The sequence below is a fragment of the Labrenzia sp. C1B70 genome, from assembly GCF_000475395.1.
GTDB classification, from domain to species: Bacteria; Pseudomonadota; Alphaproteobacteria; order Rhizobiales; family Stappiaceae; genus Roseibium; species Roseibium algicola.
This window is the reverse complement of sequence record NZ_AXCE01000003.1, coordinates 56,574-171,916: the sequence shown is the minus strand read 5'-3', so window position 1 is coordinate 171,916 and position 115,343 is coordinate 56,574. Positions and strand designations below refer to the sequence as shown.

The window sequence follows — 115,343 nt, the reverse complement described above, 5'->3', positions numbered from 1 at the left end:
AGTTGCTTCTGGTCCGCTCTCTCGTTGCAGCCATTCTGCTTGGGCTGGCATTCGCGTACACCGGGCGCCCATCGAAGCCCCTTCTTGCTGCAAACGCCTGGGTCTGGACGCGCAGCGTTTGCCTTGCGCTGATGTGGGGCTGTTACTACGCCGCATTGCCGCTGATGCCGCTGTCACTTGCGGCAGCCTGCTATTACACCGCTCCCCTGTGGATGACCATTCTGACATCTGTCTTTCTGGGAAGGCCTGTCGGTGCAAAAGGCACGGTTTCAATTGTCCTTGGGATGGCGGGAGTTGTCATGCTCCTGCGGCCGGGAATTGATGACATGTCTGCGGCAGTGGTCTTGCCCTTGCTGGCAGGCTTCTTTTATGCGCTTGCGGCAGTCGTCACGTCGGCCAGGTGCCGGAAGGAGGCTCCGCTGGCAATGGCGTTCAACCTGAACCTGGTGCTTGCCTTGGCGGGTGGTGTCTATGTGCTGGGGCTTCATCTCTTTTCCGTCCCTGCCGGGGCAGGGTTCCTGCTGAGCGCCTGGCCAGCTCTTTCAGCTGCTGCCTGGGGTCTTCTGATCCTGCTGGGTCTGCTGCTTGCCTTCATTACGGTGGCCGTTGCATTTGCCTATCAGTTGGCACCAGCACCTCTGATCGGGCTTTTCGACAATGGTTATCTCGGTTTCGCGGTGGTTTGGGGTGTCGTCTTCTTCGCGGATATGCCAGACAGGGCAGACTTGGCCGGCATACTCCTCATCGGGTGTGCCGCGTTCCTCGCCTCACTGCCTCTTGCCGCAACCCGCCGCTGCCTGACCCCAAGGGAGAGTTGAACGTGTCTCTGGAAACCTGGCTTGCCTACACACTCGCTTGTGTCGTTCTGACCATCATTCCGGGACCGAGTGTCATGCTGGTTGTCGGGCAAACCTTGATGCGCGGCAAAACCGCTGCTGTGATGTGCATACTCGGCGACGTTGTCGGAAGTATCGTTTTGACAGGCCTTTCCTTCGCAGGTGTCGGCGCCATTCTGGCCGCGTCCACGGTGCTGTTCCAGATCGTGAAATGGACAGGCGTCGTCTATCTCGCCTGGCTGGGGTACAGCCAGATCAGGGAGGCACATCGCGACAGCGTTTCCCTTGAACCGGGCGTACGCACCGGGTCCGCGTGGGGCAGCTTCTGGGCAGGTACCCTGACGGCTATCTTCAATCCCAAGGCGATCGTCTTTTACATGGCCTTCCTCGCCCAGTTCATCGACCCGGCCGCGGACATGACGGTTCAACTCGTTGTGCTGACGCTGACCTCGAGCGTTGTCGTCATGGTGCTTCTGGCGGGCTATGCGTTGATCGCCGCGCGTGCGCGCAAACTTTTTCAGACACGCCTCGCCCGGCGCCGCATGGGCTATGCCGGGGGCGGGTTCATGATTGGTGGAAGTGCCTTGATGGCGGTAACGCGCTGAAGCAGCACCGTCCGCCGGAACGGTCAGTCGTCCCGGGCTTCGGCTTCACGGCGTTCAAACGACACCAGCGAACCGTCCGGCAGAACCTGGTGAATGTCGATGGGCGCGCCTGTCTCGTCCAGCTCCACGAGGCCGATCCCCGACGCGTTCAGGATCCGGCGGCCATGTGGCGTTCCAACGGGTTTGCGCGGAATGACACGCATACCACGGCGCTTGGTGAACCAGTTCAGCGGCGAACGGGGTGAAAAAGCCCATCGGTTGCCGCGATCCAGGATCTTGATCAGCTTGTCCGGCCATTTGTTCTTTATCCCGCTGCTGCAGATCTGCCAGATCTTCGGACCGTCGTCGGTCGCACCGGACAGGCTCGGTGCGGTCTGGCGCAGTTCGACATCATAGACGAACGAGTAGTGCACATCGCCGGAGAGGATGACGAAGTGCTGGGGGGTGCCGCGGTGACCGAACACATTCAGGATCGCACTGGCGGTTCCCGAATGCGCCATCCAGTATTCCGCGTCGACAGTCAGCGGCTTGCCGGCCAGCGTGAACATCTTCTGCACCGTTTCGATCAGCTTGACGCCGAAGATCGGGGCAGCGGACACAAGCAGAACGGCGTCCTTGCCTTTCAGGTGGGTCTGAAGGTCGGTGGCCGCTTCCCAGTCCAGAAGGCCAGACGGATTATGCGCATTGCGTTCTGACCGCCAGCGCCGCGTACGCGTGTCCAGAACGATCAACGGCGGGGACGTCTGCCACTGGTAGTCCCACTCCTCGTACTCCAGCAGCGTGGTGATCGCGGTCTCATGCGCCTCGGAACCGGGATCGGCAAGGGCGGCCTGCACGGGCGGAAGAATGTCCGGACCGATCGTGCGTGCCCGGTTTCCCCAGGCCTGGTTCAGAGCATAAGCGACCAACGCATTGCCGATAACCCGGCGCGACAAGGGATGGCTGTAAGCGGCCTGCTCCCACGCAAGCGACAGGTTCCAGTCGTCGGTGATGTCGTGATCATCAAAAATCATCGCCGTCGGAAGATGCGCCATGACCCGTCTGCAGGCAGGCAGATCAGCCCGGAAATCCTTTAGCGTTACCGTCTCTTCTGCGTACATCTCCGCGTCCTTGGCCTCCAGGCCTTCCGGCGCTTTCAGCTCCGGCATGCCTTGCCAGGACGCCGGCGACCAGACCAACAGATACATGGCCAGCATTTCGCCAAGTGTGACGAGGTGGTTGCGGGCGTGCTGGGTTGTGAAAACCGGTTTTTCGGTGCCTCCGAACAGGACGTCGAACACGGTCTTGTTCTTGTAGACCCGGGGCAGAAGCGTGTCGCGGTGATAGAGCAGGTTGCCGACATTCCGCAGTTCGTTGCCCGACGCCGGCAGGTCAGGCTCAACGCCGTCCAGCGGTTCGTCCGGCAGGCCCAGTTTTTCGACAAGCAGGCTGATTGCCTGCAACATCGGTCCGGCAACGTCGTCGGCATAAACCTGGTCACCGCTCATCACGAGCAGCGATGGCAAGGCGGGACTGCTGGCTGTGGTTTCGCCCTCAGGGCCGAGGGCCTGCCTCAGGACAAGGTCGGCTCCGGCAAGGCCGTCAGGGGTTCGCGCATGCGGCTTGCGGCAGGACCCGTGAAACAGGGAGGTGATACGGTCCGGCACCTTGAAACAGGGCAGGTCACGTCCCGGATAGCAGAGATCGGGCGCCCACACCTTGTGATCCTGCCACGCTGTCCCTGCTTCACCAGTCGGCTTGACGCTCAGGCGATAGGAAATCAGGACATCGATCGGCAGCGAAGTGCCCAGTTCGATATCGACGAGATGATAATAGAGGCTCTCTCCGGCCTTCAGAATCTGCCAGTCCTGGTCACCGGTTTCATATGTCTGGTTGAGGTCCGGCTGTGCTTCGGGGAAAAACTCAAATCGAACATCGCAATGTCGGGATGTGGCGAGCCAGACGCTAACGTTGTTCGCCGTGACATGGCGCAGGATCGGTCCCGCCAGGACTATCGGGAGACCGGCTCCAACTGTCATTCTGAACTCCTCATCCGTCTGCCAAACACACACGGTGTGAGTGCTCAACTGTCTTCGTCATTCTGATCTTGTCGACGTAGACATATGAACTGCAGCGCCTGCATCCAAGTGCCTGCAGAAGACGGATTGCCCCGCGACATTGTTCGCGGGGTTGAGAGTTTCAGGAAACCGGAAGAAGAAATGCTCCCGAATGGGCAGGCTTCAGCCTTTCACGCCCGAGGAGATCATGACGGCTTCCGTCACCTTCTTCTGGAAGATCAGATAGGCAACGGCGACGGGCATGGCACCCAGAAGCGCGACGGACATCAGACGGGCGTAATAGACGCCAAAGGCATCGTTCACCTGGGTGATCCCGACCGGGATCGTCATCTGGTTCTCCGTTGTGATGACGAGGAAAGGCCAGAGAAACTGGTTCCAGGCCATGATGAAGGTGATGATTGCCAGAGCGGTCGTGATGCCCCAGTTGAGCGGCAGGTAGATCCTGAACAGCAGCGTATAGTCACCGCCGCCATCCAGGACGACGGCCTCGCGCATTTCCTTCGGTACGGCGTCAAAGAACTGCTTGTAGACGATGATCACCACCGGAACGATGAGCTGCGGCAGGATGATGCCGGCCCAGGTGTTTATCAGGCCCATGTCGTTCATCAGGATGAACTGCGTCACCACAAGCGCCTGCGAGGGCACCATGAAACTGGCGAGCACCACGCCATAAAGCAGCCTCCGGCCGGGAAACCGCATCTGGGAAATGGCATAGGCGCACATCATGCCGGAGACAATGACAACCAGAGTGATGATCACGGATGTGCCGATGGAGTTCCAGTACCAGTTGAGCAGCTTGGTATCGAACAGAACGTCGATGTAGGAGGTCAGGTTGAACTCGTCGGGAATGACACCCGCGCCTTCGCTGACGACCCTTTCCTCGGTGCGGATCGAGGTGATGAACGCCCAGTAGAGAGGGAAGATCCAGATGGCCGCCGCCAAGAGGCTGCCGATGCCCAGAACCCAGTTTTCCAGTTTGCGGGTCTTCATTGCTTGTTCCCTCCCGCACGCAGCAACTGAAACTGCAGCACCGACACGACCACGATCAGCACAAACAGAACAAGGGCGATGGCAGAGGCATAGCCGCCGTGGTTCAACTGGAAGGCTTCCCGGTAGACCATCAGAAGCAGAACGTAGGACGAATTGAACGGCCCACCGGACGACAACAGGTAGATCTGGTCGAAAATCTTGAGCTGCAGGATCAGCTGAAGGGTTAGGACAAGAGCGGTTACCGGCCAGAGCAGGGGCCAGGTGACCTTGGTGAACAGTTGCCAGCGTGTCGCCCCGTCCAGTGCCGCTGCTTCATAATAATCGCTGGAGATGTTTCGAAGGCCCGCGATGAACAGAAGCACGTTGAAGCCATTGGTCCACCAGATGGTCACCGTGGCGACTGTCGGCATGACCCAATAGGGGTTCTTGAAGACAGGTACCGGTTTGCCGGTAAAAAATGCGAACACCGGCTGCAGCACGCCAAACTGGAAGTCCAGCATCCAGGCCCAGATTTGCGTCACCACCGACACGGGCAGAATGTAGGGAAGAAAGAAAAGCGCGAGGATCAGCGCCTGAAGCGGCCCCTTGAGGCGCGTGATCATCATTGCAATGGCAAGGGCCAGTGCGGTCGTTGGAACGACGGTCAGGAGAACGAAATAACCGTTGTTCTTCAGAGATGTATAGAAGAGGTTGTCGGTAAGCAGCCGTTTGAAATTGGCAAGGCCGACCCATTCCCCCGGACCGATCAAAGGCGCGTTGGTAAAGCTCAGCTCGATCATCCGGATCGTCGGATAGAGAAAGACCAGCACGAAGGTCAGGACAAAGGGCGCGATGAGCGTCATGGCGACCGCCACTTCCCTGCGCCGGTTGGTAATCATGGCCACTTGAGTAATCGTCCTTTTCTCGCCGTAGGAGACGCCAGCCGCATACGGTGTGCGTGCGGCAGGCGTCCCGGGCAAAGCCTTCGTCTATTGAAGCTTCGACTGAAGCTCGTCTTTCATCTGCTGTGCTGCCTGTGCAGGCTCCAGATAGCCATGCATGGCGGGCGAGATGATGTTGATGGCTGCATCATAGACAGGCGAGGCCACCCCTGCGATCGGCGACCTTGGGTCGTAGGCCGCGGTTTCGGCGAGTGACGAATAGGTGGCGTTGGGTTCCATTTTCCCGAATTCATCGCTGGTCGCGACAGGCTTGTAGGCTGGAATATGTCCTGCCCCGGCCCAGGAGATCGAGTTCTTCTCCATCCAGCCGATTGCGGTCATCACCGCCGCGCGTTTTTCCGGGCTCATTTCCGTTCCCTGAGGAATGGCGAAGGCGTGGGAGTCCGCCCAGGTGGCCGTGGTTCCAAGCAGCGTCGGAATTTGTACCGCACCCCAGTCGAACCCGAGCGTTCCCTTTTCCGCCATGTCGACCATGGTCGGCACTTCCCAGACGCCGTTCATGTGAAAAGCGGCCTTGCCGGACGTGAACAACGCAACGGAGGCTTCGTATTCGGCCTGCTCCGGCTGCCAGCCCTGCTTGTGCCAGTTGGTCATGATCTCGATGGCATTGGCGGCCTTGTCCAGATTGTCGCCTGCCAGAACCTCGCCATCGGTGATCAGCTCGCCGCCTTGCTGCTTGAGCAGGGTGAAGAAGACCCGATAGGTGCCGCCGTCGTCACCCGTTGCGTAGGAAACGGGCGCTTCGGAGCCGTTTTCCTTGGCAAGCGCAAGCGCTTCCTCGAAATCGGCGAGGCTTTCAATGCCGGTCAGGTTTCCCTGGTCATCGAGGAAGCGGGATCCTTCGAAATAACTCTTGTTTACGTAGAGCACGATCGCGTGGATATCGAACGGCACTGCGTGGAGCTTGCCGTCCGCATCGCTCGCGGCGGCAATGGCCGCCGGGAAGAAGTCATCCTTGCTGAGACCGGCAGCGGCAAGATCGTCATCACTGATCACGTCCAGCACATTTTCCTCAAGCCCGAGCGGCATGCGCGACAGGTGATAGGTCATCACGTCCGGGCCCTGGCCAACGGCAACGGAAGTGCGCACCTTGGTGTAGAAGGGCACGCCCCATTCCAGAGTGGTTCCGTTGATCTTGATGTCCGGATGCTCTTCGTTGAAGCGTGCGATCAACGCTTTCATGCGAACGCCGTCCCCACCGCTCAGAAAGTCCCACCAGGTGATGTCCTGCTGGGCAAATGCCGGCAGGCTGGCAAGGCTCATCACCCCCGCTGCCAGAAGTGTCTTAAGGTATTTCATCGACTCTTCCTCCCGTATGAAAAACCGGCATTTCCCATCAAGGCCGGTTCAAAGGTACCAGGCAGACAGAAGGTCTACCGAATACGCTGGTCCTGCTCGTTGAAGACCAGAACCTGTTCCGGTGAGCAGGTGAGCTTGATTGCCTCACCGCCCCCGGCATGGCGGCTGCCGCGCCATTCAACGACGATCTCGCGGCCGTCCGGCATATGCGTGTGCAGGTAGGAAACACCTCCCAGGTCCTCCGCCATTTCCACGGTCACGGGAATGCCCGTGTCCGCGCTGGTCAGGTGTTCCGGACGCAGTCCGACGGTGACCCGGCTGTCGGCCGAAAGATCACCGGAAACTTTCGCCAGCAGGACTGCGTCCGTTCCGTTGATGGCAATGCGCAGGCAATCGCCTTCCCGGCCGAGCACTGTTGCCGGCAGAAAGTTCATGGCCGGCGATCCGATGAAACCGGCGACGAATTTGTTGTCGGGGTCGTCGTAGAGATCAAGCGGCTTTCCGGCCTGCTGCACGACGCCCTGTTTTAGGACGAAGATCCGGTCTGCCAGTGTCATGGCCTCCACCTGATCGTGGGTGACATAGATCATCGTCGCGCCGATCTGCTTGTGCAGCCGGGCAAGTTCCAGCCGCATCTGGACACGCAATTCCGCATCCAGGTTCGAAAGAGGCTCATCGAACAAAAACACCTTGGGCTGGCGCACGATCGCCCGTCCGATCGCAACCCGCTGACGCTGGCCGCCGGACAGTTGAGACGGTTTCTTCTGCAGCTGTTCCTCAAGCTGGAGGATGCGGGCCGCTTCCACCACCTTGTTGTGCACGTCCTGTTTCGGTGCCCGCTTCAGACGCATGGAAAAGGCCATGTTCTCGAAGACGGAAAGATGCGGATAAAGTGCATAGGACTGGAAGACCATGGCAACGCCGCGTTTGGCCGGTTCCTGCAAGGTCACATCGGTGCCTTCGATCGAGATCTTGCCGCCGCTTGTGTCCTCGAGGCCTGCGATCATCCTCAGCAATGTCGATTTTCCGCAACCGGAAGGACCGACAAAGACCGCGAATTCACCCGTCGGAATGTCCATGCTGACATCATGGATCACCCCGACCGGGCCGAAGACCTTGCGTATGTTGCGAAGCTGAACCCCCATTGCATGGATCCCCTCAGCCGACGCTCAACCGCAGGACATGATAGGAAAGCGGCGCAAGCTTACCCTTGAGCTGACCATCCTCCACGCCAACGCCTGTCCCCTTGCCGGGAACCACGTTGTCCGGCTTGTCCGGACCGTTGGTGTCATTGAGGCCGTAGCCTTCCATGGACAGATGTTCGGCCAGGGACGGCGAGCCGAAACCCGTCAAGGACACGTCGAGATCGGCCGTTTCGGTCAGATGCCGGTTCAGGACGAAAAGCGTCAGCGTTCCTGCAGCCTTGTCGTGTACCCCGGCAACGTCGAGGTAGCAGACGTCGTCGGCAACGGAACAGTCGTAGGTCGGTGCATCCACGGCAACGTTCAGTGCATCACCGCGGCCGTAAAGAGACGCGAACTGATAGGGGTAGTAGATGGTCTGACGCCAGGCGGGCCCGCCTTTTTCCGCCCGGATCGGGGCGATTACGTTGACCAGCTGGGCAATGCAGGCAATACGCACACGGTCGGAGCGGCGGATGAACTCGTTGAGCAGGCCGGCGACGAAGAGGGCGTCCTCGAAGTTGTAGTTCTCTTCAAGCAGCGGGGGGGCTTCCGGCCAGTCCCATTCCTTAATGCGGCGGCTGTCGTCCTCGCGGATGTGGTACCACACGTTCCACTCGTCGAAACAGATATGGACGTCGTTCTTCGCACGCTTCTTGGACTTCACGTAATCGATGACACCGCCAATGGTCTGGATGTAGCGGCCGGTTTCCTCGATCTTGCCGAAGTAGTTGAGCGTGTCCTTGCTCTTGTTGCCGAAATACTTGTGCAGCGAGATGTAGTCGACGTTCTCGTAGCACTCTTCCAGGACTTCGCGTTCCCATTCGGGATAGGTGGGCATGCGGTCGTTTGAACTGCCGCAGACGACTGCCTCGATCGTCGGGTCGAAGCCTTTGAACGCCTTGGCCGTCTCGTTGGCCAGCCGGCCGTATTCCGTGGCGACCTTGTGGCCGATCTGCCACGGGCCGTCCATTTCGTTGCCGAGGCACCACATCTTGACCCCGTAAGGATCCTCGCGGCCATTGGAACGGCGCAGGTCGGACCATTGGGTGCCACCGGGAAAATTCACATATTCCAGGAAGTTGCGTGCCTCTTCCAGACCACGCGAACCCAGGTTGACGGCCAGCATCATCTCGATGCCTGCCTGTTCCGCCCAGATTGCGAAATCGTCGATGCCGACCTGGTTGGTTTCCTTGCTGCGCCAGGCAAGATCGAGGCGGACGGGGCGCTTGTCCTTCGGGCCGATGCCATCTTCCCAGTTGTAGGCGGAAACGAAGTTGCCGCCCGGGTAACGAATGGCCGGGATCCTGAGGTCCTGTACGAATTTCAGCACGTCTTTTCGAAAGCCGTTGGCATCGGCCTGCGGATGGTCAGGTTCATAAATGCCGGAATAGATCGCCCGTCCCATGTGTTCAATGAATGCGGAATAAAGCCGCTCATCGATGGAACTGATCCGGAAATCCCGATGCACGGTGACGCGTGCCTTCATTCGCATTCTCCCAGAAATATATATCGAATAAATCGATATGAATCTTTATTTCTGATAAGAATGCGAGCTTGGCGAAAATTGTCAACTGGACAATGTTGTTGCGGCGCAACCAGAAGTGAATGTCCCCACGTCTTTTCAAGTGCAGTTTCGGTCAATTGCGGGTGTGCAGCCGCAAAATAATGTCCTGATCGTAATTGCCGAAACCGCGGCCGAAGACGTTGATTCCGCCCGGGTGCCGTCCTTCGGCCTTTACCTCGATCTTCAATCGAACCGACCGGTGTTCGTCGAGCTGGAGGTCTTCTGTCTTGATATCGGAGATCTTGTGACCGTCCACGAAGGTGCCGTTCCTCCCCACGCTCCAGGTCTTCAGCATGCCGTATTGCGAACCGGAAAGCTTCCACCAGTCGGGTGTGTAGGCCCCGCGCTTGTCGCCGAAATCACCCGGCGACGTCCAGACGCCGATCTCCTTGCCGTTGATCGACAGGACGATGTCGGAGGGCCAGTTGCTCATGGTGCCCGGCACCTCGGAACTCACCTCCATCACCACGTCCAGACCGTCGATCTGCTTGCCCGTCAGCTTGGCATTGTTGGGGAACTGATATTCGACGAAGCCACTGGTAAACCACAACAAAGCCGTTTTCATCCGCTCCGGGTCCATGAAGGTCTCCGGCACATCGAGAAGGCCGATGATCCCTTCTGTCGAGCAGATGCCGCAAGGAGCTGTGACGAGGCTGTTGGTGTAAAGGCCGAGCGGCATCGATACTTCGATCTGGTTCGGCTCGATGCGTTCTTCCGACGAGCGGAAGGCCAGGATGATCTCATCGTAGATGGCGAAGGTCGTCTTCTGGCTGCCCTTTTTTGCCCGCTGCACTTCCGTTCGCACCAGGCCAGCTTCTTCCAGAACCTGGATGTGGGTGGAGACGGAGGATTGCGGCATGCCGGAAGCTTCCGAAAGCGCGTTGATGTTCATCCCGGGTGTCCGTACCAGCTCCTGCAACAGGTGCAGGCGAGGCTGGGAAGCGATCGCCTTCATGGCGATCTTGTCCTTGACGGGATCGACGATCAGAAAATTTGCGCGCATGGGTTGTTCCCGGCTGTAAATCTGGAACAGCTATTTGTATCGCTTTTTTCGATAATTACAATTGCTGTTTCACTGCGCCGGTTCTCAATGTCGATTTGAACCATACGGCAGACAGAGTGCAGTTCACGGACAACAGGTCTTCAGCCGAGAGGCAGTGTTCTTGCAAACTCAGGAATCCAGCCGCAGCTGGGTGAGGGCGCGCTTGATTTCGTTGCCGAGCAACCGTTCGGGCGGCGAGATGCCGGAAGAGGCGGACATGACGACACCAATGCGCAGGTTGGACAGGATGTCATGCATCAAGGGCACGAAGCGGAGAATGCCCTGATCGATTTCGTCGATGAAACCGATCTTGGTGTAAAGGCCGAGGCCTCGGCCGGCCAGGATCATCTGTTTTGCCACGTGCAAGGTGTCGGTAAAGCAGTTGGTCGAGAGGGCGGAGGACATGCCCGAGATTGCCTGGTCGATGATCGAATTGCGACCGCGCGCATCCACGGTGCGCACCATTTTCTGGCCGGTGAGTTCCTCTATGGCAAGGTTTGTTCGGCCCGCGAAGGGATGGTCGGATCGCATGATGATGCCGATCGGCGCGGTCTTGTCGGAAATAACCCGAACGTTTGGATGCAGATCGAAGGTGAAGGTAATGCCGATATCTGCGATCCCGCCCGCGACAGCGGTAATGATCTCGTCCGGCTGTGCGGTGGTGATCGAATAGGTGACCTGCGGATAGATCCGGTTGAAGTCGAGCAGGATACGGGGCAACAGGCCGTAGGTTACGGAATCGATGGCGGCAATGTTGAGGTGTCCGGACCGAAGGTCGCGGATATCGTCCAGCATGGTGCGGGTGCGTTCATAATCCTGCAGCGTCTTGCGGCAGTGTTCCAGGACGATGGCCCCCGCATCGGTCAGCGTCACGCCTTCAGGGGTGCGCTCGAACAGGCGAACACCCATCTCGTTCTCGGTGCTGATGATCTTCCGGTTCACCGTGGTGGAAGACACGTTCAAAACCGCAGATGCCTTGCGGATGGAGCCCTGGCGGGCGACTTCGTCGAAATAACGCAGAAAATTCGAATGCACGATGTCCCCCCGGACAGAGTGGCAAACAGTGCATCACAAAGTGCGGTGCATTTTATGCATCACCGTTAGCATGTTTTTGCACTTTTTGCACCGTGCATCTTCCCGTTAGAGTTCACTGTGAAGTCGGCAAGGGGAACAGTCGGCCACAAACCGCCCAATCTCAAATGAGGGGGACCAACAGTATGTCATACCTATTCTCGAATGGATTGAACCGCCGCTCGATGCTCAAGACCATGGCCGCGGGCGCTGGTCTGGCAGGCGCCGGAACACTTGTGAATATCGTCCCAGGCTTTGCTCAGGACACCTTCAAGGTTTCCATGCAGCTCGGCTGGCTGGCCGGTAACGGCAACCTGGGAGAAATCGCGGCCGACAAGCTGGGCTATTTTGCGGAAGAAGGTCTTGAATTCGAAATCGTGCCGGGGGGGCCGAATGTCGATGGTGTGGCGTCCGTCGCTTCCGGGCGGTCCAATCTCGGCCAGGTGTCTTCCAGCCCCTCTCTCATGCTGGCGCGCTCGGCGGGCATTCCGGTGAAATGTATTGCCGCCGGTTACCAGCAGCATCCCTACACGTATTTCTCGCTCAAGAAGAACCCGATCAAGACACCGCAGGACATGATCGGCAAGACCATCGGCACTCAGGCGACCGGACGGATCCTGTTCCGCGCGCTTCTGGCCAAGAACGGCATATCCGAGGATCAGGTTGAACTGAAGGTCATCGGCAGTGACATGGCGCCGCTGCTGACGGGGCAGGTCGATGCGATTACCGGCTGGAAGACAAACGTCAACGCGCTTTCGATCCTAGGGGACCAGCGTGTCGACATGTCCCTGTGGGATGCCGGCATCCAGCTTTATGCCAACCCCTTCTACACCACGGACACTGTGCTGAACGAGCATGGCGACAAGGTGCAGGCCATGATCCGCGCCATCTCGCGCGGCTGGGGCTGGGTTCGTGAGAACCAGGAAGAAGCCGTCAACTATCTGGTCGAGCGCCTGCCGAACCTGGACAGGGAAAGCGAACTGAAGGCGGTGCCGCTGGTGGTCGGATATTCCTTCAACGAAAAGACCGCCGAAAACGGCTGGGGCACCATGACCCGCGAAAACTGGCAGGCCCAGATCGAGACTTACGAAAATCTCGAGCAATTCGCGAACGGGGCGCCCGCCGTCGACGATGTGATGACACTGTCGGTCCTGGAGAGCACCGCAGACAGCCGCCCGAAGGTCGGTTAAGGCCATGGAAGCGGTATTGGAAAATCTGGACGCAGGCACATTGGTGCCTGCAGCCAGCCTGCGCAATGCCTGGGTCAAGTTCGGTCAGTTCACCGCGATCCAGGACATCAGCCTGGAGATCGAGGCGGGAGCCTTCTATTCCATCCTTGGTCCGTCGGGGTGTGGCAAGTCGACCTTGCTCAGGCTGGTGTCTGATCTCATCCCGCCTGCATCCGGGGACGTGTCGATCTTCGGCAAGACGACCGAGGCTGCCCGCCTGGCACGGGAATTTGCCTTCGTGTTTCAGGACGCGACACTGCTGCCCTGGCGCACGGCCTTGGAGAACGTCCAGCTTCCCCTGGAAATGGGGCAGAGCCGCGGGATCCAGATCCCCGTCAGCGACAAGTCGCCGATGGAGTTGCTTGAGCTGGTCGGGCTCAAGGGCCGCGAACACGCACTGCCGCACGAGCTTTCCGGAGGCATGCGCCAGCGTGTGGCGATTGCCCGTGCACTGGTCTGCAAGCCGAAGCTGTTGCTGATGGACGAGCCCTTCGGTGCGCTCGACGAGATGACCCGCGACCACCTGAACCTTCAGCTCATGAAGGTCTGGGAGGAAACCGGCGTGACGATCCTGTTCGTAACCCACTCGATCCCGGAAGCGGTCTTTCTGGGGCAGAAGGTGCTGATGCTCAAGGCGCATCCGGGCCGCCTGCACGAGATCGTCGATATCGATCTGCCATATCCGCGCACCACCGAGTTGCGGGATACGGCGGAATTCACCCGATACTCCGCGCATTTGCGCAAACTTCTGGAGGCGTGCTGATGACTGCCGTCGACGAAACGATGGGCATGCCGGTGGATGATGACGCTGCCGAAAAGGCCATGGCGCGCAGGGCACGGCTGACTGCTGTCGCGACCCCGGTGCTGACTGCGGTCGGCCTGATCGCCACCTGGGAAATCGGCGTCCGGGCCTTTGGAGTGCCGAGCTACATCGCCCCGGCTCCGAGCGAAGTCGCGACAACGCTGGTGACCGAATTTCCGCAGTTGATGCGGAACTTCTGGCCGACACTGTTCGAAAGCGTGCTCGGCTTTGTCGTCGGCAACGTGGCTGCAGTGCTGATCGCGATCGCCTTCGTGCACAGTCGGATGGTGGAGCGGGCGTTCTTCCCGATCGCGGTGTTCATCAACACCATTCCGATCCTGGCCATTGCCCCGATCCTGGTTCTGATCTTCGGAGCTGGACTGACCGCAAAGGTCGTCATCGCTGCCCTGATCTGTTTCTTCCCGACACTGGTCAATATGGTACGCGGCCTGCAGTCCGTCAGCCCTCAGGCACTTGAGTTGGCACGGATCCTGTCCGCCTCCAAGTCGGAAGTGTTCTGGAAGATCCGCCTGCCGTCTTCGCTGCCGTTCCTGTTTTCGGCACTGAAGATCGCGGCCACCACCTGTGTCATCGGCGCAATCGTCGGGGAATGGGTTGGCGCGGATGTCGGGCTGGGTGCGTTGATCATCGATGCAACCTTCAATTTCCGCTCCGCCTTGCTCTACGCGACAGTCTTCCTGTCGTCGGGCCTGTCGGTGCTGATGTTTGCCGCCGTTTCCATTGCCGAACGCATGATCGTGCGGTGGTGAAGCGGATCTGAACCAAACGAAAATCTGAACTGAAACCGGGCCGTCGCTTGGCGGCCCAACGGGAGGAGTGCGCCGAAATGAGCACCAACACAACGCAGATTTCCTTGACCCGCAATGAGCAGGTTCCGGTCGTCGCAGACTGCGACGTGGTTGTCATCGGCGGTGGCCCCGCCGGCCTGAGTGCCGCCGTATCGGCCGCCAGAAACGGCTGCTCGGTGACCCTGCTCGAGCGTTACCATCACCTTGGCGGCATGGCCTCCGGCGGAATGGTTCTGGTGCTCGACGACATGGTCAACGAGGGCAATGAAATCGTCACGACGGGCATCGTCAACGAATTCGTCGACCGGATGTCGGCTCAGGATGGCGCAGTTTTTCCGCCGCCGGAAGATTGCCTGACCAACTGGGAAATGTGGAAGAAGTGGTCCCGTTGGGGCTGCATCGATTTTCACAAGACCGGCATGCCTCAGCCGATCATTCACGCAGTTGCCTTCGATCCTGATTGCTGGAAACGGGTGAGCCTCGACCTGGCTCGTGAGGCAGGTGTCAATTTGCGCCTGCATTCGTGGTTTTCCGAAGCAATGGTTGAAGACGGCCGTGTGACCGGCGTGATCTGCCAGACCAAGCTTGGCCGTCAGGCGATCAAGGCGAAGATGGTGATCGATGCCAGCGGCGATCTGGATGTCGCATCCTCTGCAGGGGCGTCTTTCCAGACCGGACAGTACATCGTCACGACCGTGTTTCGCCTGTGCGACGTCGACACGGACAAGGCAGAAGCCTTCGAGTTCGAAAATCCGGAAGAATACAAGGCCCTGGACCGTCAGGTGCGCCGGGTGATCGGTGGCGCCTGGGGCATGTGGTGGCTGAAGACGCCGCTGCCGGGCATCGTCTGGTGCAACTGCCCGCACATGCCGGGTTATGACGGGCTGTCGCCGGAACACATGCTGGCGGCGGAAGTCGAAGGCCGCGAGCGCATGATGAAGTTGCTCGCCTTCGTGCGCGCCAATCTGCCCGGTTTCGAAAACGCCAAGATGCTGGGTGCCGCGGAACAACTCGGCATTCGCCAGACCCGTTTGTTGCAGGGCGAATATGTGGTCACCCGCGATGACGTGCGCTCCCGCCGTCATTTCTCCGACAGCGTTTGCCGGGGCAGGGACTACTACACGCCTTACAGGGCCCTGCTGCCCAAGGGCATCGACAACATGATCGTTGCCGGTCGCCACTACTCGGTTGAAAGCGAAGCCCAGAAGCTTTCGCGGGAAATTCCGCCGTGCATGGCGCAGGGCGAAGCGGCCGGCGTCGCCGTTTCAGTCGCTCTGGAACAGAACTGTGCACTGCGCGACGCCGACGTTGCCACGATCCAGAAACGCATGCGTGCCCAGGGCGCCGACCCCGGCGACATCCCATCAGCAAATGCGCTCGTCGAAGGCACCGTCGCTGCAGAATAAAAAGGATAACAAACGTGAATACCCAAGCTTTCCCACTCTCCGGTGTCCGAATTCTGGACTTCACCCAGGTCATGCTGGGGCCATGTGCAACCCAGATGCTGGCCGACTTCGGTGCGGACGTCATCAAGATCGAGCGCCCCGGTGCAGGCGACCTGTCACGGCATTTCTTCGACGTGCGATCGGAAGAAGGCATGAACAATGCCGTCTTCTCGTCGCTGAACCGTAACAAGCGGTCTGTCGAGATCGACACCAAGTCCGATGAGGGCAAGCAGATGGTGTACGATCTGGTGCGCAACGCGGACGTGGTCGTCGACAATTTCCGCGCCGGTGTCATGGACCGTCTGGGCTTCGGCTATGACGCGCTCAAGGCGATCAATCCCCGCATCATCTGTGCATCCGGAACGGGATTTGGTGAGAAGGGCCCCTATGCCCACAAGGGCGGGCAGGACGTTCTGGCCCAGGCGATGAGCGGTGTCATGGAAAAGACCGCCGACCCGTCGATCGAGCGGTCCATCTACCCCACAACCTTGTGCGACTATACGGCAGGCATGCACCTGGTTCAGGGCATTCTGGCGGCCTTGCTGGCACGGACGAAAACCGGGCGCGGCCAGCGGGTCTCCGTTTCGCTCTACGATTCCATGATTGCGATGCAGATGCAGGAAGCCGCACAGTGGACCAAGCACCGCGAAGTGCTGAACTGGGCCGCCATGCCTTTGACCGGTGTCTTCGACACCACCGATGGTGCTCTGGTGGTGGTCGGTGCCTTCAAGGCTAACCCGTTGCGCGACATCTGCACCGCGCTTGGCATCGAGGACCTTTCACCCACCTATCCGGATCTCGCCAGCCAGCGTGCCAACAAGCCCTATCTGCAGGACCGGTTTCGGGCTGTCTTCGCAACGGACACGACGGCGCACTGGATCGCCAGGCTGGAAGAGCAGGATCTGCTTTGCGCACCCGTGCGGGCGCTCGGAGAGGCACTCGAAGACCCGCAGACCGCCATCAACGGCATGCTGCTGGATTTCGACCATCCGGTCCTTGGCCCCTTGAGGGTTGTGGGGTCTCCCGTGCACCTGAGTGAAGCCCCCCTGAAACTGCGGCACGCACCGCCACGCCTGGGCGAACACACCGACGAAGTCATTGCGGAGTTCGGCCTGCAACAGGTGGCAGGGGCGGCGGAATGAGTGTCCTTTTCACCCTCGAAAACCATGTCGCCCGGGTTGTCATCGACCGCCCGGAGCGCATGAACGCGGTCGACAGGGCAGCATCGGACGAGCTGGAAACCATCTGGCGGAAGATCGAAGCCGATCCGACCGTGCGCTGCGTGGTGTTGACCGGTTCGGGTGAACGCGCCTTTTCCGCCGGTGCGGACCTGAAGGACAGCAACGGACTGAGTGGGCTTGAATATTGGGCGTCCGCAAACCCGCTTGGGTTCGGCGGCATCGCCCTGAGGCGCTCCTTGAAGGTGCCGGTGATTGCCCGCGTCAACGGTCTTGCGCTCGGCGGCGGCATGGAAATGGTTCTCGGCTGCGACATCGTGATTGCCAGCGATACGGCCAGGTTCGGCCTGCCCGAAGCAAAGGTGGGCAACCTTCCGCTGGCAGGCGGGATGACGCTGCTTCAGCGTCTTGTCCCCCGCAATATCGCTGTCGGTCTGATGATGACCGGCCGGATGGCAAGCGCTGTGGAGATGGAGCGCTACGGGCTCGTCAATGCCGTCGTGCCGCAGGACGAACTCGATGCGGAAGTGGACCGCTGGATTGCCGACATTCTGGCAAGTGCGCCGCTTTGCGTGCAGGCGATCAAGGCCACAGTACGCGAAACCGGTGAAATGCCGCCCGACCAGGCACAGGCCGTGCGGTCTCCCGAACTGATCGCCGCACTCACGTCAGAAGATTCCCTCGAAGGGGTTCGGGCGTTCCGGGAAAAGCGCGCGCCGGTCTGGCAAGGCAAATGAGTTGAGAGATCAAGATGGCGCTGATCATCAAGAGCGAATGCATTGATGTGAAGGACGGGATCTGCACCACGTCCTGTCCGGTCGACTGCATCTATGAAGGCGAGCGGATGTTCTACATCCACCCCGAAGAATGCATCGAATGCGGCATGTGCGAGAGCATCTGCCCGGTCGACGCGATCCGCTACGACGACGAGGTGACCGGTGCGGACCGGGCGTTCATCGAGATCAACAAGGATGTGTTCCAGGGTCCGGACGGAGGACTGGTCTCGCCGGGTGGCTGGACCAGGGGCGATACGCCTTTCCGGGACCACCCTGCGGTACGGGATTTTTTCAAACGCGATTTTGAGGAACAGACGACATGAAGGGGATAGTTGCGGCGGTGCCGACACCGCTCGATGCGCATGGCGCACCGGTGAAAGATACCTTTCTGGAACATTGCGCCTGGGCGCTGGCCAACGGGTGCGATGCCCTGAACATCCTGGGTACGACCGGTGAGGCGAATTCTCTCGGTCTGGCCCATCGCAAGCAAGTGATGGCCTGGGCGGCCGAGGCCTTTGACACAAGCCGTCTTATGGTCGGCACGGGTCTCACGTCCCTTGAGGACACGCTGGACCTCACGCGCGCAGCTGCCGACATGGGCTATGGCGTCGCGCTGGTCCTGCCGCCGTTCTACTACAAGCCTGTCACCGAAGAGGGGCTGGTTGCCTGGTACGAAGCGCTGGACCGGGCACTCGGCGCGACGCCGATCGAGATCTATTTCTATAATTTCCCACAGATGACGGGCTTGAAGATACCGGCGGATGTCGTCGAGCGTCTGGCAAAAGCCCATCCGAAACGGTTCACGGGCATCAAGGATTCCTCAGGCGATCTCGACTATTGCCGGGAGCTTGTCCGGCGGCTGCCAGACCTGAAGGTGTTTCCAAGTTCGGAAACGGCGCTCGCGGAGGGGCCCGGAGCCGGGTTCGCAGGCTGTATTTCCGCCACCGTGAACATCAGCGCGCCCCTTTGTGCGCGGCTCCTGCAGGACCCGGCAGACGAGGCATTGGCTGGCCGGGTCGCCAGCATACGGGCGGACATTGCGGCCCACCCGCTGGTGCCTGCGGTCAAATATCTTGTCGGTCGGCGCGCGGCTGAAAGTGCCTGGAACCGTGTCCTGCCTCCCTTTCAACATCTGGACGCTGCCGCATGCGGGTCTCTCGACCGCATTGCCGAAACCCTTTGAAACCGGAATTCCCAATGACAAAACACGATAATCTGATCGGCGGCAAATGGCTGCCTTCCAACACCTATTCCGAAAACCGCAATCCTTCGAACACCGATGATGTCGTCGGCCTTTATGCCCAGGGAAGCGTTGACGATGTCGATGCCGCCGTCACCGCAGCGCGCAATGCTACGCCAGGTTGGGCAGCGGCAACGCCGCAGACCCGCCATGATCTGCTGGAAGCTGTTGGGCGAAAGTTGGCGGAACGGGCCGAAGAATATGGCCGCCTGCTGTCGCGCGAGGAAGGCAAGACGCTGGCGGAAGGCATCGGTGAAACCATGCGCGCCGCCCAGGTTTTCAAGTTCTTTGCCGGTGAAGCGCTGCGCGTGACCGGCGATATGCAGGCCTCCGTGCGGCCCGATATCGACGTTGAGGTTACGCGTGAGCCGGTCGGTGTGATCGGCCTGATCACTCCGTGGAACTTTCCCATCGCCATTCCCGCCTGGAAGGCAGCACCTGCGCTGGCCTATGGCAATTGCGTGGTTTTGAAACCGGCGGACCTGACGCCGGGCTGCGCTCATGTGATCGCAACTCTGCTGGATGAATGCGGCTGTCCGCCCGGTGTCTTCAACCTGGTCATGGGGCGCGGTTCTGTTGTTGGCGAGGCCATCGTCACCCATCCGGATGTTGATGCGGTTTCCTTCACCGGTTCCGTTGCCACGGGAAGCCATATTGCCGAAGTGTGCGGACGGCTAAAACGCAAGTGCCAGCTTGAAATGGGTGGCAAGAACCCGATGGTGGTGCTGGATGACGCCGATCTGGATGTTGCCGTATCCGCATGCCTGAACGGGACATTCTTTTCCACCGGCCAACGCTGCACCGCGTCCTCGCGCATGATCGTGCAGGCGGGCATTCACGATGCTTTCGTTGAGAAGCTGCAAACAGCGATGCTGGCCTTGAAGGTCGGGGATGCGCTTGATCCCGCTACCCAGATTGGACCGGTGGTCGACGAGAAACAGCTCTCTTCGAACCTTGCCTATGTGGACCTCGCCCGCAAGGAAGGTGTAAAGGTGATTGGCGGCGAGCGGCTCGAACTTGCCGTGCCCGGCTATTTTCAGGCCCCGGCACTGTTTCTCGAGACGACCAATTCCATGCGCATCAACCGGGAAGAGATTTTCGGTCCCTGCGGATCCGTCATCAAGGTGGCCGACTTCGAGGAAGCCATTACAGTTGCAAACGACACCGAATTCGGTCTGTCAGCCGGTATCTGCACCACAAGCCTGAAACATGCCCGCGACTTCAAGCGGCGTGCCAGGGCCGGTATGGTGATGGTCAACCTGCCGACCGCCGGTGTTGATTTTCACGTTCCCTTCGGCGGCACCAGGGGATCGTCTTTTGGGCCACGTGAACAGGGCCGCTACGCGGCGGAATTCTTCACCACGGTCAAGACCAGCTACCTGTTTGCAGGCTAGGAGAAGCACATTGGGCAGCAATTCCGGCAAATGGCGCAACCGGTTTCTCGGGCTGTGCGATCACATCGCACAATGGTCTGAAGATCGCGACTTCAAGGTGGGCGCAGTCATTGTCGGACCTGGCCAGGAAATCCGCGCGACAGGTTACAACGGCCTGCCGCGCGGGGTCTCCGGAACGGATGAAACCCGTCTCGACCGCCCGAGCGGTGAAAAGTTCTTCTGGGTGGAACACGCCGAACGCAATGCGATCTACAACGCAGCCCGCGCCGGTGTAGCGCTTGCCGGTTGCACCCTCTACGTCAACCGGTTTCCCTGTGCGGACTGCGCGAGGGCGATCATTCAAAGCGGGCTGTCCTGTGTGGAATGCCCGCCCAGACCATCGCATGACGGCAAGCTTGATCACAGTTTTGAGGTTTCCGAGCTCATGCTCAAGGAAGCAGGTATTCAGCTATTGCTTTAGGAAACCTCATTCGCCGGCTTGTCTATCCATGTCATTGAGGAATTTTCTGATCATCGGTTTGAGTTCCGGTTGTTTCAGAATGTTCATATGCGTGGTTCCGGGCAGAATTGCCAGGCGGGCGTCAGGAATGGTTTTTGACAGATAGAGTGCATGCTCTGCCAGGATGAAGTCGTTGTCACCGTTCATGATCAGCGACGGCACGGGAATTGCCGCGACCTGTTGCTCTGTCCATCCCCAGTCCGTGGTTATGAACCTGCTCATTTTTTGCATCGTCACCGGCGCGGCCTCGGCACCTCCCGGGTTCACGGCCGCAATCTCGGCGAACATCTCCGCAAATTCCTCTTCGCTCGGCATCATCGCCAGAACTTCGGCCGGCGGCACATAGTCCGGGTCCTTTTGCATCCTGATGATGCCGGGCACAAAGCCGTCTGGCGAGGCGCTGCCGGAAATGCTTGTCAGAGAGGCCAGTCTGTTCGGCATGTTGACCGCGAGGTCAAGTCCCAGCATGCCACCCGCCGAGAATCCGACGACATGAACCTTTTCCACTGACAGGGCATCAAGCACACCGATGGTATCAATGCGCATGGTCTCCAGGGTGATTGGTTCGTCATTCAGAGGCGTGTGTCCGTGCCCCTGCTGCTCGACGCCAATCACTGGCCGGTCCTCGACAAGTTCAGGGATGAAGGCGCCAAAGCTTGAGGCGATACTCTGCATGCCGCCGTGAAGGAGTAGAACCGGCGTTTCGCCGGTCTCCAGGTCCCCGTGAACTTCGTAATAGACGTCGTGACCGTTCACGGTAACCGTGTCTGCCTGCGCAAGGCTTGTTATCAGCAACGTTGCAGCTGCACCTAATAGTGATTTCTTCATATCGGATTTCTCGAAATTACAGGGCTGGTTCACGAAATCTCCGGCCATTCGGGTACGGTCAGTCGCCCCGGCGGGCCGCATCGATGGCAGCCACGTCGATTTTCTTCATCTCCATCATTGCGCCAAAGGCGCGCTTTGCTTCGCCGCCACCGGCAGCCAGGGCTTCCATCAGCGTGCGCGGGGTGATCTGCCAGGAAATGCCCCATTTGTCCCTGCACCATCCGCAGGCGCTTTCCTCGCCGCCATTGGCGACAATGGCGTTCCAGTAACGGTCGGTTTCTTCCTGATCCTCGGTCGAAACCTGGAAAGAGAACGCTTCGCTGTGCTTGAATGTGGGGCCGCCGTTCAAGCCGAGACACGGAATGCCCAGCACGGTAAATTCCACGGTCAGAACGTCGCCCTCTTTCCCGGAAGGATAGTCGCCGGGGGCGTGGTTGACGGCTTTCAGAGCACTGTCTGGAAAGGTTTCAGCGTAAAATCGTGCCGCGGCCTCGGCGTCTTTTTCGTACCAGAGGCAAATTGTGTTCTTTGCAATCGACATTGTTTCCAGTCCTGGAGTTATACCGTCGCCCCGGATGGCTCTACTCAAAGATCCAGAGGCGACATGACATTGTTTGCGGAAAAGCCCGCGTCAGCCCGTGCTGCGTTTCGCTTGTTCGGCGTCCGCCGCCTGCCAATGCTGCATGTGATCTGCCATGGCCTTCTTGAATGCGGGGCGGGATGTTGCCCGTTCGACATAGGCTGCAAGATCCGGATGGGCATCAAGGGCCTCTTCGGCCGCGACCACGCGCAGCACGTCCACCATCGCGATGTCGGCGACGGAGAAGTCACCGGCGAGCCACTCCTTGTCGCCCAGAGCCTGCTGTAGCGCAGTCAGCTTGGTTTCCATGTCTGCCTTGGCGTGAGCCGTGACGTCGGCTGCCGGAGGAGGGCCAAAGAATTCCGGGACCCGCTCGGCCAGGATCATGCTGACCCAGTGCATCACCGACAATTCAACCGTGTTCAGCGCGGCGAACAGCCACTGCCAGATTTCCGCTTTCCGCTCGTCCGGCAGCAACGGGGTGCCTTCGCAAAGGTAGACAAGGATCGCTCCGCTTTCGAAAAGCGTCTGCTCACCGTCCTGGATTACGGGCACTTGCGTAAATGGCTGCAGCTTGCGGTGTTCGGCGCTCTTGGGGTGTGCGGGCACGGTCGCAACCTGGTAGCTGCGACCAATCTCCTCCAGACCCCAGCGGACCCGTAGATCCCGCACGAACCCGCGTGGAAACTCCGGCAGCCAGTCGAAGGTGTAGAGGGTAAGGGTCATGCGGCTTTCTCCGAGTCGAAGAGCGGATCGAAGCCGGCCCACATCATCCGCATTCCGTCGAAAGGCATCGCGGACATGTCCATGTCGGCCATCCCCGCTTCCATTTCTTTGGCAGCGGCATCACATGTGGCGCGGTCCGGCCAGGCAACCCAGCTGAAGACGGGCACTTCGGTGTCTTCCACCTTGGAGGCCCGGTAGAAATCGGTCTTCTGGCCGCGCGGTACATCCGTGCCCCAGTTTTCGATCATCCCGAGAGCGCCGAATTTCTCGAACATCTTCCAGCCTTCGTCCGCCATCTCGGCGTAGGCCTTCTTGTTCGTTTCGGGCACCGCCAGCAGAAACCCCTGATAATAACCAGCATCGCTGTGTCTGCCTGCCTCGTAGACAGGGGCAAATCCGCCGAAGATCATCCGGCTGCCATCGAACGGCATTTCCGGAATTTCCTTCATGGCAGGGTCGTTCTGCATCTTTTCCCAGGACGCATCGGCAGCAGCCTTGTCCGGCCATTCGATCCAGGAAAACACGATTGCCTCGTCTTCCTTGGCGTCGACGGCGCCGTAGAAGTCCGTAACCTTGCCCTTCGGAACATCAACACCCCAGGTTTCGACCATGCGGGTGGCGCCGTAGGATTTGAACAGAGGCCAGGCAGCGGCGATGTGGTCGGCATATTTCTGCTTGTTTGCGGCCGGAACAGCCGCTACCGCACCTGTGAAATAGGACATGGCGATCATTTCCTCCTTTTTGTCGGGATGATGGGAACATCCCGGTTGCAGCATTATCGTGACAGCGTTAGTATGAAAAAACAACTGCCAGTATGAAAAAATGACCAAAGAGACAAAAACAACAACGCGCCTTCGTTATGACGAGGGGTGCCTGGCCGCCCACGCCCTGAACCTAATAGGTGACAGGTGGGCTCTGCTCGTTGTGCGCGAGCTTATGTTTTCCGCTAAACGCTTTCAGATGATCCGCGCCGGGTTGCCGGGCATAACCGCGAGTGTTCTGACTGGCCGTCTTGCACAGCTTGTAGAGGTCGATGTTATCGAACACGACGAGCGACTGGGGGTGTATTCCCTGACTGAGGCGGGCCAGGCTCTGCTGCCTGTGCTGGAATCGCTGTGCCGGTGGGCGTTGCTGGTGCCCGGTCACGATCCGACGCGTTTCATCAGCCCGTCTGCCTTGATGATATCCATGGGTGTCAACGTCGTTCCGGAGGCTGCGGCGCAAAGAGACGCGCTTGCCGGATTCGATTTCAAGGGCGAGGCATTCGAGATGCAGCTGATCTCCGGCAGGGTTCACACCAAGGCGGTTTCCCGTCCTGACGCGCCCTTTGTGCTTTCCGGCAACGGCAACCGGATGGCTTCAGCCGTTTATGGCTCAGTTCCGCTTGCGGATCTGATCGCCAAAGGCGTGGTCGAGGTGTCGGGAGACGCGTCCCTTGCTGCTGAATTCGTCTCGCGGTTCAAACTGCAAAGAAAAACCTGAGTTGGCTGGACGGCTGCCCGACGGTGCGAGCGCCTGTACCGGCGTCTGTACCGGCTCCGGGGTTTGTAATAAAAATTTCATCGAACTGTAGCCTGCAATTCAAATTGCAAAACTAGAACGATGGCATGTCAAAACCTGTGCCATCCTCCGGTTTCCTGTCCGATCTCATCACCCGCAACGCCTCCCGGCTGACGGGGTCCGATACCCGTCTACTCGATGTGCTGGTCAAGGACCCGATCCGAGCCGCCATCGAAAACGGCAAGGAAGTGTCCCTTCGCGCGGGCGTGCATCCCGCCGCAGCGGTGCGTCTGGCCAAGCGGCTCGGCTTTGAAGGTTATCCGGAATTTCGAGCCTACCTGCAGGCAAATCTGGTTGAGGAAGGCAACGACTTCGAGAACCCGGCCGCCCGCATGGCGGCCCGGCTGGTGCGGGCGGAAGAAGGGCAAGTGCTGTCGTCCGTGCTCGACAGTGAAATTGCCGCCCTCGAGGCCTTGCGTACTGCCGTCCCCGACAGCGATATCCGCGCCTTCTCCGAAGCCCTGCGCGATGCCCGCAAGATCTTCATTTTCGGTCGCGGTCATGCCGCGAGCCTGTCCTCGCTGATTGCCCTGCGCTTGCAGCGCTCCGGGTATGATGCCGCCGACCTTGGCGACCGCACCCATCACTTTGCCGAGATGCTGAACAGGCTCTCACCGGACGATGTCGTCTGGCTGCTCGCCTTCCGCCGCCCTTCACAGCAAATCAGCGATGCAAACGGGATTGCGTCCATGCGCGGCGCGACAAGGTTGGCGCTGACGGACCTGCTCGCGGCCCGGTTCGACCCCGCGCCCGATCATCAGATCTGCGCCTCGCGCGGTGAGGCGGGGGAATCCCAGTCGCTGGTCGTGCCGATGACCATTGCCAACGCGGTCATTCTCGATCTGGCCGGTATCGATGGCGGTAGATCGATCCGGTCCCTAGAGGAATTCAAGGCATTTCGTCAATCGCTGCCGCCACGCTGGCGCAGATGAGTTCGCCAGCAAACCTGCCCCTTCCCGGAAGCGGGGCCGGACACGGAATTCGCTGAACAAACCAAAAAAGACCGCCGTTGGAACCGGCGGCAAAGTCTCGTGCGCAAACGGAAATAGTTCACTCTGACAAGGATGACTCCATGTTGAAGAATTTGAAGAAAGTGCTGTTGGCGGGCCTGATTGGCCTTTCTGGCAGCGTCGGTGCCGCGCAGGCGGACGTCACGGTTGAATTCTGGCACAGCTTCGATGGGAGCGGCGGCGAAGCGCTTGGCGAGATCATCGAGAACTTTCAGGCTGCCAACCCTGATATCAAGATCGATGCCCAGTTCATCGGCAACTACAATGATATCGTCGCCAAGCTCCAGGCTGCCATCCCGGCGCGCCGGGCGCCGGACGCGGTGATCATGGAAGTTACCCGGTATGGTCTCTTCGCTGACCGCGGCGTGCTGTTGGATCTGACCGAAAAGGTCAACAACGACCCGCTCAAGGACGACCTGTTCGATTTTGCCCGCGAAGTCGGCGTCTTTGAAGGCAAGAACTACATCGTGCCGTTCAACTCCTCCACGCCGGTGCTCTATTACAACAAGGAGATCTTCGAGCGGGCCGGCTTTGCCGAAGAGCCGGCGCTCAAGACCTACGACGATCTTCTGGCGGTATCCAAACAGATTACCGAGAAGCTGGGCGACGAAGGCATCACGGGCATTGCCGCACCGGGCCAGTTCGCACGCTGGGGTCTCATCATGGATAACGACAGTGACCTGATCGACAGCAAGACCGGCGAGATCCTGATCGACAGCCCGAACACGATCGAAGCCTATGAATGGATGGCCTCGCTGGTGCATGAGCACAAGGTTGCCTCTGCCGACGGCGTGACCAAGGAAAACAACGGCAGGGATGCCTTCCTGGCCGGCAAGGTCGGCATCATGTTGAATTCAACGGGCAACTACGGCCGCTCCAAGAAGGCGCTCGGCGATAACCTTGCCGTTCGTCCGATGCCTTGCAACAAGGTGTGTGCCGTGCCGATCGGTGGGGCCGGTATCGGCATTCTGTCGTCAGCCGACAAGGAAACCCAGGACGCCGCCTACAAGTTCATCAGCTTTGCCGCATCACCTGAGTCCAACGCCACTTGGTTCTCCGGCACCGGCTATATGCCGATCAACAAGAATACCGCCAAACAGCCGCTGGCCGCCGCCGCCGTTCAGGACAAGCCCGGCATCACGGTTGCAATCGACCAGCTGGACTTTGCCCGTGGCCGTCCGCGCCCGCCGGTGGTCACCTGGATGCGCGCAACCGAATACGACATGTGGCAGGCCATGGCCCTTGGTCAGCGTGATGTCACGGAAACCTTGAAGGATTTCGCGGACCGCACCCGAAAGGAAGCCGAGCGCACCAACTGATCGCCCGATTTTCTTTCGACATCAGCACCGGGCTTCCAGAAGAAGCCCGGTGTCTCCGGAGCCCTTTCCGATGCTGTCCCGCCTGACACCCTATATTCTGGTGCTGCCGCTGATCTCCTTCATCGCGGTGTTCACCTACATTCCGATTGCAGCCAGTCTCAATCTCAGCTTCCGGGAATGGGATTTCCTGTCGCCGACGATGCCCCTTGTCGGTTTCGAAAACTACCGGCTGCTGTTCTCGTCCCACGAGTTCTGGAATTCGCTCAAGGTGACTGCGATCTTTGCTGTCATTTCCGTTCCGATCCGGCTTTGCCTTGCGCTTGTGGTTGCAAGTTACCTGGTCCGGGAGGCTCTGCCGTCCCGTATTCTGCGCGGCGCGCTGTTCCTGCCGTCTGTTACGTCCACCGTTTCCATCGCGGTGGTGTTTTCCTGGCTGTTTGCGACGGACTACGGCATGATCAATGCCTTCCTGCAAACTCTCGGCTTCGGCAAGGTTCCCTGGCTTCAGGACCCGCAGCTCGCGCTCTGGGTGCTGATCATCGTCAACACCTGGAAGCAGCTCGGCTACGATATCGTCATCTACATCGCCGGGCTTCAGGCAATCCCGCAGGAACTTTATGACGCCGCCGCCGTCGATGGCGGCAGGAAAGGCCGCGTCTTCCGCCGTGTAACCGTTCCGCTGGTGATGCCCACAACCTATTTCCTGCTTGTCGTCTCGGTGATCGAGGCCTTTCAGGTGTTCACCGTCGTGGACGTCATGACCAAGGGTGGTCCGGCGGGGGCCACCGACATGCTGGTCAACATGCTCTACCGTGTCGGCTTCACGCTGTTCGATATCGGGCAGGGCTCTGCACTAGCCGTTGTGCTCTTCGTGCTGCTGATGGCATTGGCCCTTTTCAAGGCACGGGTTCTGGGCCGGAGGGTGCATTATGAAGCCTGACAGCCGCATCCTTGCAGGGCTTGCACTGATTGCCGGCCTCCTGTTCCTGTCTCCGGCACTCTATTCGGTCTTCATGTCGTTCCAGACGGTGGACGCCTATTACACTGGCAAGTTCGAGTTCACACTGGAGAATTACGAGCTGGCCATCGGGCAATACCATTTTGCCCGCTATCTGCTGAACAGCATCGTCGTATCGGGATTGGTCACGTTCATTGCCCTGACGGTGTCGACAATGGCCGCATTTGCCTTTGCCAGGTTTCGTTTTCCTGGCGGCAACCTGCTGTTTGCGGCCGTGGTGGCAACCCTGATGATCCCCAGCCATATCTCGCTGATCCCGAACTACCTGACCCTTGCAAAGGTGGGGCTGCTGGACACCTATGCAGGGCTCATTCTTCCGGCAATTTCCAACGGTTTCGCGGCTTTCTTTTTGCGGCAGTACATCCGCGGCATTCCGATCGCCCTGGATGAAGCGGCCTACATGGACGGAGCAACACCGCTCAAGGTGCTCTGGCGCGTGATCGTGCCGATTGCCCGCCCGGCCATATTCTCCATGGGGCTGTTCATCTTCATCACGGAATGGAACAGCTACATCTGGCCGCTGGTGGCAGTTGGTGACGAAGACCTCTACACGCTCCAGATCGGTCTTGCGCGTCTCTACCGGGTCAACCCGGGTGAAGACGTGGTCAATTGGCCACTGGTGATGGCGGCTTCCACCATCACAATTCTTCCCGTCCTGCTCGGTTTCATATTCGTCGAACGGCACCTGGTGCGTGGCATCACCATGGGTGCGGTCAAGTAAATGGAAGTTTCAATGACACGTATTGCATCTCATCGCGGCGGCACCCTGGAGTTTGGCGACAGCACACCGGCGGGCTTCGAAGCCACTGCGCGGATGGCGCTTGAGGAAGTCGAATTCGACCTGCACCCGACGGCAGATGGCGCCATCATGGTCCACCACGATGCGACACTCGAGCGAACGACCGACAGGTCCGGCGCGATCTGCGATCTGCGCGAGGCCGAGGTTCGCTCGGCAACGATCGATTACGGCGCGGGAGGCCATCCTCTGTCCCTCCAGGAGCTCTGCGCGATTTACCGGCGCAGTGCCGTTGGCTTCCGCTGCGAGATCAAGCCCGGTCCGGATCGCAGACCCTATGCCGACTTCGTTCCGAAGGTGGTCGCAATGCTTGCCGCAGAAGACATGCTGGAGCGTACGGTGTTTTCCTCCTTTCTGGTCGAAACACAGGACGAGCTGGCCAGGGCAACAGAGCGGCCAAGACTATGGCTTGTCAGCCCGCCGGTTCTTCAGCAACTGGGAACCGCAGGCACGCTCGAAGTGGCAAAGGCTCACGGGATCCCGGAAATCGGTGTTCATGTCGATTGCGCAGATGAAGAGTTGATGACTGCTGTCGAGAACGCCGGACTTCAGTTCGGCTGCTGGGCAGCACATACCTGTGCGCAAATCGAAAAGACGCTTCGGCTCGGTGTGAAGGTTTTCACCACCGACCGGCCCAGCCTTGCGATCGCGATCCGGAACCGCTGGCAGGGGGAGGGGCGGTCATGAGCGGGATAGAACTGACAGATATCCGCAAATCCTATCCTGGCGGGCCGGAAGTTCTGCATGGCGTTTCGCTGGATATGCAAGCCGGGGAATTCGTCGTGATCGTCGGCCCTTCGGGCTGCGGAAAATCCACGCTGCTACGCCTCATCGCCGGCCTGGAGAAATGCGATCAGGGCGATATCCGCATCGGTGGCAAACGCGTCAATGACGTTGCGCCGCAGGATCGGGACATTGCAATGATCTTCCAGAATTACGCCCTCTATCCGCATATGAACGTGCGCCAGAACATCGCCTTTGGTCTGGAGTTGCGCGGCGTCGCCAAATCGGAGCGCAACGCCCGGGCAGAGGAAGTGGCCAGAACGTTGAAGCTTGATCCTTATCTCGACCGAAAGCCGGGCGCCCTGTCCGGCGGCCAGCGTCAGCGGGTCGCGATGGGCCGGGCCATGGCGCGCAACAGTTCCATCTTCCTGATGGACGAGCCGCTGTCCAATCTGGATAACGCCCTGCGGGTTGCCATGCGCTCGGAAATCAAGGAGCTCCACCGGCAACTGGGGGCGACTGTCGTTTACGTAACCCACGATCAGGGTGAAGCCCTTTCCCTGGCGGATCGGATCGCCGTCCTGAAAGATGGAGATCTTCTGCAGTTCGACACGCCCGGCACGATCTATGACCGGCCGGCGAACCGCTTCGTCGCTGGGTTCCTCGGAATGCTGCCGACAAATTTTCTGCCCATTGAAACCTTGCCCTTCTGGTCCGGCAGAACAGGTCTCACGGTCGGCATGCGGCCGGAGCATATGAAGGTACACACCTCGTCACCGGACGTTCCCGCAATCCCCGCACGGATTGTCTTTTCGGAGATGACGGGTGCCAATCTGGTCCTGCATTGTGAAAGCGACGTCGGCAGGTTGATCGTGACCGCCCCGCGGCATGACATGACCTCCGGAGGCGAAACCGTCTGGATCGGCTATGACACCGATCAGGCCATCTACTTCGATGCAGCAAGTGAAAGCCGGGTGGAAATGGCTTGAGCGGTAAGGCGTCTTTTGAAACTGGTTGAACCGGTAATCAGAAGCCCTGGAACAGGGTGTCCAGTGCGCGGGTAATTTCCGCAAAGTTCTCGTCGAGGCTGCCGATCGGGTCTCCCAGCTGGGAAACCGCCACGGCGGCGAGGAATTGGGTCGCCATGACGTATTCCTCGCCCTCCCAGCCGAATATAGGGTTCAGGTAGGCCGCGGGCGCTGGTGCGCGAGACCTGGGCAAAAGCGGCACGACGACGCGTGTGTTGAGGCTTTCCAGAAGGTCTGCCTGCACATCCAGCACCAGAACGCTGTCCGGTTTCAGCCGGTAGAGCTGATTTCTGGCCATTAAAACAGGCGTCTCGCTTCAAGCGGCAGGCCGTGTTCCTCGACAAAGTCGTTGGAGCTGTTCAGGGCCGCCCTGTTTTCCAGTTTCCACCGTTCCGCGCGGGCTTGTGAAACCGCGCGCCGGATACCTTCTTCGGCTGCCTGGGAAATATTCACGCCCAGTTCCTTCGCCGAACCGACCAGCGTCATATCAATTGTCAAATTGGTCGCCTTGCGTGCGTGAACGCGTGCCATCTTGTTTCCAAACCATTCATACCCGGTACCCGGATAATAGCGGCACGCTTACGCATTTTCAATGCGCATCATAAATGCGCATTATCACACTGAGAGACCGATGGCCTCGAGAAAGACCTGTCCAACGCGAAGCGCCCTTACTGTCCGGGCAGACGAGTATCCTTTCACGAAGGGCCACCGGGAAGGGGACAAGGCCAGTGAGCGGCAAGAGTTTCCCTTGGACAGGTCTTTCTCGATTGATCGGAAGTGTCAGTTCAACTCCATCTTCGTAACGGGAACAGCCTGCGCAGGTCCGGAGCGCGTAACCACAGGCCACCCCACATGAACAGGCCCAGATAAAGACTGAACAGCACATGGCTGAACAGGGGTGACCCGGCCCGGATCTGGGTTGCCATGGCACCGCCGAGCAAGCCCATCATCAAGATTGCTCCTAACACGCTGGTGCGCGGAATGAGGTAAAGAACAAGGCAGACCAGTTCGATCAAGCCTATCGGAAATGCGTACCCCGCAGGCCAGCCAAGTTCGGCCAGCGTGTCTTCGGCAACCGGCAGATGGAGCAGCTTCGGCGCAATGGAAGCGCCCAGCATGAACAGGGCGAAAAGGCCCGTCAGAATGCGACCTGCCCAAAGCATGGTGGTCCCGTTACTCATTTTGCGCTCCATCAGATAGACTTGGCAAGTTCTTCAAGCTGCTTGGCAGCCTTGCCCCAGCCTTCGTGAAACCCCATCCGTTCGTGTTCTTCCCTGGCTTCCTTCGTCCAATGAAGAGCCTGAGCGTGGTAACGGGTCCTGCCACCCCCCAGATCTTCAAAGGTTACCTCGGCCACCATGAAGGGGCGGCCGGTTGGTTTCCAGCCGGGATGGAATGCGTCGGTGGTGACCAGACGTTCGTTTGGAACGACTTCCAGAAAGACACCGGTATTTGGGAATTCCTCGCCGTTTGGACCATGCATGCGACAGGAAAACTCGCCGCCAGGACGCAGATCGATACGGGCATCGGAGACATACCAGGGCTTGGGACAGAACCAATTTTCAAGCAGTTTCGGCTCTGTCCAGCAACGCCAGAGTTTTTCTCGCGGAGCATCCAGGTCAAGGATCAGTTCGAGTGCATGCTGTTGTTCTGACATCTGATTTCGTCCATTGCGCTGTTGTTGATAGCTCAAGGACGAATGAAGGATGGCATGTGCGACAAATGAGTTCAGTTTTTTTCAAGGCCTGTCATCTGGTCGAGCTGTTGGCGAATATGAGCGGCTTCCGCAACCGTCCCGGCAAGTGAAATGGCCTGATCAAATGCGCAGCGTGCCTCGCTTGTCCGCCCCAATTGCTTGAGCAGCGCCCCACGCGCGCCATGATAATAGAAATATCCGCGAAGTTTGACGGCGAGCGGTTCGATCATCTGCAACGCAGCTGCGGCCCCTTCCGTTTTCGACACCGCAACGGCACGGTTGAGGGTGACAACGGGAGATGGCGAGCGACGCTCGAGTGCAGCGTATAGCTGTTCGATCTCTTTCCAGTCGGTGTCTTCCGGTGTCGCGGCACGCGCATGCAGAGCAGCGATTGCCGCCTGTATCTGATAGGGCCCCGGTCCGCGGCGGAGCATCGCCTTGTCTATGAGGACAAGGGCTTCGGCTATCATGGGCCGGTTCCATCGTGATCTGTCCTGATCTTCCAGGAGGACCAACAGGCCGTTTGCGTCAACTCGCGTCTCTTGACGGGAATGCTGCAACAGCATGAGCGCAAGCAGTCCCATGAGTTCCGGGTCGGAGGGAAACATCCGCAGCAGCAGCCTGGCCAGGCGAATACCCTCGTGGCACAGACCCGAGCGCTCGCCAGCCGGATCAGGGTCGCTGTAGCCTTCGCTAAAGACGAGATAAATCATCGCGGATACAGCCGCCAGCCGGTTTGCCCGCTCTGCCTGATCCGGTGTCTCGAACGGCACGCCAGCGTCGGCTATCGTCGCCTTTGCACGGGTGATCCGCTGCCGCATCGCGTGTTCGCCGACCAGAAATACCCGGGCGATGTCACCAACCGGAATGCCGGATACGATGCGCAATGCAAGCGCGATCTGTTGGGTAGCCGGCAGATCCGGATGACAGCAGATAAACAGGAGGCGCAGGATGTCATCACGGTAGTCCGCCGTATCGAGCCGTTCAACCAGGTCCGGTTCGGTATCCTCCACGTTCGACAGAACGTCTTCGGGGGGCAGGCTGGAGGTCCTTGCCTCGCGTTTCAGCACGTCCAGCGTCAGATTGCGGCCGACGGTGATCAGCCATCCTTCCACGTTTCGCGGCGGTCCGTTGTCCGGCCAGTTTTTCAAGGCGCGCAAGCAGGCTTCCTGAAAGGCTTCTTCGGCCAGATCCAGATCACGAAAATACCGGAGCAATGCGGCCATCACCCGTGGCCGCGAGGCAGTCAATTTGCTGTCAATCCATGTGAGATCAGGCGGTTGCATTGTCGGTGTCAGTCGTGGTGCCCGGGTGGAAGCTCTTGACCGGCCTCAGTTCATACGCTCCACCGGGGTTGGCTTCGGTAAGGTCTCTGGCAAAGTCCAGGGCCTGCTGCTGATCCTCAACCTCGACCAGATAAAAGCCGAGCAGCTGTTCCTTGGTCTCCGCATAGGGGCCATCGGTAACGAGATTTTCCTTCTTGTGGAGGGTAGAGGCCGTTTTGGTGGGCATGAGGCGGGCAGCCAGCTCATACTGATCAGCCCACTTCTCGTGGACGACCTGCAGCCGTTTCATGACAGCGGCGTCTTCCTCGGCACTCCACGCGGAGGTGACCTCTTCATCATTATAGCAAAGCAGCATGTACAACATGAAAAACGGTTCCATAGTTACAAGGACGGTTCTGACATTCGAATTGCGACATTACGGATAGTTTTTTGGCAAGAGCAGTAAGGCTGTTCGGCCTTTCAGCTCTTGCGACCGCCTTCCGATCCTTCCAGAGCCTTCGTCAACTTCCCCAACAATGCCGAAAGCGTGCGCTGTTCCTCATCTGTGAGGCAGTCAATCAATCGGGCTTCGTGAGCCATGTCTTCCTTGAAAGCGGACCGGATGAGGTCCATCCCCTTCTTGGATAGGCGGACGGGCGAGCTCCGGCCGTCTGAAAGGTCCTTTGGCCTTTCGATCAATCCGGCCCTTTCCAGGCGAGCCAGAATGCCAGTTAGCCCTCCTGACGTAAGCATCAGGGAATTGAACAGTTCCGTGGGGCGAAGCTGATAAGGTGATCCGGAGCGCAGCAGCGTCGAGAGCACGTCGAATTCCCGGCTATCGAGGCCGTGTCTTGAGAAAATGGCCTCGATGCCCGGCCGGGCCAAATGGGTGATCACTCGTGCGCGGCCAAGGATTGCCATGCCGCGCGTATCAACCTCTGGCAACTCCAGCTCCCATTGCCGGCGTCGGCGTTCAACGTGATCCGTATCGTTTTTGCTCATTCTCGATTTTATCTTGCGTGCGAGACAATTCAGTTTATCTTTCGCGCAAGATAAATCAACCCGGCGACGTCAGGTGCTTGGTCTCGGGCGTTGCATGCATCACGAGAGGAGAGTGCGGTGGCTGAAAAAGATCAGGTCGCCAAGGTGAAGGGGCCGGCGTCGTACTTTCCGTCTATCGAAAAGAAATACGGCAAGCCTATCGGCGAGTGGCAAGCTCTCGTGCGCGCCCAGGCCGGAAAGAAGCACATGGAAATTGTCGACTTTCTGAAAACAGAGCACGGGCTTGGGCACGGACATGCAAATGCGATCGTCGCGGCCACGCTCTCTGAAGACAAGAAGTGATCGATTGCTTGAGCGGTGATGGGCCTGTTTTCAAGTGCGCGCCGCTAAAGACGAGATCGCCTCCACCACCCAGGATGTCGCCAGCGGAGCGACAGGCAAAAGCCGGTCAGTCTTCACCGATTTGTTTGTTTGCTGGTTGTGCTTCTCAAGCATTTCAAGTGCCACGCGGAAGTAGGTAAGACTTTAGCGTTTAAGTGGCGGTTTGAAGATATATTGCCAGTTGAATTCTCCGGCTAAATATTTGCCTGGAGAAGCGTTTGGTCATAATCAAAACCTACATGAAAAAAACAATAAAACTGAGGTGAGTTCGACTGTAGTTGCATTAAATATTTTCATCCGTATCGGGTGTTGATTTTGGTGAAGGCTTTTGTATTAAGAATAAAAAGAAGAAGTTGAGGCGACGATATCTGTGCGATTAGATATAATGATTTATGTCACTGATTTTTTCCCCGGTGTAGACTAATTGCCCTAAAATGTTGGTTGGTATTTAAAACCCATTGATCCTTTTTAGCCGAGTCATGACCTGAAATTCCTTTACGTAATCAATAGAGCTGGTCATGGTCCTTCGGGAGACGTTCAATGTCCAAGCATTTGCGTTACTTATTTTTTATAGGTCCCAGGGACAAATTGCCGAAACCCTTGGAAAATTCATTGGTTCGGGAGCTGCCGGGTCTCGTTGTGCAGGTTTCAACTGACTGGGATGTGCTGGTTGAAAAGGCCGAACAGGAAGGGATTTTGCCTTCTCTGATCCTGGTTGATGAAGCCTTTGGCGCCACGAATGCCGATTTGTTGCAAGTGTTCCAGGACACGTATCCCAATGCCATCCTGTGTCTAACCTTTAACGGTGAGTACACATCCAGGCTGCACATTCGAAAATGTCTGAAAACCGGTATCATCAATAACGTCATACCCATGAACCTCCGGCTGGATCTTTGGCTCTATGCGATCCAGATCATGCTGCATGGTGGTTCCTACATGCCGCCGGATCTTGTCGAACTTCTCGAGATCGACAGGAGCGTGCAGCTGGAAAAGGCGCGCAAGGCGACTGCTGCCACCGGCGTGTCCGGGGTGCACATCGTAAGTTCGCTGACACCCCGAGAGCGGGAAGTGTTGGAGTTGATCGCACGAGGGCAGCAAAACAAGCATATTGCTGCAAATCTCTCGCTGTCGGAGCACACGATCAAACTTCACATTCACCACATCATTTCGAAGATGGGCGTATCAAACAGGACTGAAGCAGCCGCCGCATATCTTCAGATACATCGATCCGCCGGCGGTAACGGTTAGGCTGAAATTCGAAAACTCTGCCAACGACCGGGAATGGTCCAATCTGCTGAATGTAAATTGGCAGAAACAAGTCTATGGATGCTGCCGAGTCCTGGTGTGAAGATTATTGAGAATTGTATCTATACGTATGGTTATTTCATATGGATACAACTTGCCTCATGCTGTGGTTGTCCGGCGGCATTGAGAGCGCGATCGCGGTGTCCGTCACGCCTCGTTGTTTCATGTTCCTTTTTCAGGGCGCTCTGGGCGGGCTCTGCCGCTTCGAAGCCGGTCAGGCCGGGGCGGCCAGTCTTGCTAGCCGCTCATCGCGGAAGGAAACAAGACGCCTTGCGTTTTCATCCCACAGGACCAGCTTCACGCAGCCAAGGCTCTGACGCAAGGTAAGACGGCTGACATTGCGCAGTTCCGGATGTTCCTTGAGGACTTCAGATAGCCGGTAGAAGGGAATTTTGGGAGACAGGTGGTGCACGTGGTGGATGCCGATATTCCCGGAGAACCAGCGCAACAGGGGCGGCAGGTCGTAGTGTGAACTGCCTTCAAGCGCGGCATGCTGGAAATCCCAGTCACTTTCTTCAGACCAATGGGTCTCTTCGAACTGGTGCTGGATATAGAAGAGCCAAACGCCGGCGCTGGCTGCCATCAGAGTGATCGGGACCTGCACAAGGAAAAACGTGCTTGCGCCGACCAGCCAGATCATGAGCGCAAACGGTGCCGCGATCCCGAGATTTGTGGCAATTGTCGACACCCAGGGCTGCATTCCGGCGCGCATCAGGCCATAGGGAAGCCGGTATTGGGCGACGAACAGCCATGCCGGTCCCAGCCCGAACATGACGACCGGATGCCGATAGAGCCAGTAGCGGAGGCGGCCCCAGCGGGACAGGGCTCTGTATTCGCGCACGGTCAGTGTATCGATGTCACCGACGCCGCGACGGTCGAGGTTTCCGGCGGAGGCATGATGGATGGCGTGAGTTCGGCGCCAGTAATCGTAAGGGGTGAAGGTAAGTACCCCGATGACCCGGCCGATCCAGTCGTTCATGCTGCGCCGGGCGTACAAGTTCCCATGGCCGCAATCATGCTGCAGGATGAAAAGCCGGACCAGAAACCCTGCCGCCGGGACCGTCAGGAACAATCCGAACCAGTAGCCGTGTACGACGAGTGTCGCGGTAATTCCCCACAGTGCAATGAAGGGGAGGACCGTGATCGCAATCTCGAAACTGCTGCGGCGCGCACTGATGTTCCGGAATTTGGCAAGAGCTGCGATCCAGGACCGGTTCTGGCGATCAGCAGTCGAATTTTCAGAGCCGTGGCGGAGCTCGGCCGCGGTATTATTAGAGGTTACGGTCATTCATGCGGCCTTCCACGCAGTATTCCGGAGTTTGATCGTTTCTCCAGGAATGACGTCCGTGGATATCGAGCAGCTATTAAGCCGACGTTGCCGGTCAAGTTGGTCTGCAGGTTTTCTGCCGCATCTACAATCATATTTTTGCATTTACGGAAAACTATTCAGAAAAATCGACGGAAGATCCGCCGATTATCAAATTCATTTCAGAAATTCGACGTCTCGCGCCAGTGTGAAACGGAAGTCCGCCCAACCGGAGGCGGTCAGCGGTTTCGGGAGCTGTGCCTGAGGCCGGGGACCTTCGGGCCGTCAGCCCGAAGGTGTTTTTCCGATGATGTGGGAAGGTCAGGTCCTGGCCAGTTGGGAAATTTTCATGTTCGAGGCATCTCCACGCGAGAATTGCGTGAACATTGACATGACGGACGCGCGGATTGCGTCTACCTGCGCAGGTGAATAACGCCTGGCCTGGTAGCTCATCAGCACGCGGATGGCGCGGTTGCCGTCGATGACCTCTTCCATCACTTCAAATTGCAGTCCGAGATGGGATTCATGCTTGTCCGGGTCGACCTGGCGAAACGCGATGGTACCGCCATCCGGCGCTGGCAGGTTGCCGTTCAACTTGTTTTGCGCATGGATCTGAATGAACACATCGAACAGGTGGTCCATTCCAGGCGTCATGCCAAGGGCATCTTCCACAAGGTCGATCGGAATGTCGGTAAAGGGCATCGATCCGTTGATCATGTCCTTGATGTTGCCGATCAGGGTGCCGACAGTCGGATCGTTTCCGAAGCGAACCCGGTGGGCGACGACAGTAGTGAAGTAGCCGATCGTGTCGAAATAGTCGGGGTCCGTACGGCCCGCGGCAGAGGTGCCGATCACCAGATCGGACAATTCCCCAAGGGCCTGAAGCGCGGCGGAAATCGCGCCATAGACGACGTTGAAAAGGGAAGCGCTGTTTTCCTTGGCAATGGCATAAAGCCCCTCGGAAACGTCGCTCTCCAGCCGCATTTCAACCCAGCCGCCTGCGACCGAACAATCGTCAGTGGCGGGTTCATCGAGGAGTTTGGGTTCGTTGGTGAAGAGAACCAGTTCCCTGGGTGCATCACCGAGCATGTCCGTCCAGAAGGCAAGGTGCCGGGCATTGACGCCCGACTGCACCTGCTCGCGGGCAAACTCGTGAAAAGGTGCTGGTTCGTCCGGCCACTCGGGCGCAACGCCAAGGCTGCGTGCGCGGTAGGCTTCAACCAGTTCGTCCATCATCAGGTTCACAGACCATTCGTCGAGCGCAAGATGGTGAAACAGGAACGAGAGCACTTGCCGACCTGTTTCCGGATCGGTGAGAAACCGCAACCTGACCGGCAATTCCTTTGCAAGGTCGAAGCAATAAATGGCTTCGGCATTGCGGTCCGCACCGGTGCTTTCCGTGCTGGTCCAGAACCATTTGTAGGTCGCCAGCTCGTCAACGGGGACAACCTTCTGCAAGACATCACCTTCCTCCGTTTCGAAGTAGAGAGTCCTGAGGGCGGCATGCCGTTTCATCAGGTCACCAAAGGCGGCTTCGAAAACGGTTTCGTCCACGGGGTCGAGAAAATCCAGGGCAAACGGCAAGTTGAAGATCTCGCGGTATCCAAGAGCCGAATAGATCTTCCAGAGCGACATCTGCGCAAGAGCAAGAGGTGTGGCAGCGTCGCTCGCCTTGCCGTTTCTGATCTCGACGTTGTGGTTCCCGGCGCTTTCGCCGGCGGTATCGACCAATGTTGCGTGCCGGGCAAGACCTGCTGCTGTCGGGTTGCCGAAAAGATCGTTGAAACGAACCTCTATGCCATGATCATGAAGCAGGCGGCCGATGATCCGGGTGGCAACCAGCGAATGTCCACCGAAGTCGAAAAAGTCGTCGTCTGGTGCGAGATCTGCAACAGCGAGCGCATCCCGAAACTCCTGCAGGATGGCCGCCTGAATGGCCGTCACGTCGAGGGAAGTTCCTTGTCCTGCATGGAGAGAAGCGTCAGAAACACGGGCACTTTCGCTCTGGAGAAGCTGCTGGCTCACCGCGATTGAAAGAACCTCCGGGTTCCGGAGATAACCGGAAAACAGATCCAGCACCAAACTGCCGGCATGTCGCCTGATCCTCTGTCCCGTGACCAGTTCAAGAATTGCCCTGCCTTCTGTGTCAAAGCCCACTGCCAGCTCGAAATCGGGGCGCGCTTCATACGTCGGCAGGGGTATCCGGTCGAAGTCGAGTGTGTCTGTCGGGACGATGGTTTTCGGATCGGCGAGGCGTTGGATCCAGACCTTGGGTAGGTCTGCTGCCAGTGTGTTGTTGTCGTGTTTTTCCGATCTGGAAATCGCATTCAGATGAGACAGAACTTGCCGTTCACCTTCTTCGGGAGCCATGTCCCGTCCAACCGAAACAGCAAAGCTGTCGGAACGGGCAAATCCGCCGCAAGGGTCAGTCAGGCTGCCTGTCTGCCATGACGGGAAAATGGCTTCGATCCGTTCGTGACCGCCGAGCTTGCACAGGAACTGCGCGAAACGAACCCCAACCTGTGCCAGCAATGTGGTGTGGTCCGAAGAAGAGTAACCGTGGTCATGATGGAGGACAGGTTCGAGCAAGGTTCCGAACCTCAGCGCGAGCCGGTCGCTCGTTGGCAGAAGACCAGGTGTTCCGTTGAAATCGATAACGGCCGTATCGGCCAATCCTTCGCCCCGTCGCAACCAGGTGACCGGCGCAAGGCCGGGAAAATCAGGCTCAAGTTGCTTCACTTGACGCAGCGCCGGTGCAGCAATGACCTTGCCGTCATAGGCTGCCACAAGACTTCTCAGGACATCTTCCGGTGTACAGACCTCCTCGAGAATTCGGTGCATGAGCAGGCCCAGGATCACCGCTTGACCGCAGAGGATCAGCAGCACCTTGAAAGGGGGTTCGGCTTCGCTGTCCCAATGTGCTTTCTGGGCGGCCAGGACAAGTGAAACGGCTTCCTGCTGGTTTTCAGCTTTGATGATTTCAAGTGTTCCGTCCGGCCCGTGCGAGAGGGACTTCACGAGTTCTCCCTCGTCACTGAAGCGATAGCGCATTGCCAGCTCGGGAAGGGCTTCGACCATCGCGTCCACGGCGCGGGCGAGGCGTGCGATATCGGGTGTGCCACCGAGCCGGTAGACTTGGGCATGTCGCAGCACCTTGTCCGGATCTTGCTGTTGCGCCAGCCAGATCCGTTCCTGATGCTGCGTGACGGTGTGCGGTTCCCGGCCTTTTTCCGGTAAACGGCCAGTCGGGACGGCAGGCTGGGTTGCTCCGTCCAGGGATTTGAGTTCCGCGTCGAAACGCTCGAACTCGGTTGCTGTCAACAGGCGGTCGAAACCTCCGGTCATGTCAGTCTCCCGATACTCATGTGTCGTGCTGATTGCTTGCCTTGGGAGCTCGTCCGCAGCCATTCGGGCCGACGACGCGGGGCTCACTGAGTAAGCGGATATGAGTTGCATTTGTTAGCAGGCACAGCCAGCGGGAGCAATTAAACTTGTATCAAATACTCATGTTTTTTGAGTCCGGGTATCCAGGTGGGCCGGATATGATTTCTGGACGGGAGAAGGCAAGACACCCGGGCAAGCACTGGGTGTACCGCCCGGGCGTGTTCGATGCAGAAAACCGATAGACTGAGCAGCTCCGGTTTTACTGCGTCGTCTCGTTCCAGCCTGCGATCGCGTCCAGCATGTGTTCCGCGCTTGCAACGCTCGGGGTAATCACCTTGGCGGGGTCGACGAACAGGATCCGGTTTTCTTTGGCCGGTTTCATGAATTGATCCCAACCGGGAACAATCTTGCTCAGCGAAGCACGGGTGCCGGCCTCATCGCGACCGCCGGCCATGTAGCTGTTGAGCAGGACAAGAACATCAGGATCGAGCTTGCCGAATTCCTCCGCACTCAACGGCATGAGCATCATGGAACCGCCTGCCGGAGAGGCGCCACTCGGCGCGCCGACATCCAGACGGCTGTATCCGAGATCTTCCAGTGCCTGAACCATGCCGGAGGAATCGCCCACAACATTGAGCTGGTCGGTCAGAAAGACGGGAAGGTAGGTCCTGCCTGCAGGATCGAAAGGCAGTTTGGCGCGCAGATCTTCCACGCGCTTTTCATAGGCCGCCTTGCGGGCGGCAAAGACATCTTCCCGGCCGACGAGAGCTGCGAGGTCTTCCTCGACATCAAAACCGTAGACCTTCGAGCTGCCGACATTCTGTAGATAGACCGGCGCGACAGTGGCCAGTTGATCGGCTTTGCCGGCATCCAGTTCGCTCGCGACGATCAGATCAGGTTCCAGCGCTCTCAGTTTTTCAAGGTCGAGCTGCCCGACGGGGCCGAAACCCTTTGGTTTTGTTTTGCCTTCGCCGAGAACGGTGTCGATGAAGTCGACTGCGATAACGAAGCTGCCGTCGTCCGCCCGGCCGAAGCTGCCGGTAAGATCGAGACCGAGATCCATCAGCGGGATGCCGAGCAACGGCTCGTGCATGACGACGATATGTTCGGGCTGCTCCGGGATCGTGACCTTCCGGCCCGTGTCGTCGGTGACAGTGCGCTCGGCAGCAAGGACCGGACTTGTCGCCAGTAGGGCTGCGATTGCGCAGGAGACGAGAAAACGCATGAAGATCCTTTCAGTGTGACTGGAGTTTGCGTAGCGCCTGCAGACGCAGCGCGATTATGAAGAGCGGCACGCCGACCATCGTCAGGCTGAGACCGAGAGGCATTGGCAGGGAGCCGCCAAGCCCGCGTGTCAGTGCATCGGCGATCAGGACGAGGATCCCGCCCATCAAGGCGGACAGGAAAAGCCGCGCCCGGGCGACGGCCGGTGAAAGCAAGCCGGCGATGTGAGGTGCCAGCACACCGAGAAAGACCAGGGGCCCAACCGCCGTCACGGCAGCGGAGCTCAGCACAACGGCAGTGAGCAAGATCAACGGGCGTGAACGGCCAACAGGTTCGCCCAATGCCATCGCCATTTCGCTACCCAGGTCATATGTGGCCATGGCAGGGCCGAGAACGAAGATTGCCGCGAGGCTGAGACCGAACAACGGCGCAAAGGCGGCGATGACTGTCCAGTTGGCCTGAAACAGCGAGCCGGCCAGCCACTCGGAAAGGGCGATGGAGGTCTCGGTCGGCAGATACAGGATGAGAAGCGATCCGAATGAGGACAGGACAGTCTCGATTGCTATCCCCATCAGGACGATGGAAAGGCCGCTGGATCGCTCGCTGCCGACAAGCCATAAAAGTAGACCGGCAACCGTCAGCCCACCGGCGAGCGCAGCAAGAACCACAAGGCTCTTGGGTGCCGCCGGCAGGAAGACCAGCAGCAACATGATCATCGTCATCGACCCTTGGCTGAAGCCGAAAAGTCCCGGGTCAGCCAGCGGGTTCCTGGCAACCGACTGAAGCATTGCCCCGGCAAGTGCGACCGCCCAGCCGACCATGAACCCGAGCAGGATGCGCGGCAGGCGGACCGTCCAGAGGGCATAGTTCTCCGCACGCGGCAATTGTTCACCGGCAAGCGTTCGGAAAAGATCGGTTAGCCCGGTGTCCGTCAGCCCGAGGCCGGTGGCAAGAGCTGCAAGTGCAAGCGCAGCAGCCACAAGGCAGGCTCCGGCAAGCAGATTGCCGGTTCTCATCTGAAGTCCGCCGGCCAGACGCAGCACCCGTTTGCCGTCGATTGCTCTACCGCCTCTGATCATGAGGCCTCCCGGCTACCGGGGGAGAGATAGAACCGTTTGACGATCACGATGAATACGATGCCACCGATCAGATCCGTAACCAGGCCGGTGTTCACGACGTAGGGATAAAAGGCTTCCCGAGCGATGAGGTCCGCAGCCAGACCGACAATCGCTCCCACGATCAGGGAGGCTGGCAAGGCGTGAACAAGATTGTTGCCCATGAAGGGGCGCACGATATGTGGCACGACCAGTCCGACGAAGCCGATCGGACCACATACCGCAACCGCGGAACCGGACCCGAGCACGGCTGCTCCGATGGCAAGACGTGAGACAAGAGGAACGTTGACACCGGTTGAGGCGGCCTTGTCGGCGCCCAGCAGGATCAGGGTCAGCGGCCGGGCAAACAGCAGCAGGATTACGACGGAAAAGGCCCCGATCCACCAGAACATGGCAAGGCGGTCGATATAGACGTGGTTGATATTGCCGGTTACCCAACTCAGAAAATCGGCGCGGCGGGCCGGGTCGGACAACAGCAAGGCGTTGGTCATGCCGGTGAACAGCATGGAAACCAGGGCGCCGGACAGGATAAGGGACAATCCGCGCGGGTCGTTCCGGCGACCTGCGAGCCGGGCAACTGCAAGGCTGGAGAGAAAACCGGCAAGTGCTCCGGCAAGCGCCGCAATGCCCTGCAGCTCGGCGCTGGCACCGAATAGCAGCGCACTGGCAACCAGAAACAGAGCCGCACCAGAATTGACGCCCAGTGTGGCCGGGGAGGCCAGGGGATTGCGCACCAGGCTCTGCAGGACGAAGCCGCTGGCCGCTGCAATGCCGCCGGCATAAATCGCAATCAGGGTGCGCGGCAATCGCTGGAACAGAAGGACCGCGTCTTCGTAACTTTGAGCTTCGAAACGCTGGAGCGCGGCAATCAGGTTCGGCAGATCGGCCGCGTGGAAACCGAAGAACAAATGCACCACCAGCACGATGGCAAGCATTGCAAGGATGAGCAGAAGGTGGAGACTACGCCGGTCCATCAGGCTACCGATGCGTGCCCAATGCGCTCCGGAAAGCAGACGAGGCGCCCATCGCGTGGAAAGATCTGTGTCCTGAGGCCGAAGACCTGTTCGATGTTGTCACTGGTGACCGTGTCCGCAACCGGTCCTGCCGTAATGCACCGGCCAGACTGCATCAGCACGACCTCGTCGGCGAAGGCGGTGGTCAGGTTCAGGTCGTGCAGAACGGCAATCACCGTCTTGCCGTGGGTTTCGATCAGCTCCCTGACAAGTTCGAGAACGGCGAACTGGTATTTCATGTCCAGATGATTGACTGGCTCGTCCATGAGGATGACATCGGTATCCTGTGCCAGAACCATTGCGATCCAGGCGCGCTGTCGCTGACCACCGGACAATTTGTTGACGGGAAAACCGGCCCGGTCGCTCAGGCCGACAGTCTCCAGAACCTGTTTGAAGAGATCACGATCCTGCGCCGACGGACCGCCCGTCAGCGAATACCGCGAATAGCCGGCAAGCTCGATCAGCTCGCCAAGTGTCATGTAATCCGGGCAGAAGCAATCCTGAGGCAGATAGGCAATCCGGCGGGCAAGAGCTTTCCGGCCGATGCCAGGGAGAGGTGCGCCTTCCAGCAGAATGTCGCCGGCGCTGATCGGCAGGAAGCCCATGATCGCTTTCAACAGGCTGGACTTGCCGCACCCGTTCGGCCCGACGATCGCCGTAAGCCGGCCTTTGCTGAACCGGACGGAGACATCACTGAGCACATTCAAGGGTCCGTAAGCCGCACTTACGTGTCTTGTCTCCAGCAATTTCGACCTCTTGACCTTCTGCAATGCAGAAGTCTTTATACTATCCGAAACGAGCCAGCAAACCCAAAGCCAGCCCTCCAACTCGTTTCCAATCCAATCAAGAGCGGATTTGATGACCCCCTCAAAGAAATTGCATATCGGCATGTCGCTCGCCCCGACATGGCTCAGCGGCGACGCGTGGCGTCGTGCGGACAGTGGCGTGGAAGGTCTTTACGGCAGTGATTTTTATCTCGACGTCGCACTGCGCGCGGAGCAGGCCAAACTGGACTTTGCGTTTCTGCCGGACTCGCTGTTTTTGAACACCGGGCTGCTGGCATCCGGCACCGGGTTTGCCAGCCTTGACCCAACATTGCTGCTGGCCTCGATCGCGGGCGAGACGTCGAAGATCGGGCTCTTGTCGACAGCGTCGACGACCTTCTTTCCACCCTATATCGTCGCCCGGCAGATCCAGTCGCTGAACTGGCTCAGCAACGGACGGGCCGGCTGGAACATCGTCACCGCGCTGGACGGCAACGCGAATTTCGGCCTGTCCGAAATGCCGAGCCCGGAGGAACGCTACGCACGGGCCGCCGAATTTACCGAAGTTGTCCGGCTGCTTTGGGAGAGCTTTCCTTATGAAGCTCTCAAACTCGACAGGGAAAGCGGGCTGTTCGCCGATGCGGAACTCGTCAAACCGGTCGACCACGAAGGTTCATTCTTCAACGTGAAGGGTCCGCTCAACTTGCCGCGCTTCGGCAAGACACGGATACCGCTTGTGCAGGCAGGGGCATCGGGCGCAGGCCGTGACTTTGCCTCTTCGGTGGCGGACGCGATCTTTGCCTCTACACCGGACAAGGCTGCAGCCATGGACTTGCGGGCCGATTTGCGCAAACGGGCCGAACGGCGCGGACGAAAGGGTGACGATATCCGGGTTTTACCAGGGTTGAGCCTTTACCTTGCGCCGACCAGGGCGGAGGCAGAGGAGCTCTTTGCCGAAACCAACGCACGCGTGAGCCGCGACCGGTGCCTGGCAACAGTTCTGGAAATGACCGGGCTCGATCTTTGCGACTGGCCGGCAGAACGACAGGTGAAAGCCACGGACCTGCCCCCGCCACCGGAAACGGTGCGCAGCCGCACCCATTCGCAACTTCTGCGGCGGATGATCGAGCGGGACGAACCGGCCGTCGAAGACCTGTTGCGCCGGCCGGAAGTTATCGGCTCGGCCCACTGGCTCGTCGTCGGCACACCTTCCGATGCGGTTGCACAAATCAAGGATTGGGCAGCGGCAGGTGCGATCGACGGTTTCGTCGCCTTTCCGGGTGGATCTCTGGACGCGGTGCGCCTGCTCCTGGAACAGGTGGTTCCTGCATTGGGTGATCTGGGCCTTTTCCGGAAGGACTATTCAGGCGCGACCTTCTTCGAGCATCTGACCCAGGAATAGGCATCGAGACAAACGCAGAAGCGCGTCACAGCAGGCTGACTACGCAACTGCAGAGGCCGAGGTTGCGCCATTTTCGAAAACCGGTGTCGGGGCTTGGCGAAAGAAAATTCCAACCCCTGACATCGCGAAACAGCAGCCCGAATAGAGTGCTTTGATGTTTGTCTGACGGGCGCTTATGCGATGAATGTTCCGTAATTAATTGAAATTAATAAGAAAAATCTTTTAGGTGGCTGGTCAAAAATTCGGCAGAAGCCGTGTGCCGATTTTGTTGACAGAAGTAAAACCTCTCGATAACGTTTCAATCTCCAAGTGATTGGAACGTGGCAACGGGGCCACTTTAAAATTCGCAGGCGAAAAGGCCTCTCTATGTCTTCGGAAACGAAGCTGTAGGGAGGCCTTTTTTTTGCGCTCAGCGATGTGCCGCGAGAGAAACCCCGAACAACTGCCGGGGCGCGGCAGAACAATAAAAATGAGGGGTAAAAATGAGCAAGTTACACGGCGAGGCGGAAGCCTTGGACGAAGTGGATCATGTTCTCGGAGAAGAATATGAACACACGCCGGTCCCGATGTCGGCCCGCAGGAGCACCTTTTCGGTCACGACCGTCTGGATCGGTTTTCCAATGATCATCACCGGCGCCATGACCGGATCCCTCCTGGTTCTGGGCATGGGCTTCACAAATGCGGTCTGGGCCATGCTCCTGGGCAACCTGATCATGTTTGCCTATGTCGGCCTGCTGGGAGTTCTGGGCACGCGCAGGGGCATGAATTTCGCACTTCTCGCCAGCGTGGTCTTCGGACGGAAGGGATACATGCTTGCCTCCGGCCTGCTGTCGACCTTGCTGCTCGGCTGGTACGCTGTGCAAACCGGCATCACGGGATCCTTGATCAGCTCGGCCTACGAGCTGAACTATGTCGCGATGACCGTGATCGCCGGCCTGCTTTACATCGGCATCACCTTCGTCGGCGTACACGGGCTTCACCTGATCGGGCTGGTGTCGGTGCCCTTGTTCGTGCTGCTTGGCGGCTGGGTGGTTGCCGACAGCCTGTCGACGACAAGCTGGGCGGAAATCGCGGCTTATCCCGGCAACAACGGCGCGGCGACCATGTCGATGGGTGTCGGACTGACAGTGGTCATCGCCCTGTTCATCGATGCCGGGACAGTGACGGCGGACTTCAACCGTTGGGCAAAGGATACCAAGGCATCCGTCATCGCAACGTTCAGCGCCTTTCCGTTCGCCAACATGTGCGCCATGCTGGTCGGGGGGATCATGACGGCAGCCCTTGCGGTTCCCGATGCCAATCCCTTCGGCACGGACAACATGTTCGGCTACATGAACGGCAAGCAGCTGACCTTTCTCAGTGTCCTTGCCTTCCTCTTTCTCTACTGCAATCTCGGCTCTGTCTGCGCTCATTGCCTTTACAATGCCGCAACCGGCTGGTCGCGTATTCTCAACAGCCGCATGCGGTTGATGGCGGTTATCCTGGGTGTCATCGGCATCGTCATTGCCGCCGGCAACGTCTGGGCGTTCTTCATCCAGTGGCTTTCCCTGCTCGGCATCCTGGTTCCGCCGATCGGCGCGATCATTCTGGTTGACCAGTATCTGCAGCGCCGCAACGCCACGATCGACCGTGACTGGCGCCCAACCGCATTCGCTGCCTGGGCGGCAGGTTCCATCGTTGCGGTGATCGTCGAGTTCTATGCTCCGCAGTTTTCGACGGCAATTTCCGCAGGGCTTGCCGGTGGGGTTGCCTACCTCCTGTTCAACCGGATGCCAGAGGCCGCAAGGGCCGGTGCCTGACCAATTTCCGGCGGCTCAGGCCGCCGGACAATACCAAAAAACCAGAGGATAGCCTTCCATGGCAGACTACGAAATTTACGAACTGGGCGACTTCACCTTTCAGAGCGGCGCAACGCTTCGCGAGTGCAAGCTCGCCTACAAGACCTTCGGCAAGCTCAACGCGGCCAAGGACAACGTCATCGTTTACCCGACCTGGTATTCCGGCCAGCACGTCGACAACGAATGGTTGGTCGGCAAGGGCATGGCGCTGGATCCCGATGAGTATTTCATCGTGATTCCGAACATGTTCGGCAACGGCTTGTCATCATCGCCGTCCAACACGCCCGAGCCCTACAACGCGGCGCGGTTTCCGAAAGTGACTGCCTATGACAACGTCCGCGCACAGCACCAACTCATGACACAGAAGTTCGGTGTCGAGCGCATCAAGATGGTCACGGGCTGGTCCATGGGGGCCCTGCAGACCTTCCACTGGGGCGCGATGTATCCCGACATGGTCGAGAGGATCGTGCCGTTTTGCGGGTCCGCCAAATGCTCCCGGCACAACTTCGTGTTCCTGGAAGGGGTGAAAGCGGCCCTGACAGCCGATGCCGCCTTTCTGGAAGGCTGGTACGAGAAGAAGCCGGAACGAGGGCTTCGGGCGATGGCGCGTGTCTATGCCGGTTGGGGGTTCTCGCAATCCTTCTACCGGGAAGAGCTGGACCTGAAGACGCTTGGATATTCCTCGCTGGAGGATTTCCTGGTTGCGTTCTGGGAAGGATTTTTCCTTCCCAAGGACGCCAACAACCTGCTGGCCATGCTCTGGACCTGGCAGAACGGCGATATCAGCGCCAACGACATCTACCATGGCGATTACAAGAAGGCGCTGGGGGCAATACAATCGAAGGCATATGTGATGCCCGGCCGAACGGATCTATACTTCCCGCCGGAAGACAGCGAAATCGAAGTCGCGAACATGCCGAATGCGACGTTGATTCCGATTGAATCCATATGGGGACATTTTGCAGGTGGGCCGGGCACCAGCCCGGTTGATGTGGCGTTTCTGGACGGGAAGCTGAAGGAAATACTTGCGGGTAGTGCCTGACAGGCAAGGCCAGCCCGGCCGGCCGCTTTGGCGGCCGGCGCAGGACTGAAAGGGGAGAGTTTGGGTTGACCAGTTCATGCAAAACTTCCGAACCGTGGCGCGTCGGTGTGCTGTTCTCGCAGTCCGGCTACATGTCGGTGATCGAGGAAACCCAGTTGCGCGGGACGTTGACGGCAATCGATGAAATCAATGATAGCGGCGGGATCAACGGACGGCCCATCGAGCCGATTATCTATGACCCGGGTTCGGACTCACGCAACTACGGGCTTCTTGCAAAGAAGCTTATGGTCGAGGACGGCTGCAGCACGATATTCGGCTGTTACACCTCGTCCAGCCGCAAGGCCGTTCTGCCGGTGGTTGAGCGGCTGAACGGCCTGTTGTGGTATCCGACGCTTTACGAAGGCTTCGAGTTTTCCTCCAACGTGATCTACACGGGAGCAACACCCAACCAGAACAGTGTCCAGCTGTGCCGGATCCTGATGGAGCTCTACGGAACGCGGTTTTATTTCGTGGGGTCGGACTACATCTATCCGCGCGAATCCAATCGCATCATGCGGGAGCTGATCCGCAACAATGGCGGCAGTGTCGTCGGCGAGAGTTATGTCCGGCTGGGAGCGGACAGAAATTCCTTCGTACCGATCATGCGTGAAATCCGGCAGGTGCAGCCGGACGTGATCTTTTCCACGGTGGTCGGAAACACGACCACATATCTCTACCAGGCCTATGCGGATCTCGGCATCGACCCGAGGGTGATGCCGATCGCCAGCCTGACGACCACCGAGGCCGAGATCCGGGCGATGGGATATGATGTCGGCGACGGCCATCTGACCGCCGCTTCCTATTTCCAGGGTGTCGGCAACGACCGCAATGCGACCTTCATCGACCGTTACAAGAAGCGCTACGGCGAGGACGAGCCGACCAACATGTGTCTGGAGGCGTCCTATTTCCAGGTGAATGTCTTCGCCAAGACCCTTGCCGAGACCAACTCCATGGACACCTCGATGATCCGCCAGTCGGTCATGGGATCGGAATTCGATGCCCCGCAGGGCGAAGTTTCCATCAACCCCGTGTGGGGCCATGCCGACCTGTGGACCCGCATCGGCCGCGCGAACCGCAGCGGCCAGTTCGATATCGTTTTTGAATCGCCCTCCAGCGTGAAGGCGGATCCTTACTTGATTGGGTACGGCCGATGCCTCGAATACAGCTGACACAAACCTCCCGAAGAACCTGGACAAACAAGCAGACAACCGGGGAGACACTGGAAATGGACACAACCGCGGCGGCCAAGACCAAGCGGCCGCTTTCGCAACGAACGTCGGCAGCGGCTGCCATGCGCAAGAACGCCACCGCAACAACTCCGCATCAGAACCTCAGGATCGCGGTTATCGTCGAACCCGATGCGGATGGCGAACGCCTGATCCGGGAGTTGCAGCGCCTGCGTTGCGAGGTGCGCCATATCTGGCCGATCCCGCCGCAGTTGCCTGTCGATTGCGATCTTGTGTTCTGCACGCTGGTCGAGGACATGCCCAAACGTATCCCCTGGTTGCCGGGAGAGCCGGAAGCCGGTCTGGTGTTGGTGGATCGCGGTGTCAGCAATCTGGATCTCAAGCTGATCCATAATTGCGCCGCCCATGGCGTGCTGCACTATCCCGTCGTCCAGCGCGCGGTCCAGACTTGCGTCGCTCTGGCGCGCGAGCACTTTCTTTACGAGCGCCGACTAAGAAACCGGATCGATAAACTTGATGAAAATCTCAGAACAATGCGCCTTGTTGAACGTGCAAAGTCTCTGTTGGTTCGTGTCAAGAATGTAAGCGAAGAGGAAGCTTACAACTATTTGCGTCGACAGGCGATGGAACGGCGTGTAACTATTGGTGCAGTTGCAAATGCGATAATTGACTCGCACGAACTTCTTAGCTAATCTTTCAGAGTTATTCGTGGCAACAGCGCCACGTACATCCGGGTAAAAGAGCCCCACGGTTTTCGTCTTGGCGGAACGTGGGGTTTTTTGTTGTCTGAAAATCAGACATTTCCCTCAGCGGCACCATAGCCGCGTTCACAAAAATCAGAGGCGACGATGCCCCGAACGAGCTGCCGCAAGGCAGGGCGGACGGGGCTTTTTTTGTTTATGGAGCAGCAACGTGAAAACCAACAGGCGCAATTTTCTTCTCGGGTCGGCCGCTTTCGGGGCAGCCGGTCTCGGCACCTTCCCGCATATCTGGAGCAAGAACAGCGGACTGGCGCGCGCCGCCGGCGGCCAGATCAAGGTGGGGGTTCTGTTCTCCCTGACCGGGACGACTGCGATTATCGAAGAGTCGCTCAACAAGGCGACGATCATGGCGATCGAGGAAATCAACGCCGCCGGCGGTGTCAACGGCATGGAGATCGTTCCGGTGGTTGAGGACCCGGCTTCTGATCCGGCGACTTTCGCGGAAAAGGCGCGCAAGCTTGTCCTCCAGGACAAATGCGTTTCGGTCTTCGGCTCCTATACCTCGGCCAGCCGGAAGGCCGTGCTGCCCGTGTTCGAAAAGCGGGACAATCTCTATTGGTATCCGACCCTCTACGAGGGGCGCGAGTGCTCGAAGAATGTCATCTACACAGGTGCTGTTCCCAATCAGCAGCAGGACGAGTTCGTGCCCTGGCTGGTGAAGAATTTCGGCAAGCGCTGGTACCTGATCGGGTCGAATTACATCTATCCGAAGGAAGAGAACAACTACTGCAAGAAGTTGCTGGCCGAACTTGGAGCCGAAGTCGTTCACGAGGAATATGTGCCGCTCGGCCATTCGGAATTCTCGTCCGTCATCAACAAGCTGAAGGCGGAAAAGCCGGACGTGATCTTCTCGACGGTGGTCGGTGATTCCGTTGTCGCCCTGCACCGGCAGTATCATGCGGCCGGTCTCGACCCGGAAAAGATGCCGATGGCCAGCCTGACCACCTCGGAAAACGAAGTGGCGGCGATGGGCGGTGCCGCTGCCGCGGGGCATTTCACCTCCGCACCATATTTCATGGTCTGGGATTCACCGGAAAACCAGAAATTCGTCGAGGCCTACAAGTCCCGCTGGGGCGGCGACAAGGTCACGCATTTCGTCTCCGAGCCGTCCTATTTCCAGGTGCATCTGTTCAAGCAGGCCGTCGAGAAACTGTCGCCGGACGATATCGATCCGACCACGATCCGCGAGGCCGTCAAGGGTGAGCAGTTCAACGCGCCGCAGGGACTGGTCAAGATCGAGGGCGAGAACCTTCATACCTGGCTGAGACCGAAGATCGGCCAGTGCAAGTCGGATGGCCAGTTCGAGATCCTGCAACAGTCCGCCGACTGGCTCGAGCCCATTCCCTACAAGGCCTACGACGGCCAGGTCTGCACCGCTGACGGTCTGAAGAGCAGCTGACACGCGCAAACGGGCGGCGTGTCGTCACGCCGCCCGGCTTTTCCGTGACCTGATGTTTTCCAGACCTTGAAGGCTTGCAGATGGAACTTGTCGTCTCCCAACTCCTGACCGGTCTCAGTATCGCTTCGATCCTGATGCTGGTCGCCCTTGGCCTCGCCGTCATCTACGGCGTGACCGGGGTCATCAATCTTGCGCATGGCGAATTCGTCATGCTGGGCGCCTATTGCGCCTGGTTTCTGCAGTCCCAGCTTGGCATGGGATTGCTGGAAAGCCTGATCCCGATCTTTTTCATTCTTGCGGTGTTCGGTTGGGCCGTGGAAGCCCTGGTCATCCGCCATCTCTACGACCGGCCGCTCGACACCATCCTGGCGACCTGGGGCATTGGCGTGATGGCGCAGCAGGCGATCCGGCTGATTGCCGGCGGCGAGCTGCGTTATGTCGAGATCCCGGCGTTCCTCAGTGGCAGCGTGTCCCTGTTCGGTGCAAGCGAGTCCGCCTACCGGCTGTTCATCCTGGGTCTTGCGCTTGTCCTCTTCGGGCTCACCTGGGTCATCTACCGGCGCACCAGCTTCGGGCTGAAACTGCGCGCGATTACCCAGAACCGGGAGATCGCCTCCAGTTTCGGCATCAATTCCGCCCGCATCTACCGGTCGACCTTCGCCTATGGCGCCGGCATCGCCGGTCTCGCCGGTGCGCTCGTGTCGCCGCTGAAGAGCGTCTCTCCGGAAATGGGGACGACCTACGTTGTCGACGCCTTCATGGTGGTTGTCCTTGGTGGTGCCCAGAGCCTGCTCGGCACTGTCGCAAGCTCCGGGATCCTGGGTGAACTTTCGGGTTTCCTGGCCTTCCACAGCAACGACACCCTGGCCAAGGCGCTGGTCCTGCTGGCGATCGTCATCCTCATCCGCTTTCGGCCCGAAGGCCTGTTCTCGACCCGTGTGCGCTCGTGATCACGGCCGGAAAAAGGATCGCAATTCAATGAACCTGACTGGAAAATCAACAGCACGGCTGGTGCTCTATCTGGCGTTCTGTGCAGCCATCTTGCTCGTGCCGTCCGTGCTGGACGATGCGTTTCTCCTGAACAAATATTCCCGCTACCTGGTCTTTGCCATCCTGGCAGTCTCGCTCAGCCTCTCCTGGGGCTACGCCGGAATTCTCAATCTCGGCCAGGCAGCCACCTTTGGCCTGGGGTCCTATGCCATGGCCATGGGCCTCAAGCTTCGCACCGTGCCGGTACATACCGGCAGCGAAGGGCTTCCGGACTTCATGGTCTGGAACAATGTCACCGAACTGCCCTGGTTCTGGGCGCCGTTTCACTCCATGACCTTCGCCATTCTGGCGGGCCTCCTGATCCCTGCCGCCTTTGCTGCGCTGCTCGGCTGGTTCATGTTTCGCGGGCGCATCACCGGTGTCTATGCGTCTATCATCACGCTGGCCGTTCTGGTGGTGGTCAATCTCCTGATCATCGATCAGCAGCGCTACACCGGCGGCTTCAACGGCATCACGGATCTCGCCCAGTTCGAAGTGGCCGGTTTCTTCTTCGACGCCTATTCCGCGACAACCTATTACCTGGTCGCGCTGTGCCTGTGTGCCGTGCTGCTCCTGTCGCTCGCGGTTACCCGCAGCAAGACCGGCATGATCCTGCAAGCGATCCGCGATCAGGAAAACCGGGTCCGCTTCTTCGGATACGACGTCGCGCTCTATCAGATCTTCGTCTTCTCGCTGTCGGCCGGCATCGCCGGTCTGGCAGGCATGCTCTACACGATCGTGATGGAATTCGCCTCGCCGACATTCCTTAGCGTGCCGCTCAGCCTTTCCGTGGTGATCTGGGTCGCCGTGGGCGGCCGGCAGAGCCTTCTGGGGGCTGCCATCGGAGCCCTGATCGTGACCGGCGTCCAGGGTGCCCTGTCGGAATCCGAAGTCTTCCTGGAAAGCTGGATGCTGATCATGGGGGGGCTGTTCGTACTCGCTGTCCTGTTTCTGCCGAAAGGCATTGCAGGTGCCGTCTCGATGGCCGTCGACCGGCTGCCCTTTTTCGCCGGCAGCGCCAGGAAATCCGCGAGCAATGTCATGAAAACCACGGAGGCGGCGTCATGAAGACAGCAACCGACCACCTCAGCCTTCGGGACGTCAGTGTGTCCTTTGGCGGTTTCCAGGCGATCTCAGGACTGTCGCTGGATGTGAACAGCGGCGAACTGCGTTGCCTGATCGGACCGAACGGTGCTGGCAAGACCACGGCGCTCGACCTGATCTGCGGCAAGACCCGTGTGACCTCCGGCGAGATCCGCTTCAAGGGCGAGGCGATCCATACCCTGAAGGAATATCAGATCGCCCGCGTCGGTATCGGACGCAAGTTCCAGGTGCCGAGTGTCTTCCGCGAACTGACCGTTCGGGAAAACCTGAATATCTGTCAATCACGAAACACCGGCGTTCTGGCCAACCTCGTGCGTTTCGGTGCAAGTCACGACGACGAGGAAATCGAACGTCTTGCGGTTCTGGTCGGCCTTCAGGACGATCTCGATCTTGCTGCCGGACATCTGTCTCACGGTCAGACGCAATGGCTGGAGATCGCGCTGATCCTGGCCCAGAACCCGACACTCATCCTGATGGACGAGCCGACAGCAGGCATGACCGCGCAGGAAACCGGCAAGACGGCCGAGTTGTTCAACAGGCTGCGGGGCGAGCACACGCTGATTGTCGTCGAGCACGACATGGGATTCGTGCGCGACATCGCTGAAACCATTTCGGTCTTGCACCAGGGAAAGCTGCTTGCCGAAGGTTCGCTGGAGGAAGTCTCCAGCGACCCGCGGGTGAAGGAAGCATATCTTGGAACGAAGGAGGCCGGCCATGCTTGAGCTGAACGGTCTCGATGGTTTCTACGGCCGAAGCCGTGCGCTCCAGTCCGTTTCCATGGACATTGACGAGGGTGATTTTTTCTCCGTTCTCGGCCGCAATGGCGTGGGCAAGACGACGCTTCTTCGCAGTGTCCTCGGGTTGATGAGCCGCACGTCCGGTTCGGTCAAGCTGGACGGAATGGAATTGAACAGCCTGCCGACGCACGCAAGAGCGCTCGCCGGCATCGGCTATGTCCCGCAAGGCCGCGGTATCCTGCCGGCCTTCACCGTGCGCGAGAACCTGATGATCGGCACCTTTGCCGCCCAGTCGGGGCAGGGTGAGATCGCCGACTGGGTGCTGGAGTTGTTTCCGATCCTGAAGGAGTTCCTGAACAGGCGGGGCGGCAACCTTTCCGGAGGTCAGCAGCAGCAGCTTGCAATCGGTCGGGCGCTTCTTTCCCAGCCCAAGGTGCTTCTGCTCGATGAGCCGACGGAAGGCATCCAGCCCAACATCGTCGAGCAGATCGAGGATGTCCTGATCGACCTGAACCGAACCAGGGGCCTCACCATCGTTCTGGTGGAGCAGAACCTCACTTTCGCACGCCGGGCTTCGAACCGGTTCGCGATCCTCGACCGCGGCACCGTCGCGGTCACTTCCGGCATTGCCCAACTGTCCGACGACCTTGTCCACGAACACCTCGTGGTCTGAGGCGCGGCAACCCGTTCCTAGAAGGAGGAATTGATGTATCACGGTGATATTTCCAGCAGCAACGACACCGTCGGCGTGGCGGTGGTCAACTACAAGATGCCGCGTCTGCATACCCGCGAGGAAGTGCTGGCCAATGCCCGCAACATCGCGGACATGATCGCGGGAATGAAGGTCGGTCTTCCGGGCATGGACCTGGTGATCTTCCCGGAATATTCCACCCACGGGATCATGTATGACCCCAAGGAGATGTACGAAACCGCCTCCCAGGTGCCTGGAGAGGAAACGGCCATCTTCGCCGAAGCCTGCAAGAAGGCGAACGTCTGGGGCGTGTTCTCCCTGACAGGCGAGCGACACGAGGATCACCCAAACAAGGCGCCTTACAACACGCTCATCCTGATGAACAACAAGGGCGAGATCGTCCAGAAATACCGCAAGATCATGCCCTGGGTGCCGATCGAAGGCTGGTATCCGGGCGATTGCACCTACGTCTCGGAAGGCCCGAAGGGGATGAAGATCAGCCTGATCATCTGTGACGACGGCAACTATCCGGAAATCTGGCGTGACTGCGCCATGCGCGGGGCGGAACTCATCATCCGCTGCCAGGGTTACATGTATCCGGCCAAGGAGCAGCAGATCCAGATTTCCAAATCCATGGCCTGGGCGAACAACTGCTATGTGGCGGTTGCAAACGCCGCCGGCTTCGATGGCGTCTATTCCTATTTCGGCCATTCGGCCCTGATCGGTTTCGACGGCCGGACGCTGGGGGAATGCGGCACCGAAGAAAACGGCATTCAATATGCCCAGATGTCCGTATCGGGGATCCGCGATGCCCGCAAGAACATGCAGTCGCAGAACCACCTCTTCAAACTGCTGCACCGTGGCTACACCGGCACGATCAACTCCGGTGATGGCGACAAGGGCCAGGCAGCCTGTCCCTATAACTTCTACGCCAACTGGGTGAACGATCCGGAAGGAACGCGGGAGATGGTCGAGGCCATGACCCGCACGACGGTTGGCACCGAGGAATGTCCGATGGAAGGCATCCCGAACGGTGCAAGCACCCACCGCTAGGGCTCAGGTCCAATCCGGGCGGGAAGTCTCTCGCCCGGTTCGAAATCGATCAGCTCTTGCCGCGGGCCAGCAACCTGGCAGCACGCGCTGATCCAGCGATCCTCCCGAGCGATGCGGTTCGCAGCGCCGCATCCTCCTGGCGCTGCAGCGATTTCCCCCGCTGCAGCGTCTTCAACAGGAAGTCCAGGAATGAATGCACCGATAGCTGGTCCGGTTGAGGACCCGATTGACGCCTATCGCATTGTCAGCGAACCCTTTTATCGCCCCTTTGCACAGGAGGTCGGCCATTATGAAGCCGCCTATGCCGCACGGTTGCCGATCCTTCTGAAGGGGCCGACGGGATGCGGAAAAACGCGGTTTGTCGAGCACATGGCCTGGCGGCTGAAGCGTCCTCTCGTCACGGTGTCCTGTCATGAGGACATGACGGCGTCGGATCTGGTTGGACGGTTTCTGCTGGATGCCGACGGTACCGTCTGGCACGACGGCCCGCTGACGGCGGCCGTCCGGAACGGTGCGATCTGTTATCTCGACGAAGTGGTGGAAGCGCGGCAGGACACGACGGTCGTCATCCATTCCCTGACCGACCATCGCCGCCATTTGCCGCTGGAAAAGAAGAATGAACTGGTCAAGGCGCATCCGGACTTCCAGCTCGTGATCTCCTACAACCCCGGCTATCAGAGTGTGCTTAAAGATCTGAAGGAATCCACCCGGCAGCGGTTCTGCGCGATTTCCTTCGACTATCCTGATGCGGCAATCGAAGCGGAAATCGTGGCGCGTGAAGCCGGCGTCGAGCCTGAAACAGCAAGGATTCTTGTCCGGGTTGCGGAAAGATCCCGGAACCTCAAGGGTCACGGACTGCGCGAAGGTGCATCGACGCGCATGTTGATTGCAGCCGGTCAGCTGACAGCGCAAGGCGTGCCGCTGGAAGAGGCCTGCCAGATTGCCATCGTGCTGCCGCTCGTTGATGAGCCGGAGATCCGCGCTGCGATGTCCTCCGCTGTTTCTGCCTGCCTGTAAGACATGGCGGCGACGATGACCGAGGCTGCCACGGCAAAGACCAACACCGTTGAGACGCGCGAATATGAACGGCAAATGTCTGCCGTCTGGACTAAAGCCCTGTCCCGGATTGCCCAGGCCGGTTACGGCGAAACCGTAACGCAAGCCTATCGTACTTGTGGCCCGATGGTTGCAGAGGCGGTTTCGGAAGAAGCCGCAGCCGATCTCGGACGCCTGGTTTCCTGGATTGCCATTCGTTCCGGCCGGCGCGCATCGGCAAGGGTGCCGCATACAGCGGCTCGCGCAGCGCAGCACTTGAAGACATTTCCTGCTTTTTCGGAGTGGTGCGCGCTTTTGGAACGGACCGGACGCGACTTGCCGGAAGCCGTTGAGGCACTGCTTGAGACGTCTGACAGGTCCCTTGCAGAAATCGGCTTGTCCGGCTTCAGAACATTCGTCGGCATGGGGTTGGCACTCAGACTGACGAGCCGCGAAAAGGCGCGATTGTTTCTCGCTGGTGAAGACCCGGAAGCGCGGCACTTTCTTGACCGGCAGTCGTCAGTCTTGCGATTTGACGACGAAGAGCTTCGGTTGAAGACGTTTCATGCCGCCTTGTGGGGTCAGCTTCCGCCCATTGTCGAAACCCCGGCCACAGCTCCGGAGCAAATGCGTCGCAGGGCCGGGTTCGGACGGGATGGCATTCGTCTGCCGTCGGGGTTTCCGGGTTTCGACCGCGCGGACAGCCTGAAGCTTTATCATGCGGCTCTTGCCCATGTCGGCGCTCACATTGCCTTCACCCGGCAGGTGTTTGAGCGAAAGTCCCTGAAACCCTTGCAAGTCGCAGTTATCTCCTTGCTTGAAGATGCGCGGGTCGAACGGCTCGCTCTGCAAAAGATGCCGGGACTGAGGTCACTCTGGAGCAGCTTCCACACCATGGATGCACGCTCCGCAAACCTGGCGACAACCTTGATGGCTCGGTTGTCGCGCACGCTGATAGATCCGGAATACAGCGATACCAATGGTTGGGTGGAGAAAGGAAAACGCCTGTTCGAGGAAGCCTTTGCCGCGACCCCCAACGACCAGACCTTCTGCCGGAGAATTGGCGGACTGCTTGCCAACGATCTAGGGCAGATGCGGCTGCAGTTCGACGCCCGCACCTATGTGGTGCAGCCGGCCTACAGGGACGACAACCTCGGTATCTGGACCTTCGACGAGGAACCGGACCTGATCGAGATGGATGTTGCGGTTGAAACGGAAGGTGTGCGCCTGGAGCAACAAGAACGCGACGAGGCCGAGCGGCAGGAGCCCGAAGAAGAAGAAAAGCGCGAGGAAGAGGCCGCGGCAGCGGAAAAGCTACGGCTTCAAGATGAGGACGCGGTAACCCGGCAGATCACCTATCCCGAATACGATCATGTCAGCCGCCGCATGCGCCCGGACTGGTGCACTGTTCATGTCACTGAGGCGCCGCGAAAGGCGGCAACCGGTCTGTTGCGGAGCCTAAGGCAAGAAACCAGGATACAGAGTTCTCTCATCTCTCTGATCTCCGGTGCCAATGTGAATGCGTTCCAGCGGGAGCGCCGGCTGGAAACCGGTGACTTTCTCGATCTGGATGCATGCATCGATGCCCAGGCAAGTCGCCGCAACCGGGAGATCCCCGATCCGAGGATCTTCGGCCGGAAGAGTTGCAAGGGACGGGACCTGGACATCCTGTTGCTGATCGACCAGTCACACTCCACCGGCGAGCCGGCAGGCGAGGTGGGCGCCAGCGTTCTCGATCTTGAACGCCTGTCTGCCGCGATAATGGCCGGGGCGATGGAGACGACCGGCGACAATTGCGCACTTGCAGGGTTTTGCTCGGACACTCGGGAGACGGTCCGATATGCGCGGATCAAGGACTTCGGCCAACCGGTCGACCAAGGCGTGTATGAACGCTTGGCCGGTCTGGAAAGTGCTTTCTCGACCCGGCTCGGCCCGGTTATGCGTCACGGTGGGCGTGAGCTTGCCGAAAGGACGGCATATCGAAAAGTACTGCTGGTGGTGACTGATGGCGAACCGTCCGATATTGACGTCGATGATCCGGATTATCTCCTGGAAGACGCCCGTTTCGCCTTGCGCGAATTGGCGATGGCCGGCATCGATGTTTTCTGTTTCTCGCTCGGCGACAACCGCAACGATTATTCCGGCAGGATTTTTGGCGGCAAGAATGTCAGAAAGCTCGCGGACCTTTCCAGGCTTCCTGGCGCTCTGCTTGGGCTCTATGGAGAGTTGAAAAAGTAGGAGGTGCCTCTGGTGAGCTGCTCTCATTTTGCCGGATTGCCAGTTCTGTGGTGAACCTTGCGCCAGTCCCGAACGAGCTCTGATCGCCTGTTCCGACCGTACCGATTCTGTTGAAACATCAGAAAATCTGCCTTTAACCGGCAAAACACCCGGAAAAGTTTCAAGGAAGATTTTGCGTGGGTTTAACTTCAGCCAGTGTTCTGAAAATGTGGCCGGTCCATCGCCGGAGACCTCGCGGTAGTATTCGAGGGGAAATTAAGTAATTGAAATAAATAAGGAAAAAATAGGATCGGCTAGAATGGTGCTCTGGAACTGGCAAAGATTGGCACACCCGTCGGGTCGGAAAGTTTCGTAGAGGCATCTGGAATGCCGGTTCAACCAGGCCGGGTTAGGGTTTCGTTAACTTAAATTTCCTTGCACCATCTGCTGGAATCCTGCATCCATGACGGAGTTACCGCTCATATCGGGCACGAAACCGTCAGAGGGCATTAATGGCCGTTACCGAACAATTTTCCGGTGGACGCGATACGACCGCAAAAATCGAAAGTTTCACGCAGAAGCTTTCGGACCGTTTGCAGACGATGCGCGAAATGACCTACCCGCCGGAAGCGCGCAAGGTTTTCGGCCGGACGTTTTCCACGACGGATCTGGTTCGTCTGCTGGGCGTGCCGGAAAGCACGCTTCGCACCCTGACGCTGGAAGGCAAGGGCCCGCAACCGCATCGCGCCGAAAACAACCGCCGGATCTATACAGTCGATCAGGTTTGGGAGCTGAGGGCATTCCTCGCGGAACTCAGGCCTGACGATGCGCATCGTCTCGTGCCTCATCGTCGACCGGGAGAGAAGCTGCAGGTCGTTGCTGCTGCGAACTTCAAGGGTGGCAGCTCTAAGACGACCACCTCCGTTCATCTGGCCCATTACCTGGCTATCCAGGGCTACCGGGTGCTGTGTGTCGACCTGGATCCCCAGGCCTCCATGACCACGACCTTCGGCATTCAGCCGGATCGTGATCTTCGGTCCGGCGAAGACGATGACGAACGGACCGACACGACCTACGACGCTTTGCGCTATGACAATTACCGCGTGCCGTTTTCCGAGGTCATACGCGAGACCTACTTCCCGGGCATTCACCTTGCCTGCGGCAATCTGCGCCTGATGGATTTCGAATACGATACGCCGACCGCGCTTGCCGAAAGGACGACCGACGAGCTTGGCCTGTTCTTCCAGCGCCTCGATGCCGTGATCCAGTCGGTTGAAGAGCACTATGATGTCGTTGTCCTCGATACGCCACCTTCGCTCGGGTACACGACAATGGCGGCTCTCTATGCGGCAACGGGCCTGATCATCACCGTTCACCCGGCCATGCTCGACGTCTCGTCTTGCTCTCAGTTCCTGAAGATGATTTCGGATGTGACCCATACGTTGTCCGAAGGCGGTGCGGTTTTCGAACACGACTTCACGAAGTTTCTGCTGACCAGGGTCAACCCCAATGACGGGCCGCAGAAGATCATGTCCGGCACCATGCGGGACTTGTTCGGGACCGACGTCCTTGTGGCCGAGGCGATTGAATCGACCGCCATCGCATCTGCCGGCGTTGCCAAGAAAAGTCTCTACGAAATCGAATCCGGTGAAGTCGGCCGGGAAACCCTGAAGCGGGCGCTGGAAAGCGCAGACCGCGTCAACGCCGAAATTCTCGATCTGATCAAGAGTGTATGGGGCAGGGAGGTTTGACGATGAAAAAGTCGATCGTCAAAATGATGTCCGACGCGGCGGCTGCAGCTGCCGACAAGAAGGAGCCGCCCAAACCGGTTGCAGGTCAGAAGGTAACCGCACCCGTCGTGAATTCCATGGGGCGCGCCTTGTCGCATATGCGCGAGGACAGCATCGTTGCCCTTGATCCGTCGAAAATCGACCCAAGTCCGTTTTCCGATCGCTTCGAAACAGACCTCGAAGCGCAGGAGGCCCTGGAGGAACTCAAGCTTTCGATCCAGGATGAGGGGCAGAGAATCCCCGTTCTGGTGCGCCCGCACCCCACGGAACGGGACCGCTATCAGCTGGCCTATGGACACCGCAGGCTGTTTGCCATTCAGACATTGATGGCGGAAGCCGGCAAACCGGAGACGTTCAAGGTCAAGGCGTACGTTCGCAAGCTGAGCGACGCCGAGCTGATCAAGGAACAGTCGCTTGAAAACGGCGTCCGCGAAAACCTGACCTTCGCGGAGATGGTCCTGTGGGCTGTGCAGCTGCGCGAAGCAGGGCTCAAGCAGCGCGAGATGCAGCCGGTGCTCGGCCAGGTTCAAACGGTCATTTCCAATATGCGGAAGATCGCCGACAGCATCCCGCACGACATCATTCGCGCGATTGGCCGTGCCAGGAATGTTGGCCGGCCGGCGTGGATGGAACTGGCGAAGCTGTTTGAAGACCCTGCCGCCGAACAGCGCGTTCGATCCGTCATAGACGGTGAGGATTTCAGGCTGGCTGCTGCGCAGGACAGAATGTCCATGGTAACGCAGGCCGCAAGAGGCAAACAAAAGAAGGCTGCGCTGGCAACACAGGCTGCAGCAGAAATCACATCGAACGGAACGGTACTGGCAAAACTGAAGAGAACATCGGCGGCAACCGTGTTCTCGATACCGAAATCCGAAGCTGAATTCAGTCACTGGCTGGAGGAGAACCTTCCGGACGTCTATCGCGATTTTCTGCGGCAACGGCAGGAAACGGGACGTACGAAGGGCTGAAGATGGTCGCAGCATACCTCGAAAGGGTATGCCGGGCGCACAATGATCCGGGGCAGGTGTTCAGGTGTCGTCCCGGGCCATATCGGCAAGAGGCCGGATTTCGGCCAGGCCCCGTGAGGAAGGAGACGGTGCGAGAGAAATAGAGACCAAATGAAAAGAGACCGAAACGGCGGCAACCGTTCAGTCTCTTTAATCACGGTTCAACTTGGAACGTCCAAACAGGAACCTCAACACTTCCCTGTTTTAGGCGAATTCCGAATCACGCGCAAGATCCATCTTGTGTGAACGGTGGATTTCTGCCGATTTCCCGAAGTTGAACCTCCTGAAACGCATAACGCCGCACGTTGGCTCGTGTCGGTGAACGGAGGTTGTCATGCCTGCTGTTTCGAACGTCTCTTCCTTCCGGAAGGTGACGCCGGGGATACTTGCGTCCCAGCGTCTGGCAATGTCGAACGACATTCCCGATATTGGAAAATCCGAAGTCGCTATTGCCTTGAAACGTGCGGCCCAGCCGATCGGTCTCACGTCGACTGCCTACCATGTCCTGGACATCCTGCTTGGCCTGTCAAAGCCGGACGACTGGAAAGGGGACAACAGGCCTGTCGTTGCCATCTCCAATGAGAAGCTTGCCTCCTATGTCGGCAAGAGTGAACGAACGGTCATTCGCGCCATCAAGCAGCTGGTCGAGGCCCGTATTCTCGCCTACAGGGACAGTTCTACCGGCCGCAGGTGGGTGCACCGCAACGACAGTGGCGACATTACCTTTGCCTATGGTCTCGATTTCACGCCGGCAAGAGTGCGCTACCGCGAAATCAAGCGCCTGGCCGACGAATGGCAGGCTCATCTCAATGCCGTCCGGGAAGCCAAACGGACGGTCATGAGGATCTCCAGGGCGATTGTCGACATCGTCGATGCAACGAAAGACGTCGACCTGACAGACTTCCTGGATCAGATGGCAGGCATTCTGGACGCGGAGACTGATGTTCAGGCAAAAGCGGAGGCGTTGCTGGACCTTTATGACCTGGTGATGGAAGCTCTGAAGGAGGCCTCCAATACACAGTCAACAGCACATAAAAATGAGGAATCGTCATGCGAAGATGACATCAATGTCACCCCTATATTTAATACAAACTCACCAGACACTTGTTCAAATAACCGGACATCTGCTCACGCAGATGAAATCAAAAATAAGACTGACGTCGCCTACGGCGCCGAAATAGCTCCTGAAAGGGAGCAAGCGGAGCAGGGTGGGGGCTCCAACAGGGGATATACACTGCAGAAAGGCTCCGGTAAGGCGGGTTTTGTCCGATCGGAAACCTTGGACGCTGTTTCGATCTCTTTGCTGGAAAGCGCATGTACGTCGATCCAGAGCGATTTTGGGCTGTCTCTCAAAAGCTGGCCGGACCTCATTGCCGCAACCGACGTGCTGAGGATCGGTATCGGATTAAGTGAAAAAGGCTTTACCGAAGCCTGCGGAAGGCTGGGGCGGCATGTTGCGGCGGCGATTCTTGCGATGGTGGCCGAAAAGGCCTTGCGGGATCCGGAAAAAATCAGCTCGCCCGGCGGTTACTTCCGGGCATGTTGTGAACGGGCGACCGAAGGCAAACTTGCGCTGGCAAAATCCCTGTTCGGCCTCGCTGCGCGCTGATCGGGCGCCGCGGGGAGCGGGATCCTCTTGTGCGAGTACTGCTTCCGGGCAGGGGGCGCCAAAATGAAGGGATCTTGAAACTTTGCGGTCTTCCCGGGAGTGCTGATCCTGCACGAACACGGATAATCGCAACAGGGCACGTCGGTGGCGCTGGATTCGAGCCTTCATAAACTTGCCTTACGCATGGCCGACTTTTGTCAAAACGACGCCTCATTCCTGCGATCCTGTTCCCAACCTGGAAGCCCGGTGTTTTGCACCATGAACTAATTTGTCCGTTCGTTCGTCTTTCAACGACAACGAAGCAAGACCGACTGGAAACTTCATGAGCAGATCTGTTTTCATTGCACTTTTTTTCATGGCATTTGTCCAAAGCGCTTATGCGAAATCCAGTGACCTGAGGAACCACCGGGGAGACCCTGAAGAATTCAGTTTTGCGACGGTGATCGCGAAGGCTCGGGAACTCGGGACAAGACCGTATGAAGCGCAAAAAGTGCGATCTGAAGATCTTCTGGAGGAAATTGACTACGACGCACATTGGAAGATCAGCTTTCGCAAGTCGGCCACCCTGGAACTGGTACCAGGCGTCCCAATTCAGTTCTTTCACCTGGGCCGCTTCTTCAAGCAACCGGTCAAGCTGAACGAAGTCGCTGATGGCGTTTCCCGAGAAATTCTCTATTCACCTGACTATTTCGACATGCCGCATGACAGTCCGGCGCGAAAGTTGCCCGAAAATCTTGGATTTGCCGGGTTCCGCGTCATGCGGGAGGATTTGAAAACCGACTGGGTTTCCTTCCTGGGCGCATCCTATTTCAGGACAGATGGCCAGTCTCGCCAGTATGGGCAGTCGGCGCGCGGACTTGCCCTTAACACCGGACTTTCGATGCCGGAGGAATTTCCCAGATTTACGGAATTCTGGTTCGAACCATCCGCATCGACAGATGACGGTTTGGTTGTCTATGCACTTCTTGATAGCCCATCTGTCGCCGGCGCCTATCGAATGCACATGAAAAATGAGGAGGGCAGTGGGCAGGTCATGGATGTGACAAGCCACCTATTCTTCCGAAAGTCCGTCGAAAGACTGGGAATAGCGCCACTCACAAGCATGTACTGGTACTCTGAGTCCAATCGCCTGAAAGGCCGGGATTGGCGCCCGGAAGTACACGATACCGATGGTCTTGCGATGATTAGCCAGTCGGGAGAGATGATATGGCGCCCCCTCAACAACCCGTCCGAAGTTCGCACGTCCACCTTTCGGGCGGACAATGTGAGAGGATTTGGCCTCGCACAACGAGACCGGGAGTTTGAGAACTTTCAGGATGACGGAGTGTTTTATGATCGTCGACCGTCCGTCTGGATCGAACCTGACGAACCGTTTGGCAAGGGCGTGGTTCAACTGGTGGAGATCCCGACGGACGACGAGATCTATGACAACATAGTCGCTTATTTTTTGCCGGACGAACTGCCGAAAGCGGGTGACGAACGTACGTTTTCCTACCAGATGACCTGGCGTGATCAGCATCCGCTGCCTCAGTCAGGTGCTCAGGTTTTCGCAACCCGCATCGGCCAGGGAGGAATTCCAGGACAACCTCGACCGAAGGACCAGATGAAAGTCGTGGTCGAATTCCAGGGCAAATCCTTGAACGGGATAAAGAAAAAGGACGATGTGGAGGCCGTTGTTGAGCTTTCCAAGGGCGAGCCAATAAATCTTTTCGTTCAACCTGTCGTCGGTACGGATCGTTGGCGCTTGACGTTCGATGTCAAAGTCGACGGGCGTGATCCGTTGGAGGCGCGCGCTTTTCTGAAAGGCGGCGATGATGTCCTGAGTGAAACCTGGCTCGGGCAATTGATAGCGGAGCACCTGGAATTGGAATAAATCCCCGGTGTGGCAAAGGGCACAGTTACCAGGTGCGGGAATACCGAGCCTTGAAAACGGAACTGGGATTTTGTGTCTGTATTTCCCTGATGCTAGCCCGAAGTGTGAAGGCTTTGGTCAAGGGTTGTTGCAACGAAACGCTCGAGTGCCACACGGCGTCGTCTTTTGAGTTGTTGAATTCCGCTGCCAGGACTGTCGCGGTCCGGCCCAGAGACACTTCCACGCTCTTGGTGGTATTCCAGTCAATATCATTCGTCTCGAAACCGGGCGTCCGGAAAGAATAGGAATCTCGCAAGATCAGGTTGGCGTGCCTTGTGAGTTTGATTTTCTTTCCTGCAGTGAATCTGGTTGATGCAAGGTCGCTGTCCGGGTCAAAGCGCAAAGTCAGGTCCGTCTCGTCCATTCCTGCCAATTTGTAGTCGTCTTCGAAACGCAGTCGTGTCCATAGCGTTCCACTCGGTACGTAGCTGCGTGGCGCATTGAGCACATGCCTGGGCAATGCTGCTGGCATGTTGATATCCGATCCGAATGCAGGCCGGCCCGGAACAGGAAGCTGAGCGCCTACCGTCATGTTGTAGGAACTTTCAGATGGCTTTGAAAAAGACCAGACGTAAGGTTTGATATTCTCAGCGTGAACAGGCGTGACTGTTGCGGAGGCCGCTGCCGCAGTGCCTGTGATTATGCCCTTGATTACGGAAACTGCCAGTAGGTAACTCGGTGTGCGCATGTTCTATTATCGAGAGCTTGAGGTCGCTTGCTGTCGGTCTGACGGGATGAAACTGAGTGAACTTGATTCCGAAAAGGTTAATGCAACAGTGCCCAGTGATACCTTGCGAAAGTTACCTAGGTTTCGAAATATATATCTCTAAGTATCAGAGTTGATTGAATTAATATCTCTTCCGCTGATCATGCGAACATGGAAATACGTATGGAATGAGTTCCACTTTTGCTGTGGAAATACACTGATTTCATAACTGCCGGGTTGATAAGAACTGCGTCTCGCGGACTTGCAACGTGGCTATCTTTTGTGGATCCGGCTTCAGGCATTCGGTTGGTCTGCAAACCCAGGCCTGTCGGCAAGTTAACGAGCACCTTTTCCACCGGAATTGCGTTGGTCTTCAAATACGTTCACGGCGCTGAAGAAGCTTCGGAAACTGAAGATCGGCTCACAGAGAATGCCCTGCAGGTACAGCTCCGCGTTCTTGGGAAGCTCAGTACTTCCGATCTCAGTTTCAATTTATGGCTGCAAATGAGAGCAGTACATTCACATTCTGTTTCAATCTTGAAATGCGCCGGAACTCGGTGATTTCCGGAGCGTTACTCCCATATCGTCGCCCCATCCCCATCAGATACCGGCGACTTCAATCTGGGAGAGTTACAATGCTACGTGAACTTGTCACTGCGTCCGCAATCGGACTGTTCATGGTCGGCGGTGCGTATGCGCAAAGCTCGACTGAAGTACCGACGACTACCGTGCCGGCAACTCCTGCCACCCCTGAGCCCGTTCAAATGGTGAAAAAGGCAGAAGGACACCTGGCCACGGACCTCCTTGGCCGAACTGTCTACAACGGTACGAGCGAAGAGTCTGAAGCAATTGGCGACGTCAACGACTTCACTGTGGGTCCTGACGGTCAGATCCAGGCAATCGTGATCGGAGTCGGAGGCTTTCTTGGCCTGGGCGAGAAAAACGTCGCGATCGAGTACGGTCTTGTGAAGTTCGAAAATCGCAACGATAGCGAGGTGCTGGTGGTTGAAACGACCGCAGAAAAGCTGGATGCGCTGGAGCCCTTCGAGGAAGCTGCATATCGGCCTGTTCCAGCTGATGAAAGCGTGAATGAAACCAGGCCGGCAACCGCTCAGGATCTGAACAATGCGCCGGTCGAGAAAGCTCCTGAGGAGCTGATTGATTCCGAAGCGGATAGAAACGTTACGCCTGCAAACTGACATCACGACCAGAAAAGCGCGGGCCGCATTCCGAAATGTCGCCCGCGCTAAAAATATTCCATAATCAAAATTACGCGATTCTCGCTTGTAGGCGGGCACATTCTATCCCAAGTGCGACTTCTGTTTGAAACCAATAAGTTATCAGTCAAGATGATTGTGTCATGCCATCAATATACAGTCATCTGATCCTGGATGAGCGCCGCAAGATTGAACGCTGGTGCCAGGCGAAAGTGTCACTTTGCCGAATTGTGATGATCCCTGGACGACACTGATCGACGATTTATCTGGAAATGACACCGACTGTGGCTCTTGATGCCATGTTCAGCGGCGAAGCTCCAAGCGCCGTTCCTCATAGCGGGGGCTGGGCCTTTCTGCCGTCGGTCTCCTGGCCCGGAGCAACCTGCGTTCCAAAGAATGCAGACAGGATGTTCAATCCTTCTAAAAACGATCAAACTGCATCCGTTACTTGAACGGATCTTCTCTGTCTGCAACATTCGCGTTTATTGACATATTTTCACAACCAATGACTTGATCAGCTATCAAAGGGTCTGCCGGATGCCTGTATACACCTTCAACACTTTGTACGATCGAAAAGAAAAACGTCCCGACGAATATGGTGAGGTGACTGTATTAACTGAAATCATTGCCCCTGGAACCCATCATCAGTACGAGCGGCAGACCTCGGTCTATGGATATGTCTATCCTCTTGACACCACGTCGGGCCGTAAGTCGGCGCCGGAACCGTTTTCGGGCTTTCGGATTGGCGCGACCAAGCGCATTCCCAAGAAGGCCAAACTGATCAGCCCTCGCAATAGCGGCAAGGTCGACATGGACAAGGGACACATCATTGCTCTGGAGTTGGGTGGCCCCGATGTCCCGGCCAATATCTGTCCGCAATGGTCGCAATTCCAACGGAACGGCGAATGGCGGCGAATGGAAGTCGAGGTTCATGAGATCGCGCAGCAGCAAGAAGCGCACGACAGTCTGGTGAAGATGACCGTACATCTTTATTACAATGGTTCTCTGTCGCACACCCGCGGGCTTTGCCCCTCGGGATTCCAGGTAGACCTGACCTTGAACGACACGAACTCGCTGCTCAAACGCTACCAGATCGACAACACCCACAGCTCCGTCGATGACCAAATGTTCTGGCGCATTGCGGACCCGCTGGATTCGAAAATGGACGAGGTAGATCCGATCGGCATGCCTCCCCCCATAACGCCCAGCCCCAGCTTCCCCGGCGCACAACCGGTAATGACCCAACGGCAAAACGGCATGAACTGGTTCGATTTTGCCAATCGTCACATTGATGACGAGGATGAATACATGGATCAGAGCTAAGGAGCAGAGTGCAGAACTCAGCGAGGAACAAGCCGAAAATCCAACGGTGTATTCGTGGCGAACGTAACGGCGTGCGCGGTAAAGGTCAGCATTGAGCCTTTCGCGGGTCTCTGGCCCCTGACAAATCCAGGGGCCAGAAGCTGCGTCGGTCAGCGCGACAGCAACAGGGGGATGACGGTTTGCTCCAGCATTTCCCGTGTTGTGCCTCCCAGAATGTTCTCCCGCAGGCGTGAATGTCCGTAGGCACCCATTACCAGAAGGTCGGCTCCCAGTTCGCGTACACTGTCCAGCAAGGCTTCGGACACGGGCCTGTCGGCGGACGCCACACTTTGAACGGAAATGCCGAGTCCGTGGCGGGCAAGGACCGTTGCGATATCGCTGCCAGGGTCTTCCCCGTGATCATTGTCGCCGACGACCGGGTCAACCAGCAGCAGCGTGATGTCCTCGGCTGACTTCAGAAACGGCAGCGACTCGGAAACGGCACGGGCGGCTTCCCGCCGTGAATTCCAGGCGATGGCCACTTTTGTGCCAATGTGGTCGGCCTTGAAGGAATTGGGAACATAAAGCACGGGCCGGCCGGAATCGAACAGCGCTCCATCGATCGCATTCTTTTCGACGGAATTGAGCTCTTGCTCCACGGAGCGCAGGACAACAGCCAGATCACAATAGATGGCATGGCGGGCAACAAGATTGTCTTGGCGAGCGGTAGAAGACAGACTTGGCCGGACGTCGAACGAGATACCTTCCCTTGCAAGCTGTGCTTCTATTCGGGAAGCAAGGGATGTCAGCTCGATCTTTCGCTGGTCGAATTCCTTCGCCCAGATTTCGATGTATCCGTGCCCGCCAGATCCGTAGAACGGCAGTTGCGGGACTTCACCGATCGGTAACACCGTGAGATGAGCATCAAAAGCCCTCGCTACCGTGACAGCCTTGCCGACGGTTTCCGTGGAGACATCAAGTTCCGTGATTGCGAGTATCGTCTTGTAGGTCATCGTACCGGCTTCCTCCCCTGTTCGCCTGCGTGGGCGCGCGCTGTACAGAGCTTCATCTGCATTTTCCGGGAAAACGATTGAGAGGCAAACTGGTGGTGACTACGTAGCCAGTCGGCGGGGTGTTCCGCGTGGAATAAGCATTGGTCCCGACTTGGCGTACCGCGTTCCACCCGCGAGAATTCGTCCGTGACAGAAGCGTATTCAGCATTCTTATCTTATCCTGAACGGCCAAGTTGCCGCTGCCTCGACGGATACATCAGCCCTGAACCGTTTGCACCAAACCAGCATCGACGCTCCCTTCGCAATCGACCCTGAAGTGGTTGCTCAGGAGCTTTCGGTTCACCCCATGGCGGGGCTCGGGGACGATGAAGTTGTCAGGCGTCGACGGCGTTACGGCACCAACAGGTTTCGCGAGCTGAAAACCAAGAGCGCATTCGCAATCCTTGCCCATCAATTTGCGAGCATCATCGTCTGGCTTCTTGCAGCCGCCGTTTTCATGTCTCTGCTTCTGGGCGATTTCGCGGACGCGATCGCGATATCCATCGTCCTGGTTCTGAACGGTGCCATCGGGTTCTTCACCGAGTTGCGCGCGGCCCGGTCGATGGAAGCCCTGTTGCGGATCACCACGACGCACTCCCGTGTGCGCCGAGGCGGCAAGGTGCTTGAGATCGAGGCAACGGCGCTGGTTCCTGGAGACATCGTGATCCTTGAGGCAGGAGACGTCGTCACGGCTGACCTTCGCCTCACGGCCGCTTCCGATCTTCATTGCGATGAGTCCCTGCTGACCGGGGAAAGCGCTCCGGTTGAAAAGCAGACTTCCACGATGGCCGAAGACACGGTGCTTGCCGAACGCTTCAACATGGCTTTCAGCGGAACGGCGGTCACCCAGGGGCTTGGCGAAGGCATCGTTGTTGCCACCGGCATGTCGACGGAACTTGGCCGGATCAGCGCTCTTGCGCAGCAGGCCGACGCCGAAATCTCTCCCCTCGAAAGGAGACTGGACAGGCTGGGGCAGAAGTTGGTCTGGCTGACGCTGGTGCTTGCCGCGCTCACGATCATGGCAGGCATTCTCTGGGGTCATCCTGTGTCAGAGATGCTGAAAACCGGAATTGCGCTTGCGGTTGCCGCCATTCCGGAAGGTCTGCCAATCGTGGCGACGTTGTGCCTGGCCAGAGGCATGTGGCGCATGGCGGCCCGCAACGCGCTCGTCACCGAACTTTCGGCTGTAGAGACGCTAGGGGCGACGACACTGATCCTGACCGACAAGACCGGAACCTTGACGGAAAACCGGATGACGGCCGTCCGTTATCTTCTCGACAGCGCGGATATCGCCATTTTGCATGAAGGCAACGGCATTCGCTTTTGTTCAGAAGGCCGGGACATCGAACCAGCTTCCACGGAGGGCCTTTCCGTCGCTCTCAGGATTGGTGCGCTGTGCAATTCGGCGGAATATTCAGATGGTCCGGATGAAGTGCGGATCGGTGATCCGATGGAGATATCGTTGCTGGCCACTGCATCTGCCGCGGGTCTTGCGAGATCTCGCCTGCTGCAGACAATGAAGCCGGCAGAAAAGTTTGCTTTCACTCCACAACGCAAGATGATGGCGACGGTCCATCATGGTGACGGGCACTTTCTTTATGCCGTCAAGGGCGCTCCGGAAGCCGTCCTGAACGCGGCATCAGAGGTTCTTGGAACCGAAGGTACCCGCGCCTTCACGGATGCGGACCGTGCCGCGTGGCGCGGCCGTCAGGAAGAGGCAGCCCGATGCGGCCAGCGTCTCCTCGCCCTTGCCTTCAAGACGGCAGCAACACCGTCCGAAGATCCCTATGAAGGGCTGACGCTGGTCGCACTGGTCTGTTTTCTTGATCCGATACGGGAAGACGTTCCAGGAGCGATCAGGGCCAGTCAGCAGGCGGGTGTCCGGGTTGTGATGATGACCGGTGACCATGCCGAGACCGCGGCGAAAATCGCACAGGACGCAGGCATCGGAACATCCGGCCTGAAAGTGCTGTCCGGCCATGAGTTAAACGGGATCGACATGGCACAGGCGACGGCAGAGCAGCGCAAACAGCTCATGGCGACCGATGTCTTTGCAAGGGTGGCACCCGACACCAAGCTGAACCTGGTTTCACTCTTTCAGGATGGCGGACATGTGGTCGCCATGACGGGCGACGGCGTCAACGACGCTCCGGCGCTCAAGAAAGCGGATATCGGAATTGCCATGGGCAAGCGCGGCACACAGGTTGCCCGTGAAGCGTCTGACATTGTTCTGAAGGACGACGACTTCGCGACGATCATCGCCGCAATGCGCCAGGGCAGGATCATTTTCGAGAATATCCGCAAATTCGTCGTTTATCTGATGTCCTGCAACGTTAGCGAGGTGTTGATTGTTGGCATTGCAGTTGGCGTCGGCCTGCCTGTCCCGCTCCTGCCACTTCAGATCCTGTTCCTCAACCTGGTGACCGATGTCTTCCCCGCCTTTGCCCTGGGGCTCGGAAAGGGGGAAGACGGGGTAATGCAGCGCCCGCCACGGGACCCCGGTGAGCCTATCGTCGACGGGTCCCGCTGGATGTTGATCGGTTATATCGGTTGCACGATTACGTTTTCGACGCTTGCAGCATTTGTCATCGCGTTGTTTCTGCTTGGCCTGGAAACGGAGAGGGCCATCACGGTTACCTTTCTGACGCTGGCACTGTCACAGCTCTGGAACGTCTTCAACATGCGTGCCGCAACAGGCCCGTTCTGGAAAAGCGATGTCCTTCGCAATGGTTATGTCTGGGGTGCTATCTCGTTGTGCCTCTCACTTGTCGCAATGGCCCTTCTGAATACGGATCTGTCAGCGCTTCTGGCATTGCCATGGCCAGGACTGACGGGTCTCCTGGTCGCTGGCACGATGAGTTTTCTGCCGTTGGTTCTCGGACAGGCCTGGATAAGCCTTGCGGCCCGCAACAGCGGTTCGAAGTAAGTTTTCGCTGTTCGAATTTGTTTGGCATTCGGAAGCAGGGTTTGCCGGGGCTTGGTTGTGCACCTGCAAACCCTGCGTTCCACGACCGGATTACATCGGCGGCATGATGACCTTGTCGATCACGTGAATGACGCCGTTGTCGGCTGCCACATCTGCTGTCACGACATTGGCGTCGTTGATCATCACGCCATTGTCGAGGTCTACCGTGATTTCGCTGCCTTCCACGGTCTTCGCCATCATTCCATCCGAAAGATCTGTCGAGAGAACTTTGCCTGGAACCACATGGTAAGTCAGGATGGCGACAAGCTTGTCCTTGTTTTCGGGCTTCAGAAGGTCGTCAACGGTACCGGCCGGCAATGCGGCAAAGGCTTCGTCGGTGGGCGCAAAAACGGTGAAGGGACCGTCCCCTTTCAGGGTTTCAACAAGGCCTGCGGCCTGAACGGCGGCAACGAGCGTGCCGAACGAGCCTGCGCCGACAGCCGTGTCGACAATATCGGCGGCTTTCGCCGGAAGAGACACCACGGAAGCAACGATGCCGATTGCAAGATACTTGGCGAATTTCATCTGATCCTCCTTGTCACGTTCTGAAGCTGGCTTTGCGCCAGCCACCCCAGTACGCGGACGCCCTGAAAGGGGATCTGCTCAAAAGAGCGGGCATTGAACACATTAATTTCAGGACGATTTGATGATCCAAAAGTGATCCGGAAGCCGGTCAGCGTAATCTCAAAAAGAGCAAGGCGTGACGACATCGGCGCCCGCGATCTGCGCTTTTTTCACACAAAAGCGGGCTTTTTCCGTCGAACCAATTGGGATTTCATTCGAACGAGAGGCCCTTGGTCCTTCGGCGTCGCGCGATTTCGCGGTAGAGGGCTTCCGGACTGACAGCAATCTGTCGGGCAATCTGGTGCCATTCACCTTTCGGCGGCAATGTGCCGTGCCAGGCGAGCCAGGCATCCAGACGTTCCGTGACCGTTCTGAGGGCCAGAATTTCGCTCCTCAGGCGAGTTGTCTGCACCTCGCGGGCAAGCCGTGCCGCCCAGGCTTCTGACAGTTTCGGGTCAGCGCGAAAAAGGTCGAGGAAGCGCCGCCTCGAGATCCCACGTACGCAGGCATCTGATCGGACGATCGCGTCGCAGTGATAAGTTTCGGCAAAAGCAGAGGCTTCAGCCACGACTGCACCTGGAAAAGCGCGTTGTAGAACGAGTGCGGCTCCCCCTGTCTGGTGGCGGACAAGCTGAATTTCACCAGCGGTCACCAGAAACAGGTTCTCCACCATGCTGTTCTGATGGAACAGATACGCTCCTGCCGGCACCCGGCGCTCAAAGGTTCCAGACGTTTCAAAGAAGGCGGGAATATCCATCAACATGATAGCTATCATGTTCTGATTTTAGTTCCTCAGGCAAGATGGGACGCAAAGCAAAGGAGAAACCATGAGCCGGTACATTCTTGCCCTGACCGCCGCCATTGTGTGCAGCGCTCCGGTCCTGGCCCAGACCCAGGCCCAGACCCAGACAACCCAGCATCATGACCATTCTGCCGCGCAGCATGCGGCACATGGCACCAAACCATCATCCGCTAAGGCGGTTCCGCGTGAACCGGGGCAGTCCGCTTTCGCGGCAATTCAGGAAATCGTGGCGATCCTTGAAGCAGATCCTGAAACAGACTGGTCCAGGGTCGATATCGAAGCAATGCGGAACCATCTTGCCGACATGGACAACGTCACCTTGCGGGCAGATGTAAAAACCTTGCCGGTCGAGGATGGTTACCGGTTCACCGTTACGGGAGACGGCGATGTCACCAACTCGATCAGGCGGATGTTGACGGCCCATGCCGCCACCATGAACGGAACCCGTGGTTTCCGCTATGAAGTGGCGGAAGTGCCCGGCGGCGCAATTCTGTCGGTTTACGTCAGTAAGCCCTCAGATCTGCAGAAGCTCTCGGGGCTCGGGTTTATCGGCGTGATGACACTGGGAGCGCATCATCAGGAACACCATCTCGCACTGGCGTCCGGCCAATCGCCCCATCACTGACCCCGGTCGTGATTTGGGTTCAAGAGCCGAAACATATGCGGGAGACGCGGATGTATCGAGGAAAACGCCGCCTTTCCTTGAGACCAGATAAATCCGGCAAACCGTGTTTTGTTCAAGAGGTTGACCACCCGGCGACCTACGTCGCCGGTGCCGCCCAGTAGAACAATGGGTGCCGGTGTTGGTATGAGAGGCTTTCCGGTTAGTGCGAATGCACTTCCTCGGCGCCCGGCGGGTTGAAATGCAGAAATGCCTTCACGAACAGGAACACAACGATAATGCCGGCGACGGCATAGGCGACAATCGCCGGGTCGTGCTGCAACTTCAGCATCGCGAAAGCGGCGAGGACGACGGCATCCAGACCGATTGCGATCAGTAGAATCCAGCCTCGGGCATCAACATCTGAACGCAAATGCCTGAACACTCCCCAATGGATGATGATGTCCATGACGAGATAGAAGAACGCACCAAGTGATGCGATCTGGCTGAGATCGAAGAAGACGGCCAGCAAGGCGGCGACAAACACGGTGTAGACCAGCGTATGATCCCGGATCACGCCCGGCATGCCGAAGTGGCTATGGGGGATCAGTTTCATTTCGGTCAGCATGGCAAGCATCCGGGACACTGCAAACATGCTGGCGATCAGGCCGGAACTGGTTGCCACGAGTGCCAGGGCTACCGTCAGGTAGAAGCCGACGGATCCCAGGGTGGGCCTGGCAGCTTCTGCCAGCGCGTAATCCTTTGCCTCGATGATTTTCTCCAGCGGCAGACTTGAACCGACCGCGAAGGCCACCAGCAGGTAGACAAGGATACAGATGCTGATTGCCGCCACGATTGCCCTGCCCACATTGTGATGCGGATCCGTGATTTCTGCACCGCTGTTGGTAATCGTCGTGAAGCCCTTGAAGGCAAGAATTGCCAGCGCGGTCGACGCAATGAACCCCGACAATCCTCCGAGATCTGTCCCCTCCCCGGTCGCTTCAAACGAAAATCCGCCAGCCCAAAGTGCGGCGAAACCGAACAGCGCGATACCACCGACCTTCAACGCAGCCATGATGGTTGAAAAGAGCCCTATCGATCTGTTGCCAGAAATATTGATGAGAAAGGCGAACAGGATGACGCCGACGCTGATGGCGGGAAGAAGCCAGCCGGAATGCGGCAGGTCGAGGCCGCGCAGAAGGTAGCTTGCGAAGGTACGCGCGACCAGACTTTCATTGATGACCATGGAAAGAGCCATCAAAAGCGCAGCCGCTGCGGTTATTGCTGTCGGGCCATAGGCTTTTTGCAGGATCATGCCGATGCCACCCGCAGACGGATAGGCATTGGACATCTTGATGTAGGTGTAGGCGCTGAAGGCGGTAACGACGGCGCCGGATATGAAGACGAAAGGGAAAAGAGGACCGGCCAGTTCGGCAATCTGACCGGTGAGGGCGAGAATGCCCGCACCGATCATGACACCGGTCCCCATGGCGATCGCATCGAAGAGTGTCAGGCTGTTTTTCTTGTAGTCGGATGACATACCGATCTCCGTCAAAACAGGTTGCCGAACGCTCCGGTCAAGCGATCCGGAATGACGTTCACTCCCTTACGGGGTTTGCTGCAACAGTTCGGAACTGTAGCCGGCCTCCTTGAGAACGCCTGCGATTTCCTGTGCGGACCGGGTGCTCGTCACAGTCACGGTCCTGTTCGCCATGTCGAATTCGACCTGGGCAGATCCGTCCGCCTGCTCGATGGACTTGCCGATGGTTGCCTTGCAATGACCACAGCTCATATCTGGAACGCTAAACTTCATGATTGGCTCCGTAGTTGATCGATTTTCTGTTTTTCCCGGTTCCAGCGGCTGGAGGGTCAAGAAGAAAAAAGTTTGAAAAATATCTTGAACGATCCTTGACCTTCCAGTGACTGGAAGCCTCATTTGAGGGAAATCGAACAATCCATGCCGGAGTTGGACCCATGTCTGGGCAACAGAAATTCTCCTTGTCGGTTCAGGGAATGTCATGCGCATCGTGTGTTGGACGCGTCGAGCGCGGCCTTGCGGCTGTCGAAGGGCTTGAAGATGTCGGTGTTAACCTGGCAACTGAAAGCGCGCAGTTTACGGCCACCCCTGACAAGATCACCGCCGCGGTCGCCAAACTGGATGATCTCGGCTATCCGGCGCGAACGCAGACGGTCACGCTGACTATTCAGTCCATGTCCTGTGCCTCTTGTGTCGGACGTGTCGACAAGGCGTTGCAGGCGGTGCCCGGGGTCATCAGTGCCAGCGTTAATCTTGCGGCCGAAACGGCAACGATCGTCTTTGCAGAAGGTGCCACAACCGTTCAGGAGCTGGTGAAGGCCAGCACGGATGCCGGCTATCCCGCAAGTCTGGCAGACGCAGGAACGTCTCAGGATCGCAGCGAGCGCAAGGCGGAAGAAGCCCGTGAGCTGGCGCGCAAGATGGCGATCGCCGCAGCCTTTGCCCTGCCCGTGTTCCTGATCGAAATGGGCGGGCATCTGATCCCCGCTTTTCACCACCTGATCGCGGTGACCATTGGTCAGCAAATGAGCTGGATTCTGCAGTTCGTGCTGACGAGCGTGGTGCTTTTCGGTCCGGGCCGATCTTTCTATCTGAAGGGGTTTCCTGCGCTCTTGAAGGGGGCGCCGGACATGAACAGCCTGGTGGCCGTGGGAACCGGAGCGGCCTATCTCTATTCGGTGGTTGCCACCTTCCTGCCGGATCTGGTGCCCGCCGAGGTTCGCGCCGTTTATTTCGAGGCAGCCGCCGTGATTGTCGTTCTGATCCTGCTGGGCCGTTTCCTGGAGGCCAGGGCAAAGGGGCGCACCGGCGCGGCCATCCAGAGCCTCCTCGGCCTTCAGGTCAAGTCGGCCCGGGTGCTGCGGGACGAAGAGATGGTGGAAGTGCCTATCGAAACGCTGGCCATTGGCGACATCGTCGTAGTGCGCCCTGGAGAGCGTCTCGCGGTTGACGGTGAAGTCGTCGAAGGGTTCTCCCACGTCGATGAAAGCATGATCACCGGCGAGCCCGTGCCTGTCGCGAAATCGGCTGGCAGCGCGGTGACTGGGGGCACGGTTAATGGCACGGGAGGACTTCAGTTCAAGGCAACGCGTGTCGGTGCCGATACGACCCTTTCGCAGATCATCCGCATGGTCGAGGAAGCCCAGGGCGCCAAGCTGCCGATCCAGGGGCTGGTGGACCGCATTACGCTGTGGTTCGTTCCCGCCGTCATGGCCGTTGCCGTGGCTACGGTCCTGGTGTGGCTGACATTCGGTCCGGACCCGGCATTGACGCTGGCCCTTGTGGCCGGTGTGTCGGTGCTCATCATCGCGTGTCCGTGTGCCATGGGCCTTGCAACGCCGACATCGATCATGGTGGGCACCGGCAGGGCAGCCGAGATGGGTGTCCTGTTCCGCAAGGGGGACGCGCTGCAGCAGCTTGCCGACGTGGACATTGTTGCGCTGGACAAGACGGGCACCGTAACGGAGGGCCGGCCGGAACTGACCGACCTCGTCCTGGCGGACGGTTTTGAACGCTCTGTCGTTCTGTCGTGCATTGCCGCGGTTGAGGCTCGCTCTGAACATCCTGTTGCCGAGGCCATCGTGCGGGCAGCGGGCAAGGAGAGCGTGGAAAGGTTCGCGGTCAGTGAGTTCAACTCCATCACCGGTCATGGTGTTTCCGCTATTGTGAACGGTCAACGAGTGCTCGTCGGCGCTGACCGGCTGATGAAGCGCGAAGGTATTGCGACCGATGCGCTGGTGGACGAGGAGGTCAGGCTGGCGACCCGTGGGCGCACAGCTCTCTATGCAGCCATTGACGGCAGAATTGCTGCTGTTGTCGGAGTTGCCGACCCGGTCAAACCATCGAGCCGTGCCGCAATTGCAGCGCTTCATGAGCTGGGGTTGAAGGTCGCGATGATCACCGGCGACAAACGGGAAACCGCCGAGGCAATTGCCGCGGAAACCGGGATCGATATCGTCATCGCGGGTGTTCTGCCCGATGGCAAGGTTGACGCCCTGCCCGAACTCAAGGGCGACGAGGGCCGTATTGCCTTCGTTGGAGATGGCATCAATGATGCCCCTGCCCTCGCCCATGCCGATGTCGGTATCGCGATCGGCACAGGTACCGATGTGGCGATTGAATCCGCCGATGTCGTGCTGATGTCGGGCGATCTGAGAGGCGTCGTGAACGCTTACGAAGTGTCGCGCCGCACCATGCGCAACATCAAGGAAAACCTGTTCTGGGCATTTGCCTACAACACGGCCCTGATCCCGGTGGCCGCCGGGGCGCTTTATCCAGCCTTTGGCCTGTTGCTGTCACCCGTTCTTGCAGCAGGCGCCATGGCGTTGTCGTCGGTGTTCGTCCTCACCAATGCCTTGCGACTTCGCCGGATCGCGCCAGTGATGGATGAAGCAAGGTCCAGGGTCGCTTTCACGCTAAGTGCCGAAGCCGCGCCTGCTGAATAGGAGGGGGTGATATGAACATTGGAGAACCTTCGCGCCAGTCCGGGCTACCGACCAAGATCATACGCTGCTTTGAGGACATCGGCCTGAGTGCCCACAAGACGGCCTCGATCAAGCTTTAATGGTGCGGATCGGCAATATGCCGGCCAGAGATGGGTTGACCGGGGCGCAGGTTCACCGGATTGTGACACAGGTTCGGGTTCGTTGCTGGCAAACAGGATCCAGTAGGTCATTGTTGATGCGGTTGCAGTCTTGCTTTTGGACGACTTTTAAAATGCTCCTCGTGGCGGCTTTCGTTGCTGCCGGAGGATCGTTCAGTCATTCGCTTGCCGGAACTGCCCACGAACACTCACATGAAACCGCTGCCGCCTTCGGCGGCGATATTCCCCACGATCATGCTTCAAACCATTCCGATCACAATGTGGCAGATCATGAAACCGTGCATTGTGGGGCCTATTTGCTGGCGTTGACGGATGACGAGCATCTGAGCATCCCTGACCTCATCGAAGACAGCGTCCGTGACACCGTGGTGTCCAATGTGTCCCGGGTGTGGAAGATTGATCCGCCTCCCCCACGACCGGCTCCTTTATCCGTTTGAAATCGCTTGAGGCGGAATATCCGCCACGCAATCTGGATACAGGACAAGATCAATGAAACTTACGATTATGTCAGCGACTGGCGCGCTGTTGCTTGCAGGCGTTGCCGGCGCCTTTGCACATGGTGGGGCGTCCGGAATCGTCAAGGAACGCATGGACGCGATGGATGAGATGGGCGACGTGATGAAGTCGCTGACTGCCATCATGCGTGGAGAAAAGGACTATGATGCGGACGCAGTGCGTGAGGGCGCTGCGGTTATCCAGTCCCATTCCGGCGAGGCCCTGACCAAGCTGTTCCCGGAACACAGCATAGAAGGCCCATCGGAGGCGAAACCGGAAATCTGGACCGACTGGGAAGAATTCTCTGAGCTCGCAAAACAGCTGGACGTTTTTGCAGCAGGACTTGGCGCAGCGGCCGAAAACGGCCTGGCACACGGCAAGGGCGGTGCAGGTATGACGGGTCAGTCGGGCATGATGGGGCAAGACACCATGATGGGTGGAAATTCCATGATGTCCCAGGGTGGTATGATGGGCTCCGGAGGAATGATGGGGTCGGGTGGCATGATGGGGAACGCCGGTCACATGGCCGATCCCGAAATGTTGGCCCAGATGCCTGCGGACGGGCTTTTCAACATGGTCGCGCAGACCTGTTCGGCCTGTCACTCAAAATTCAGGGTCGAGAAAAACTGATCGATGCGCCTCTGGCTCATTGTTGCGATCGTTGCTCCCGCGTTGGCGGGAGCGGCGTTCGCCGTGCTTTACCTCTGGCCTGTCGACAAGCCCGAACGGATCGAAGTCCTTGCCGGCGATCCGGGCCGCGGCGCCTATCTTGCCAGGATGTCGGGATGTATCGCCTGCCATACCAATACGGAAGGTGGCGGGAAACCTCTGGCTGGCGGTGTCAGGCTGCCGACGGACTTCGGCACGTTCTATTCGCCCAACCTGACGACGGATCCGGATCACGGCATCGGAAACTGGAACTTGCAGGATTTTGCAGCGGCGGTGCGACAGGGTATTTCGCCGGAAGGGGAGCCCTACTATCCGTCTTTTCCCTATCCGTTTTACGGTTCCTTGAGCGACCAGGATATCGCGGACCTGTGGGCAGCCTTCAAGACGGTTCCCTCCGTTGCTGAAGCATCGACACCACATGACATGTTGCCGCCATTCAATCTCAGAATGGGCCTGAAACTCTGGCGCGGACTGTTTTACGTGCCGGAGACATTCGACCCGGATCCTGCGCGCTCTGATCTCTGGAACAGGGGCAAGTTCATTGTTGAGGGACCGGCTCATTGCGGCGCTTGCCACACCCCTAGAAATGCCGCTGGTGCACGTCAGGCGGAATTGGCTCTGCATGGCGCCAGCGAACTGCCTGGCGGCGGCAAGTCTCCACCCATCACGAGTGCCGCGCTGAAGAGGCAGGGCTGGACGTTAAGTTCTCTGCAGTATGCGCTGAAAACCGGGATCATGCCCGATGGGGACGTCTTTGGCGGCTCCATGGGCGAGGTCGTGCGCGACGGCACTGCTTTCCTGTCCGAAGAGGACCGGGAAGCAATCGCAACCTATCTCCTGGAGAGGGACGGCTGACCGTCTGAAGGAGAGAAACCATGAGAAACCGCATCTTGCTCGGTGCACTTTCTGCGGCAGTGGTGATTGTCGTCGCCAGTGCCATTTTCCTCCTGGCACCCCCCGATGTTGACGAAAGTGTCGTCCGGCTGAAGCCGGGCGACCTCAAGCTTGTGCGTTTGGGAGCAGACATTTACGCGCAGAATTGCGCAGCTTGCCACGGAGACGACCTGAAAGGAGAGCGCGACTGGATGGACGCCAATCCGGACGGTTCCCTGAAGGCCCCGCCGCACGACGAAACCGGGCACACCTGGCATCATCAGGACGAACTGCTGTTCCGTATCACGAAACATGGCACTGCGAAGGCGGTTGGCCTTGAGAATTTCAATTCGAACATGCCGGCGTTCGAAGGAGTGCTGACAGATACCGAAATCATCGCCGTCCTGTCCTGGATCAAGGCACAGTGGCCGCAGGAAATTCGTGAAAGGCATGACCTCATCAATGCGCAAGGAGGAGCCCCATCGTCTTGAAGGCCGTGCGTTTTCGCCATACGGCTATGAAGCATTGCAGTTGCGGCACAGGTTCGATCGCAAGGCGCGGTGAAGCTGGACGGCTGGAGAGTTAAGTGATTTCGGTACTTGCCAATCAAACCTACCGCCATCTTTTTTTCGCGCAGGTCATCGCGTTGTTCGGCACAGGTCTGATGACGGTTGGCCTGGCGCTGCTGGCCTTCGATCTTGCAGGCGATGAGGCTGGCGCCGTTCTGGGAACAGCCCTTGCGATCAAGATGATTGTCTACGTCGGCATCAGCCCGATTGCTGCCGCTTATGCGAGCCGGTTTCCGCGTCGGATGTTTCTCGTCACGTTGGATATCGTCCGGGCTCTGACCGCGGTGGCCCTGCCCTTCGTTGACGAGATTTGGCAGATCTACGTTCTGATCGCCCTGTTGCAAACCGCGTCCGCGGCCTTCACCCCTGCCTTCCAGGCCAGCATTCCCGATATCCTTCCGGATGAAAAGGACTACACGAGTGCCTTGTCGCTATCGCGCATGGCGTATGATCTTGAAAACCTTCTCAGCCCGATGATTGCAGCCGTCCTGGTTGGCCTTGTCGGCTTCCACTGGTTGTTCGGTGGTACCGTTGCCGGCTTCCTGTTCTCTGCCGGGTTGATCCTGACCATTCGGCTCGTCTCGCCGCAGGCCGACGCAGAAGAGCCCGCGTTCCGAAGAACCGTCAAGGGCCTGCAGATCTATCTGAAGACACCACGCCTGAGAGGATTGCTGGCGCTCAATCTCGCGGTTGCCGCCTCGGGAGCCGTGGTGATCGTCAACGGTGTCGTCATCGTGAAATCGTACCTTGGTCTCGACGACACCGACCTGGCCTCGTCGATGGCGGCCTATGGCGGAGGCTCCATGGTTGTCGCGTTGACGTTGCCAAAGCTTCTAGCAAGCCGTTCCGAACGGTCCGTCATGCTCGCCGGCGGAGCATTGCTTCCCGTTTCGTTGCTGATATTCGCCGGCCTGTTGGCGGTCCTGCCGGAGCCTTTCGTTTGGCCAACGCTGCTGCTGGTCTGGTTTGCCATGGGGGCGGGCATGTCAGCGGTGCTCGTGCCCTCTGGACGGCTTCTCAAAAATTCCGCCCATCCCCAGGACCGTCCATTGGTTTTTGCGGCACAATTTGCTCTTTCGCACGGTTGCTGGCTGATTGCCTATCCGCTTGCCGGCTGGCTTGGAGCAAATTCCTCGGTGTCTGTGACAATGGTCGTTCTCGCCGGTTTGGCTGTGCTTGGCTGGGCTGTGGCCGGCAAGTCCTGGCCTGCAGACGATCACAGTATTCTCGACCATGCGCACCCCGACCTGCCGGCAAACCATCCGCATCTTGCCAAAGCGCATGGAAAACGACACGCACATGCGTTCGTGATCGACAGCCTTCACCACACCTGGCCGGATCGCCAGCCATGATGGATCTTCTCATCTCCTGGCAACGCTGGATCTATGGTGGCGTGCGGGCTTCGTTGCTGGAATTCAGCCAGTCGGGGGATTTCTGGCTTCTTGCGAGCATGATCGGGACAGGGGTGCTGTTCGGCGCCATTCACGCTTTGACGCCCGGGCACGGAAAGACGATCCTGGCTAGCTATGTCGCCGGAGCCAGAAGCAGCTTCGCCCGTGCATTTTCGGTCTCGACACTGCTGGCGGCAACACATGTGCTCACAGCCGTTCTGATCGCCTTCTTTGCCTCCCAGCTCGTGGAAAGATCCTTTGTTGGTGGCGGCCGGGCCGCGGCCCTCGAGTTGATCAGCCGCATCACACTGATCGGTATCGGCGCATGGCTCTTTGTCCGGGCAATCCGCTCAAGGCCGGGCAGGAAGCGAGCCGAAGGCTTCTGGGTGGCCCTTACAGCCGGTCTCGTACCTTGTCCTTTGACATTGTTTGTCGTGGTGGCAGCCCTGTCGCAAGGCGAACCGGGGGCGGGTCTGATGTTCGCGGCATCGATGCTTGTCGGCATCGCCTTCACGCTTTGTGCAGTGGCAGGATTGGCGGTTTTCGGCCAACGCCTGTTTCTCGATGTCGCTCTCAGGAACGGCGCGACCCTCAGCGTGGTTTCCCGAGCGCTCGATGCAACTGCCGGAATTCTCATTATCCTTTTCGCCGGAATCCAATTGCTTGAATAGCCCCGACCCTGTTCAGATCCGCTTCAATTTCCCAGACGCAAACGAAAAATTGAAGGGTCGGCGCTCATATTCGCTTCTGCTTCGACCCCGCCAGGCGTATTTAGGTCTCAGGTTGACTTGTGATCGGATGAACTATCGCAGAACCGGACGTTTCACGGTTCCAGATCAAGAACGGAAATTTATTAACCGCCCTTCGAAGGCTTGCTCAACAGCACCTATCAGGCACTTGTATTTGTGCTGGACTGGATTATATCGCGCAACATGACCCGACCCGTGCATCACATCAGCAGACTGGCCGCGACGATCCTGTTCGCGATTGCCCTGCTGTTTGCCGGGTTTGCGCCGGCGCACCAGGCGATGATGGCTCCTGGAGAACATGTTGCGGCCAACGCCGGCATGCCGTGTGAAACGATGATGGGTCATGCCTCGGCAATGATGGGCGATGAAATGCCGGACGACGGACAGGTGAAATTCGACCTGTGCTGCGGCGGTGCGTTATGCGCTGCCGATACGGTTCGCGATAGCCAGGAAATGGCACTGGGTTTTGCCCAGGCCCTCGCCTTCACGCAGTTGCCGCCTGATGCCCTGCACGTCTCGGACATCACCCTTCCCGAACGACCTCCCCGCCTCCTCTGAAAACATCGTTCCTCCGCAGATTTTCGCGGAGCCAGAAGTGATGGACATGCCCTCGGCAAACAGCCGCTGGCAACTCAGAGGTTATTATGCGTGGACGTTATACCGCGCTCAGCATCATCGCCCTTGCCGCAGGTGTGGCAGGCGGGGTGTTTCTTGAGCGCCTTTATCTGAACCCGGGCGACGGCAATGCGTCGGGGGGACCAGAAATTCTCTATTGGGTCGCCCCCATGGACCCGAATTTCCGCCAGCCCGGGCCCGGCAAGTCGCCGATGGGAATGGATCTGATACCGGTTTATGCCGGACAGGAACCTTCCGCTGATCCGGCTGAAGTCAACTTGTCGGCGGCCGAGGTCAATGCCATCGGCGTACGTACCGCTTTGGCCCGTGTCGGTGAAATTTCCCGGCAAATCGAAACCGTCGGCTTCGTCGGTTACGACGAACATCTGACCAGTCATGTTCACACCCGGGTGGACGGCTGGATCGAGACGCTGAACATTCGCGCCGTTGGCGATCGGGTGAAAAAGGGCGAAGTGCTGTTCGAGCTGTTTTCGCCCGAATTCGGCATTGCCAGCTTCGATTTCCTGCGCTCGCTTTCGAACGGCAACGGTCTGTCCCTGGAGGCTGCCCGCAACAAGCTGCGCAGTCATGGGGCTTCAGAGGAGCAGATTGCCGAGATCGAGGCAGACGGCAAGGTCGCCCGCAGGATCAAGGTGGTCGCGCCGCGCGACGGGGTCGTTATTGCCCTCGCGGCCGCCGACGGCATGTTCCTGCAGCCCGGCGCTCAGGCCATGTCCATTACGGATCTCGACAAGGTGTGGCTGATTGTGGATGTCTTCGAGCGCGACATCGCGCGTTTGACGGAAGACATGCGTGCGGTCGCCCGCTTCGAACATCTGCCGGGACGGACATTCGAAGGCCAGATCGATTACATTTACCCGGAACTCGATCCAAAAACGCGAACCCTGCCTGTCAGGCTCCTGTTTGACAACGCCGAAGGTCTGTTGCGGCCGAACATGTTCGGCAACGTCAGGCTGTTTCCCAACGAGACCCGCACTGCCGTCACCATTCCCTCGGAAGCCGTCATCCGGACGGGGACAGCGGAGCGTGTTGTCATCAAGGTCGGCGAAGGCACTTTCAAGCCAAGGCTGATATCCACCGGATTGCGTGACAATTTTGGAGAAAACGGGCGTACGGAAGTTGTTCAGGGTCTCGAGCCCGGTGAAGAGGTTGTTGCTTCGGCCCAGTTCCTGATCGACAGCGAAAGCGCGCTCAATGCGGGCTTGATGCGCATGGCGCCGACGAACGAGGTTCCTGCGCGCGGAACCGGTGAACTGGTCGCGCTCGACCGCGAAGCCCGGCTTGCAACCATCCGCCACGACAGTCTGGAAAGTCTCGACTGGCCCGCGATGACAACACGTTTTCCTGTTGCGGCGTCCATCCCTCTCGACCGGTTGAGCGAAGGCCAGCAGGTTTCCTTTAAGGCAGCGCGCGGCGCTGATGGCCTGCTGGGGTTGATCGAGCTCGGGTCAGACGACGGCATTGCAGCCACGGGGTCGGGAACCGTTCTTGCTGTTACAAGCGACGGCAAACTGACGATGGAACATGGTCCGATCCCGGATCTCGGCTGGCCCGCCATGCAAATGGACCTGGATGTCTCGGGCTTCGATCCGCAGTCGGTTCCGGTGAATGTTCCGGTCGAATTCGACCTTGCCAAGGGCGACGGTGGTCTCTTCTCGATCGTGGCGGTAAGGCAGCCGGGCGTTGCCGAGGATCCGTCGGCAAAGCAGGCCGAGGACGTTGCCGACGACACGAAAGCCGAGGCCGCACCCATCGTGGTGTCGGGAACGATCAACTCGATCGATACCGAAAACGCGAAGGCTACAATCACCCATGGCCCCATTGCCGAAATCGGCATGCCTGGCATGACCATGGCATTCGCGGTGGACGAGACCCTGGATCTGGATGCCCTGCCAGTCGGCACGGAAACCACGCTCACCTTTTCAAGGCCGGACGGAATGACAATGGTCCTGGCAAAGGCAGAGCCGGTCACGCCGCCGATGGAAGTCCGCGGCACCATCAATGCCCTTGATCAGGATGCAGGCACGGCCAACATCACTCACGGACCGATGGCTGAGATCGGCATGCCGGGCATGACCATGGATTTTGCCGTTGATCAGACCATTGCCGTTGGTGATTTGCCACTGGATCAGGAACTAACACTCTTGCTCCAGCGCAATCCGGATTTCTCCATGACATTGGTCGGTGTCCGGCATGAGGAGGGCTTGTGATGATTGCCGCAATCATTCGTGCCTCCATCGCCAACCGGGTGATCATGCTGGCAATCGCCGCCATGATCGCCGTCGCCGGTATCTGGGCAATCCGTGAAACGCCCGTCGATGCAATCCCGGATCTTTCGGACGTTCAGGTCATCGTGCGCACGCCCTACGCCGGCCAGGCGCCTCAGGTGGTGGAGGACCAGGTCACATTCCCTATCGCCACGGCGATGCTTGCCGTGCCAGGTGCCAGTGATGTGCGTGGTTTTTCCTTCTTTGGCGACAGCTACGTCTACATCGTTTTCGAGGACGGCACCGATCTTTACTGGGCCAGAACCCGTGTTCTGGAATACCTCGGTCAGATCGCTGCCAACCTGCCTGAAGATGTTTCACCACAGCTTGGCCCGGATGCGACGGGTGTCGGCTGGATTTACCAGTACGCCCTGATAGACCGCACCGGAAATCATGACCTTGCCCAACTGCGTGCCCTTCAGGACTGGTTCCTGAAATACGAACTTCAGACCGTCGACGGCGTCTCGGAAGTCGCCACGATCGGCGGCATGGTGAAGCAATACCAGGTGGTCGTGGACCCCAACAAACTCAGGGCCTACGACATAACGCTGGCGCAGATCCGAGGCGCCATTCAAGCCGCGAACCGGGAAACCGGCGGCAGCGTGATCGAGATGGGCGAAGCCGAATTCATGGTGCGCTCGACCGGTTACGTCGATGAGCTTGCCGATCTTGCCAAGGCGCCGTTGATGGTCAACGACCGCGGTGCGCCGCTGACCCTCGGAGACGTTGCCGACATTCGACTCGGGCCGGAAATGCGCCGTGGTGTCGGTGAATTCGGCGGCGAAGGCGATGCCGTCGGCGGGGTTGTGATCCTGCGCTGGGGCGGCAACGCGCTGGCAGCCATCAAGGCAGTCGAAGCACGGATCGGCGAACTGCGCAGCAGCCTGCCCGAAGGAGTGGAGATCGTCACGACCTACGACCGCTCCGGTGTTATCGAACGTGCGATCGACAATCTTCAGACAAAGCTGACCGAAGAATTCATCGTTGTCATTCTGGTCTGCGCGGCGTTCCTTCTGCACTTGCGCTCGTCGCTCGTCATCCTGTTTTCCCTGCCTCTCGGCATTGCGGCTGCCTTCATCATCATGAAGCTGCAGGGCGTGAATGCGAACATCATGTCGCTTGGCGGCATCGCCATCGCCATCGGCGCGATGGTGGATGCGGCAATCGTCATGATCGAGGCGATGCACCGTCGGCTGGAGCATGAAAAACTGACCGCGGCGAATCGCTGGCGGATCGTGGGGGAATGTGCCTCGGAAGTGGGCCCTGCCCTCTTCTTCTCCCTGGCGATCATCACCGTCAGCTTCCTGCCGGTGTTCGTTCTGGAAAGCCAGGAAGGCAGGCTCTTCAAGCCGTTGGCCTTCACCAAGACCTACGCCATGGCGGCGGCGGCCATACTCTCCATCACGCTGGTTCCGGTGCTGATGGGGTACTTTGTCCGCGGGCGAATTCTTGCGGAGAACAAGAACCCACTCAACCGGATTGTCATCTGGCTCTACCGCCCCTTTCTGGATGCAGCCGTTGCCTGGCCCTGGGCAACGACCATTCTGGCGGGTGTCCTGGTCGCCTCCATGTGGTGGCCCCTTCAGAGGATCGGCACGGAATTCATGCCAGCCCTCAACGAAGGTGACTTCCTTTACATGCCGACACTTTATCCCGGTGTTTCCATCGGCAAGGCGCGTGAGGTTCTTCAGCAGTCCGACCGCCTTATCGCCACCGTACCGGAAGTAAAGACGGTGCACGGCAAGTTGGGCCGTGCCGATACGGCGACAGACCCTGCCCCGCTGACGATGATCGAGACGACCATCCAGCTGAAGCCGCGCGCCGAGTGGCGGGAGGGCATGACGATGGACCGGATCCGGGATGAGCTGGATCAGGCCGTCCAGATACCGGGCGTCACCAACGTGTGGATCCAGCCGATCAAGAACCGCATCGACATGCTGGCAACCGGCATCAAGACCCCTGTCGGGGTCAAGATCACAGGGGCCGATCTTGGCGTCATCGAAAAGATCGGCATTGAAGTCGAAAACGCGGTCGCAGGAATTGATGGCACGGCATCGGCCTACGCCGAGCGGCCCGTCGGGGGACGCTTCATCGAGATCGACGTCGACCGGGAGGCGGCTGCCCGCTTCATGATGAGCGTGCGGGACATCCAGGACGTCGTGCAGACCGCGATTGGCGGCATGCAGGTATCGGAGTCCGTCGAAGGCCTGGAGCGCTTTCCCATCAACCTCCGCTATCCGCAGGACTGGCGCAACAGCCCCGAGCGCTTGCGGGAACTTCCGGTGGTCACGCCGTCCGGTGCCCATATTCCGCTCGGTGCCCTGGCAGAGGTCAGCGTTGTCGACGGACCGGGCATGATCCGGTCTGAAAACGCCCGGCGCACCGGGTTCGTCTTCATCGACATCACCGGCCGGGATCTGGGCGGCTACGTTGATGAAGCGCGCAGGACGGTTGCGGAGAAGGTGCAACTGCCTCCCGGCTATTCGATCGCCTGGTCGGGCCAGTATGAGTACATCGAACGCATGCAGGAACGCCTGAAGCTGGTGGCTCCGGCGACCTTGCTGATCATCACGCTCATGCTGTTCATGGCGTTCAACCGGGTCATTGAAGTCGGCATCATCCTTGCCGCACTTCCCGTTGCGCTGGCCGGAGGTGTGTGGTTTCTCTGGTACCTGGATTTCGACATGTCGGTCGCGGTGATCGTCGGCTTCATCGCCCTTGCCGGCGTTGCGGTCGAGACAGCCATCGTGATGCTGCTCTACCTCAACCTGGCCTGGGAAAAACGCAAGAAGCTTGCGGCCGCCGAGGCCCGCTCCCTGACGGTTGTCGACGTAGAGGAAGTGGTTTTCGAAGGTGCGCTTTTGCGCGTGCGGCCAAAGGTGATGACCGTTGCGACGATCTTTGCCGGGCTGATCCCGATCATGTACGGCGACGGCACGGGCTCGGAAATCATGCAGCGGATCGCAGCCCCCATGGTTGGTGGCATGGCAACCGCCACCCTTCTGACCCTCTTCGTCATTCCCGCCATTTTCACGATCTGGAAGCGGCTTGCTCTCTCGCGGGTCAACCGTGAGCTGAGCATAGCCACCCCGGACATCAAAGGTGCGGTGCAGCCGGCCGAATGATTTTGCAACTCACAAACAAACCCCAAGAAAGGCAACTGAAATGAAGACCCTCATCCTCGCAGCGTTCCTGTCCATGGCGGCCACCCCGGCTGTCCTTGCCCAGTCGTCGCATAGCGGCATGGATCATTCCAACATGCCCATGACAGCCGAACAGATGGACGGCGCGGTCCACGCCAATGCCGTCGTCAACTCCATCGGCGACGGGACTGCAAACGTCAGCCACGATCCGATTCCGGAAATCGGCTGGCCGGCCATGACGATGGATCTGCCCCTTCTGGAAGGCGCAGAGATGTCGGATGATCTCACCCCAGGCGACAGCGTGATCCTGATGCTGGTGAAAGGCGACGACGGCATGTATGCCATCGGCGGAATGATGCCGAAGTAAGATTTCGGACAAACGGCAGCAGCCCATGACACCTGCCTCGGGCTGCTGCCAATACCCTTCCAGTACCCTTCCGCCTTCCCCAAATAGGGGTTGGTGAAATACGCAATTCCGTTTTCCCCTGATGCCGGTTCAGAACGCAATAAAGACATCGGGCTTGATAAGACTGGGACCAGAGCGATCGTTCTCTTGTCCTGATTTTTCAGGCTCTCTTTAATGGCTTTGTTGTTTTCTCGTTTGACCGACGTTCAGGTCTTACCGGTTCAGGGAAACGAAATGAAAGAGTCTTTGGGACGGATTTTTGCCGCACGTGATTGGCGGGTGGCGGCGTTCGCGGTTGTTGCCTGTATTGCATTGTCTCCAGGTGCAGCCCAGGCAGAAAGCATGACGTTCGAAAACGTCTGCAAGGGCAACAACGCGGCATCCTGTTATGTGCGAGCCGAAGGGCAGATTACCGCGGACACGCCCGCGCTCTTTTCCAGCTACCTGAAGAATGAGCATTCCGACGGCAACAAGGTTCTGCTGCACAGCCCCGGCGGTAGTCTGATTGCCGGCCTGGAACTGGGAGAGCTGATCCGTGCCAGGGGAATGGAGACGGAAATCGGCATCTGGAAGTCCGAGGGCACATTCGGGGACACGGTGGACGGCGGCTACTGCATGAGCGCGTGTTCCTACGCGTTCCTGGGAGGTGAAGTCAGACGTATTCCGGACGGCAACCGTCTCGGCTTCCACCAGTTCTACCTGTCCGGAGAGAGGGCTGGCCAGGTGCCGTCCAGCCAGGTGGACCAGGCACTGATGTCCGCGCAGGAATTGTCCAGCCGGATTGTACGTTACCTTCTGGAAATGGGAATCGATGCTCGCATCTTCGTTCTCGGCACGGGTGCGAAACCGGACGACATGTTCGTTCCCGACGCGGCGCAGCTTGAGGAATTTGCCCTTGTCACGCCGGAAGGGTTCGGGGCGTTCTTTCTGGAGCCCTACAAGCAGGGTCTGGTGGCAGCAAGCAAGCGCAAGAGCGCCACGCGCCTTTATGATCTCGCGAGCCAGTTTTCCAGCTATTGCCGCAAGAACAAGCCCTACGTCCTGATCACGACCGATGGCGGTATTCTGAACCCTGATGACCTGCCGACGACAAGCATCAACATGTTTTCAAAAGGACGTGGCATCACGGCGACAGCCACCAAGGATATCCTTCGGGTTGTCGGTGACAGCAGCGTCGAGGTCGAAATCAACGACAAGGTTGTTGAACTGCTGTCGGTTACCGAGCGGATCGAGTTCAGCCTGTTTCTTGGAATGTCGTCCGGTGGCGAGGTGCGCGGGGCGATCGATCTGAGCGACATGGACCGCAAGATCATCGCCGCCAGCTTCCGTTTTTGCATCGGCTAGGAAGGTGAGCCCGACAAAAGGGCTCATCAGATAAACGCGACATTGTTGAACTGGCTTCAAGGTGTTGATTTCAGCGCATTTTCGCCGAATTTTGCATGTCTGACGGTCGATCGGAGGTGGCTCAAAGGTGGAGAATGACAGGGTTTGGATAGAGACTGTTAACCTTATTTTCCTACATCTCTCCCAAAGGCGTTCAACCCGAAACACTAGTCTTCTTTGTCCATGCGTATTTCCCGGAAGAATTTCTCACTTTCGAATTCGAACGATGCCGGCCAGCCAGCTTCAACCTATGATTCCAGTCGGAAAGCGCAGGGCGAAAACCCGCTCGGGCAACCCGCCGCCACAGATGGTGAACGGGTGCCTGAGACGCGCCGGTTGCCACATGTTGCAGGCAATCCGCAGCAGCAGACAGGAGATGGAAACCAGGGGGTGGAAACCCCTTCGGACGAATCCTGCCAGAGCTATTTCTACCTTGCACCCAACGTTCGCTTCACCCGGACGCCAGACCGCGGTTCAAAGCAGCGATCTGCACCGGTAGAAAACGCGAGCGAAGTCAGCGCCAGTGAAACTGTACCCCCGGTCGAGGTAGAGCCCGTTGCGCAGCAGCCGCTGGTCGCGCCAAACCCCTCCCCTGTTATGCCCGCAACCATGCCAGTTGCACAGGTGATTGGTCAGCCCGCCGATAGTGGGCCTGTGAATGTGCAGGCGCCTGCCAATGACGCGCATTCTTCCACGGCGCACCTTGGTTTCCTGTCCGATCACGCCTTCTTTGAATTCATGTCCGACGACACCATCACTCCGCAGCCGGCTGCAGAAGTGCCTGCGCAGAGGGTCGTGGAGCCGGTACGAGCCGTGAGGACGGTTTACGAGGAGGTGCCTGTCGCGGGACAGGTGGCGCGGCCACCGGAGGGAATCGTGTCGCTGTACAAGGTCGTGGAATGCAACGGTTCTGCATCCCCCACGCCTGCACCTTCCTCTTCCAGACCGATTGCCGCAAGGCCAGCAAACCCGTCTCCGCAGCCGGCCGGCCAAAGGCCGGCAGCACAGCAAAACCCGGAAGGCAATCAGGACGCTGCCGGTCGGTCACGAGTGTCGATTTCGATGCCAAGCCCCACACCCCGGTCCTTGTCCTCCAGCACGCATGCTCTGCCGCCGATCGGTGCGGGATCGGGTCAACAATCGCTGTTCGGCAGCTACGAGTTCCCGTCCGGCGATCTGCTGCAACTGCCGCAGGATGGTCCGGGCTTCCAGATGACGCAGGAGCAACTGGAACGGAATGCGGGGCTTCTGGAAAGCGTTCTGGAAGACTTCAAGGTGCGCGGCGAGATCATCCACGTGCGCCCCGGGCCTGTGGTTACCCTTTACGAGTTCGAACCGGCCCCGGGAATCAAGTCCTCGCGCATCGTCAACCTCGCCGATGACATTGCCCGTTCCATGTCGGCCATCTCCGCCCGTGTTGCGGTCGTGCCCGGCCGGAACGTCATCGGGATCGAGCTGCCGAATACGGAGCGTGAAACCGTCTACTTCCGCGAATTGATCGATTCGACCAACTTCCGCGCGACCAGCTGCAAGCTTGCGCTTAGCCTCGGCAAGACGATTGGCGGGGAGCCGGTTGTTGCCGATCTTGCGAAGATGCCGCATCTGCTGGTCGCCGGAACGACCGGCTCGGGCAAGTCGGTTGCCATCAACACGATGATCCTGTCGCTGCTCTACCGTCTGAAGCCGGAAGAGTGCCGCTTGATCATGGTAGATCCGAAGATGCTGGAACTGTCCATCTACGACGACATTCCGCACCTGCTGACGCCTGTCGTCACCGATCCGAAAAAGGCCGTGACAGCTCTCAAATGGGCCGTGCGCGAAATGGAGGATCGCTACAGGAAGATGGCACGGCTTGGCGTGCGCAACATCAACGGTTTCAACCAGCGTGCCGCCGCTGCAAGTCAGAAGGGTGAACCGGTTATCGTGTCCGTGCAAACCGGGTTCGACCGCGATACGGGGGAACCGGTCTACGAGCAGCAGGAAATGGACCTCGCTCCGATGCCGTACATCGTCATCATCGTTGACGAGATGGCGGATTTGATGATGGTCGCCGGCAAGGAAATCGAAGGCGCTATCCAGCGTCTGGCGCAGATGGCCCGCGCCGCAGGCATTCATCTCATCATGGCGACACAGCGTCCTTCGGTCGACGTGATCACCGGCACGATCAAGGCTAACTTCCCGACCCGGATTTCCTTCCAGGTCACCTCGAAGATCGACAGCCGCACGATCCTCGGCGAGCAGGGTGCGGAACAGCTGCTCGGCATGGGCGACATGCTGCATATGTCGGGTGGCGGACGTATCAACCGTGTCCATGGCGCCTTCGTCTCGGACGAGGAAGTCGAACAGGTTGTCGCTCACCTGAAAAGCCAGGGGCGGCCCGCATACCTTGAAACCGTAACCGCGGAAGAAGAGGAAGAGCTGGAAGAAGACGAAGCAGTCTTCGACAAGGGTGCCATCGCGTCCGAAGACGGTGATGACCTCTACGACAAGGCGGTGAAGATCGTCCTGCGCGACAAGCGCTGCTCAACCTCGTATATCCAGCGCCGCCTCGGCATCGGGTACAACCGTGCGGCTACCCTGGTCGAGAAAATGGAAAACGAAGGCCTTGTCGGTGCGCCCAACCACGTCGGCAAGCGCGAGATCCTGGCCGGCAAGAGAGAGCAGCCGAGCGAAGAATAGGTACGCAGTACGATTGGCGATGCCGATCTAGTGCTGCGTCTCCTGGTGCCTGGAAAGACAATCCAGGATGAAATCCGCTCGCTTCCCGACATCCGTCTTCGGCAAGATGATTTTCTCGTAGCCAAGTTGGCCGTAGGCATCGAGTAATCGCTGGTATTCTCCGATAGCTTCATCCAGGCCGTGCTGCCGGTCGGCGTCTATGGCGTAAATCTCCGGCCAGGGCGGTGTCAGAAAGACCTGAAAATGAAATCGGCTTGTTTTGCCGAGGGTGTCTGACACGGCTACGCCGGTCGTGAATTCCAGGGCAACAGCTGCGTCGATCAGGCCCCGGTCGAAGAAGACCCATCCTTCAGCGCTGTTCAATCGCTCCCTGTCACGGACTGACATGTCGATCGCTCTTCTGGCGAAGGCTTCGAGATTGACCCAGGGAAGCGCCCTCCCCTCAGCTTGTTGCTCTTCGGCGACGATCCTCCTGCCGGGTTCCGGCACGGTTTCGAAACCCCGTCGTTCCAGTTCCGCCAAAAGCGTTGACTTTCCGCCACCCGAACATCCGGACAGGATGACGTTCCGGCGGTAGGTATCGTTTGGCATCATGATTTCCTTATCAGATGCGGGCATCTGGACTGTCAGGCGACACCCTTTGTTGGAGAGCGTCGCCATCACGGCAAAAGCTACGTTAAGCCTTGCCCACGTTTTGCCGCTGGACGCCAAGTCCTTCAATGCCCAGCTCGATCACCTCTCCGCCCTTCAGATAGATTGGCGGTTTCTGTCCCATGCCGACGCCCGGAGGCGTGCCGGTGGAAATGATGTCGCCCGGCTGCAGGCTCATGAACCGGCTGACATAGCTGACCAGGTGGGCGACACCGAAGACCATGGTCTCCGTCGACCCGTCCTGATAGCGCTTGCCGTCGACGTCCAGCCACATCTTCAGGTTCTGCGGATCGGAAACTTCGTCCCGGGTCACCAGCCAGGGCCCTGTCGGGCCGAAGGTGTCGCATCCCTTGCCCTTGTCCCAGGTGCCGCCGCGTTCGATCTGGAATTCGCGTTCGGAAACATCGTTGATGACGCAATATCCCGCGACGTGGTCAAGGGCTTCTGCTTCCTCGATGTAGCTGCCGCCCTTGCCGATCACGACACCAAGTTCGACTTCCCAGTCGGTCTTGACCGATCCGCGCGGGATCTTCACGTCGTCATTGGGTCCGCAGATCGCGCTTGTCGCCTTCAGGAAGATCACCGGTTCCTTGGGCACTTCCGCACCGGTTTCGGCGGCATGGTCGGAATAGTTGAGGCCAATGCAGATGAACTTGCCGACATGACCCACGCAGGGACCGATACGGCCTTCCTCGAGCAACGGCAGGGTGGCCGGATCTACGGATGCGATTTTCGCCAGCCCGTCCGGCGTCAGCGTGTCGCCGGCAATGTCGGAAACGAGAGCGGAGAGATCCCGCGGCCGGTTATCACTGTCCAGAATGGCGGGCTTTTCCCGTCCGGCGTCTCCAATGCGGAGAAGTTTCATGGGGTTATCCTTGGTTTTGATGTGTGGCTTGTGACATCAGGCGGCGTCTGCGCCACCGTCTCGAAAGATGTGATGTTCGATGGAGGCCGGTTTCATCTCCACGGAAAAACCCGGCATCTGCGGCGGCATATAGGCGGCATTGCGGATGATGCAGGGGTCGACGAAATGTTCGTGGAGATGATCGACATATTCGATCACGCGCCCTTCCCTGGTTCCGGAAACCGCAACGAAGTCGATCATCGACAGATGCTGCACATACTCGCAAAGACCGACGCCGCCGGCATGCGGCCAGACGGGAGTGCCGAATTTGGCTGCCATCAGCAGAACGCTGAGAACCTCGTTGAGACCGCCCATCCGGCAGGCGTCGATCTGCACGATGTCGATGGCACCGCCTGCGATCATCTGCTTGAAGACGATCCGGTTCTGGCACATTTCACCGGTTGCCACCTTCACCGGCGTCACCGCTTCGCGGATCGCACGATGGCCGGCGATGTCATCCGGGCTGGTTGGTTCTTCGATGAAGTAGGGTTTGGCAAACGCGAGTTGCTGTACCCAGTCGATGGCCTGTCCGACGTCCCACACCTGGTTGGCATCGATCATGAGGAACCGTTCGGGCCCGAGCTCCTCCCGGGCGATCCTCAGCCGGCGGATGTCATCGGCGAGATCGCGCCCGACCTTGAGTTTTACGTGGGTATACCCAGCCTCGACCGCTTCCCGGCACAGCCGGCGCAGCTTGTCGTCGGGATAGCCGAGCCAGCCCGCCGAAGTGGTATAACAGGGATAGCCATGTGCTTCGAGCTGCGCGATCCGTTCCGCCTTGCCCGGTTCCGCCGCTTTCAGGATGGCAAGTGCCTCTTCCGGCGTGATCGCATCGGTCAGGTAGCGGAAATCAATGATGGAAACGATCTCTTCCGGGCTCATGTCCGCGACAAGACGCCAGACCGGTTTGCCGGCCTGTTTGGCCAAGAGGTCCCAGACGGCATTGACGACGGCGCCGGTGGCGAGATGCATGGCGCCCTTGTCCGGTCCGATCCAGCGCAACTGGCTGTCCGAGGTCACGTGACGCCAGAAGCGGCCGGGGTTTTCGGAGATCCAGGCAAGATCAAGCCCTGTCACCAGGTGGCCCATGGCCTCGATTGCGGCAACGCAGATGTCATTCCCGCGCCCGATGGTGAAGGTCAGGCCATGGCCATCAAGGCCGTCGTCGTCGGTTTGAAGGACGACATAGGCCGCGGAATAGTCCGGATCGGGGTTCATGGCGTCCGAACCGTCCAGGGTTTCGGACGTCGGAAAGCGGAGATCGTACGTCTTCAGACCGGTGATTGTCGTCACGGGTTCACGTCCTCAATGAAATGTCAGATGGTCCAGCCGCCGTCGATGGCATAGGCCTGCCCGGTGGTATAGGTCGCGTTGGCAAGATGAACCGCGAGATCAGCGATCTCTTCCGGCGTACCGATCCTGCCGATCGGCTGGCGCGCGATGAAGGCGGCCCGGGCGGCTTCATAGTCGCCCTGGGCGCGCAAACGGTCCTGCAGCGAAGGGCTTTCCACCGTGCCCGGGCAGATCGCGTTGCAACGGATGTTCTGCGCCACAAAATCGGCGGCAACCGCCTTGGTCAGGCCGATCACGGCCGCTTTCGTGGTAGTGTAGACGAAGCGGTTCGGCACGCCTTTCATGGAACTTGCGACGGATGCCATGTTGATGATGGCGCCGCCTCCCCGTTCCAGCATTGCCGGCAGCACAGCCCGAATGGTCCGGATCATTGAGCGCACGTTGAGGTCGACCGCAAAGTCGAAGTCCTCGTCTTTCATGTCAAGGATCGAGCCTGCATGAACGAAACCCGCCCCGTTGAAGAGGACGTCCACCGGGCCGGTTTCGGCAACGACGGTCTGTACGTCCATATCCTTCAAAACGTCGAGGCGACGGGTTTCGATCCCTGCTGATCCTTCGAGTTCGGAAAGGGCCGTTTCGTTGATGTCCGTTGCCACAACCTTCGCGCCCCTGGCGGCAAAGGCGAGCGCCGTCGCGCGTCCGATCCCCTGTCCCGCGGCTGTCACCAGAACGGTCTTGTCCTTCACCCAGTCTGTCATGTCGGCTCCATCTGCCCCTCAGGCGGGCTTGTTCTTTCGTTCAACGATGTGGATGTGATCGGCGACGAGAACCACTTCGTCGCTTTGATTGAGAACTTCCGTCCGTTCGACCACGCGGCCGAATGCCGGGCGTTTCGGGTCATCGTCCTTGGCAACGATGGTCACGCGCGAACGGATGGTGTCTCCGATGAAAACCGGCTTCACGAAGCGCATCCGGTCGTAGCCATAGGAGAAGGCAACAGGGTTTATGATGCTGGCGGTCAGGCCGACGCCGATGGCGAACACCATGGTGCCGTGGGCAATCCGCTGGCCGAAGGGCTGGGTCTTCATGAACTCCGCGTCCATGTGATGCGGAAAGAAGTCTCCGGTATGGCCTGCGTGGACCACGAAGTCGGTTTCGGTAATCGTGCGGCCATAGGTGATGCGCTCATGGCCGAGCTCATACTCTTCGAAATAGGTCGTTTGTTCCATGACTTATGGTCTTTGTGCGAGTGGAGTTGCAGGGGACGTGGAGGAGGCATAGGCCGCTTCCACCAGAGCCATCGTGTTCCAGGCGTCTTCGACCGAACTCACCAGCTCGGCGTCCTCGCCGGACGCAAAGCGCTGGAGATTTGCCATGCGGCCGACGAAAGCGTCCGGGAACCAGGCCCCTTTCAGGGGGACGGGGATCCACTCGTCTCCACCCTTGGGGCGGATCTCCAGGATGTCCGGTTCGCCGTTCGGATAGTCGAGATTGACACCGAGCTGCAGATAGGCAGCGCCTTCCGTGCCACACACTCGGAACTCGCAAGCCTGGTGCCGGCGGCCGAACTTGTGATCGTGATTGATGGAGAGCGCACAACGCACCTTGTCGCCGTAGTCGAGGATCGCGCTGGTGCGGGTCTGGGCCATTTCATGGGACGGATGGCCGAGCGATTTCGCGTGCACGCCTTTCGGGTCCCCAAGCACCTGCCGGATCAAGTCGAGATAATGGATCGAATGCATGGTGATCTCGATCCGGGGCAGTCCTTTCAAGAAGGCCCAGAGCTCCCAGGGCGTGGCGAGAGCCAGCCAGGCATCGAAATCGACAACTTCTCCAAGCCAGCCCTTGGCGATGGCGTCCTTGAGGGCGAGCATCATCGGTGCGAAGCGGAGCTGGAAGTTGACGGCGGCGATCAGTTTGCGCTCGCGGCAGATCCTGAGAATATCCGTTGCCTGGTCCAGGTCGCTGCCCATGGGCTTCTGGATCAGCACCGGGGCCCCTTCCGGTAGCAGGCCGAGGACATCGGCATGCACCTGTGGCGGAGTGGCAAGGTCGAAGACCGCACCCGGCACACTGGCTGCTTCCTCCGCGCTGGCAAAGGCCTTGATGCCCCATTGATCCGCCAGAGCCTGCGCTTTGCCGGCATCCGGGTCATAAAGTCCCGCAATCGGAAAGCCGCCTTTCCTGTAAGCGGGGAAATGGGCATCACCGACGATGGAGCCTGCGCCGAAAGTCACGATGGGGCGTGGATTGGCGGGCCTTGGCCAGTCCTGGGAAAGGCTGGCCGGATCGAAAGCTTCAGTCATGATGGAAGACCTCTTCCATCATCGCCCACCACTCGCCGTCCTTTCGGGAGTCGAGCGGCTTCTGGCAGGGCATGCAGACACCCCACCATTCCTGCGTTTTCGGATCGGCGGCCATCTTCGCGGCATCGGCCTCAAAGTCCGTGCCGTGATATTCCCAGTAGCCGAAGAGCAGATTTTCCGGCTCCTTCAGGAAGATGGAATAATTCCGGATGTTGCATTTGGAGATCATGTCGAGGATCTCCGGCCAGACCGCAGCGTGCAACCGCTTGTATTCGGCAACTTTCCCCGGCTCGAGACCGATCACCATGCCCATGCGCTGCATGACCTACGCCTCCTGCCGGGTGATTGTGCTGGTGAACTCGGGAATGCTCTTTCCGCGCACCGCGTCCCAGTCCCAATCAATGCCGATGCCCGGTTCCACGGGTGCGAGCGCATGGCCGTTTTCAATTGTCATACGGCTATTGGTCAGTTCGTCGAGCTGCGGAATGTACTCGACGTATTTGCCGTTCTGCACGGCACAGGTCAGGCTGACGTGCAGCTCCATCAGGAAGTGCGGACAGATCGGCATGTCGAAGGCTTCCGCAGCATGGGCAACCTTCAGCCAGGGGGTGATGCCGCCGATCCGTCCGGCATCGACCTGCACCACAGAGCATGCTCCGGCCTGCATGTATTCCCGGAAATGCCGGATCGAATAGAGCGACTCGCCGACAGCGACCGGCGTCGAAGTTCTCTGCGACAGGCGCACATGGCCACCGATGTCGTCGGCGGGTAGCGGTTCCTCGAACCAGGCAAGGTCCAGGTCCCGCAGGCGGTCGGCGCGCCGGATGGCTTCATCGACGGTGAAGCCCTGATTGCAGTCGGTCATGATCTCATAGCCGTCACCGACGGCGGCACGCACGGCGGCAAGCCGCTCGTAGTCCTCGGAGACATGCGGGCGGCCGATCTTGACCTTCGATCCGGTAAAGCCCTTTGCCTTGGCCGCAAGAGCATCCTCGACCAGGGCTTCGGTTTCGATATGCAGCCAGCCGCCTTCGGTCGTATACAGCGGGCAACGGTCCTTGGCTCCACCCGCCAGCTTCCAGAGCGGCAGCCCCATCTTGCGCGCACGCAAGTCCCAGAGGGCCGTGTCGATGGCGGCAAGCGCAATGGAGGAAATGGCGCCGATCGTGGTAGCGTGGGTGAAGAACTCCAGTTCGTGCCAGATGCCCTCGATCATGTCTGCGTCACGGCCGATCAGAACCGGGGCGAGATGGTCCGCAAGAAGCCGCATGACCGACGATCCACCGGTGCCGATCGTATAGCTGTAGCCTGTGCCCGTCGCACCGTCCGCATCGGTGATCGTGACGATCGGTGTTTCCTGGCTGACGAAACTCTGGATCGCATCGGTTCGCTTGACCTTCGGAACCAGGTCGACCATGCGCAGTTCGACTTTTTCAATCCGTGCCATGCGTTCAGCTCCTCAAGGTCTGTTCGGTGGCGGCATCGAAGAGATGTGCCTGGCTGAGGTCGAAACTGAGATCGATCTTGTCACCGGTGTGCAGCGCCTTCGGGTTGAGCATGCGCGCAATCCAGTCCTCACCAGCGAACTCTGCAAAGACGAGGGTCTCGTTGCCGAGCGGTTCGGTGATCGACACAGGCACCTGCGTCGTGTGCACGTCATGGGCCTCGCCGGAATGCAGGCCATGTCCCGCCGGATACAAATCGTCCGGTCTCAGGCCGAACACGACTTTCTGGCCAACGCTGACCGCGTTCCGGAATTGCATCGGCAGCGGCAGGCTGGCGCCATTTGCGAAGGCGAGCTTGCCATCATCGATGACCGCTTCGCGCAGGTTCATGGTCGGCGAACCGATGAACCCGGCGACAAAGCGGGTCCTTGGGCGCTGGAAGACTTCCTCCGGCGTGCCGACCTGCTCGATATGGCCGTCGCGCATGATCACGATACGGTCGGACAGGGTCATGGCTTCCACCTGGTCGTGGGTCACGTAGATGACCGTCGACTGGACCTTGGAATGCAGTTTCTTGATCTCCGTGCGCATCTGCATGCGCAGCTTGGCATCAAGGTTGGAAAGCGGTTCGTCGAACAGGAACACATCCGGATTGCGCACGATGGCGCGGCCCATGGCAACACGCTGGCGCTGGCCGCCGGAAAGTTGGGACGGCCGTCGTTCCAGAAGGGCCTCGAGGCTGAGCGTGCGCGCCGCTTCCGCGACCGCCGCATCGATCTCCGCCTGGGATTTTCCGGCGATCTTCAACGAAAATCCCATGTTCTCTGCAACCGTCATATGCGGGTAGAGCGCATAGGACTGGAAGACCATGGAGATGTTGCGCTGGCGCGGCGGCAGGTCGTTGACCACCCGGTCGCCGATGTGGATTTCGCCACCCGAGATGTCCTCCAGCCCGGCGATCATGCGAAGCGAGGTCGACTTGCCACAGCCGGACGGGCCGACCAGCGCGATGAACTCCCGGTCCTTGACCTCAAGGTTGATGGAATGAACCACCTCCAGTTGCCCGTATTTCTTGACCAGGTTTTTCAAAGAGACGGTAGCCATGTCTATCCCTTCACTGCGCCGGAGGTGAGGCCGGAGACGAGGTGTTTTTGTACGATGAATGTCAGGGTGAGTGCCGGAATGATCATGACCACGGCCAGCGCGCACATGCCCCGCCAGTCGATGGTGAATTCGGCGGTGTAATCCAGCAGACCGACCGGCAGCGTCTTGGAATTGGTCGACCGGGTGAGCTGGGATGCCAGCGCGAATTCGTTCCAGGAAATCAGGAAGGCGAAGATACCGGCGGAGGCGATGCCTGAACGCGCCAGCGGAAATTCAACCTGCCAGAAGGCTTGCCACCGGGTGCAGCCGTCGATCTGGGCCGCTTCCGCAAGATCCCGGGGGACCTGGCGGAAGAAACCATCGATCAGCCAGACCGTGAAGGGCACGTTGAGTGCCACATAGGCAAGGATCAGTCCGAAGTGGGTGTCGATGATGCCGATCTTGGCATAGACGAAGAATAGCGGCAGTGACAGCGCGATGCCAGGCACGGTTCGCGTGAGCATGAAGCCAAGGAAAATGGCCGACTTGCCGCGGAAGCGGTAGCGCGCAAACGCGTAACCACCGGCCATGCCGACCGCCAGAGCGATCACGGTCGAGGTGACCGAGATGATCAGTGAATTGCGGAAATACTCCAGCACCGGAATGCCGCCCTGGCCAACGCCGGAGAACATTGCCACATAGGCATCGAACGACAGCTCGCGCGGGATCCACACTGGCGGTTTGGCCATGATCTCGACTGTCGGGCGGAGCGAGGAAAGAACGATCCAGACCCCCGGCAGACAGATGATCGTCATGGCGAGGAACAGTCCGATAAGGTGGCCGGCCTTCAGGAAACGGCCCTTGAGGCGATGTGCGGTATTCTCGTCCATGATCACCACTCCGCGCCGATCTGCTGGCGGGCCTTCGCGAGTTGCCGGAAGAACAGCGCCGTGAACAGGATTGAAAGAAGAATGGCGATGTAGGCCATGGCGTTGGCCAGCCCCATGCGCGCGTCGGAATAGGCGGTGCGGGCAATCATCGTCCAGAGGATCTCGGTACGCCCGGCAGGGCCGCCATCGGTCATGATCTTGACGATGTCATAGGCGCGGGCGATGTCGAGCGAGCGGATGGTCATGGCGATATAGGCAAAGGGCATGATGAACGGCCAGGTCACATAGCGGAAGCTCTGCCACGAGGTGCAACCGTCCACCTTGGCCGCTTCCAGCGGCTCGCGCGGCATGGCCATCAGGCCCGCCAGAATGAAGATCGCGAAGACCGCAGTGGACGACCAGATTTCCGCAATCAGGATGGAAATGAAGGCAAGCTGTCCGTCGATCAGCCAGGGAATGGCGATATCCGTGAGCCCGAGCGATTGCAGCGCGTTGTTCACGACGCCGATGTTGTCGTTGAACATGAACTTGAACTGGAAGCCGACCAGAACCGGCGAGAACATCATGGGAAACATCATGATGGTGCGCAGGATCCGCTGTCCGCGTGTGGCCTTTTCAACAAGCAGCGCCAGGCCCAGACCGAGCAGCATTTCCAGGTTGAGCGCGAAGGTCAGCAGCAGCACCGTGCGGCCGAAGGCGACCCAGAAATCCATGTCCGTCAGAAGCCGCACGTAGTTGCGGAAGCCGATGAACGTATAGATCGTGTCCGGCCGGGTCAGGCGGAACGGCGTGAAACTTGAATACAGTGACAACAGGAGTGGCACGACCACAACTGCCGCCAGGACGATAAACGCCGGCAGCAGCAGAAGCACATGCGGCGCGGGCTTCCAGCCTCTCATTCTATCCTCATATCGTTTTACGAAAGGAGCTAGCCGACCCGCGAATGTCGCGCGGGAAACCCGGCGGGATCAGGCGCGGCAGGGCCGCGCCTGTCCTTGAGCGAGCTTATAGCTCTCCGGCATCCTGCAGGATTTCAGTGGCCTCGGCCGCTGCATCGTCAAGCGCCTGCTGGGGCGTCTTGTCGCCGAGAATGGCAGCCTGCAGCTGCGGATAGACCGCGTTGGAGATCTCGATCCAGGACGGAGACTGAGGAACCGGGTAAGCGCCTTTGGCGGCTTCCTGGAAGGCCTGCAGAACTTCCTTGCGGAACGGGTCGTCGGAGGCTTCCGCGATCACCCAGTCCCAGACGGCGTCGCGCGTCGGCAACGGTCCGCCGGCTGCTTCCTGCTTCTGGCTGTCCTCGTTGGTCAGGAACCAGACGAGGGAAGCTGCGGCTTCCTTGTTCTCGCAGTTTTCGGTGACGGAGAAACCGTGATGTCCCGACCATCCGGTCCGGGCACCCGAGGAGCCCTTGGGCGGTGCAACGACACCGACATCGCCGGCCACCTTGGAAGCACCCGGGTCGTTGAAGAAGCCGGCCCAGCCCGGCCAGTCCAGGTTGATGGCAACCGTGCCGGAGGCAAAGCCCTGGCCAAGGTCGTCCCAGAGGTAGTTGGTTGTACCGGCGGGAACGGCTTTCGCTTTGTAGAGATCCACGAACCAGTTCAGCGCACGTACACCGGCTTCCGAATTGAACGCAGGCTTGCCATCGGCATCCAGGTATTCGCCACCTTCCGCGCGCAGCATTTCATAGAAACGGCCGTTGATGGCCTCTTCCTTGCCGGCAAATTGCGTGCCGTAGAAATCCGGCGGATTGGCGAAGAACTCGGCCTGATCGGTTACCTGCTGCCAGGTGTCCGGCGGCGTCAGGTCATAGCCGTATTTTTCCTTGAACTTCGCCTTGTTGTCTTCGTCCGCATAAAGGCTCTTCTGGTAGTAGAGCGCGGACACGTCGAACTGGGCGCGCGGCAGCATCACCAGTTTTCCGTCAAGCGTCGAGGCGGAGATGTTGGCATCGACGAAGGCGTCGATTTCTTCCTTCGGCAGCAGTGCTGCAAGGTCGGTGTAGATGCCCGGATACTGGGGCGCGAAGGATGAGTGGTTCGAACCCACACACCAGTTCAACGCACCCACGGCGATGTCCGACTTGATCTCCTTGTCGAGGTCGAAGTGGTTCTTCTTGGAGATGACGTTGACCTTGGCCCCCGTCGCCGCCTCCCATTCGCCGATGCGCGCATAGAGCTTTTCGTACTGCTGGCCACCGATCAGCTTGGCATCGATCGTGACCCCGTCAAACTTGCCGGGCAGATCCTGCGCGAGCGCAGAGCCAACGGCAAAAAGAGCGATAACGCCGGCGGACGCGCCGGCCAATAGATTTTTCATGAGCCTCCTCCCGAGACTTTCAAAGAAGGCGGGTGTCCGCCCAAACAACTCACTAATGAGTGGTTCATTTATATACAAACATGCTCTTCATTTATGGTCAAGCTGCTCCGGCGCATTCTTGTTTGTTTTTCGAGAAGGGTGTGCGTATATGAATATTGCACTTCACGGAGAAAAGTATGGAACAGGAAGAGGATCGATACCGGGCACCCGCCCTCGACAAGGGGCTCGATATTCTTGAACTTCTTGCAGGCATTGACGGCGGATTGACCCAGGCGGAGATCGCCAAGCATCTCGGCCGCAGCCCCAACGAATTCTACCGCATGCTGGACCGGTTGGTGCGTCGGGGTTACGTCACAAGGATCGACGGTGACCGCTACTCGCTGACACTAAAGCTCTTCGGTCTGGCGCAGTCCCATGCGCCGGTCCGCCGTCTCGTTTCCTTTGCAACGCCCTTCATGCGCGACCTTGCGGAAAAGACGCTCCAGGCAAACCAGCTCTCCGTCTTCGACCGTGGATCGGTCGTCGTCGTCGCGCAGCAGGAGGCACCGAGCTACTGGGGGATCTCAATCCGCGTCGGCTCGAATATTTCGCTCTACGACACCGGATCCGGTCACGTTCTTCTGGCCTTCAGGCCGCAAGAGGAACGCCTGATGATGATCAACGAATATTCCCGCAGCACCGAACATCCGACCGTCGAGAAGGAGTTCTTCGACCGGCTCGACCAGATTTCGGAACGTGGCTACGAAATGATGCCGAGCCTCCAGACTGCCGGTGTCTACAACCTGTCCGCTCCGATCCTGAGCCCGGACGGACGGGCCATCGCGGCGCTGACTGTTCCTTTCATCACGCTGGTGAACACCCCGCAGGCCCCCGACATCACCGGGACGTTGGAACTTCTGACCAGAACCGCGCGACAGTTGTCGGAACTGACCGGAACGGACGGCAAATCGGCCGAATAAATTCTTATTTGAATAATCTATTTTCCTGTGGAAGGATTGCCCGGCTATTTGCGAGGAGGAGCAGCATGATCGTCGACACCCATCTTCATGTCATAGACCGGTCGGCTCTGGACTATCCGTGGCTGGCGGGTGTCGAACCGCTCAATCGGGACTGGACATACGAAACCTATGCCCGTGATGCGCGGCGCGCAGGCATTTCGACCACGCTTCATATGGAGGTCGATGTCGCTGAACCCCTCATCGAAGCTGAGACAGGATATGTCGGCACTCTGGCAAACCGGCCGGACAGCCTCATCAAGGGGGCAATTGCGTCTTGCCGTCCCGAGGAGGAAAGCTTTGCTGCCTATCTGGAGCGGCAGCAGGCAAATGAGCTTGTAAAGGGTTTCCGGCGTGTGTTGCACGTCATGCCGGACGAGTTGTCCGATCAGCCTCTATTCCGGGAAAACCTGAAGCGCCTTGGCGGCACGCGCTTCACCTTCGACCTCTGCGTCCTGCCCCGCCAGCTTGAGCGGGCAATGGAGCTTGTCGATCTGGCTCCCGACGTCACCTTCATACTGGACCATTGCGGTGTACCGGATATCGCCGCCGACGAACGCCAGCCCTGGCAGGAGCGGGTTACGGAACTCGCAAAACGCCCCAATGTCTGCGCCAAGATCTCCGGGATCGTAGCCTATGCCGATCCTGAAAGCTGGATTGCCGAGACCCTGCGCCCCTGGGCGGAGCACACCATTCAGGCATTCGGCTGGGACCGTGTTGTCTGGGGCAGTGACTGGCCGGTCTGCACGCTTGGTGGCGGCTTGCTGGCATGGGTTGCTGCGACCCACGCTCTGCTGGAAGGCGTCAGCGAGGATGAACGTACAAAGCTGCTGTCTGGAAACGCAAAACGTATCTGGCAGCTTTGATCAACTGAACCGCGCCCCCAATGTGATTGGAGGCGCGTTTGGACGGTTGTCCGCAGACGCATTGCCTTCGAAGGGCTTACTCAAAACTCCCGGCGAAAAGCGCATTGATGTCGCCGATGACGGATTGCGCTGTCTCACCACCTTGCAGGCCCAGGTTCAGCCGTTCTGAAGCTGCTGCCTGAAATGCCATGTAGCCCTTGTGACGCGGACGGACCCAGGCGTTGTCCAGGGTCCGGCGGGTGTTGCGGTAAAAGCCGTTTGTCACATCATTGACGGTCTTGTCAGACCAGCCGTCCGCATGACCAGGCTGGCCACCGGCAGCTGCAAAAGGCCCGCGCTGCACTGGGCCACTTGCAATCCAGAGAGCGAAGTCCGCAGCCTTCGAGACATGGTTCGAAAACGCGGAAACGGCAATGCCGGTGCCGCCAAGTGCGGAGCCTGTCGGGCCGCTGCTGCCGGCAGCAGGGATATCGGCAAAGGACAGGCGTTTAGGCCGGAAGCCTTCGATACCGTAGTTGACGTAGCCGTAGATCAGGGGAACACAGGCAATCGGGCTGTCCGTCTTGCACATCTCCTCAAATACCGCGATCGGGTCCATGCCATAGCACCGGTCAGGAACGTGCCGCATCAGGCGCGAGATCAGCTCATAGACCGGTGCGCCGTTCTCAACCGAAATAAGCTCGCCCGGTCCTGTCGTCGTGCAAGGTGTTCCAAGGTTTGCCGACAGGGTGAAGAAGGTCATCAGCGAATGGGGCGGGCGCATCGGGATCAGCACCTTGCCCGCTTCCGCCAGTTCAAGGACTTCGTCGAAGCGTGTGGGTGCCGTGCCGACGAGGTCTGACCGATAGGCCTGGATCTGCGCGGCGGCGTCGATCGGATAGGCCCACTGGTGGCCCTCCCAGAAATAGCTTTCATAAGAACCGCCGACACTGCCATTGGCGACGGCCTGCCGGTTTTGCGGGTCCCCGTGTCTGTCGAGTGGAACAAGACAGTTCTGCGTGGTGATTTCGCCAACGTGCGGATGGTCGATGACGATCAGATCATACTGGCGCGCGAGATCTTCGACCGGGTAGGATTCGAAGTCCTGAAGCGAGCGTTTGTCCCAGTCGATCCCGACACCCGTCTGCTCTTCCCAGAGCTTCGAGCAGGCAACCATGGGCTCGTAGCCGCGCGGGTGGCTCCAGGTCATGCCTTTCAGGCGAGCGGCGCTCATAGGCCGAACTCCTTTTCGATCGCGGCCGTGTGTTCGCCGACGCGCGGTGCAGCCCGGGCGATTTTCGGACGGGCGCCGTTCACTCTCAACGGGGAACGGGTTGTCAGGATCGAGACATTGTCTTCACGCTCGACGCGCTGCAGCAGGTCCAGTCCGTTGAACCCTTCGCTTTCCAGCAGGCTGTCCCAGTCGAGCACCGGTGCACACCAGATGTCGGCGGGTTCGAAAACGGACATCCAGTCCTCGACCGTTCGTTCGGCAATCGCACCTGCGATCAGCTTCTTGATCGTCTCGCGTTCGGAAAACCAGACCGCCGGATCGCCGCAATAAAGCTCGAGAGCTTCCAGCTCCATCAGGTCACGCAGTTTCGGGATCGGCGTCATGGCAACCGCAATGTACCCGTCCTTTGCCTCATACACGCCGTAAGGCGCGGAGAGATAGGCATGGGCGTTGCGGAAACCGGATCGTTTCGGCATGCGCCTTCCGTCGTTGAGATAGGTGGTCAGAACCTCGAACTGGAAGTCGACCAGCGCTTCGAGAAGGCTGGTCTGGACATGGCTGCCCTTGCCGGTAATACCGCGCCGGACGAGGCCTGCAAGAAGGCCCTGTGCCAGGGCTGCCCCTGCGAACATGTCGCCGACGGCAAGTCCCATCGGTACCGGGCCGTCACCGTCGTTGCCGCTGAGCCACATGAGGCCCGAACGTGCCTGGGCAAGCAGATCCTGCCCTGGGCGGGCAACCCATGGGCCGTCTTCCCCGTAACCGCTGATCGAGCCGTAGACCAGACCCGGATTGATTGTCCGTACGGTCTCGTAGTCGAGGCCCAGCCGTTCGATCACGCCGGGCCGGAAATTCTGGACCAGCACGTCGGCCTTGGCGATCAGGCGCTTGAGACGGTCTATGTCCTCCGGCTTCTTCAAGTCGACGGCGAGGCTTTCCTTGCCGCGGTTGATGGCGTGAAAGATGGTCGAATCCCCGCCGATTTCCGTGTCGCTCAGATAGAGGCTGCGCGACAGGTCTCCGGAGCCTGGCCGTTCGATCTTGATAACGCGCGCGCCAAGATCCTGCAGGCGCAGAGTGGCATAGGGACCGGAGAGAAACTGGCTCATGTCGAGCACGGTGATCCCGGCGAGCGGTAGTTCTGAAGTGGAGTTCATGTCGGTTCAGGCCCGGTTTTCAGGTTCTGTCCGGTCCGCATGGGCGGCCGGATTGCGGTATTTCACGGTTTGCAGATGCTCGCAGTAGAGGACGAGTTCCCCTGCCCCCTTGAAGACTTCGTAGGACGCCCGAATGAGGCCCATCTCTTCGTATTTCGGCTTCTTGTCGAGGTTTGTCCGGACCGTATAGATCGTGTCGCCAATGAAGACCGGCTTGATGAAGCGCAGCTTGTCGTAGCCATAGGAAAACGCGTTGACGCAGTTGGTCGCGACAAGGCCGAGGCCTGCGGAGAAGACGAACGCTCCGGCAACCAGTCTCTTGCCGAAGACCCCTTCCGTTTCTGCGAACATCTGGTCCTGCACATAAGGGTGAATGTCGACGACCAGCGTGTTGAAGAGGTGGCTTTCGCCTTCAGCGATCGTCCGACGCAGGGAGCGTATGCAATGCCTCGGCTGCCAGTCTTCGTAAAACCAGTTTTCCGAATTCCAGACCGGGATGGCCGCATGCGCCGCCGGCATATCCTTCGGCAGCGTACTGTCGATCCCGACCGTCGGTGCGAATGACGTTTCCATGGCTCCTCCCAATTTCTTATGTGAATACTATATTCACATATGATTTTTAGAAGCAAGGGCTCTGTTCTTCCCGGTGCATGACTGGAAGGCGCCATCGCAGGCCCCGCAGGCAATGAGCCAACAGCAAAGAAGCTGCAGCGAGCTGGGTGTGCCGCAGCAGCCAACGGCAACCGGAACTGCAGTGCACGCAGAGCCAGGCGATTGCGGTGGGTTAAGTGGGTAATGGGGAGAATGACAGCCGGGCAAGACGGTTTGAGCAGCCATTAGCGTCAAGGCGCTGGCGGGGCTGAAGAAGACGCACCGCGAGACTGCCAGCGATCCTGATGTGCTTTCTCGTCGTCCGTCGCGACAAGAACAACCAGCGCCAGACGCCTATTCGTTGGCGCTGTTCCAGCTGTTGAGGGAAGCCAGGAGCCGTTCCAGGGACGGCTTGATCCGGTCCGCATCCGATTGGTTCAAGGCAGACAGAAGGGTTCTTTCGTGTTCCCTTGCCTCTTCGACCACTTCGGAGCTCAGCTTCTGCCCGGCGTCGGTCAGGTGAACGCGGACGCGGCGGCCGTCGCCCTTGTCGCTCTTGCGCACGACCAGACCACGCTTTTCCATCTGATCGACAATACGCGTCATTCTGGATTGCTCCAGAAGGGAGTATTTCGCCAACTGCGTGATCATCAGTCCGTCCTGATCGTAAAGGCAGGCAAGAACCCGCCATTCCGGAACGCGCAGGCCCAATTCGCGCACACGGAGGTGAAACTGGTGGCTTGCCGCTTCGCTTGATGCTGCCAGCAGGTACAGCAGGTAAGAAGAAACGAATTTTTCCGGCGTCAGGGTCAACACCCCCTCCAACTATGCACCTGTTTTCAAAGTGTCATTTATCCCGGACGGATCGGGAAAAAAAGAGGCTTGACTCATTTTATATGAAATTTCATATTTTTTACAAGAGGAGGCATTGCGGTGAAACTTGTTCTTGAAGGTGTAGAACCGGAAACCGATCAGATTCGTGTTTTCAGGTTTCGGGCGGAAGCCGGCGGGTCATTGCCGGGCTATGAGCCCGGTGCGCATGTCAAATTCGATCTCGGTCCTTTGGGCGAACGGGAGTACTCCCTGATCGACTGGCCGGAGACTGATGACCTCTATACGGTCGCGGTTCAGCGGGAAGAGAGCGGCCAGGGTGGCTCCAAGGCCATGCATGCCCTGAGCGCTGGTCAATCGATCTCCGTCAGCGAACCGAAGAACGACTTCCCGCTTGCCGAAGATGTTCCGCACGTCCTGCTACTGGCCGGCGGCATCGGCATCACGCCGCTCATTTCGATGGCGACCCGGCTAAAATCGCAGGACCGGTCTTTCGAGCTGCATTATTCTGCCCGTTCGGCTGCGCGGATGGGTTTTGCCGACAAGCTGAAGAACGCCTTCGGTGACAGCGCCCGTTTTTACCTTGACGACACGAACCCGCTCGATCTGGCCGCACTGATGAAAGCCCAGCCCTCCGGAACGCATCTTTATATCTGCGGCCCGAAGGGAATGATCGATGCCGCACGCGCTGCCGCGATCGCAGCCGGACTGGCGGAAGAGGCCATTCATGTTGAACTCTTCACCGCCCCCCAGGCGCAGTCCGGCGATGCGGCATTCGAGGTGGAGGTACACAGCACGGGACAGGTTGTGACCGTCGCCCCGGACCAGACCATCATCCAGGCACTGGAAGATGCCGGCCTCGACGTCATGTATGACTGTCAGCGCGGCGACTGCGGCATCTGCCAGACGGATGTGATCAGCGGTACGCCCGATCACCGCGACGTCGTGCTGTCGGATGCCGAGAAGGCATCGGGAAAGGTCATGCAGATTTGTGTCAGCCGCGCGAAATCCGCGCGACTTGTCCTCGATCTTTAGGGTTTCGCATTCCAGGGAGGAGCCAGCATGCAAACGGCCAGCCAAATCGCCGCTCTGTTCACGGGGCCGCAGGTGCATCGGGACGTCTACACGAGCCCGGAAATCTACAAGCTGGAAATGCAGCATCTGTTCGCAAACACCTGGGTGTTTGTCGGCCATGACAGCCAGACCCCGAACAAGGGTGACTATTTCACCACGCAGATCGGCGACCAGCCTGTCATCCAGGTGCGTCACTCCGATGGCGAAATTCACGTTCTTTACAATCGCTGCCCGCACAAGGGCACCAAGATCGCGATCGACCGGGAAGGCAACACGGGCAAGTTCTTCCGGTGCCCCTATCACGCCTGGTCGTTCAAGACGGACGGCTGCCTGCTCGCGATCCCGCTGAAGAAGGGTTACGAGAACACCGGCTTCGAAAACACCGAAAATGCCAAGGGCATGACGGCCGTCGGAGCAGTGCGGAACTATCGCGGTTTCGTCTTTGCCCGCCTGGCTGCCGAGGGCATCAGCTTCGAGGATTACTTCGGCGACAGCCTGAGTTCCATCGACAACATGGTCGACCGCTCGCCGGAAGGACGGCTTGAGATCGCCGGTCCGCCGCTGCGCTACATGCACAAGTGCAATTGGAAGATGCTGGTCGAAAACCAGACCGATACCTGCCACCCGATGGTCGCCCACGAAAGCTCCGCCGGAACGGCAGTGAACATCTGGAAGGAGATGGGCAACCCGGAACCGCGTCCGCCCGCGATGGAGATCATCGCGCCCTTCATGTCGCCCTACGAGTTCTTCGAGAACATGGGCATTCGTACCTGGCCGAACGGGCACGGGCATACGGGCGTGCATCACTCGATCCATTCCGACTATTCCGCGATACCTGGCTATTTCGAGGCCTTGAGCGAAACCCACGGCGAGGAGCGCGCGAAGGAAATTCTCGGCGAGAACCGGCATAACACGGTCTATTTCCCGAACATCATGATCAAGGGACCGATCCAGCAGCTGCGCAATTTCATTCCGCTGGGGCCCGACAAGACACTGGTCGAAAGCTACATCTACCGCCTGGTCGGGGCTCCGGACGAACTTCTGGCGCGCACCGCCATGTACAACCGGATGATCAACGCTCCGACATCGATGGTCGGTCACGACGATCTGGAGATGTACGAACGCGCGCAGGAAGGCCTCATGTCCAACGGCATGGAATGGGTCAACGTTCAGCGCCTCAGAACCGAAGAGGAAGACTTTGGCGAGGAGGCCGTGGAAAACGGCACCACGGAACGGCAGATGCGCAACCAGTTCGATGCCTGGGTGAAATTCATGACAGCTACGATGGAGAATGCGTGATGGCGGTTTCCAGGGAAGAGGTCATCGACTTCATCTATGACGAAGCAAGAATGCTGGACGAGGGCCGCTACAGTGAATGGCTGTCGTTGTGGCTGGAAGACGGCCACTACTGGATGCCGCTCGACTACAAGCAGACCGATCCACATCTGGTGACGTCCCTGCTCTACGAGGACATGTTCATGCTGCGCTTGCGCGTGGAGCGGCTGAACGGGGCCAGAACCTTCAGCCAGAAGCCCAAGAGCCGTTGTCACCATGTCATCCAGCGGCCCTTCATCGACAAGATGGACGGGGATAGGATCGTCACCAACACATCCATGCATTATGTCGAAACGCGCCTGGACGAGCAGTTTCTGCTGGCGCTGACGGCAACGCACGAACTGAAAGTGGTCGATGGCGAGATCAGGATCGCCAACAAGCGTGTCGACATCCTCAATTGCGACGCCGCCTTCGGCAATATT

Annotated in this window: 107 protein-coding genes (2 of these 107 cut by a window edge); 60 read left to right on the top strand and 47 right to left on the bottom strand. The window is 58.9% G+C overall.

Going from position 1 to position 115,343, the window contains the following annotated elements:
• Positions 1-818, top strand: the 3' portion of a protein-coding gene (locus tag Q666_RS37645; RefSeq protein ID WP_023014443.1) for a DMT family transporter. The gene continues 136 nt to the left of window position 1, outside the view; 818 of the gene's 954 nt are visible here — the last part of the coding sequence; its start codon lies beyond the left edge, outside the window; the stop codon is at positions 816-818.
• A 2-nt stretch (positions 819-820) separates the two neighbouring features.
• Entirely contained in the window at positions 821-1,441 is a 621-nt protein-coding gene (locus tag Q666_RS37640; protein ID WP_031269508.1) for a LysE family translocator, read from the top strand.
• A gap of 23 nt (positions 1,442-1,464) precedes the next feature.
• Here Q666_RS37640 and Q666_RS37635 read toward each other — a convergent pair whose 3' ends face one another.
• The 8 genes from Q666_RS37635 to Q666_RS37600 form a co-directional block, all read right to left on the bottom strand.
• On the bottom strand, positions 1,465-3,459 hold the full coding sequence (locus Q666_RS37635) for a hypothetical protein (protein WP_023001419.1): 1,995 nt from the start codon (positions 3,457-3,459) through the stop codon (positions 1,465-1,467).
• Positions 3,460-3,660: 201 nt separating this feature from the next.
• Positions 3,661-4,488, bottom strand: coding sequence for a carbohydrate ABC transporter permease (locus Q666_RS37630; protein ID WP_023001418.1), 828 nt, complete (start codon positions 4,486-4,488; stop codon positions 3,661-3,663).
• The gene (locus tag Q666_RS37625; protein ID WP_023001417.1) at positions 4,485-5,366 is read right to left on the bottom strand and encodes a sugar ABC transporter permease; all 882 of its coding nucleotides are present in this window, start codon (positions 5,364-5,366) and stop codon (positions 4,485-4,487) included. Before Q666_RS37625 ends, Q666_RS37630 begins: the two co-directional genes overlap by 4 nt.
• Positions 5,367-5,456: 90 nt before the next feature.
• A complete protein-coding gene (locus Q666_RS37620) occupies positions 5,457-6,728 on the bottom strand; it encodes an extracellular solute-binding protein (protein WP_023001416.1) in 1,272 nt (423 codons plus the stop codon).
• A gap of 74 nt (positions 6,729-6,802) precedes the next feature.
• A complete protein-coding gene (locus Q666_RS37615) occupies positions 6,803-7,873 on the bottom strand; it encodes an ABC transporter ATP-binding protein (RefSeq protein WP_023001415.1) in 1,071 nt (356 codons plus the stop codon).
• A gap of 13 nt (positions 7,874-7,886) precedes the next feature.
• Positions 7,887-9,398, bottom strand: coding sequence for an alpha-N-arabinofuranosidase (locus Q666_RS37610; protein ID WP_023001414.1), 1,512 nt, complete (start codon positions 9,396-9,398; stop codon positions 7,887-7,889).
• 151 nt (positions 9,399-9,549) lie between these two features.
• Complete coding sequence (locus Q666_RS37605) at positions 9,550-10,479, bottom strand: winged helix-turn-helix transcriptional regulator (RefSeq protein ID WP_023001413.1); 930 nt, start codon at positions 10,477-10,479, stop codon at positions 9,550-9,552.
• 168 nt (positions 10,480-10,647) lie between these two features.
• Positions 10,648-11,553, bottom strand: a complete 906-nt coding sequence (locus Q666_RS37600) for a LysR family transcriptional regulator (RefSeq protein ID WP_023001412.1) — start codon at positions 11,551-11,553, stop codon at positions 10,648-10,650.
• Between the two features lie 182 nt (positions 11,554-11,735).
• On the opposite strand from Q666_RS37600, the gene Q666_RS37595 reads away from it, so the two are divergent.
• The 10 genes from Q666_RS37595 to Q666_RS37550 all read left to right on the top strand — a co-directional run bounded on the left by Q666_RS37595 (position 11,736) and on the right by Q666_RS37550 (position 20,922).
• On the top strand, positions 11,736-12,779 hold the full coding sequence (locus tag Q666_RS37595) for an ABC transporter substrate-binding protein (RefSeq protein ID WP_031269507.1): 1,044 nt from the start codon (positions 11,736-11,738) through the stop codon (positions 12,777-12,779).
• A 4-nt stretch (positions 12,780-12,783) separates the two neighbouring features.
• Positions 12,784-13,581 (top strand): ABC transporter ATP-binding protein, encoded by a 798-nt coding sequence (locus tag Q666_RS37590; protein WP_023001410.1) that lies wholly within the window; start codon positions 12,784-12,786, stop codon positions 13,579-13,581.
• Positions 13,581-14,390, top strand: coding sequence for an ABC transporter permease (locus tag Q666_RS37585; RefSeq protein WP_023001409.1), 810 nt, complete (start codon positions 13,581-13,583; stop codon positions 14,388-14,390). Before Q666_RS37590 ends, Q666_RS37585 begins: the two co-directional genes overlap by 1 nt.
• 77 nt (positions 14,391-14,467) lie before the next feature.
• Complete coding sequence (locus Q666_RS37580; protein WP_023001408.1) at positions 14,468-15,835, top strand: FAD-dependent oxidoreductase; 1,368 nt, start codon at positions 14,468-14,470, stop codon at positions 15,833-15,835.
• A gap of 14 nt (positions 15,836-15,849) precedes the next feature.
• Positions 15,850-17,016, top strand: coding sequence for a CoA transferase (locus Q666_RS37575; protein WP_031269506.1), 1,167 nt, complete (start codon positions 15,850-15,852; stop codon positions 17,014-17,016).
• The gene (locus tag Q666_RS37570) at positions 17,013-17,789 is read left to right on the top strand and encodes an enoyl-CoA hydratase-related protein (protein ID WP_023001406.1); all 777 of its coding nucleotides are present in this window, start codon (positions 17,013-17,015) and stop codon (positions 17,787-17,789) included. Before Q666_RS37575 ends, Q666_RS37570 begins: the two co-directional genes overlap by 4 nt.
• Positions 17,790-17,803: 14 nt before the next feature.
• On the top strand, positions 17,804-18,151 hold the full coding sequence (locus Q666_RS37565) for a ferredoxin family protein (RefSeq protein ID WP_023001405.1): 348 nt from the start codon (positions 17,804-17,806) through the stop codon (positions 18,149-18,151).
• Positions 18,148-19,011 (top strand): dihydrodipicolinate synthase family protein, encoded by an 864-nt coding sequence (locus Q666_RS37560; RefSeq protein ID WP_023001404.1) that lies wholly within the window; start codon positions 18,148-18,150, stop codon positions 19,009-19,011. Before Q666_RS37565 ends, Q666_RS37560 begins: the two co-directional genes overlap by 4 nt.
• 14 nt (positions 19,012-19,025) lie before the next feature.
• The gene (locus Q666_RS37555; protein WP_023001403.1) at positions 19,026-20,462 is read left to right on the top strand and encodes an aldehyde dehydrogenase family protein; all 1,437 of its coding nucleotides are present in this window, start codon (positions 19,026-19,028) and stop codon (positions 20,460-20,462) included.
• 10 nt (positions 20,463-20,472) lie between these two features.
• Positions 20,473-20,922: a deaminase gene (locus tag Q666_RS37550; protein ID WP_023001402.1), complete on the top strand. Its 450-nt coding sequence runs from the start codon at positions 20,473-20,475 to the stop codon at positions 20,920-20,922.
• A 6-nt stretch (positions 20,923-20,928) separates the two neighbouring features.
• On the opposite strand, the gene Q666_RS37545 is transcribed toward Q666_RS37550, so the two are convergent.
• The 4 genes from Q666_RS37545 to Q666_RS37530 form a co-directional block, all read right to left on the bottom strand.
• Positions 20,929-21,822, bottom strand: coding sequence for an alpha/beta hydrolase (locus Q666_RS37545; protein ID WP_161633260.1), 894 nt, complete (start codon positions 21,820-21,822; stop codon positions 20,929-20,931).
• A gap of 25 nt (positions 21,823-21,847) precedes the next feature.
• A complete protein-coding gene (locus Q666_RS37540; RefSeq protein WP_031269505.1) occupies positions 21,848-22,324 on the bottom strand; it encodes a VOC family protein in 477 nt (158 codons plus the stop codon).
• 96 nt (positions 22,325-22,420) lie between these two features.
• Positions 22,421-23,095, bottom strand: a complete 675-nt coding sequence (locus tag Q666_RS37535) for a glutathione S-transferase family protein (RefSeq protein ID WP_023001399.1) — start codon at positions 23,093-23,095, stop codon at positions 22,421-22,423.
• Positions 23,092-23,817, bottom strand: a complete 726-nt coding sequence (locus tag Q666_RS37530; RefSeq protein WP_031269504.1) for a DUF1428 domain-containing protein — start codon at positions 23,815-23,817, stop codon at positions 23,092-23,094. Before Q666_RS37530 ends, Q666_RS37535 begins: the two co-directional genes overlap by 4 nt.
• A 100-nt stretch (positions 23,818-23,917) precedes the next feature.
• Here Q666_RS37530 and Q666_RS0132800 point away from each other — a divergent pair, with 100 nt between their 5' ends.
• The 7 genes from Q666_RS0132800 (at position 23,918) to Q666_RS37500 (ending at position 30,510) form a co-directional block, all read left to right on the top strand.
• Entirely contained in the window at positions 23,918-24,577 is a 660-nt protein-coding gene (locus Q666_RS0132800; RefSeq protein ID WP_031269503.1) for a winged helix-turn-helix transcriptional regulator, read from the top strand.
• Positions 24,578-24,702: 125 nt separating this feature from the next.
• Complete coding sequence (locus Q666_RS37525) at positions 24,703-25,587, top strand: MurR/RpiR family transcriptional regulator (RefSeq protein WP_023001396.1); 885 nt, start codon at positions 24,703-24,705, stop codon at positions 25,585-25,587.
• 140 nt (positions 25,588-25,727) lie between these two features.
• The gene (locus tag Q666_RS37520; RefSeq protein WP_031269502.1) at positions 25,728-26,984 is read left to right on the top strand and encodes an ABC transporter substrate-binding protein; all 1,257 of its coding nucleotides are present in this window, start codon (positions 25,728-25,730) and stop codon (positions 26,982-26,984) included.
• A 70-nt stretch (positions 26,985-27,054) separates the two neighbouring features.
• Complete coding sequence (locus Q666_RS37515; RefSeq protein WP_023001394.1) at positions 27,055-27,924, top strand: sugar ABC transporter permease; 870 nt, start codon at positions 27,055-27,057, stop codon at positions 27,922-27,924.
• Positions 27,914-28,723 (top strand): carbohydrate ABC transporter permease, encoded by an 810-nt coding sequence (locus Q666_RS37510; protein ID WP_023001393.1) that lies wholly within the window; start codon positions 27,914-27,916, stop codon positions 28,721-28,723. The genes Q666_RS37515 and Q666_RS37510 overlap by 11 nt, the downstream gene beginning before the upstream one ends.
• A 12-nt stretch (positions 28,724-28,735) precedes the next feature.
• Positions 28,736-29,485: a glycerophosphodiester phosphodiesterase family protein gene (locus Q666_RS37505; protein WP_023001392.1), complete on the top strand. Its 750-nt coding sequence runs from the start codon at positions 28,736-28,738 to the stop codon at positions 29,483-29,485.
• On the top strand, positions 29,482-30,510 hold the full coding sequence (locus tag Q666_RS37500) for an ATP-binding cassette domain-containing protein (RefSeq protein ID WP_023001391.1): 1,029 nt from the start codon (positions 29,482-29,484) through the stop codon (positions 30,508-30,510). The genes Q666_RS37505 and Q666_RS37500 overlap by 4 nt, the downstream gene beginning before the upstream one ends.
• A gap of 37 nt (positions 30,511-30,547) precedes the next feature.
• Here Q666_RS37500 and Q666_RS37495 read toward each other — a convergent pair whose 3' ends face one another.
• The 7 genes from Q666_RS37495 to Q666_RS37465 form a co-directional block, all read right to left on the bottom strand.
• Positions 30,548-30,847, bottom strand: a complete 300-nt coding sequence (locus tag Q666_RS37495; RefSeq protein WP_023001390.1) for a CcdB family protein — start codon at positions 30,845-30,847, stop codon at positions 30,548-30,550.
• On the bottom strand, positions 30,847-31,080 hold the full coding sequence (locus Q666_RS37490; protein WP_023001389.1) for a type II toxin-antitoxin system CcdA family antitoxin: 234 nt from the start codon (positions 31,078-31,080) through the stop codon (positions 30,847-30,849). Before Q666_RS37490 ends, Q666_RS37495 begins: the two co-directional genes overlap by 1 nt.
• Before the next feature lie 254 nt (positions 31,081-31,334).
• On the bottom strand, positions 31,335-31,730 hold the full coding sequence (locus tag Q666_RS37485) for a DoxX family protein (RefSeq protein WP_035907806.1): 396 nt from the start codon (positions 31,728-31,730) through the stop codon (positions 31,335-31,337).
• Positions 31,731-31,741: 11 nt separating this feature from the next.
• Positions 31,742-32,206: an SRPBCC family protein gene (locus tag Q666_RS37480; RefSeq protein ID WP_023001387.1), complete on the bottom strand. Its 465-nt coding sequence runs from the start codon at positions 32,204-32,206 to the stop codon at positions 31,742-31,744.
• A gap of 71 nt (positions 32,207-32,277) precedes the next feature.
• Positions 32,278-33,531: an RNA polymerase sigma factor gene (locus Q666_RS37475; protein ID WP_031269497.1), complete on the bottom strand. Its 1,254-nt coding sequence runs from the start codon at positions 33,529-33,531 to the stop codon at positions 32,278-32,280.
• A complete protein-coding gene (locus Q666_RS37470; RefSeq protein WP_031269494.1) occupies positions 33,518-33,895 on the bottom strand; it encodes a YciI family protein in 378 nt (125 codons plus the stop codon). Before Q666_RS37470 ends, Q666_RS37475 begins: the two co-directional genes overlap by 14 nt.
• A gap of 95 nt (positions 33,896-33,990) precedes the next feature.
• Complete coding sequence (locus tag Q666_RS37465; RefSeq protein WP_023001384.1) at positions 33,991-34,512, bottom strand: MarR family transcriptional regulator; 522 nt, start codon at positions 34,510-34,512, stop codon at positions 33,991-33,993.
• A gap of 117 nt (positions 34,513-34,629) precedes the next feature.
• Between Q666_RS37465 and Q666_RS37460 the strand changes: the two genes are divergently transcribed.
• Positions 34,630-34,854: a DUF4287 domain-containing protein gene (locus Q666_RS37460; RefSeq protein WP_023001383.1), complete on the top strand. Its 225-nt coding sequence runs from the start codon at positions 34,630-34,632 to the stop codon at positions 34,852-34,854.
• Between the two features lie 579 nt (positions 34,855-35,433).
• Positions 35,434-36,141: a response regulator transcription factor gene (locus tag Q666_RS64705; protein ID WP_081713177.1), complete on the top strand. Its 708-nt coding sequence runs from the start codon at positions 35,434-35,436 to the stop codon at positions 36,139-36,141.
• Positions 36,142-36,412: 271 nt separating this feature from the next.
• On the opposite strand, the gene Q666_RS37455 is transcribed toward Q666_RS64705, so the two are convergent.
• From Q666_RS37455 to Q666_RS37430, 6 genes are all read right to left on the bottom strand, one after another.
• Positions 36,413-37,486 (bottom strand): fatty acid desaturase, encoded by a 1,074-nt coding sequence (locus Q666_RS37455; RefSeq protein ID WP_023001381.1) that lies wholly within the window; start codon positions 37,484-37,486, stop codon positions 36,413-36,415.
• A gap of 339 nt (positions 37,487-37,825) precedes the next feature.
• Positions 37,826-40,849 (bottom strand): condensation domain-containing protein, encoded by a 3,024-nt coding sequence (locus tag Q666_RS37450; RefSeq protein WP_023001380.1) that lies wholly within the window; start codon positions 40,847-40,849, stop codon positions 37,826-37,828.
• Between the two features lie 298 nt (positions 40,850-41,147).
• Positions 41,148-42,113: an ABC transporter substrate-binding protein gene (locus Q666_RS37445; RefSeq protein ID WP_023001379.1), complete on the bottom strand. Its 966-nt coding sequence runs from the start codon at positions 42,111-42,113 to the stop codon at positions 41,148-41,150.
• A 10-nt stretch (positions 42,114-42,123) separates the two neighbouring features.
• On the bottom strand, positions 42,124-43,188 hold the full coding sequence (locus Q666_RS37440) for an iron ABC transporter permease (protein WP_031269487.1): 1,065 nt from the start codon (positions 43,186-43,188) through the stop codon (positions 42,124-42,126).
• The gene (locus tag Q666_RS37435) at positions 43,188-44,201 is read right to left on the bottom strand and encodes an iron ABC transporter permease (RefSeq protein WP_023001377.1); all 1,014 of its coding nucleotides are present in this window, start codon (positions 44,199-44,201) and stop codon (positions 43,188-43,190) included. Before Q666_RS37435 ends, Q666_RS37440 begins: the two co-directional genes overlap by 1 nt.
• Positions 44,201-44,986: an ABC transporter ATP-binding protein gene (locus tag Q666_RS37430; RefSeq protein WP_031269485.1), complete on the bottom strand. Its 786-nt coding sequence runs from the start codon at positions 44,984-44,986 to the stop codon at positions 44,201-44,203. The genes Q666_RS37435 and Q666_RS37430 overlap by 1 nt, the downstream gene beginning before the upstream one ends.
• 112 nt (positions 44,987-45,098) lie before the next feature.
• Between Q666_RS37430 and Q666_RS37425 the strand changes: the two genes are divergently transcribed.
• From Q666_RS37425 to Q666_RS37350, 17 genes are all read left to right on the top strand, one after another.
• Positions 45,099-46,406: an NtaA/DmoA family FMN-dependent monooxygenase gene (locus tag Q666_RS37425; RefSeq protein WP_023001375.1), complete on the top strand. Its 1,308-nt coding sequence runs from the start codon at positions 45,099-45,101 to the stop codon at positions 46,404-46,406.
• Positions 46,407-46,888: 482 nt separating this feature from the next.
• Positions 46,889-48,205, top strand: a complete 1,317-nt coding sequence (locus tag Q666_RS37420) for a cytosine permease (RefSeq protein ID WP_023001374.1) — start codon at positions 46,889-46,891, stop codon at positions 48,203-48,205.
• 58 nt (positions 48,206-48,263) lie between these two features.
• On the top strand, positions 48,264-49,286 hold the full coding sequence (locus Q666_RS37415) for an alpha/beta fold hydrolase (RefSeq protein WP_023001373.1): 1,023 nt from the start codon (positions 48,264-48,266) through the stop codon (positions 49,284-49,286).
• A gap of 65 nt (positions 49,287-49,351) precedes the next feature.
• On the top strand, positions 49,352-50,494 hold the full coding sequence (locus Q666_RS37410) for a transporter substrate-binding domain-containing protein (protein WP_023014441.1): 1,143 nt from the start codon (positions 49,352-49,354) through the stop codon (positions 50,492-50,494).
• Positions 50,495-50,550: 56 nt separating this feature from the next.
• Entirely contained in the window at positions 50,551-51,204 is a 654-nt protein-coding gene (locus Q666_RS37405) for an ANTAR domain-containing protein (protein WP_023001371.1), read from the top strand.
• Between the two features lie 220 nt (positions 51,205-51,424).
• Entirely contained in the window at positions 51,425-52,672 is a 1,248-nt protein-coding gene (locus tag Q666_RS37400; protein WP_023001370.1) for a transporter substrate-binding domain-containing protein, read from the top strand.
• 80 nt (positions 52,673-52,752) lie between these two features.
• Entirely contained in the window at positions 52,753-53,622 is an 870-nt protein-coding gene (urtB, locus tag Q666_RS37395) for an urea ABC transporter permease subunit UrtB (protein ID WP_023001369.1), read from the top strand.
• A gap of 28 nt (positions 53,623-53,650) precedes the next feature.
• Positions 53,651-54,769 (top strand): urea ABC transporter permease subunit UrtC, encoded by a 1,119-nt coding sequence (gene urtC / locus Q666_RS37390; RefSeq protein WP_023001368.1) that lies wholly within the window; start codon positions 53,651-53,653, stop codon positions 54,767-54,769.
• Entirely contained in the window at positions 54,766-55,527 is a 762-nt protein-coding gene (gene urtD, locus Q666_RS37385; RefSeq protein ID WP_023001367.1) for an urea ABC transporter ATP-binding protein UrtD, read from the top strand. Before urtC ends, urtD begins: the two co-directional genes overlap by 4 nt.
• Positions 55,520-56,215 (top strand): urea ABC transporter ATP-binding subunit UrtE, encoded by a 696-nt coding sequence (gene urtE, locus Q666_RS37380; protein ID WP_023001366.1) that lies wholly within the window; start codon positions 55,520-55,522, stop codon positions 56,213-56,215. Before urtD ends, urtE begins: the two co-directional genes overlap by 8 nt.
• 33 nt (positions 56,216-56,248) lie before the next feature.
• The gene (locus Q666_RS37375; protein WP_023001365.1) at positions 56,249-57,286 is read left to right on the top strand and encodes an aliphatic amidase; all 1,038 of its coding nucleotides are present in this window, start codon (positions 56,249-56,251) and stop codon (positions 57,284-57,286) included.
• A gap of 189 nt (positions 57,287-57,475) precedes the next feature.
• Entirely contained in the window at positions 57,476-58,303 is an 828-nt protein-coding gene (locus tag Q666_RS37370) for a CbbQ/NirQ/NorQ/GpvN family protein (RefSeq protein ID WP_023001364.1), read from the top strand.
• Positions 58,304-58,318: 15 nt separating this feature from the next.
• The gene (locus tag Q666_RS0132790) at positions 58,319-60,559 is read left to right on the top strand and encodes a VWA domain-containing protein (RefSeq protein WP_161633259.1); all 2,241 of its coding nucleotides are present in this window, start codon (positions 58,319-58,321) and stop codon (positions 60,557-60,559) included.
• 491 nt (positions 60,560-61,050) lie between these two features.
• Positions 61,051-62,289 carry a plasmid partitioning protein RepA gene (gene repA / locus Q666_RS37365; RefSeq protein ID WP_023001362.1) on the top strand — a complete coding sequence of 413 codons (1,239 nt, stop codon included), beginning with the start codon at positions 61,051-61,053 and terminating at the stop codon, positions 62,287-62,289.
• A 2-nt stretch (positions 62,290-62,291) separates the two neighbouring features.
• The gene (gene repB / locus Q666_RS37360; protein ID WP_031269470.1) at positions 62,292-63,296 is read left to right on the top strand and encodes a plasmid partitioning protein RepB; all 1,005 of its coding nucleotides are present in this window, start codon (positions 62,292-62,294) and stop codon (positions 63,294-63,296) included.
• 373 nt (positions 63,297-63,669) lie between these two features.
• Positions 63,670-64,944, top strand: a complete 1,275-nt coding sequence (repC, locus tag Q666_RS37355) for a plasmid replication protein RepC (protein ID WP_031269468.1) — start codon at positions 63,670-63,672, stop codon at positions 64,942-64,944.
• A gap of 322 nt (positions 64,945-65,266) precedes the next feature.
• Positions 65,267-66,817, top strand: coding sequence for a glucan biosynthesis protein (locus tag Q666_RS37350; protein WP_035907758.1), 1,551 nt, complete (start codon positions 65,267-65,269; stop codon positions 66,815-66,817).
• Positions 66,818-66,842: 25 nt separating this feature from the next.
• Here Q666_RS37350 and Q666_RS65840 read toward each other — a convergent pair whose 3' ends face one another.
• Complete coding sequence (locus tag Q666_RS65840; protein WP_152533266.1) at positions 66,843-67,544, bottom strand: hypothetical protein; 702 nt, start codon at positions 67,542-67,544, stop codon at positions 66,843-66,845.
• Positions 67,545-68,239: 695 nt separating this feature from the next.
• Between Q666_RS65840 and Q666_RS65420 the strand changes: the two genes are divergently transcribed.
• Together Q666_RS65420 and Q666_RS37335 are read left to right on the top strand one after the other, a co-directional pair.
• On the top strand, positions 68,240-68,761 hold the full coding sequence (locus Q666_RS65420) for a PRC-barrel domain-containing protein (protein WP_161633258.1): 522 nt from the start codon (positions 68,240-68,242) through the stop codon (positions 68,759-68,761).
• Between the two features lie 555 nt (positions 68,762-69,316).
• Entirely contained in the window at positions 69,317-70,102 is a 786-nt protein-coding gene (locus tag Q666_RS37335; RefSeq protein ID WP_023001355.1) for a DNA/RNA non-specific endonuclease, read from the top strand.
• Between the two features lie 149 nt (positions 70,103-70,251).
• Here the strand turns inward: Q666_RS37335 and Q666_RS37330 are convergent, their stop codons facing one another.
• Positions 70,252-71,094, bottom strand: coding sequence for a universal stress protein (locus Q666_RS37330; RefSeq protein WP_023001354.1), 843 nt, complete (start codon positions 71,092-71,094; stop codon positions 70,252-70,254).
• 271 nt (positions 71,095-71,365) lie between these two features.
• Between Q666_RS37330 and Q666_RS37325 the strand changes: the two genes are divergently transcribed.
• The gene (locus Q666_RS37325; RefSeq protein ID WP_286158860.1) at positions 71,366-74,059 is read left to right on the top strand and encodes an HAD-IC family P-type ATPase; all 2,694 of its coding nucleotides are present in this window, start codon (positions 71,366-71,368) and stop codon (positions 74,057-74,059) included.
• Positions 74,060-74,149: 90 nt separating this feature from the next.
• Here the strand turns inward: Q666_RS37325 and Q666_RS37320 are convergent, their stop codons facing one another.
• Together Q666_RS37320 and Q666_RS37315 are read right to left on the bottom strand one after the other, a co-directional pair.
• Positions 74,150-74,623: a fasciclin domain-containing protein gene (locus Q666_RS37320; RefSeq protein ID WP_031269461.1), complete on the bottom strand. Its 474-nt coding sequence runs from the start codon at positions 74,621-74,623 to the stop codon at positions 74,150-74,152.
• 250 nt (positions 74,624-74,873) lie between these two features.
• A complete protein-coding gene (locus Q666_RS37315) occupies positions 74,874-75,437 on the bottom strand; it encodes a Crp/Fnr family transcriptional regulator (RefSeq protein WP_035907755.1) in 564 nt (187 codons plus the stop codon).
• A 52-nt stretch (positions 75,438-75,489) separates the two neighbouring features.
• On the opposite strand from Q666_RS37315, the gene Q666_RS0132780 reads away from it, so the two are divergent.
• The gene (locus tag Q666_RS0132780; protein ID WP_023001350.1) at positions 75,490-76,089 is read left to right on the top strand and encodes a hypothetical protein; all 600 of its coding nucleotides are present in this window, start codon (positions 75,490-75,492) and stop codon (positions 76,087-76,089) included.
• A gap of 199 nt (positions 76,090-76,288) precedes the next feature.
• On the opposite strand, the gene Q666_RS37310 is transcribed toward Q666_RS0132780, so the two are convergent.
• Both Q666_RS37310 and Q666_RS37305 read right to left on the bottom strand, forming a co-directional pair.
• Entirely contained in the window at positions 76,289-77,605 is a 1,317-nt protein-coding gene (locus tag Q666_RS37310; protein WP_023001349.1) for an APC family permease, read from the bottom strand.
• Positions 77,606-77,671: 66 nt separating this feature from the next.
• Positions 77,672-77,878 (bottom strand): heavy-metal-associated domain-containing protein, encoded by a 207-nt coding sequence (locus tag Q666_RS37305; protein WP_031269453.1) that lies wholly within the window; start codon positions 77,876-77,878, stop codon positions 77,672-77,674.
• Positions 77,879-78,039: 161 nt separating this feature from the next.
• On the opposite strand from Q666_RS37305, the gene Q666_RS37300 reads away from it, so the two are divergent.
• The 13 genes from Q666_RS37300 (at position 78,040) to Q666_RS37240 (ending at position 95,965) form a co-directional block, all read left to right on the top strand.
• The gene (locus Q666_RS37300; RefSeq protein WP_031269452.1) at positions 78,040-80,547 is read left to right on the top strand and encodes a heavy metal translocating P-type ATPase; all 2,508 of its coding nucleotides are present in this window, start codon (positions 78,040-78,042) and stop codon (positions 80,545-80,547) included.
• Positions 80,548-80,818: 271 nt separating this feature from the next.
• Positions 80,819-81,142, top strand: coding sequence for a hypothetical protein (locus tag Q666_RS37295; protein WP_023001345.1), 324 nt, complete (start codon positions 80,819-80,821; stop codon positions 81,140-81,142).
• A 52-nt stretch (positions 81,143-81,194) separates the two neighbouring features.
• A complete protein-coding gene (locus tag Q666_RS37290) occupies positions 81,195-81,830 on the top strand; it encodes a cytochrome c (protein WP_023001344.1) in 636 nt (211 codons plus the stop codon).
• A 3-nt stretch (positions 81,831-81,833) separates the two neighbouring features.
• Complete coding sequence (locus Q666_RS37285; RefSeq protein ID WP_023001343.1) at positions 81,834-82,724, top strand: cytochrome c; 891 nt, start codon at positions 81,834-81,836, stop codon at positions 82,722-82,724.
• Positions 82,725-82,744: 20 nt separating this feature from the next.
• Positions 82,745-83,233 (top strand): cytochrome c, encoded by a 489-nt coding sequence (locus tag Q666_RS37280; protein WP_023001342.1) that lies wholly within the window; start codon positions 82,745-82,747, stop codon positions 83,231-83,233.
• 95 nt (positions 83,234-83,328) lie between these two features.
• Complete coding sequence (locus Q666_RS37275; RefSeq protein WP_023001341.1) at positions 83,329-84,663, top strand: MFS transporter; 1,335 nt, start codon at positions 83,329-83,331, stop codon at positions 84,661-84,663.
• A complete protein-coding gene (locus Q666_RS37270) occupies positions 84,660-85,373 on the top strand; it encodes a hypothetical protein (protein ID WP_023001340.1) in 714 nt (237 codons plus the stop codon). Before Q666_RS37275 ends, Q666_RS37270 begins: the two co-directional genes overlap by 4 nt.
• Positions 85,374-85,634: 261 nt before the next feature.
• The gene (locus Q666_RS37265) at positions 85,635-86,009 is read left to right on the top strand and encodes a hypothetical protein (RefSeq protein WP_139314303.1); all 375 of its coding nucleotides are present in this window, start codon (positions 85,635-85,637) and stop codon (positions 86,007-86,009) included.
• Positions 86,010-86,095: 86 nt separating this feature from the next.
• Complete coding sequence (locus Q666_RS37260; RefSeq protein WP_023001338.1) at positions 86,096-88,297, top strand: efflux RND transporter periplasmic adaptor subunit; 2,202 nt, start codon at positions 86,096-86,098, stop codon at positions 88,295-88,297.
• Complete coding sequence (locus Q666_RS37255) at positions 88,297-91,479, top strand: CusA/CzcA family heavy metal efflux RND transporter (protein ID WP_023001337.1); 3,183 nt, start codon at positions 88,297-88,299, stop codon at positions 91,477-91,479. Before Q666_RS37260 ends, Q666_RS37255 begins: the two co-directional genes overlap by 1 nt.
• Before the next feature lie 40 nt (positions 91,480-91,519).
• Positions 91,520-91,864 carry a copper-binding protein gene (locus tag Q666_RS37250; protein WP_023001336.1) on the top strand — a complete coding sequence of 115 codons (345 nt, stop codon included), beginning with the start codon at positions 91,520-91,522 and terminating at the stop codon, positions 91,862-91,864.
• 273 nt (positions 91,865-92,137) lie between these two features.
• Positions 92,138-93,247, top strand: coding sequence for a hypothetical protein (locus tag Q666_RS64695; RefSeq protein WP_152533265.1), 1,110 nt, complete (start codon positions 92,138-92,140; stop codon positions 93,245-93,247).
• A 222-nt stretch (positions 93,248-93,469) separates the two neighbouring features.
• On the top strand, positions 93,470-95,965 hold the full coding sequence (locus tag Q666_RS37240; protein ID WP_023001334.1) for a DNA translocase FtsK: 2,496 nt from the start codon (positions 93,470-93,472) through the stop codon (positions 95,963-95,965).
• 27 nt (positions 95,966-95,992) lie between these two features.
• On the opposite strand, the gene Q666_RS37235 is transcribed toward Q666_RS37240, so the two are convergent.
• From Q666_RS37235 to Q666_RS37180, 12 genes are all read right to left on the bottom strand, one after another.
• Positions 95,993-96,583 carry an AAA family ATPase gene (locus Q666_RS37235; protein WP_081713181.1) on the bottom strand — a complete coding sequence of 197 codons (591 nt, stop codon included), beginning with the start codon at positions 96,581-96,583 and terminating at the stop codon, positions 95,993-95,995.
• Between the two features lie 58 nt (positions 96,584-96,641).
• Entirely contained in the window at positions 96,642-97,481 is an 840-nt protein-coding gene (locus tag Q666_RS37230; protein ID WP_023001332.1) for a fumarylacetoacetate hydrolase family protein, read from the bottom strand.
• A gap of 36 nt (positions 97,482-97,517) precedes the next feature.
• A complete protein-coding gene (locus tag Q666_RS37225) occupies positions 97,518-98,813 on the bottom strand; it encodes an L-fuconate dehydratase (protein ID WP_023001331.1) in 1,296 nt (431 codons plus the stop codon).
• Positions 98,814-98,836: 23 nt separating this feature from the next.
• Positions 98,837-99,571, bottom strand: a complete 735-nt coding sequence (locus Q666_RS37220) for an SDR family oxidoreductase (protein WP_023001330.1) — start codon at positions 99,569-99,571, stop codon at positions 98,837-98,839.
• Between the two features lie 18 nt (positions 99,572-99,589).
• On the bottom strand, positions 99,590-100,042 hold the full coding sequence (locus tag Q666_RS37215) for a MaoC/PaaZ C-terminal domain-containing protein (RefSeq protein ID WP_023001329.1): 453 nt from the start codon (positions 100,040-100,042) through the stop codon (positions 99,590-99,592).
• 3 nt (positions 100,043-100,045) lie between these two features.
• Positions 100,046-101,119, bottom strand: coding sequence for a Gfo/Idh/MocA family oxidoreductase (locus tag Q666_RS37210; RefSeq protein WP_023001328.1), 1,074 nt, complete (start codon positions 101,117-101,119; stop codon positions 100,046-100,048).
• Entirely contained in the window at positions 101,112-101,441 is a 330-nt protein-coding gene (locus Q666_RS37205) for an L-rhamnose mutarotase (protein WP_023001327.1), read from the bottom strand. The genes Q666_RS37210 and Q666_RS37205 overlap by 8 nt, the downstream gene beginning before the upstream one ends.
• Before the next feature lie 3 nt (positions 101,442-101,444).
• Entirely contained in the window at positions 101,445-102,566 is a 1,122-nt protein-coding gene (locus Q666_RS37200; RefSeq protein ID WP_023001326.1) for a mandelate racemase/muconate lactonizing enzyme family protein, read from the bottom strand.
• Positions 102,567-102,570: 4 nt separating this feature from the next.
• The gene (gene ugpC / locus Q666_RS37195; RefSeq protein ID WP_023001325.1) at positions 102,571-103,668 is read right to left on the bottom strand and encodes a sn-glycerol-3-phosphate ABC transporter ATP-binding protein UgpC; all 1,098 of its coding nucleotides are present in this window, start codon (positions 103,666-103,668) and stop codon (positions 102,571-102,573) included.
• Between the two features lie 2 nt (positions 103,669-103,670).
• A complete protein-coding gene (locus Q666_RS37190; protein ID WP_031269448.1) occupies positions 103,671-104,537 on the bottom strand; it encodes a carbohydrate ABC transporter permease in 867 nt (288 codons plus the stop codon).
• Positions 104,538-104,539: 2 nt separating this feature from the next.
• Positions 104,540-105,436, bottom strand: coding sequence for a sugar ABC transporter permease (locus tag Q666_RS37185; RefSeq protein ID WP_023001323.1), 897 nt, complete (start codon positions 105,434-105,436; stop codon positions 104,540-104,542).
• Positions 105,437-105,542: 106 nt separating this feature from the next.
• Entirely contained in the window at positions 105,543-106,859 is a 1,317-nt protein-coding gene (locus Q666_RS37180; protein ID WP_023001322.1) for a sugar ABC transporter substrate-binding protein, read from the bottom strand.
• A gap of 176 nt (positions 106,860-107,035) precedes the next feature.
• On the opposite strand from Q666_RS37180, the gene Q666_RS37175 reads away from it, so the two are divergent.
• Together Q666_RS37175 and Q666_RS37170 are read left to right on the top strand one after the other, a co-directional pair.
• Positions 107,036-107,818 (top strand): IclR family transcriptional regulator, encoded by a 783-nt coding sequence (locus tag Q666_RS37175; protein ID WP_023001321.1) that lies wholly within the window; start codon positions 107,036-107,038, stop codon positions 107,816-107,818.
• A gap of 65 nt (positions 107,819-107,883) precedes the next feature.
• Complete coding sequence (locus Q666_RS37170; protein WP_023001320.1) at positions 107,884-108,720, top strand: amidohydrolase; 837 nt, start codon at positions 107,884-107,886, stop codon at positions 108,718-108,720.
• A 76-nt stretch (positions 108,721-108,796) separates the two neighbouring features.
• Here the strand turns inward: Q666_RS37170 and Q666_RS37165 are convergent, their stop codons facing one another.
• The 4 genes from Q666_RS37165 to Q666_RS37150 all read right to left on the bottom strand — a co-directional run bounded on the left by Q666_RS37165 (position 108,797) and on the right by Q666_RS37150 (position 112,497).
• Positions 108,797-109,933: a hypothetical protein gene (locus Q666_RS37165; RefSeq protein WP_023001319.1), complete on the bottom strand. Its 1,137-nt coding sequence runs from the start codon at positions 109,931-109,933 to the stop codon at positions 108,797-108,799.
• Positions 109,930-111,090: a CaiB/BaiF CoA-transferase family protein gene (locus Q666_RS37160; RefSeq protein WP_031269447.1), complete on the bottom strand. Its 1,161-nt coding sequence runs from the start codon at positions 111,088-111,090 to the stop codon at positions 109,930-109,932. The genes Q666_RS37165 and Q666_RS37160 overlap by 4 nt, the downstream gene beginning before the upstream one ends.
• 6 nt (positions 111,091-111,096) lie before the next feature.
• Positions 111,097-111,663: a MaoC family dehydratase gene (locus tag Q666_RS37155; RefSeq protein WP_023001317.1), complete on the bottom strand. Its 567-nt coding sequence runs from the start codon at positions 111,661-111,663 to the stop codon at positions 111,097-111,099.
• Between the two features lie 372 nt (positions 111,664-112,035).
• Positions 112,036-112,497 carry a MarR family transcriptional regulator gene (locus Q666_RS37150; protein WP_286133830.1) on the bottom strand — a complete coding sequence of 154 codons (462 nt, stop codon included), beginning with the start codon at positions 112,495-112,497 and terminating at the stop codon, positions 112,036-112,038.
• A gap of 117 nt (positions 112,498-112,614) precedes the next feature.
• Between Q666_RS37150 and Q666_RS37145 the strand changes: the two genes are divergently transcribed.
• The 3 genes in view from Q666_RS37145 to Q666_RS37135 are tightly spaced (at most 27 nt apart) and all read left to right on the top strand, a layout consistent with a single transcriptional unit that may run on beyond the window.
• Positions 112,615-113,547: a PDR/VanB family oxidoreductase gene (locus Q666_RS37145; RefSeq protein ID WP_023001315.1), complete on the top strand. Its 933-nt coding sequence runs from the start codon at positions 112,615-112,617 to the stop codon at positions 113,545-113,547.
• A gap of 27 nt (positions 113,548-113,574) precedes the next feature.
• Positions 113,575-114,885: an aromatic ring-hydroxylating dioxygenase subunit alpha gene (locus tag Q666_RS37140; RefSeq protein WP_023001314.1), complete on the top strand. Its 1,311-nt coding sequence runs from the start codon at positions 113,575-113,577 to the stop codon at positions 114,883-114,885.
• Positions 114,885-115,343, top strand: partial view of an aromatic-ring-hydroxylating dioxygenase subunit beta gene (locus tag Q666_RS37135; protein WP_023001313.1) — the 5' portion only. 15 nt of this gene lie beyond the right edge of the window; the window shows 459 of its 474 coding nt (coding positions 1-459); its start codon is at positions 114,885-114,887; its stop codon lies off the right edge, out of view. The genes Q666_RS37140 and Q666_RS37135 overlap by 1 nt, the downstream gene beginning before the upstream one ends.

What these genes read in the sequence shown, in the direction of transcription:
- Q666_RS37635 (WP_023001419.1), bottom strand. Translation starts at nt 3,459, where the DNA reads ATGACAGTTGGAGCCGGTCTCCCGATAGTCCTGGCGGGACCGATCCTG.
- Q666_RS37630 (WP_023001418.1), bottom strand. Translation starts at nt 4,488, where the DNA reads ATGAAGACCCGCAAACTGGAAAACTGGGTTCTGGGCATCGGCAGCCTC.
- Q666_RS37625 (WP_023001417.1), bottom strand. Translation starts at nt 5,366, where the DNA reads ATGATTACCAACCGGCGCAGGGAAGTGGCGGTCGCCATGACGCTCATC.
- Q666_RS37620 (WP_023001416.1), bottom strand. Translation starts at nt 6,728, where the DNA reads ATGAAATACCTTAAGACACTTCTGGCAGCGGGGGTGATGAGCCTTGCC.
- Q666_RS37615 (WP_023001415.1), bottom strand. Translation starts at nt 7,873, where the DNA reads ATGGGGGTTCAGCTTCGCAACATACGCAAGGTCTTCGGCCCGGTCGGG.
- Q666_RS37610 (WP_023001414.1), bottom strand. Translation starts at nt 9,398, where the DNA reads ATGAAGGCACGCGTCACCGTGCATCGGGATTTCCGGATCAGTTCCATC.
- Q666_RS37605 (WP_023001413.1), bottom strand. Translation starts at nt 10,479, where the DNA reads ATGCGCGCAAATTTTCTGATCGTCGATCCCGTCAAGGACAAGATCGCC.
- Q666_RS37595 (WP_031269507.1), top strand. Translation starts at nt 11,736, where the DNA reads ATGTCATACCTATTCTCGAATGGATTGAACCGCCGCTCGATGCTCAAG.
- Q666_RS37590 (WP_023001410.1), top strand. Translation starts at nt 12,784, where the DNA reads ATGGAAGCGGTATTGGAAAATCTGGACGCAGGCACATTGGTGCCTGCA.
- Q666_RS37585 (WP_023001409.1), top strand. Translation starts at nt 13,581, where the DNA reads ATGACTGCCGTCGACGAAACGATGGGCATGCCGGTGGATGATGACGCT.
- Q666_RS37580 (WP_023001408.1), top strand. Translation starts at nt 14,468, where the DNA reads ATGAGCACCAACACAACGCAGATTTCCTTGACCCGCAATGAGCAGGTT.
- Q666_RS37570 (WP_023001406.1), top strand. Translation starts at nt 17,013, where the DNA reads ATGAGTGTCCTTTTCACCCTCGAAAACCATGTCGCCCGGGTTGTCATC.
- Q666_RS37565 (WP_023001405.1), top strand. Translation starts at nt 17,804, where the DNA reads ATGGCGCTGATCATCAAGAGCGAATGCATTGATGTGAAGGACGGGATC.
- Q666_RS37560 (WP_023001404.1), top strand. Translation starts at nt 18,148, where the DNA reads ATGAAGGGGATAGTTGCGGCGGTGCCGACACCGCTCGATGCGCATGGC.
- Q666_RS37555 (WP_023001403.1), top strand. Translation starts at nt 19,026, where the DNA reads ATGACAAAACACGATAATCTGATCGGCGGCAAATGGCTGCCTTCCAAC.
- Q666_RS37535 (WP_023001399.1), bottom strand. Translation starts at nt 23,095, where the DNA reads ATGACCCTTACCCTCTACACCTTCGACTGGCTGCCGGAGTTTCCACGC.
- Q666_RS37530 (WP_031269504.1), bottom strand. Translation starts at nt 23,817, where the DNA reads ATGTCCTATTTCACAGGTGCGGTAGCGGCTGTTCCGGCCGCAAACAAG.
- Q666_RS0132800 (WP_031269503.1), top strand. Translation starts at nt 23,918, where the DNA reads ATGACCAAAGAGACAAAAACAACAACGCGCCTTCGTTATGACGAGGGG.
- Q666_RS37525 (WP_023001396.1), top strand. Translation starts at nt 24,703, where the DNA reads ATGTCAAAACCTGTGCCATCCTCCGGTTTCCTGTCCGATCTCATCACC.
- Q666_RS37520 (WP_031269502.1), top strand. Translation starts at nt 25,728, where the DNA reads ATGTTGAAGAATTTGAAGAAAGTGCTGTTGGCGGGCCTGATTGGCCTT.
- Q666_RS37515 (WP_023001394.1), top strand. Translation starts at nt 27,055, where the DNA reads ATGCTGTCCCGCCTGACACCCTATATTCTGGTGCTGCCGCTGATCTCC.
- Q666_RS37510 (WP_023001393.1), top strand. Translation starts at nt 27,914, where the DNA reads ATGAAGCCTGACAGCCGCATCCTTGCAGGGCTTGCACTGATTGCCGGC.
- Q666_RS37505 (WP_023001392.1), top strand. Translation starts at nt 28,736, where the DNA reads ATGACACGTATTGCATCTCATCGCGGCGGCACCCTGGAGTTTGGCGAC.
- Q666_RS37500 (WP_023001391.1), top strand. Translation starts at nt 29,482, where the DNA reads ATGAGCGGGATAGAACTGACAGATATCCGCAAATCCTATCCTGGCGGG.
- Q666_RS37495 (WP_023001390.1), bottom strand. Translation starts at nt 30,847, where the DNA reads ATGGCCAGAAATCAGCTCTACCGGCTGAAACCGGACAGCGTTCTGGTG.
- Q666_RS37490 (WP_023001389.1), bottom strand. Translation starts at nt 31,080, where the DNA reads ATGGCACGCGTTCACGCACGCAAGGCGACCAATTTGACAATTGATATG.
- Q666_RS37485 (WP_035907806.1), bottom strand. Translation starts at nt 31,730, where the DNA reads ATGAGTAACGGGACCACCATGCTTTGGGCAGGTCGCATTCTGACGGGC.
- Q666_RS37480 (WP_023001387.1), bottom strand. Translation starts at nt 32,206, where the DNA reads ATGTCAGAACAACAGCATGCACTCGAACTGATCCTTGACCTGGATGCT.
- Q666_RS37475 (WP_031269497.1), bottom strand. Translation starts at nt 33,531, where the DNA reads ATGCAACCGCCTGATCTCACATGGATTGACAGCAAATTGACTGCCTCG.
- Q666_RS37470 (WP_031269494.1), bottom strand. Translation starts at nt 33,895, where the DNA reads ATGTTGTACATGCTGCTTTGCTATAATGATGAAGAGGTCACCTCCGCG.
- Q666_RS37465 (WP_023001384.1), bottom strand. Translation starts at nt 34,512, where the DNA reads ATGAGCAAAAACGATACGGATCACGTTGAACGCCGACGCCGGCAATGG.
- Q666_RS64705 (WP_081713177.1), top strand. Translation starts at nt 35,434, where the DNA reads ATGTCCAAGCATTTGCGTTACTTATTTTTTATAGGTCCCAGGGACAAA.
- Q666_RS37455 (WP_023001381.1), bottom strand. Translation starts at nt 37,486, where the DNA reads ATGACCGTAACCTCTAATAATACCGCGGCCGAGCTCCGCCACGGCTCT.
- Q666_RS37450 (WP_023001380.1), bottom strand. Translation starts at nt 40,849, where the DNA reads ATGACCGGAGGTTTCGACCGCCTGTTGACAGCAACCGAGTTCGAGCGT.
- Q666_RS37445 (WP_023001379.1), bottom strand. Translation starts at nt 42,113, where the DNA reads ATGCGTTTTCTCGTCTCCTGCGCAATCGCAGCCCTACTGGCGACAAGT.
- Q666_RS37435 (WP_023001377.1), bottom strand. Translation starts at nt 44,201, where the DNA reads ATGGACCGGCGTAGTCTCCACCTTCTGCTCATCCTTGCAATGCTTGCC.
- Q666_RS37425 (WP_023001375.1), top strand. Translation starts at nt 45,099, where the DNA reads ATGACCCCCTCAAAGAAATTGCATATCGGCATGTCGCTCGCCCCGACA.
- Q666_RS37420 (WP_023001374.1), top strand. Translation starts at nt 46,889, where the DNA reads ATGAGCAAGTTACACGGCGAGGCGGAAGCCTTGGACGAAGTGGATCAT.
- Q666_RS37415 (WP_023001373.1), top strand. Translation starts at nt 48,264, where the DNA reads ATGGCAGACTACGAAATTTACGAACTGGGCGACTTCACCTTTCAGAGC.
- Q666_RS37405 (WP_023001371.1), top strand. Translation starts at nt 50,551, where the DNA reads ATGGACACAACCGCGGCGGCCAAGACCAAGCGGCCGCTTTCGCAACGA.
- urtB (WP_023001369.1), top strand. Translation starts at nt 52,753, where the DNA reads ATGGAACTTGTCGTCTCCCAACTCCTGACCGGTCTCAGTATCGCTTCG.
- urtC (WP_023001368.1), top strand. Translation starts at nt 53,651, where the DNA reads ATGAACCTGACTGGAAAATCAACAGCACGGCTGGTGCTCTATCTGGCG.
- urtD (WP_023001367.1), top strand. Translation starts at nt 54,766, where the DNA reads ATGAAGACAGCAACCGACCACCTCAGCCTTCGGGACGTCAGTGTGTCC.
- urtE (WP_023001366.1), top strand. Translation starts at nt 55,520, where the DNA reads ATGCTTGAGCTGAACGGTCTCGATGGTTTCTACGGCCGAAGCCGTGCG.
- Q666_RS37375 (WP_023001365.1), top strand. Translation starts at nt 56,249, where the DNA reads ATGTATCACGGTGATATTTCCAGCAGCAACGACACCGTCGGCGTGGCG.
- Q666_RS37370 (WP_023001364.1), top strand. Translation starts at nt 57,476, where the DNA reads ATGAATGCACCGATAGCTGGTCCGGTTGAGGACCCGATTGACGCCTAT.
- Q666_RS0132790 (WP_161633259.1), top strand. Translation starts at nt 58,319, where the DNA reads ATGACCGAGGCTGCCACGGCAAAGACCAACACCGTTGAGACGCGCGAA.
- repA (WP_023001362.1), top strand. Translation starts at nt 61,051, where the DNA reads ATGGCCGTTACCGAACAATTTTCCGGTGGACGCGATACGACCGCAAAA.
- repB (WP_031269470.1), top strand. Translation starts at nt 62,292, where the DNA reads ATGAAAAAGTCGATCGTCAAAATGATGTCCGACGCGGCGGCTGCAGCT.
- repC (WP_031269468.1), top strand. Translation starts at nt 63,670, where the DNA reads ATGCCTGCTGTTTCGAACGTCTCTTCCTTCCGGAAGGTGACGCCGGGG.
- Q666_RS37350 (WP_035907758.1), top strand. Translation starts at nt 65,267, where the DNA reads ATGAGCAGATCTGTTTTCATTGCACTTTTTTTCATGGCATTTGTCCAA.
- Q666_RS65840 (WP_152533266.1), bottom strand. Translation starts at nt 67,544, where the DNA reads ATGCGCACACCGAGTTACCTACTGGCAGTTTCCGTAATCAAGGGCATA.
- Q666_RS65420 (WP_161633258.1), top strand. Translation starts at nt 68,240, where the DNA reads ATGGTCGGCGGTGCGTATGCGCAAAGCTCGACTGAAGTACCGACGACT.
- Q666_RS37335 (WP_023001355.1), top strand. Translation starts at nt 69,317, where the DNA reads ATGCCTGTATACACCTTCAACACTTTGTACGATCGAAAAGAAAAACGT.
- Q666_RS37330 (WP_023001354.1), bottom strand. Translation starts at nt 71,094, where the DNA reads ATGACCTACAAGACGATACTCGCAATCACGGAACTTGATGTCTCCACG.
- Q666_RS37320 (WP_031269461.1), bottom strand. Translation starts at nt 74,623, where the DNA reads ATGAAATTCGCCAAGTATCTTGCAATCGGCATCGTTGCTTCCGTGGTG.
- Q666_RS37315 (WP_035907755.1), bottom strand. Translation starts at nt 75,437, where the DNA reads ATGATAGCTATCATGTTGATGGATATTCCCGCCTTCTTTGAAACGTCT.
- Q666_RS0132780 (WP_023001350.1), top strand. Translation starts at nt 75,490, where the DNA reads ATGAGCCGGTACATTCTTGCCCTGACCGCCGCCATTGTGTGCAGCGCT.
- Q666_RS37310 (WP_023001349.1), bottom strand. Translation starts at nt 77,605, where the DNA reads ATGTCATCCGACTACAAGAAAAACAGCCTGACACTCTTCGATGCGATC.
- Q666_RS37305 (WP_031269453.1), bottom strand. Translation starts at nt 77,878, where the DNA reads ATGAAGTTTAGCGTTCCAGATATGAGCTGTGGTCATTGCAAGGCAACC.
- Q666_RS37300 (WP_031269452.1), top strand. Translation starts at nt 78,040, where the DNA reads ATGTCTGGGCAACAGAAATTCTCCTTGTCGGTTCAGGGAATGTCATGC.
- Q666_RS37295 (WP_023001345.1), top strand. Translation starts at nt 80,819, where the DNA reads ATGCTCCTCGTGGCGGCTTTCGTTGCTGCCGGAGGATCGTTCAGTCAT.
- Q666_RS37290 (WP_023001344.1), top strand. Translation starts at nt 81,195, where the DNA reads ATGAAACTTACGATTATGTCAGCGACTGGCGCGCTGTTGCTTGCAGGC.
- Q666_RS37285 (WP_023001343.1), top strand. Translation starts at nt 81,834, where the DNA reads ATGCGCCTCTGGCTCATTGTTGCGATCGTTGCTCCCGCGTTGGCGGGA.
- Q666_RS37280 (WP_023001342.1), top strand. Translation starts at nt 82,745, where the DNA reads ATGAGAAACCGCATCTTGCTCGGTGCACTTTCTGCGGCAGTGGTGATT.
- Q666_RS37270 (WP_023001340.1), top strand. Translation starts at nt 84,660, where the DNA reads ATGATGGATCTTCTCATCTCCTGGCAACGCTGGATCTATGGTGGCGTG.
- Q666_RS37265 (WP_139314303.1), top strand. Translation starts at nt 85,635, where the DNA reads ATGACCCGACCCGTGCATCACATCAGCAGACTGGCCGCGACGATCCTG.
- Q666_RS37260 (WP_023001338.1), top strand. Translation starts at nt 86,096, where the DNA reads ATGCGTGGACGTTATACCGCGCTCAGCATCATCGCCCTTGCCGCAGGT.
- Q666_RS37255 (WP_023001337.1), top strand. Translation starts at nt 88,297, where the DNA reads ATGATTGCCGCAATCATTCGTGCCTCCATCGCCAACCGGGTGATCATG.
- Q666_RS37250 (WP_023001336.1), top strand. Translation starts at nt 91,520, where the DNA reads ATGAAGACCCTCATCCTCGCAGCGTTCCTGTCCATGGCGGCCACCCCG.
- Q666_RS64695 (WP_152533265.1), top strand. Translation starts at nt 92,138, where the DNA reads ATGAAAGAGTCTTTGGGACGGATTTTTGCCGCACGTGATTGGCGGGTG.
- Q666_RS37240 (WP_023001334.1), top strand. Translation starts at nt 93,470, where the DNA reads ATGCGTATTTCCCGGAAGAATTTCTCACTTTCGAATTCGAACGATGCC.
- Q666_RS37235 (WP_081713181.1), bottom strand. Translation starts at nt 96,583, where the DNA reads ATGCCCGCATCTGATAAGGAAATCATGATGCCAAACGATACCTACCGC.
- Q666_RS37230 (WP_023001332.1), bottom strand. Translation starts at nt 97,481, where the DNA reads ATGAAACTTCTCCGCATTGGAGACGCCGGACGGGAAAAGCCCGCCATT.
- Q666_RS37220 (WP_023001330.1), bottom strand. Translation starts at nt 99,571, where the DNA reads ATGACAGACTGGGTGAAGGACAAGACCGTTCTGGTGACAGCCGCGGGA.
- Q666_RS37215 (WP_023001329.1), bottom strand. Translation starts at nt 100,042, where the DNA reads ATGGAACAAACGACCTATTTCGAAGAGTATGAGCTCGGCCATGAGCGC.
- Q666_RS37210 (WP_023001328.1), bottom strand. Translation starts at nt 101,119, where the DNA reads ATGACTGAAGCTTTCGATCCGGCCAGCCTTTCCCAGGACTGGCCAAGG.
- Q666_RS37205 (WP_023001327.1), bottom strand. Translation starts at nt 101,441, where the DNA reads ATGCAGCGCATGGGCATGGTGATCGGTCTCGAGCCGGGGAAAGTTGCC.
- Q666_RS37200 (WP_023001326.1), bottom strand. Translation starts at nt 102,566, where the DNA reads ATGGCACGGATTGAAAAAGTCGAACTGCGCATGGTCGACCTGGTTCCG.
- ugpC (WP_023001325.1), bottom strand. Translation starts at nt 103,668, where the DNA reads ATGGCTACCGTCTCTTTGAAAAACCTGGTCAAGAAATACGGGCAACTG.
- Q666_RS37190 (WP_031269448.1), bottom strand. Translation starts at nt 104,537, where the DNA reads ATGGACGAGAATACCGCACATCGCCTCAAGGGCCGTTTCCTGAAGGCC.
- Q666_RS37185 (WP_023001323.1), bottom strand. Translation starts at nt 105,436, where the DNA reads ATGAGAGGCTGGAAGCCCGCGCCGCATGTGCTTCTGCTGCTGCCGGCG.
- Q666_RS37180 (WP_023001322.1), bottom strand. Translation starts at nt 106,859, where the DNA reads ATGAAAAATCTATTGGCCGGCGCGTCCGCCGGCGTTATCGCTCTTTTT.
- Q666_RS37175 (WP_023001321.1), top strand. Translation starts at nt 107,036, where the DNA reads ATGGAACAGGAAGAGGATCGATACCGGGCACCCGCCCTCGACAAGGGG.
- Q666_RS37170 (WP_023001320.1), top strand. Translation starts at nt 107,884, where the DNA reads ATGATCGTCGACACCCATCTTCATGTCATAGACCGGTCGGCTCTGGAC.
- Q666_RS37165 (WP_023001319.1), bottom strand. Translation starts at nt 109,933, where the DNA reads ATGAGCGCCGCTCGCCTGAAAGGCATGACCTGGAGCCACCCGCGCGGC.
- Q666_RS37160 (WP_031269447.1), bottom strand. Translation starts at nt 111,090, where the DNA reads ATGAACTCCACTTCAGAACTACCGCTCGCCGGGATCACCGTGCTCGAC.
- Q666_RS37155 (WP_023001317.1), bottom strand. Translation starts at nt 111,663, where the DNA reads ATGGAAACGTCATTCGCACCGACGGTCGGGATCGACAGTACGCTGCCG.
- Q666_RS37140 (WP_023001314.1), top strand. Translation starts at nt 113,575, where the DNA reads ATGCAAACGGCCAGCCAAATCGCCGCTCTGTTCACGGGGCCGCAGGTG.